Annotated in this window: 69 protein-coding genes and 1 pseudogene; 40 read left to right on the top strand and 30 right to left on the bottom strand. The window is 44.5% G+C overall.

The features are described from left to right. The 4 genes from LZG73_RS08370 to LZG73_RS25655 form a co-directional block, all read left to right on the top strand. Positions 1–288 (top strand): hypothetical protein (locus LZG73_RS08370; RefSeq protein WP_233847519.1); only part of this gene is annotated, 288 nt, incomplete at its 5' end. Positions 289–622: 334 nt separating this feature from the next. Beyond that, on the top strand, positions 623–2,176 hold the full coding sequence (locus LZG73_RS08365) for a M12 family metallopeptidase (protein WP_233847517.1): 1,554 nt from the start codon (positions 623–625) through the stop codon (positions 2,174–2,176). Between the two features lie 631 nt (positions 2,177–2,807). After that, a complete protein-coding gene (locus LZG73_RS08360) occupies positions 2,808–3,563 on the top strand; it encodes a hypothetical protein (RefSeq protein ID WP_233847516.1) in 756 nt (251 codons plus the stop codon). 371 nt (positions 3,564–3,934) lie between these two features. Then, positions 3,935–4,267 carry a LytTR family DNA-binding domain-containing protein gene (locus tag LZG73_RS25655; RefSeq protein ID WP_409014318.1) on the top strand — a complete coding sequence of 111 codons (333 nt, stop codon included), beginning with the start codon at positions 3,935–3,937 and terminating at the stop codon, positions 4,265–4,267. Between the two features lie 82 nt (positions 4,268–4,349). Here the strand turns inward: LZG73_RS25655 and LZG73_RS08355 are convergent, their stop codons facing one another. Beyond that, positions 4,350–5,360, bottom strand: a complete 1,011-nt coding sequence (locus LZG73_RS08355; RefSeq protein ID WP_233847515.1) for a hypothetical protein — start codon at positions 5,358–5,360, stop codon at positions 4,350–4,352. Positions 5,361–6,256: 896 nt separating this feature from the next. On the opposite strand from LZG73_RS08355, the gene LZG73_RS08350 reads away from it, so the two are divergent. The 4 genes from LZG73_RS08350 to LZG73_RS08340 all read left to right on the top strand — a co-directional run bounded on the left by LZG73_RS08350 (position 6,257) and on the right by LZG73_RS08340 (position 8,647). Continuing rightward, a complete protein-coding gene (locus tag LZG73_RS08350; RefSeq protein WP_233847514.1) occupies positions 6,257–6,865 on the top strand; it encodes a GNAT family N-acetyltransferase in 609 nt (202 codons plus the stop codon). After that, positions 6,840–7,010, top strand: coding sequence for a hypothetical protein (locus LZG73_RS08345; protein ID WP_233847513.1), 171 nt, complete (start codon positions 6,840–6,842; stop codon positions 7,008–7,010). Before LZG73_RS08350 ends, LZG73_RS08345 begins: the two co-directional genes overlap by 26 nt. Positions 7,011–7,551: 541 nt before the next feature. After that, entirely contained in the window at positions 7,552–7,776 is a 225-nt protein-coding gene (locus LZG73_RS25650) for an agmatine deiminase family protein (protein WP_409014317.1), read from the top strand. Between the two features lie 214 nt (positions 7,777–7,990). Next, entirely contained in the window at positions 7,991–8,647 is a 657-nt protein-coding gene (locus LZG73_RS08340; protein WP_233847512.1) for a cyclase family protein, read from the top strand. A 33-nt stretch (positions 8,648–8,680) separates the two neighbouring features. On the opposite strand, the gene LZG73_RS08335 is transcribed toward LZG73_RS08340, so the two are convergent. Beyond that, positions 8,681–9,574, bottom strand: coding sequence for a hypothetical protein (locus LZG73_RS08335; protein ID WP_233847511.1), 894 nt, complete (start codon positions 9,572–9,574; stop codon positions 8,681–8,683). Positions 9,575–9,976: 402 nt separating this feature from the next. Between LZG73_RS08335 and LZG73_RS08330 the strand changes: the two are divergent. The 3 genes and pseudogenes from LZG73_RS08330 (at position 9,977) to LZG73_RS08320 (ending at position 13,856) form a co-directional block, all read left to right on the top strand. After that, positions 9,977–11,108, top strand: a pseudogene (locus tag LZG73_RS08330) (IS3 family transposase). Between the two features lie 858 nt (positions 11,109–11,966). Further along, positions 11,967–12,728 (top strand): hypothetical protein, encoded by a 762-nt coding sequence (locus tag LZG73_RS08325; protein WP_233847510.1) that lies wholly within the window; start codon positions 11,967–11,969, stop codon positions 12,726–12,728. An 18-nt stretch (positions 12,729–12,746) separates the two neighbouring features. Then, positions 12,747–13,856 (top strand): ThiF family adenylyltransferase, encoded by a 1,110-nt coding sequence (locus LZG73_RS08320; protein ID WP_233847508.1) that lies wholly within the window; start codon positions 12,747–12,749, stop codon positions 13,854–13,856. 142 nt (positions 13,857–13,998) lie between these two features. Here the strand turns inward: LZG73_RS08320 and LZG73_RS08315 are convergent, their stop codons facing one another. Next, on the bottom strand, positions 13,999–14,796 hold the full coding sequence (locus LZG73_RS08315; protein ID WP_233847506.1) for a hypothetical protein: 798 nt from the start codon (positions 14,794–14,796) through the stop codon (positions 13,999–14,001). Between the two features lie 320 nt (positions 14,797–15,116). On the opposite strand from LZG73_RS08315, the gene LZG73_RS08310 reads away from it, so the two are divergent. Continuing rightward, the gene (locus tag LZG73_RS08310; RefSeq protein WP_233847504.1) at positions 15,117–15,815 is read left to right on the top strand and encodes a response regulator transcription factor; all 699 of its coding nucleotides are present in this window, start codon (positions 15,117–15,119) and stop codon (positions 15,813–15,815) included. Next, on the top strand, positions 15,812–16,138 hold the full coding sequence (locus LZG73_RS08305; protein ID WP_409014316.1) for an Hpt domain-containing protein: 327 nt from the start codon (positions 15,812–15,814) through the stop codon (positions 16,136–16,138). The genes LZG73_RS08310 and LZG73_RS08305 overlap by 4 nt, the downstream gene beginning before the upstream one ends. 10 nt (positions 16,139–16,148) lie before the next feature. On the opposite strand, the gene LZG73_RS08300 is transcribed toward LZG73_RS08305, so the two are convergent. Next, positions 16,149–21,779, bottom strand: a complete 5,631-nt coding sequence (locus LZG73_RS08300; RefSeq protein ID WP_233847502.1) for a hybrid sensor histidine kinase/response regulator — start codon at positions 21,777–21,779, stop codon at positions 16,149–16,151. Positions 21,780–21,971: 192 nt separating this feature from the next. On the opposite strand from LZG73_RS08300, the gene LZG73_RS08295 reads away from it, so the two are divergent. The 4 genes from LZG73_RS08295 to LZG73_RS08280 all read left to right on the top strand — a co-directional run bounded on the left by LZG73_RS08295 (position 21,972) and on the right by LZG73_RS08280 (position 26,316). After that, positions 21,972–23,222, top strand: a complete 1,251-nt coding sequence (locus tag LZG73_RS08295) for a styrene monooxygenase/indole monooxygenase family protein (RefSeq protein WP_233847500.1) — start codon at positions 21,972–21,974, stop codon at positions 23,220–23,222. A 52-nt stretch (positions 23,223–23,274) separates the two neighbouring features. Further along, a complete protein-coding gene (locus LZG73_RS08290; RefSeq protein ID WP_233847498.1) occupies positions 23,275–24,282 on the top strand; it encodes a class I SAM-dependent methyltransferase in 1,008 nt (335 codons plus the stop codon). 53 nt (positions 24,283–24,335) lie between these two features. Then, on the top strand, positions 24,336–25,646 hold the full coding sequence (locus tag LZG73_RS08285) for a hypothetical protein (RefSeq protein WP_233847496.1): 1,311 nt from the start codon (positions 24,336–24,338) through the stop codon (positions 25,644–25,646). A gap of 343 nt (positions 25,647–25,989) precedes the next feature. Continuing rightward, positions 25,990–26,316 (top strand): hypothetical protein, encoded by a 327-nt coding sequence (locus LZG73_RS08280; protein ID WP_233847494.1) that lies wholly within the window; start codon positions 25,990–25,992, stop codon positions 26,314–26,316. A 132-nt stretch (positions 26,317–26,448) separates the two neighbouring features. On the opposite strand, the gene LZG73_RS08275 is transcribed toward LZG73_RS08280, so the two are convergent. Further along, a complete protein-coding gene (locus LZG73_RS08275; RefSeq protein ID WP_233847492.1) occupies positions 26,449–26,835 on the bottom strand; it encodes a nuclear transport factor 2 family protein in 387 nt (128 codons plus the stop codon). Between the two features lie 87 nt (positions 26,836–26,922). Then, complete coding sequence (locus LZG73_RS08270) at positions 26,923–27,321, bottom strand: nuclear transport factor 2 family protein (RefSeq protein WP_233847490.1); 399 nt, start codon at positions 27,319–27,321, stop codon at positions 26,923–26,925. Positions 27,322–27,464: 143 nt separating this feature from the next. Here LZG73_RS08270 and LZG73_RS08265 point away from each other — a divergent pair, with 143 nt between their 5' ends. Further along, positions 27,465–28,511, top strand: coding sequence for an AraC family transcriptional regulator (locus LZG73_RS08265; protein WP_233847488.1), 1,047 nt, complete (start codon positions 27,465–27,467; stop codon positions 28,509–28,511). 565 nt (positions 28,512–29,076) lie between these two features. Here LZG73_RS08265 and LZG73_RS08260 read toward each other — a convergent pair. From LZG73_RS08260 to LZG73_RS25470, 3 genes are all read right to left on the bottom strand, one after another. Next, positions 29,077–29,442, bottom strand: a complete 366-nt coding sequence (locus LZG73_RS08260; protein WP_233847563.1) for a hypothetical protein — start codon at positions 29,440–29,442, stop codon at positions 29,077–29,079. Further along, positions 29,442–29,717, bottom strand: coding sequence for a hypothetical protein (locus LZG73_RS08255; RefSeq protein WP_233847486.1), 276 nt, complete (start codon positions 29,715–29,717; stop codon positions 29,442–29,444). Before LZG73_RS08255 ends, LZG73_RS08260 begins: the two co-directional genes overlap by 1 nt. Positions 29,718–29,923: 206 nt before the next feature. After that, on the bottom strand, positions 29,924–30,058 hold the full coding sequence (locus tag LZG73_RS25470) for a hypothetical protein (RefSeq protein WP_255697032.1): 135 nt from the start codon (positions 30,056–30,058) through the stop codon (positions 29,924–29,926). Between the two features lie 359 nt (positions 30,059–30,417). On the opposite strand from LZG73_RS25470, the gene LZG73_RS08250 reads away from it, so the two are divergent. From LZG73_RS08250 to LZG73_RS08210, 9 genes are all read left to right on the top strand, one after another. Further along, positions 30,418–31,716, top strand: a complete 1,299-nt coding sequence (locus LZG73_RS08250; protein WP_233847484.1) for a tyrosinase family protein — start codon at positions 30,418–30,420, stop codon at positions 31,714–31,716. Between the two features lie 6 nt (positions 31,717–31,722). Then, positions 31,723–32,718, top strand: a complete 996-nt coding sequence (locus LZG73_RS08245; RefSeq protein WP_233847483.1) for a HEAT repeat domain-containing protein — start codon at positions 31,723–31,725, stop codon at positions 32,716–32,718. Positions 32,719–32,725: 7 nt separating this feature from the next. Next, positions 32,726–34,324, top strand: coding sequence for an SCO family protein (locus LZG73_RS08240; protein WP_233847482.1), 1,599 nt, complete (start codon positions 32,726–32,728; stop codon positions 34,322–34,324). A gap of 4 nt (positions 34,325–34,328) precedes the next feature. Then, positions 34,329–35,312: a hypothetical protein gene (locus LZG73_RS08235; RefSeq protein ID WP_233847481.1), complete on the top strand. Its 984-nt coding sequence runs from the start codon at positions 34,329–34,331 to the stop codon at positions 35,310–35,312. A gap of 63 nt (positions 35,313–35,375) precedes the next feature. After that, on the top strand, positions 35,376–38,783 hold the full coding sequence (locus LZG73_RS08230) for a DUF6603 domain-containing protein (protein ID WP_233847480.1): 3,408 nt from the start codon (positions 35,376–35,378) through the stop codon (positions 38,781–38,783). A gap of 69 nt (positions 38,784–38,852) precedes the next feature. Next, the gene (locus LZG73_RS08225; protein WP_233847479.1) at positions 38,853–42,107 is read left to right on the top strand and encodes a hypothetical protein; all 3,255 of its coding nucleotides are present in this window, start codon (positions 38,853–38,855) and stop codon (positions 42,105–42,107) included. An 11-nt stretch (positions 42,108–42,118) separates the two neighbouring features. Then, the gene (locus tag LZG73_RS08220) at positions 42,119–48,625 is read left to right on the top strand and encodes a hypothetical protein (protein WP_233847478.1); all 6,507 of its coding nucleotides are present in this window, start codon (positions 42,119–42,121) and stop codon (positions 48,623–48,625) included. Positions 48,626–48,631: 6 nt separating this feature from the next. After that, a complete protein-coding gene (locus LZG73_RS08215; protein ID WP_233847476.1) occupies positions 48,632–50,503 on the top strand; it encodes a hypothetical protein in 1,872 nt (623 codons plus the stop codon). 294 nt (positions 50,504–50,797) lie between these two features. Then, complete coding sequence (locus LZG73_RS08210; RefSeq protein ID WP_233847474.1) at positions 50,798–51,445, top strand: AAA family ATPase; 648 nt, start codon at positions 50,798–50,800, stop codon at positions 51,443–51,445. A gap of 1,540 nt (positions 51,446–52,985) precedes the next feature. On the opposite strand, the gene LZG73_RS08205 is transcribed toward LZG73_RS08210, so the two are convergent. After that, positions 52,986–53,435: a recombinase family protein gene (locus LZG73_RS08205; RefSeq protein WP_233847472.1), complete on the bottom strand. Its 450-nt coding sequence runs from the start codon at positions 53,433–53,435 to the stop codon at positions 52,986–52,988. A gap of 174 nt (positions 53,436–53,609) precedes the next feature. Here LZG73_RS08205 and LZG73_RS25645 point away from each other — a divergent pair, with 174 nt between their 5' ends. After that, positions 53,610–53,849, top strand: a complete 240-nt coding sequence (locus tag LZG73_RS25645) for a PLD nuclease N-terminal domain-containing protein (RefSeq protein WP_409014315.1) — start codon at positions 53,610–53,612, stop codon at positions 53,847–53,849. Positions 53,850–54,455: 606 nt separating this feature from the next. Here the strand turns inward: LZG73_RS25645 and LZG73_RS08200 are convergent. The 7 genes from LZG73_RS08200 to LZG73_RS08170 form a co-directional block, all read right to left on the bottom strand. Next, positions 54,456–55,268 (bottom strand): hypothetical protein, encoded by an 813-nt coding sequence (locus LZG73_RS08200; RefSeq protein ID WP_233847470.1) that lies wholly within the window; start codon positions 55,266–55,268, stop codon positions 54,456–54,458. A gap of 149 nt (positions 55,269–55,417) precedes the next feature. Further along, a complete protein-coding gene (locus LZG73_RS08195; protein ID WP_233847468.1) occupies positions 55,418–55,807 on the bottom strand; it encodes a VOC family protein in 390 nt (129 codons plus the stop codon). Between the two features lie 238 nt (positions 55,808–56,045). Further along, the gene (locus LZG73_RS08190) at positions 56,046–56,873 is read right to left on the bottom strand and encodes an AraC family transcriptional regulator (protein WP_233847466.1); all 828 of its coding nucleotides are present in this window, start codon (positions 56,871–56,873) and stop codon (positions 56,046–56,048) included. Between the two features lie 34 nt (positions 56,874–56,907). After that, entirely contained in the window at positions 56,908–57,723 is an 816-nt protein-coding gene (locus LZG73_RS08185) for an oxidoreductase (RefSeq protein ID WP_233847464.1), read from the bottom strand. A gap of 441 nt (positions 57,724–58,164) precedes the next feature. Further along, a complete protein-coding gene (locus LZG73_RS08180; RefSeq protein WP_233847463.1) occupies positions 58,165–58,464 on the bottom strand; it encodes a hypothetical protein in 300 nt (99 codons plus the stop codon). 125 nt (positions 58,465–58,589) lie between these two features. Then, complete coding sequence (locus LZG73_RS08175) at positions 58,590–58,913, bottom strand: nuclear transport factor 2 family protein (RefSeq protein WP_233847461.1); 324 nt, start codon at positions 58,911–58,913, stop codon at positions 58,590–58,592. 22 nt (positions 58,914–58,935) lie between these two features. Further along, positions 58,936–59,727: an SDR family oxidoreductase gene (locus LZG73_RS08170; protein WP_233847459.1), complete on the bottom strand. Its 792-nt coding sequence runs from the start codon at positions 59,725–59,727 to the stop codon at positions 58,936–58,938. Positions 59,728–59,868: 141 nt separating this feature from the next. Between LZG73_RS08170 and LZG73_RS08165 the strand changes: the two genes are divergently transcribed. Then, positions 59,869–60,255 carry a helix-turn-helix domain-containing protein gene (locus LZG73_RS08165; RefSeq protein ID WP_233847457.1) on the top strand — a complete coding sequence of 129 codons (387 nt, stop codon included), beginning with the start codon at positions 59,869–59,871 and terminating at the stop codon, positions 60,253–60,255. Between the two features lie 409 nt (positions 60,256–60,664). Here the strand turns inward: LZG73_RS08165 and LZG73_RS08160 are convergent, their stop codons facing one another. Then, entirely contained in the window at positions 60,665–61,534 is an 870-nt protein-coding gene (locus tag LZG73_RS08160) for a DUF4595 domain-containing protein (protein ID WP_233847455.1), read from the bottom strand. Positions 61,535–62,049: 515 nt separating this feature from the next. Here LZG73_RS08160 and LZG73_RS08155 point away from each other — a divergent pair. Beyond that, positions 62,050–63,387, top strand: a complete 1,338-nt coding sequence (locus LZG73_RS08155) for an APC family permease (RefSeq protein WP_233847453.1) — start codon at positions 62,050–62,052, stop codon at positions 63,385–63,387. Between the two features lie 139 nt (positions 63,388–63,526). On the opposite strand, the gene LZG73_RS08150 is transcribed toward LZG73_RS08155, so the two are convergent. Together LZG73_RS08150 and LZG73_RS08145 are read right to left on the bottom strand one after the other, a co-directional pair. Continuing rightward, complete coding sequence (locus LZG73_RS08150; protein WP_233847451.1) at positions 63,527–65,062, bottom strand: M57 family metalloprotease; 1,536 nt, start codon at positions 65,060–65,062, stop codon at positions 63,527–63,529. 758 nt (positions 65,063–65,820) lie between these two features. Beyond that, positions 65,821–66,006, bottom strand: coding sequence for a hypothetical protein (locus LZG73_RS08145; RefSeq protein ID WP_233847449.1), 186 nt, complete (start codon positions 66,004–66,006; stop codon positions 65,821–65,823). Positions 66,007–66,021: 15 nt separating this feature from the next. Here LZG73_RS08145 and LZG73_RS08140 point away from each other — a divergent pair, with 15 nt between their 5' ends. Then, entirely contained in the window at positions 66,022–66,333 is a 312-nt protein-coding gene (locus LZG73_RS08140; RefSeq protein ID WP_233847447.1) for a helix-turn-helix transcriptional regulator, read from the top strand. Between the two features lie 16 nt (positions 66,334–66,349). Here the strand turns inward: LZG73_RS08140 and LZG73_RS08135 are convergent, their stop codons facing one another. The 8 genes from LZG73_RS08135 to LZG73_RS08100 form a co-directional block, all read right to left on the bottom strand. Next, positions 66,350–66,631, bottom strand: coding sequence for a Txe/YoeB family addiction module toxin (locus tag LZG73_RS08135; protein WP_233847445.1), 282 nt, complete (start codon positions 66,629–66,631; stop codon positions 66,350–66,352). After that, the gene (locus LZG73_RS08130) at positions 66,613–66,873 is read right to left on the bottom strand and encodes a hypothetical protein (protein ID WP_026632176.1); all 261 of its coding nucleotides are present in this window, start codon (positions 66,871–66,873) and stop codon (positions 66,613–66,615) included. The genes LZG73_RS08135 and LZG73_RS08130 overlap by 19 nt, the downstream gene beginning before the upstream one ends. A gap of 184 nt (positions 66,874–67,057) precedes the next feature. Beyond that, positions 67,058–68,839: a hypothetical protein gene (locus LZG73_RS08125; RefSeq protein WP_233847443.1), complete on the bottom strand. Its 1,782-nt coding sequence runs from the start codon at positions 68,837–68,839 to the stop codon at positions 67,058–67,060. Between the two features lie 73 nt (positions 68,840–68,912). After that, positions 68,913–69,350 (bottom strand): helix-turn-helix transcriptional regulator, encoded by a 438-nt coding sequence (locus tag LZG73_RS08120; protein WP_233847442.1) that lies wholly within the window; start codon positions 69,348–69,350, stop codon positions 68,913–68,915. Positions 69,351–69,489: 139 nt separating this feature from the next. After that, the gene (locus LZG73_RS08115; protein WP_233847441.1) at positions 69,490–70,107 is read right to left on the bottom strand and encodes a dihydrofolate reductase family protein; all 618 of its coding nucleotides are present in this window, start codon (positions 70,105–70,107) and stop codon (positions 69,490–69,492) included. Positions 70,108–70,127: 20 nt separating this feature from the next. After that, complete coding sequence (locus LZG73_RS08110) at positions 70,128–70,607, bottom strand: SRPBCC domain-containing protein (RefSeq protein WP_233847440.1); 480 nt, start codon at positions 70,605–70,607, stop codon at positions 70,128–70,130. Continuing rightward, positions 70,591–70,929 (bottom strand): helix-turn-helix transcriptional regulator, encoded by a 339-nt coding sequence (locus LZG73_RS08105; RefSeq protein ID WP_233847439.1) that lies wholly within the window; start codon positions 70,927–70,929, stop codon positions 70,591–70,593. Before LZG73_RS08105 ends, LZG73_RS08110 begins: the two co-directional genes overlap by 17 nt. A 170-nt stretch (positions 70,930–71,099) precedes the next feature. Continuing rightward, positions 71,100–72,026, bottom strand: coding sequence for an SDR family oxidoreductase (locus LZG73_RS08100; RefSeq protein ID WP_233847438.1), 927 nt, complete (start codon positions 72,024–72,026; stop codon positions 71,100–71,102). Positions 72,027–72,242: 216 nt separating this feature from the next. Between LZG73_RS08100 and LZG73_RS08095 the strand changes: the two genes are divergently transcribed. The 8 genes from LZG73_RS08095 (at position 72,243) to LZG73_RS08060 (ending at position 79,680) form a co-directional block, all read left to right on the top strand. Continuing rightward, positions 72,243–73,151 (top strand): AraC family transcriptional regulator, encoded by a 909-nt coding sequence (locus tag LZG73_RS08095; RefSeq protein ID WP_233847437.1) that lies wholly within the window; start codon positions 72,243–72,245, stop codon positions 73,149–73,151. Positions 73,152–73,453: 302 nt separating this feature from the next. Then, positions 73,454–74,014: a carboxypeptidase-like regulatory domain-containing protein gene (locus LZG73_RS08090; protein WP_233847436.1), complete on the top strand. Its 561-nt coding sequence runs from the start codon at positions 73,454–73,456 to the stop codon at positions 74,012–74,014. Positions 74,015–74,042: 28 nt separating this feature from the next. Then, a complete protein-coding gene (locus tag LZG73_RS08085) occupies positions 74,043–75,857 on the top strand; it encodes a TonB-dependent siderophore receptor (RefSeq protein WP_233847434.1) in 1,815 nt (604 codons plus the stop codon). A gap of 98 nt (positions 75,858–75,955) precedes the next feature. Further along, positions 75,956–76,300, top strand: a complete 345-nt coding sequence (locus tag LZG73_RS08080; protein ID WP_233847432.1) for a hypothetical protein — start codon at positions 75,956–75,958, stop codon at positions 76,298–76,300. A 210-nt stretch (positions 76,301–76,510) separates the two neighbouring features. After that, positions 76,511–77,257, top strand: coding sequence for an SDR family oxidoreductase (locus LZG73_RS08075; RefSeq protein WP_233847430.1), 747 nt, complete (start codon positions 76,511–76,513; stop codon positions 77,255–77,257). 14 nt (positions 77,258–77,271) lie between these two features. Beyond that, a complete protein-coding gene (locus LZG73_RS08070; RefSeq protein ID WP_233847428.1) occupies positions 77,272–78,132 on the top strand; it encodes an AraC family transcriptional regulator in 861 nt (286 codons plus the stop codon). Between the two features lie 76 nt (positions 78,133–78,208). Beyond that, complete coding sequence (locus tag LZG73_RS08065) at positions 78,209–79,243, top strand: aldehyde reductase (RefSeq protein WP_233847426.1); 1,035 nt, start codon at positions 78,209–78,211, stop codon at positions 79,241–79,243. Positions 79,244–79,263: 20 nt separating this feature from the next. Beyond that, positions 79,264–79,680, top strand: a complete 417-nt coding sequence (locus tag LZG73_RS08060) for an AraC family transcriptional regulator (RefSeq protein ID WP_310588388.1) — start codon at positions 79,264–79,266, stop codon at positions 79,678–79,680. An 88-nt stretch (positions 79,681–79,768) separates the two neighbouring features. Here LZG73_RS08060 and LZG73_RS08055 read toward each other — a convergent pair whose 3' ends face one another. Beyond that, a complete protein-coding gene (locus LZG73_RS08055; RefSeq protein WP_233847424.1) occupies positions 79,769–80,404 on the bottom strand; it encodes an L-2-amino-thiazoline-4-carboxylic acid hydrolase in 636 nt (211 codons plus the stop codon). 114 nt (positions 80,405–80,518) lie between these two features. On the opposite strand from LZG73_RS08055, the gene LZG73_RS08050 reads away from it, so the two are divergent. Beyond that, positions 80,519–81,796 (top strand): homocysteine S-methyltransferase family protein, encoded by a 1,278-nt coding sequence (locus LZG73_RS08050; RefSeq protein WP_310588386.1) that lies wholly within the window; start codon positions 80,519–80,521, stop codon positions 81,794–81,796. Here LZG73_RS08050 and LZG73_RS08045 read toward each other — a convergent pair. Further along, positions 81,793–81,993 carry an SRPBCC domain-containing protein gene (locus LZG73_RS08045; protein ID WP_310588385.1) on the bottom strand — a complete coding sequence of 67 codons (201 nt, stop codon included), beginning with the start codon at positions 81,991–81,993 and terminating at the stop codon, positions 81,793–81,795. The genes LZG73_RS08050 and LZG73_RS08045 overlap by 4 nt on opposite strands. Between the last annotated feature and the right edge of the window lie 375 nt (positions 81,994–82,368).

The following is an 82,368-nucleotide window of genomic DNA, read 5'->3' as shown; positions in this document are numbered from 1 at the left end:
TGGTTTGACGTCAAAGGTATTGCAGCTCCTTCGGCCAATGCCCAATCGATTTACATCATGAATTCTACCGAACTATATCGCGTTGACATCGTTACTGGTGCGTTGACACTTCATAAGCAGGGCTGGAACAAAGTGACGGCCATGAGCGGAGGAGGGGGCTACCTGTATATAGTCAATGACCAATACTTGTACCGCGTCACTGAGAATAACGATCAGTTTATGCTATCAAAAGGTTGGTTAGGTGCAAGCTCCATCGGGTTCGTTCATGACCCGAGCGGAGGGAATTAGATCTTTGAAAGTCTGATCTGTGCCGCCGGTTTAGGTATAGTGACCATTGTCGGGCTAGCTAACCCAAGTCGGGTTGACTAACCTGACGATGGTACACAGCCTTTTTGCTTGTGGTTTCCGGCGGATCGGGCATCTCACGTCAGAAGTTCTTGCCGAATGCTCAGGCCAGCTGATTGTTGTTGACTGAATGCCGGCAATCTCCACGGCCGATGCATTTAGAATACGCTACACCGCTTGAAGCTGCCACTGGCTTGTAAGACAGTATAGTCTCACACCTCAAGAGCTCAACGCCGGTCTCTTATAAATCGTGAAATTTATATAAACACAAAACATTATGAAAACAAAGTACCTGCCCCTCTGGGCAACCACGATCTTTTTAGCCGGATCACTGCTTAGCTCCTGCAAAAAAGACCTGGAACAAGTACCAATGAATAAACCCATAGCAGACATCCATTCAGATAGCAGTGGTGTTGTTAAACACGGAACCTTTAGAGGCATACCTATTACTTATGTAGAAAAGGATGGCAAAGCTATTCTGGAAGGTGACATCCTGCTCTCAAAAGAGGACTTAGCGCCGGTACAAGATGCCAATGCCCGGATTGAAGGAGCAGGGAGAAAAGACCATAATTATAGATGGGCTAACTGGACTGTCCCTTATTTCATTTATCCGGAATCGCCTGGGCAGCCGGCTCTCAATAAAGCCGCCATCAAAGAGGCAATTGAGCATTGGGAGTTGAACACACCGATCCGGTTTGTTCCCGTCAACAATCATAAAGACTATGTTGTCTTTGGACGAGATGGTTTAAATGGCAGTTCCATCGGCCGACAAGGTGGTGGACAGTGGATTTATTTAAAAGATGATAACAATGTGGCAACTATCATCCATGAGATTGGCCATGCGATCGGCTTGTATCACGAGCACAGCCGACGCGACCGGGACAACTACATCAACATTCACTGGGAAAACATCATTGATAATGACTTGTTGAAACAGCAATTTAACAAATGGCCTATAGGCCAGGGGTTTGATTATGGTTCGTTTGACTACGAGTCCATCATGATGTATCAGGCTAAAGATGCCAGCAAGAATGGCCTAGCCACCATTTCACGCAAGGATGGGCAGAGCTATACACCGGGCTCGGGCTTGTCAACCGGTGACGTTAACACGGTCATCTCTATGTATTCGAATTTGTACTTTGTCATGGGAGATAAACTGAAGGCAGTGAATGAAAACCAGGGGAGAACTGCAACTTTGAGCGATGGATGGACGGGAACCAGTAAAACCCTCGCCCAGGATAACGAGTACGTCTGGGGTATCCAGGGTGGTAAACTCTGGAAAGCAAACCGCTTTAATGGGGCCTACGAACAAGTTGGCACTGACGATTGGATGGGAGCTTCGGGGCTTACTGGCCTGGACGCTCAGGGAAATTTTTACGCAGTGTATCAAAAAAGGCTTTACAAAGTTAGCAAATACGGCCAACGTACCATCTTAGGGTCAAGGGAATGGCCAGCGGTAAAAACACTTTACTATCATAATAATGCATTGTATGTGGCGTGGGGTGTCTTGTTAAACAAAGTCAACATTACTACTGGGGAGATTGAAGGTACTTATGGAAAGCTCCAGTGGTCTGGCACCCAAGCTATTGCAGCAGTGACGGGTGACGCCAAATATCTTTATGTTATGCGCAACAATGCCCTATACCGTGTAAACTTGGATACCGGAGCTGTGGAAGGTGGCGAGTATTTCGCAGACGTAAAAGCGATGACAGCGAGAAGCGGCTATTTATACATTATATCGGGTAAAAAACTGATTAAAATGGATGAAAGTAGCCAAAAGCAGCAGCTCGCTGGCTCCTTTGAAAATACGACTTCCGTTAGCGCTTATTGAAATCGTTCTTACCCGACCGTTAGCAGTGGTCAGTTCGATAGCATATTATAACATTAGGGATAGTATTATCAGCACTCCTTAATGATGTTAAGTCAATTGTGAATTTATCAAGCAAATCCCTCTAAATCTGGGGGTTGCTTGAACTCATTATTGAACAAAGCATCAAGGGCAAACTATATAGCTTTTCTAATTCACAAATTTTATCTGTCGTATTCCTTTAAGGCAGCTAGACTATACGAAGGAATTCAAAATATCAAGGTTAGACACAGTTTCTATCGGATCTTAAAGCTGTTGAAAAGAGAAGGTTTAAGCGGTATCAGAAGACTGCTTCCAAAATAATGAAAATGCGGCCACGGTAGTGAATACGAAAAGTACAGTAGAAGATGGTTACTCGAACCCTAATTTCCAGACGGACAGCCATGTTTCTTGAATAAAGCTAGACAGAAAAGGCGGAGTCTTAATGACAAATGCCTTTGGTTCATTGAGACAAAGACGACAAAGTCGAAGTAACCCATTACTCGTCAGGACTGTGCATTGTTCGAAAATCAAGGCCCCCGTAATCACCCGTTCAATAATACCTATAAACCAAAATTTAACGATAGTACTCAATTAATTAATTTAAAACCGAAACATGAAAAACAAATTCACAAAGTTCACAATCATTGCCATGCTGGCCCTTGCGTCCGCGCTGGTATTTCAAAGCTGTTCTGACCACGATGACAACCCGCAACCGGAGATTGCAATCAAAGTCGGCAAAGACATTGCGTTGGGTAACATTCTAACAGATGGTAAGGGGAAAACGCTCTATTTCTCTGAAAAAGATGTGGCGGGTACCAGCAATTGCAGTGGAGGTTGCGCTAATGTATGGCCAGCATTTTACCAAGAAAGCCTGATCACAGGCCCTGGACTTGACTATAGCCTTTTCGGAACAATTACAAGGGCTGATGGGAAAAAGCAGAACACTTACAAAGGATGGCCGTTGTATTACTTTGCTCAGGATGCCGCTCCAGCAGAAACAAAAGGCGACAATAAGAACGGATTTTTCGCAGCAAAACCTGATTACAGCGTCTTCTTTGGAAATACGGGTTCTGGTCGGTATTTAGTTGATGCAACCGGAAAAACGCTTTACACTTTTGAAAACGATGCCGACGATATTAGTAACTGCAATGGAGGTTGCGCGACAGTTTGGCCATCATTTTTCGTTGAACCGCCAGTTGTCCCGTCTGCACTAAGCGTGACCGATTTTTACAAAATCACGCGAGCCGATGCCAAACTACAGATAACTTTTAAGAAAGATCCATTATACTTTTTCAGCCAAGATCTTGTCCGCGGAGATGCAAAGGGCAATGCAGCCAACGCAAAGTTCAAAGTGGTAATCCCGAATTAAAATTGTATTTGCAAAATATAATTCCTGTTAAGTAAAAACTAGTTTGACGGGATTTACTAAGCAGTACGAATATCAATGAACCGTTGCTGAGTCTGAAACTATCCTCGTTGCTGGGGGCTAATCCAAAGGTCTTATTTATGCATCATTTGCCTCAGTAAAGATGGTAATATGAAGAATGCTGTTCCAGACCGGGATTGACTGCAAATAGCTTTTGGTAGCTGGTATTTTGACTACCAACATCCGGTCAGGGAATACGGTGATTTCACCGGACATCCCAGGAGGGTCCTGGGCTCCCGGACAACCTAAATTAACCCCTCGCCAAAAGCGTCAAAAAACAAACGATTCATGATTGTATTAAAACGAATGATTTATTGTCTCATTATTTAATATTCAGTAACGCTGCCATCCTGCATCGTGTAGACATCGACGATATCATGTATTGCGAATCTGTTAATCGAATAGTAAGTGTTTATGGCGCGCATTTTGAGCACCACAACGTACCCAATCTGCGATTAGGTGACCTTCATAAATTACTACCTACCGATAGGTTTGTACGCGTTGGGCGCAGTCATATATTGAACCGGCAAGCCATCAAGTGCCTGAATAAAAGAGAAGCGCGCTGTTGGCTTGCCTGGCGCGGTCAAACCAGGGACGTAAAATTGTACGCCAGGAACATTAAGATCCTGGAGGAAAGTCTACGTTGACTGGTTCATTTGATTAGCTAATTCTCCCGTTGGGTCTGGCACCCAACGGGGATAAATAAGGCCGCGCTATGATTAAATTTGATTATTTAATGGCTCCCATTTTGATAACCTCAAAGTCGGTGGCTCGTAGTTTACCCAATTGGGTCAATTCACTGTTGTTCCAGGCAGGATCGGGGGCACCAGTGATAAAAAAATCAGATCCAATGTCCGTTAAAATGATACCGTACTTTTTCATGGCGTTGAGGATGATACGGTTCTTAGGCGAATAGGAAGAGAGATCAATGTTTGCTTTTAATCGCAAGCGCATCCCCATTGGGGTGGGGGCCTGCCCATTGAGGTTACCCCCTTTCACTTTATGGCTGGCAGGGAAGACATAATTAGGAGATACCTTGGATTTGCGTAGTGTGAACCTGATGGCATGGTCAATCACCCCTGTTTTGACTTCTTCGTGCCGCACCAAACCAGCCAGGATGCTTAGCCCCGAGGCGTCAGCTGAGGTCCAACCCTCTGGTCGGCGGGCGTTGCTAGCAAGATCGAACACCGCGCCACTGGAAGCAGCCCAGCCAGAGGAGGTTCGACTGGCGTTGTAGAGTTCGTACACTTTTTTGTTGGTGACATCCACGGCAATAACGTGACTATCGTCGGCACCATTGTTTTCAATCGGTGCGTTGAGCGGAATCGGGTAAGGGCCCGGATCACTCTCATCGCCATAATTTTCATCGTATTCATTAGCCCGGAAGGTAATGGGCACTTTTGGTTGATTTCCACAGACAGCCACATAAGGAACACCGATGGGTGCACCCTCCCAAAGGCCGCTGCCAAAATTAGCTTTCAAACGCGGGCTTTGCTGCGCCAGAAGGGCTATAATGGCGGACGAACGCGCATCAACTGGACTCTTTGAAACATCCATATTCCAGGGATTATCGGCCGGAAAAATGGATATCTGTTCGATGTCAGCCAGCGTAGGAGTTGGACAACTGGCTACACGGGCGGTTGAATGAGGTGCTGTTGGTAAGAGTTCTTCCGAACCAGTTGGTTGACAACTGGCCAGCACCACCGTGCTTAGCATCATAACTAAGTGAGTATTTTTCATTGTAAGGCAGCGTTTGGTTATCCTTCAAATTTATCCTAATATAACTAGTTCTATTGCAAGAGGATAGCGCTTTAAACCCAAGATGCACCAATAGTCACCCAATGGTTGTATTTAGCATACTAACTTTTCGGAACGCCTATAAACGCTTTGACGACTTCAAGAAGAATTATGTTTTGGGTCAATAACGAAACCCGCGAGCTGTATGGCGAAACTGCCAATCCATCACCACAATCGGTCTTATTTTAAATTTATATTGGCAAGAGATAGGGAAAACATCACTTTTAATACTCGGATGAAAGAGCAGTACTCGATGAAGATCGATATTTGTACGTCATCGGTAGTGATATTGACGAACTGCTGCCGGACAAACAACTGTTAGCCAGATCAGAAACTATATACCCGCTACACTCTTCGAGTAGTTGTTTATAAAGGTATTTACCATCTGTATTAAATAAGCAATTGTAGCCGACCACATTTATGCGGTTGATGTCGCTCTCATAAAGCAAAGGGCTCAAAAGCTTCAAATAGGAGCATACATTATTATGTAAAGAAGCCTTGCAACGCGCAAGGGAATAGTTAACGCAGGATAATTAGCATCCACTAAAATTATTCGCTAATAGCTCCAAAACATTGCCAAAGATGAAACTGGCCAGGTCGTAAAAGCCTTAAACAACGCGCTAGCCTATTTTGGAGGTGTACTCATGGAGCAAAGTCTGATAACATCAAGCAGTTGGTATCACATATCTCTCGATACGAACCTTTTGGTCGTCGGAAAGAAACGTAGCTAGTTTTGCGTCCCCAAGAGCAAAGACAATGGGCAGCTCGCAGAGACAGGCTATGTTACACACATTACTATTCACTTAATTTTTTTATTTAATACAATCCAACCCAACCAGATGAACCTTCCAACCTTGTACACGCCCCGACTTACGCTACGCCAATGGCAAGAGTCCGATCTGGAGCCATTTGCTAAGATGAATGCAGATCAAAATGTAATGGAACATTTTCCATCTTGTCTTACCCCACAAGAAAGTAATGCCCTGGTCGATAAAATTTCTCAATCGGCAGCCATACAAGGTTGGGGAACTTGGGCCGTTGAAATAACGGAGAATAATTGTTTCATTGGCTTCTGCGGACTGAATTCTGTTCTTTTTGAGGCACCCTTCACTCCGGCTGTGGAAATCGGGTGGCGTATTGACCGCCCTTTCTGGGGTCAGAGTTACGCATTTGAAGCTGCAACAGTTGCGTTGACTTTCGGATTTAAGACGCTTAACTTAGCCGAGATTGTTGCGTTTACTATACCTGCCAATCTGCGGTCTCAACGATTAATGGTCCGTTTAGGAATGGTACAGGATATTGCGGGCAACTTTGAACATCCTATGATACCACAACATCATCCTATGCGCCCACACGTATTATATCGAAAACTTAATGATGACATTAAGCTGTCATTGTTCGAAAGCTCAAAAGATCGAAAACATGGATATAAAGCAAGCAATATTTGAGTGGCTAACTGAAAAGATAACACCCGGAAGCTGGAATTATTTGCGTTCAATGAAAGACAGTGAAATCAGGAAAAAAATCGCACTTTCCTTCTCGCTCCAAGAGGCTTCTGTTAAGATGCACTCAGGAATGGTTAATGACGAATAAGAAGACCTTGAAATACCGATATGGTCAGGCATATCCAATTAGAGACAAATCGATTGGACCACTTTCCTAGTGATCCCGGCGGTCGCATTATGTTGCCAGAATATCTAACCAAGATCATATTGTTATATTTTTAATCCTATGTCTGGTCCCATTCTCGCAGGACTGTAACAGGGGTTAATTTTTCTTAAAGCTTGCATCCAGATGCTAATCGCTATGCATTTAGTTCAAAATCATCAACCCGAATTGAGATTCCGTTAATTCATATCTTTTGGTCCCATGAGAATCTGGCTGACTGAAAGCTATTCAGATCCTGAATCACCACATTACCCACTTGACGAGCGTGAAAAAACCCTTTAAAAAGCAGGCGCTGCTAATCTGCATTTGCAACAGCTTAGCACTAGATCATCATTCTCCACTTTCCGGAAGTAAAGCAGCTGTATGTTGACCTGGACGGCAAAGATGACATGTTTGCCCTGATGAGCACGCTCAAATTCAGCTTAGTTGGGAAAGCAGAACATCAATAAGAAAGCCAGCTTTAAAGGTGTCCTGGCGGCGAGCTATTGAACTATCTGGAATTAACGGCCTGGTGTTGGTCGCACAGTATGTGGGATTGTCAGCGGACATGGTGGTAAACGATCAGGAGGTGGTTAGTAGACTTAAACAAGTATTTCCGGGAAAAACCGTGATTGGTATCGATGTCCGCTCGATCAATGTCGGAGGTGGCGGGATCCATTGTATTACACGACAAATGCATAAATTGCGGTAACGGTGTGGTGTGTAAGTAAGTCCAAAACTGCGCCGTATTACGTGTACTACTAATGAATACATTAGCCTTTTGCAAATAACAGGCATCATGCATATGATCACTTCTATGCTCGCCATGTGCTACCTTGACTCATTGAAAACCAAAACCTAAGTAACTTTATTTCACATAAGTGAATTGATCAAATGAGCAGATATTAAATTAAAACATAGAAGTATTGAAAAAGAAACTAATTGATCTCAGCCATACCATCTTTGAGGGACTGATTACCTATAAAGGACTACCGGCTCCAATTATTTGCGATTTTTTGAGCCGAAAAGACTCAGCAGGTAGATATGAAGCTGGGACGGAATTTCAAATTGGTAAAATTGAAATGGTCAGTAACACTGGCACCTATATTGATTGTCCGTTTCATCGCTATGCAAATGGGAAAGATCTGTCGGAAATTGACATTGAAGCATTTGCCAATCTAGATGCCATTACGATCAATGCAATCGGTCATATGGAAATTGGTATCAATTATTTTAAAGGAAAGGATATCAAAAACAAAGCTGTTATCATAAGAACAGATTGGTCAAAACACTGGTCCACAGACTATTATTTTGAGAATCATCCGTTTGTAAGCGGCGAAGCCGCTACCTATTTGCGCGACAGCGGTGTGAAATTAGTGGGTATTGATAGCCATAACATTGATGACACTCGTGGCAATGTTAGGCCCGTTCACACGATTTTGCTTGGCGCCGAAATCCTGATCGTTGAACACATGTGCAACCTGAATACATTGCCTGAATCTGGCTTTATGTTTAGTGCAGTGCCGCCCAAGTTCAAAGGTGTTGGCACTTTCCCAGTACGTGCATTTGCTACTTTATTATAAAAAGCTTTGAGACGTTGTGTACTATTCTATTCACTACCGGTCGTATTTGACTATTTTTGTTCCAGTCAGCCTTGTTTCTGTTCGTCGGGAAAACCGGAACTGAACGGATGCCTTACCCTGTTGCTGTAACTCAAATATGGCTTCGGTGTCGTTTACACCTCCCGTAAACGTATTGGCGTCTTGATACGATAAGCCGCCGGAAATATGGTTATTTCTTTTGTACAACAGTAGGTCCCCTTCCCGATAGAATTCTATCATCGAACTGTCACTCACTTTATAGACACCCGAAACTTTCTGAAAAATGGTGTCACTCGGCAAATACTCCTTGCTGAGAATGACATCAAATCTAAGCTCGCTTTCGGTAGCGTTGATTTTATTTATGGGAAGGATTCGGTTGATCGTTAAGGGCGATTTGGTACTCGGGTCGGTTGGCAAATTCGGATCACCTTTGAAGTAAAGCTGCGTGATCAAGTCCTGTTGCCCATCGGCCGATATCCGCATATGAATGTGAGCAGGCCGATATTGGGTTGGATCAGCTTCGCTGGGGTAAGCAACCGGAATGGCTGTAACAAACGAATAACGTCCGTTCGTTTTTACCTGCTGGCTGGCTCTATAAACAAATTCGTCCGACGTGATATCATAGAGACCATCCGCGTTGCACTGCCAGATTTCGATCAGGCACTTGTTCATTGGGGTCTTGCCGTCTTCTTTAAATATGGTGGCTGATAGCCGTAAAATTTCGCCTTTGAATCCTGTTGGATTCAGGTTTTTTCTAAGAGGGGCTCCCGGCCTGTACCAAGGCCCGAAAATATCGGTTGTAGTGGGGCTATCGCCAAAGAAACGGCCTTCGCGCCAGCTTATGGAGCCGAAAGCCCCCGTCCCAACGGCAAACATTCCTAATCCTTCTATAAATGTTCGGCGTTGCATAACTCTTTTTTTATGTTAGATAAGAAAACAGAAAACAAGAGGGAAAGCGACAGTTGGTCAGAATTCCTCTAAGGTATAGCGGAGCACAATTCCATTCGTCCGGAAGCTTGTGCAATAAAAACAGCACCCACTAAATTTATGTTCTTTTATTGAAATGTAGTTTAAGAGGTGCCTAGTAAAGCTGTAATCAAATGGAAAGAGAGCAAATGAATAACACTATACTAGCTTTTTGACAATATGCGATGTTCATGAAGTTTGGCAGCAACGTTGGTTCAGCAGAAATCGTTCTTTATCTAGCATGATACGTATTGTGATCTCTGCTGACCTCCCCCCGGCAAACAAGACAGCTGAAAACTGGAGATTTTCGGTGGCAAAAACGGATCAAAAACGTAATTTGTCACTATGAAAAAGTCGAAATTCACTGAGGCGCAGATCGCTTTTGCGCTTAGACAGTCAGAGACCGGGACACGGTTGGAGGAGATCGGCCGTCAATTGGGAGTGTCCCAGGCAACCTTCTTCAATTGGAAGAAAAAATATGGCGGAATGGGTGTTGCTGAACTGCGAAAACTGCGCCAGTTGGAGGAGGAAAACGCGCAATTAAAAAAGCTGGTGGCAGACCTAAGTCTGGACAAGCAAATGCTGCAGGATGTTATTAAAAAAATGCGGCCGCCGCGCGGTTGTGAAGCCTCCTTACAAGAAGGAAATGGCTAATTGGTTGGTATCCAACTATCGGGTCTCGATTCAAAGAGCTTGCCGCTGTGTGAAGTTAGTACGGGCCATGTACTATTATAAGCGACACCGCCGCGACGACACATTGCTGGCGATGCGGATGAAAGAAATCGCAAATACGAGAGTTAGATATGGGTTTCGCCGAATTTTTGTGCTGTTGAAAAGAGAAGGTTTCAGCGACAATCATAAACGAGTTTACCGTGTTTACAAGACCTGTGGCTTGAATTTGAGAACAAAAAGGCCAAGAAGAAGTCGTAGTGCAGAACACCGGTTGGAACGTTTGGACACTCAAGGAATCAACAAAGTCTGGAGCATGGATTTCGTGCAAGATGCGCTTTTCAACGGCGAACGGTTCCGGGTCTTAACTGTAGTGGATAATTGTAGTAAAATCTGCCATGGATTGCTGCCTGGCAAATCTTTGAAAGGAGCTGATGTAGCGGCTGAACTGACCAGAATTTGCCTGGTTGAAGGCTGTTATCCAGAACGAGTTCAATGCGATAATGGAAGCGAGTTCATCTCAAAGGAAATGGATTTATGGGCGTATTCAAACGGTGTGACACTTGACTTCTCAAGGCCAGGAAAACCAACGGACAATCCATATGTTGAATCATTTAATGGTAAATTCCGGGATGAGTGCCTTTCAGTTAATTGGTTTCTATCCTTAGACGACGCGAGGGAAGAAATCGAAGACTTTCGGTGGGAATATAACCACTTCAGGCCTCACAGTGCGCTGAATGATTTAACCCCCAAGGAACTTGTTAATTTACATCAAGAAACACCGAAAACTCTACTTTCAACCGTCTGAAAACCAGGGAGGGGCTCACTAATAATGATTTTTCGGTTGCAAATCGTCCAATCATCGGAAACAGAGTTTTCACATGTGCTTGGTCGAAGTCAAAGCTTGTCTTTACCACTCACTTTTAGTTAATGTGCCACAGATCGGGTTAAAGAATTAACTTCGACCAACTATTCTGCCACCACGGTTGCATATCCAATTCAAGTTCAATCCAGCATCACCGTGGTAAGCGATGCTTTTGCGTCAAAGAATAGGTCATTTGAAATAAATCCAGTGCCGGTGTGTTTGCGTTGACCGCCGTAAGATTGCACATTTGCTTACTCCTCTCTACGTTGCCACATTAATTATGTAACCGCTGCGAACTGGCCAACAATTCGGTGGTTTTTCCGTACTCTTTGGCCATTTGAGTCTTCTCCCCTTTGGTTCTGAAAACAGCCATTTTCGCCACTTTCAAATTACAAGTTAGTGGTACACCGAAACAAATTACTATATATGTCTCTCTGGCACGTTAAACTGTACTATTTCGAATGCTGATTGGATATACGGGTTTCGAAGAGCGAACAGAACCAGGACCTGCGATTTGATTCCTTCAAGAAAGCCGGTTGCTAGCAAATTTATCATGAAAAGATTTCGGGTGCGTATCCAGGTTATTTTTTAACACCTTCTCCACGATTTTTAGTCATGCATTCCTATTTAATAATTTTTTATACTTATTAAGATTTGTTGAAAAACTCGGCTTTGGGCGGGGGGTACCTTTGTTTTGCCGATGCCATTATCATGCAACTCTTTGCAAAAGGAATTTTCAGTTAATTAAAGTTCTAGACCATCGGCGCGAAAACATTTTTAAATCATTTAATTCCAGCTCCAATGTCATTCAACTTTCACCATTTAATTGAAAACTTCGAACTCAGAGAACTCAGAAGTGAGACGGATATCGTAGATCACCTTGCTTTACGACGAGAGATCTATAAAAAGGAATATTCCCGCGAATACACGGACAATCAATATGATTTGCTACCCAGTGATTGGAAAGCAAATTTGATAGGGATATATTCCAGGGGAGAACAAATCGCAACAATCAGGGTTGTGAAAAGACACGTTAATAGATCTATTGAAAAACAGCTGCAGAACATCAATCAAAAGTTTCACCTCCAGATCCAGCCCGATTTATCCATTGTTCTGCCAACTGAATATGCCTTTGATATAAGCTTAGAAGGCTGCCCGGTTTACAATGATGCAACTGTCGAGCTCAGCAGGGTCGCTGTAGCAGATGCGTATAGAGGACTAGGTTTGTGCCGGTTTGCAATGCTGGCAGCGATCGGAATTTCTATTCTAGACAAGGCTGAATATTGTCTTTATTCCTGCTCAACCAGCGCAGTAAAATTTCACGAAGATCTGGTGCCGATGATGGAGAACACCACGGCCGTGCAAAAAGAATACGGTTATCCAGGATTTAAATTCCCGACATCGTCTGCAGCTGTCCTATCATCAGTCCAACATATTTCACAAGAACAGATGAACCAGGCTATTCTAGCTGGCATAATTTGCAGATATGGAATTGGTGTATTAGGGGATAATTTTTTCAAGAAAACCGGTGCCGGTCAACAACTTCCATCTTTCGCTTTATAAATCTTCACACCAATATCCATGGACTCAATAACGAATTATACTCAAAATATTTTAGGGCAGTTAAATATCACTTTTAAACCGCTGATATTCAAGCTGGAAAATTCAAATGACAAAGAAAGGTTGGAGCTTATGCTCGAACGAAATGCTGATGTTTTAGTATTTGATACGATTTACGATCAGCTTATAGAGCTCATAAAGATTGAAAATCCGGGCGTCAGATTAAGTCAGGAGCAAGCAGAAGAGCGTGTTCAAAACCATCTTAATGGCAGCGACTTGCATGAGTATGGTGTCTGGGTTTTTTACCCATGGAGCCGTAGACTGGTTCACCTGCTTGACCGTGAAGAGTTTCACAGCGTGCGGACCAACCGGAATAACTGCAAGATCACCAATCAGGAACAGCAAGTTTTGTCAACGAAAAAAGTGGGCATCATTGGCTTGTCGATTGGACATGCCGTCGCAATGACACTGGCCACAGAACGTTCCATCGGCGAACTCCGCCTGGCAGATTATGATATGATTGAACTGTCAAACCTAAACCGAATCCAGACGAGTACGCACAATTTGGGCATCAATAAGGCTATCGTTGCGGCCCGGGCCATAGCAGAAATTGATCCGTTTATCAATATCCAGGTGTATCGGAATGGAATTTCAGAAGGCAACATTGATCAGTTTCTGACGGAGGGAGGAAAGCTTGACCTGTTGGTGGAGATTTGTGATGGCCTGGACATCAAGTTCATGACGCGACATCGGGCGCGAGCATTTGAAGTTCCGGTTGTGATGGATACAAGCGATAGGGGAATGATTGATATTGAGCGTTTCGACATGGAACCGCAGCGCCCTATATTTCACGGATTACTGAAAGATATTGATCCAAACACAATGGGGAACCTGACAACAGAGGAGAAAGTAAAATTGGTGGGCGAGATCATTGATGCGAATAACATTTCAGATCGCTTGAAATTTTCAATGACCCAGATTGGTAAGACGATCCTATCCTGGCCCCAATTAGCTTCCGCAGTTGCACTGGGTGGCGCTATCACTGCCGATACTTGCCGCAAAATCCTCCTGGGTGTCAATGTTAAATCAGGACGATATTATGTTGACATTGACAGGATAGTCGGAGTTTAAGTTGTTCACTTATCGGCACCAGAATTACGATGTGAGAAGAAGCAGCGTTACTAAATGGATTTAGTAAATAACAAATAAAACCGCCATTCAAAGTGGCGGTTTTATTTTGCATTGGAACGCTGAGGTTTAAAAAATCAATGTTCTATTGTAATGCAGCCGGTTCGCTATAAAGGAAATCATCCATCACAACCAGATCATTTTCAGCATTATCCGCATATTTATTGCTGATTGCCGCTGATCCGGAAGTAATGGTCACTTTTGTAACCCTGCTATCCGGGAAAACGGCTCCCAGGAAAGAAAATCCTTTGTCATCTTTTCTGGTTGGTGCGGTGAACCTTCCAAGGCTTTTATCGCCTTCAAAGAATTCCAAAGTCGTAGAATTCGCCTTGTCGACATCTGATAATACTACGCCAAAACCCTTCACAAAAGCGGCAGTTGCCGTTCCGGGCACCTTGAATGTAACGTCCATTTTGTTGCTTCCCGTGGCGGCGAACGTGCGTGCCGGGCTGAATGCATTGAACTGGTCTTTGTAATTCGATACCAGATCGCTGAAATTTTTATCACTGATGCGCAGCCCGTTTCCCGACGTGGTGAAAATGGCACCACGCTTTCTTCCGGCTGCAACATTCGGGTCTGTACTATTGAAAAAGTCGCCGGGAAAGGTGTCTGTGTTAGTCTGATTATCAGGAACTGCGTCCCAGTTTATTTCGCGGCGACCGGTGGTTTGTCCGGGTGTTGTGTTTAGCTGGTCACCGAGCAGACTTCTGAAAGATGCTAATTGCGAACTAATATCTCCGCTGACTTTTACTTCGGTGAAGTTCACGGAAGGTGCCGGAGTTTCAGGCTCGTCACTGCTGGAACTGCACGCCGACATGATTGCAATACACATCATTGCACCAGCATTTTTAATCGTTTTTTTGAAAGAACTTTGTGATTTCATAATTGAGTTTTGATTTAAATTCTTTTTCTTTTTTGACTCGACAAAATTACATGTCGCGGGATTGTGCAAATTGAAAGAAATGCTAAAAACTCTAAAAAAGTATTAAAATGAGTCGAGAAAAAATGATTATAGGTCATTGGTTATCAAGAGAATAATGCGTTTTCGTGACTTGTAATCTCAAATTAGCCTATCACAGATAACCGGAGTTTTTCCAGCCAAACCTTTAAATAAGAATTTTGCAAAATACAGCTGTAAAAGAGTAGATTATTCTATTTTTGGCGCCCTTACATCTGGCATTCTCAACTAAACTCACCTGAAAGATGACAAGCCTTTTATTGATCGACGACGAAGTCCAGTACAGTGAATTGACCAAGGAATATCTGGAAATGAAGGGCTGCAATGTGGTGTTGAAACACGACGGGCAAGCCGGTTTGGACGCATTCAAAATGAATTCTTTTGACTTGTGCGTGCTCGATATTAAAATGCCCAAAAAGGACGGGTTCACGCTGGCTGAGGAGATCAAGGAAATCAATGAAACGACGCCCATCATTTTTCTGACGGGACAATCGCTCAAAGAAGATAAAATCAAAGGACTCATGCTTGGCGCCGACGATTATCTTACCAAACCGTTCAGTATGGAAGAGCTTTATTTGCGGATAAAAGCGATTTTGAAGCGCGTGAAAGTGCAGGAAAAAGCCATTGTAATCGAACAGTATCAATGGGGAAATTCGAAATTTGACCTTGAATTACGCGAGCTTACCGTTGCAGGGGAAAAAATCAAGCTCACTTCCATCGAATCCAAGTTGCTCAAATTATTCTGCGAACACCAGAACAAAGTGCTCACCCGCGAAGTGGCGATGATGGGAATCTGGGGTGACGAAGAGCATTATCGCGGTTACAGCCTGAATGTGTATGTAAGCAAGCTGCGCAAATTTTTCAAACCGGATTCTTCTGTCGAGATTCTTAATCTGCACGGCGAAGGTTATAAACTGGTTTCCAAACAGCGTGTTATTTCGTGATGGATCTCTCTTTTCTGAAAAGACAAATGGCTGGTGATGACGCCCTTGTCGCTCGCTTTGTTGCCATTTTTAAAGCGCAGGTCCCAGCACAGGTCAGTCAGTTGCCGGGCTTATGTGAAAATGAAGATTGGGAAGAACTTTCATCCGCATTTCACAGTCTTAAAACGCAGTTCAATTACTTGTTAATGACCGACTTTGCCGAACAGATGCGCGAGTTGGAGGAAAGTGTCGACAATGGTGAAACCGCATTCATTGCAACGCGCATAGCTGAATTCACCAAAACGTTTGACCTGTTCTGGCAAACCGAATTTCGTGAAAACTGAAACATGATTCTTAAAGCGTTTCCTCCGTTTTCGCTGCCGCTTCCAGCAATTTCCTGATTTTAAATTTCAACTTTTTCGCTTCAATCGGTTTGGTAATGTAATCATCCATTCCTGCATTCCGACACTTTTGCGCTTCGGCTGGATTAGCATTTGAAGTGAACGCCAGAATAGGCGTGTGCCTATCTTTTTCGCGAGCACGGATTGCCTGCGTCGCCTTATAACCATCCATTATTGGCATTTTTACATCCATCAATATAATGTCAAAGCGGGCTTCATCCAGCTTTTGCAGCGCGATTGCCCCATGATCTGCAATCGTAACGCGCACATTCTGGATGATCTTTTTCAATGTTTCCTCAGCCACCACCTGATTGAAAAGATTGTCTTCGACCAGCAGAATGTTCACGCCGGAAAGCACTTTTTGATTGTCTTCATCGTCAACTTGCTCACCCGGATTGCAAATTTCAAAAGTCAGGTTGAAACTGAAATTAGTGCCTTTTCCTAGCTCGCTGTGCACATGCATGGTGCCGCCTTGTTCTTCCACCAGCTTTTTCGCAATGAATAAGCCTAGTCCCGTCCCGGATTGTTTGGTGTTCAGATCGTCGTCAATGCGGGTGAAAGTTTCGAAGATATAAGCGAGCTTATCCTGCGCAATGCCCATCCCCGTGTCGATGACTTCAAAAAGCAGTTCTTCACTTTCATGATCGCGGCTCACCATGCTGACCTTAAGGCGGACTGCGCCATTGTCCGTGAACTTAACCGCATTTCCAGCCAAATTCAGCAATATCTGATGCAGCCGGATCGGGTCGCCAATGAGCTGGGGACTTACATTTTCATCCACGCTGAGTTCTAATTGCAGCCCTTTTTCCTCCGCAATCACTTTCATAATGTAAACAAGCCGGTTCATGCGGTCACGGACCTGAAATGGTTTGTTTACAAATGAGAATTTGCCAGCCTCAATTTTCGAATAGTCCAGAATGTCGTTGATAATGGCGAGAAGGTTCTCGGAAGAATAGCGGATTCCCTTCGCATACTCGGTTTGTGTTGGGTTTAATGGTGTATCAAATATCAGCTCGGACATGCCCAGAATCGCCGTCATCGGCGTGCGGATCTCGTGGCTCATATTGGCAAAAAACTGCTCCTTAAACCTCGATTTTTCCTCCACCAAAAGCTTCTGGCGCTCGATTTCTTCTTTCTGCACCTGGATCTCAGCTGTCCTGACAGCCACTTTTTGTTCCAGCTTTTCGTACAGGATGGCATTCTCGATCGAGACGGCGATCTGCCCCGAAAGCAATTTCAAAAGCTGCGTCCGTTCATTGGTGAAGACGGCGGTTGCAAGATTATTTTCAAGATAAAGCACGCCCACCAGTTTGCCCTGATTCAATGCCGGAATGCATAACGTGGAACGGATCTGCTTTTCAACAATCACCGGGTCGCTGCCAAACGTATCGCTGGCCAGTGCGTCATGCAAAATGACGTCCGATTTGGTTTCGAAAACGTGTTTGATAATGCTTACAGGAACCTGATCGGAATCTGCCAGCCGCGATTTCCGGATTTCGCTGCCTTCGTCCACAACGGATCGCCGGGCTTCAATGTACAATTCACCTCCCCAGTCCAACACAAAATAACCCGATTGCGCGCCGGCATTTTCAATGGCAAACTGCATTAACTTGTCCATTAACCGGCTGAAAATCACTTCGCTCGAAATGGCAATGGACGCTTTCATTAGTGTAGCCAGATCCAATGTGGAAACAATACTTTCACCAGCGACATTCTTGGTTGCAAAAGGAGATGAAAAGTCAGCATTAGGCTGCGAAAGTGCGGGGAATGCATCAAGTAAGAGCCGCACCTTTAGCATACAACCCCATTCCTTGTATCCTTCCAAAGCAGCGCTCAAGTAAGTCAGCGCCATTTTATGCTGGCCTTTTTCGTGCCAATATTTACCGCAAAGCTCATTGGCTATTGCTGCTTCATGCGGGTGCCGGTTTACATTGCTCGCTTTAATTGCCTTATCATAAGAGGCTGCGGCCTGCTCGCTTTTTCCTTTCGCCGCATAAATTTCAGCTTCTAGTAAAAACACTCTATGTTCCAGGTTAACCGGGATATGCCGCGATAGTTTGCGGAGTTTGTTGTAATGTGTAACAGCTGTTTTCAAAATGGCCACATCTTGCCGACGAGCTTTATAAACGGCAATGTTAAGAAGTGCGAAAAAGAAAGAAAAAAGCGCTTCGAAATGGGTTCCGCGCACATTTGTCGCAAAACGCGTTGCATTCTGGGCGTAAGTCAGCCCTTTTTCCATTTCACCCGAAAAATAAGCCAGGATCATTTTGTAAGTGAAGGCAACGAACATCCGGGAATTATTCTTCATCGCAAAAATGCCTTCGCTGGCCTCTCCTTCATCAAAATAATCACCGCTAAGCAAGACGGGATCGTCAGTTTCACCAAGCAGATTGGACGCAATCTGGATCAGGGGTTCATTATAATGCGATAAAGATCCTTTTGAAAGCGACTTGGGCAGCTGGTTATAGGTGATCATTTCATGCTTTGCCCAATGCAGATTTTTACCCGAAAGCAATAAATGAAAGCTGTATGAGCTTGATGCGTAGGAGCAATATTCAACATCGCCGCGCTCGAGACCGGTCTGGTAGGAAATGCGGAGTGGGTCCAGCGATTCGACAATATGTTCGCCCGACAATCTGTTGACAATATTATAAAGCAGTAATGTGCGTGCCTTCGCGTCAGAATTTTCCATCCGGTCCGCCAGTTTCAATGCCACATTGCCGTAGCGGTAACACGCCTGATGATTGGTTTCAATCGCGTTCACAATCGCTCCGTAAGTGGCGAATGTAATAGCGGATTCTGGTGCAATGCCGTATTTGAGCGATAACTCGACCATTTTAAGCACCATAACGGGATATAATTCCGGGATAGCCGAGAAGGTAGCTGCCGTTATATTCTGTAAAAAACGCATGACCGTCAGCTTGTCCGGAGCAGTCATTTTAGGCAAATCTTCCAGCTCCTCAATCGTTTTCCCGCGCATCAGCCATTTGGATTTCAGGTAGGCTGCCGCAGTGTGCAGTTTTGTGATTTTTGAATGAAAAGTGACATTAAGCGTTTTCAAAACTTTCAATGAAAGTAAAACTGCCTCCAAATGCTGCTCATGAAATATCAGGCTTTGAATCTGAATATGATATAGCTCAATTTGGTCCGTAGTATTGGCGTAAGCAAGCGCTGTTTCGGCAACTTCTTTGCACTTTTCTGCATTGCCAGCCAGATATGCGCTTTCAGCAAGATTCAAATGCAAGGTAAATGTTAATAGATATTCGTCTGCCCAATCCTCTGTTATCAGCAGGTCTTTGCCAATCTGAAAATAGGCCATGGCAACCGAATAAGCAGCCGATGACCGGGCTTTTTTACCGGCGTCAAGATTTAGTCCAGCAATTTTATAACGCTCGTCCGCTAGCGCAAACACCTTCGGATGATGGTTCAGGTGGTTGACTATTTCAAACAGCTGCTCATAACGCTCGGCGGCCGATAGCCTTTCGAGCAAAAAATAGCCAATGTTAACGTGCATCTCGTCCCTTGACTCCGGCGAGAGCACGTTATACGCAGCTTGCTGAACCTGATCATGAACAAACTGATAGCGATTTGCGGATAAAAACTGATTTTCATGGCCACGTTCTGCCGTTAGCCGAAGTAAATTTTCCGTAACGCATTCACGCAGATCTTCCACAGTTTCCTGCGGCGTTTTATCCGTCAATGCTGAAAGCATGGTCAGCTCAAAATCCGAACCGATGCATGATGCCATGACCAATGCGTGTCGCGCAGCTTCCCTTAATGCATTAATTCTGGATGTCAGCAACTGTTGGGAAGAGCCAGACAATGCGTAGTTGAGCACACGCTGCTGCTCCCAGGTCCATTTGCGAGCCTGTGTGTTGTAGGTTACAAAGCCTTTTGCAACCAGATCTTTAATGGTTTCAGTAACAAAAAACGGATTACCGAGCGTGCGCGTGAGCACAATCTCCGCCAGCTGTGCAGCGACTTTCGGCGGGTACGAAAACGTTTCCGAGATCATTTCGGTAATGTCGGCTGATCGTAGCGGATACAGTCTGAGCTGCGACAAACCGGATGCAGCGTCCATAGATTTCAGCGCCGCTTTCAGTGGATGTTCGTCTGCTAATTCATTGTCGCGATAAGTGCCCACGATCAGCAGGTTAGAGCCTTCGACCGCGTAGGTAACCCGACTTAAAAACCGCAAACTGGACGGGTCAGCCCAATGAAGGTCATCGAGGAAAATCACCAGCGGATGTTCTTTTTTGGTAAATACATTAATAAACCTCGTGAACACATTCACAAAGCGATTTTGCGCTTCAACGGGCGTCAAAACCTCCACGACAGGCTGGGGGCCGATGATCTTTTCCAGCTCCGGAATTACATCGATAACGACGCGCCCGAAATGGCCAACGGCGTCCAGGATTTCCTTTTTCCAATAGTCCGTCTGACCATGCGATATTTTGCAAACCAACTCATTGAATGCTTTTATAATGGCTTCAAAAGGAATGTTTTGAACATATTGGTCAAACTTGCCTGTAATAAAAAGCACAGTTTTCGAGTCGACTTTCCAATGCAATTCCCGGATGAGAGACGATTTGCCAATGCCAGAATTACCCGACACCAGCATCATTTCATTGCGCTCACTAATTTTCTCAAAAGCCGCAAGCAGCAGTGCCATTTCCTTTTCTCTGCCGTAAAGCTTTTCAGCCAAATGGAACCGGCCAGGAACGTCGTGTTTGCCAATCTGGAATTGCGTGGGAATGCTGCTGTTTTCAATCCATGTTTGGCAAGCTAAAAGGTCAGACCGGATGCCTAATGTGGTCTGGTAACGCTCTGATGGTTTTTTTGATAACAGCTTTAATATAATGTCAGATACAATCGCCGGAACTGCCGGATCAACTGCTGACGGGGATGCAGCCGAACGGGCAAGATGCGCGTGCACCAGCTCGTTGGCGTCCGCATTTTCAAATGGCAAAATGCCCGCAAAAAGCTGATAAAAGATGACTCCTAAATGATAATAATCCGACCGGAAATCAACGGGAATATCCATTAACCCGCTTTGCTCTGGTGACATATATTGCAGCGCAATCGAGCCTTTACTATGGCATGCAGACTCATCCGGACGATCTTCCGCAACAGCGCAGGTCATATCAGCAAGCCTAACATCAAAAGTTTCGGGATTTATCAGGAAATGTGCAGGCCGGAGGTCAGGGTGGGAGATTCCGAGATAATGCAGTTCTTCGACGATCTGGGTAAGTGCTAATGCAATTCGCAGTGCTGCCTGAACGGAAGGTTTATTTTCTACCAGATAATCTTCCAGTCTGCGACCTTCGAAATCATCCATTTCCAGAACTAGATAATTCTCCGGCCGCAGCATCCGATGGTAATTCAAGATCCGGCTGAATGTAAATGCACTGCCAAAATTGAATTCCTGATCGATCTCTTTATAATGTGAATCCACGATCCCGGTGAAAGGAGTAATCTTTAAAATGACGTTTTTGCCAGTGATTTGATCCACGGCGCGGACGAGCGATTTATTCGATTCTTTATGCAGTTCAGCAATGATCCGGTAATCGGGAATGGTTATCATAGCAGCGGCCAGCGTTAACTTAAAATGTTGTATCTCAAAGTAATGTAAAGGTAGGAATCAGCATTTGCCGTCAAATTCACGCAGCCCGATTTTTATAATTTTTTATACTTTTTAAGGAGTTCTTTCGATTTGCTCACGGCGCACGGCATTACCTTTGTCACTGTCAAAACGAAATTAAAACTTTAAGAATCAATGAGAAAGATAGCAATTATGGGAGCCGGCCAGTCGGGATTGCACCTGGCGATTAGACTTGTCAAAAACGGGTATGATGTGACGATCATTTCGGAACGCTCAGCAGAAGAAATTTTCAATGGCCAGCCGACAGGTGCTACGTATCTTTTTCACGATTCATTGCAACTGGAACGCGAGCTGGGCCTGGACTTTTGGAGCGACACCGCTTATCATTCAACGGGCTTTAATATTAATTTTGGTAAGACCGACGGCAACTTCGCATTTGGCATCAAATCCCGCACCAGCAAGCCTGGCGTATCCATTGACCAGCGTCTGAAATTTTACCAATGGATCAAGCTTTTTGAAAAGCTGGGCGGAAAGTTTGTGGTTAGTGACACAACGCCTTCCGATCTACTGGCCTGCACATCGCAGTTTGATCTGGTGATCGTTTCCTCGGGGAAAGGCCCGCTGGCAAGGTTATTCACCAAAGACGAGGAGCGCTCCACGCACGAAAAGCCTGCCCGTAAGCTCGTGCAGCTGCATATCAATGATTTTGAACACAGTGATAAAACCAAATTTACTTCTATAACCCTGGACGCACTCTTGGGCGGCGGGGAAATCATTACGGCCCCGTTTTATCAAAAAGATGACATTCAATGTTCTTTTGTGCTTTTAGAATGTATCCCGGGCGGCCCGATGGATGTTTTTGACGAGGCAACAACCGCTTCGGAATTGCTGGAAAAAGCAAAAGAAATGATCCGGACCTACTTGCCCTGGCGCTACCCGGCTTTTGAAAATGCGGAAGTGATCGCAGACAATGCGTTTCTGAAAGGAGCATTCACGCCGGTTGTGCGCAAACCGGTTGTTCAGCTCAATTCCACTGCGGCGGTACTTGGGGTGGGGGATACGGTTATTTTAAATGATCCTATCGTGGGCCAGGGCGGTAATAATGCATCCAAAATGGCCAACGTATATGCCAAAGCGATCATTGCAAGAGGCAATGAGCCTTTCGATATTGAATGGATGAATCAGACTTTTGAAGAATTCTGGAATTACTCGAAATATGTCAACCGGTTCTCCGACATTTTCCTTGCACCAGCACAGCCGCACGTGGTAGAAGTACTGGGCGCAGCCACACAAAACCCTGAAATCGCCTCCGACTTTGTCAACGGCTTCAACCATCCGCCTGCTATTTTCCCCTGGCTTGATGATGCGGAAGAAGCTAAAAAATACCTGGCCAACAAAGCCACGACGGCCGAAGCTGTGATGTAAAATGGGTTGCAGGTAACCAAAACATTATTTACTCAACTAAAAATTTTATTTAATGAACAAGCTCAGCCTTGCATTCCCAGCGAATGCAGAACAAGAGACCTATGTCTCTGTTCAAACAAAAAGTGACTTCGAATTTCAGTCTGCTGCCATTTCCATGCTGTATAGAATGGTCTCGAATGGCGGGCCGGAGGAACATGATTATCCGGCTATTGATGAATTGATGCAGCAATTGTATCGCATGAAGCAAAATGGTCTGATTGGTCAAAGGGAAACGGCCTTTCTGCAAAGCATATTTGAGGATGAATTTCTGAGAAACACGATTCATGGTTACGTTTTACGCAAGCCGCTGGGTTATGCAGGCGATTATGCATTGATCGACATGATCTACACTTATGATAGTTTCGGCCACCCGGCTTACCAAAACTGGGACCGCTACTTTCACTATCATGCCGCCACGCAGGCAGTCCGTAACCGGAAAGCATTCTTCAAAAGCAAACTGCTTGAAAAGTTGGAAGGCCGCAAGTCACCCCTGAATTTGCTGAATGTAGCCAGCGGCCCAGCCAGGGATTTATTCGAGCTTTATCAGATGGTCGATCCGGCTATGCTTAATACAACCTGCGTGGATATTGATGCGGATGCCGTAGCATTTGCGAGTGAACTCTGTCGGCCGTTTGAGAACCAGATACATTTCCGCCGGCAAAATGTGCTGCGTTTTTCGGGTGCCGAGAAATACGATGTGATCTGGTCAGCAGGGCTTTTCGATTATTTTGAAGACCGTGTTTTCATCCTGGCGCTCAAAAGATTACTCACTTTTCTCCAACCAGGCGGCGAGATCCTGATCGGTAATTTCTCAGAAAACAACCCAACCAGAGGTTATATGGAGATTTTCGGCGAGTGGGTGCTAATTCACAGGAGCGTAGAAGAATTGAAACGCCTGTCCATAGAAGCCGGGGTGCATTCAGAAAACATCACAGTCGAACAAGAGCCATTAGGCATCAATTTATTCCTCAAAATCCGCAGTGCCATACCCGCCGGGCAGTCATCCCTTTGCATGAACTAGCGTTCTGCTTTTCAGTCTTTTATTTAATTTTTCCACACCATAATTTACTCAAAATGAAAAACGCAATGCGCATGTCCTCAGCGGACGCGCAACAGAAAACGCATGCCCATTTACAATCTGTTTACTCAACTATTTATCCAATCAAAATGAAAAATCAATTTTTGAAATTAGTCACATTCTGTTTTGTTTTATTGTCATCTATGCTGGCCACCAGCTGCCGCGAAGACGAGCTATTGTCTGAGGGCCTTATAACTGAAAAAAGCCTGGATTCGACGCGTTCCGCGAAATTCGGTGTCCCTACGAAGTTTGATCAGCATGAGTTTGCGCTCAAAATTGAAACATATATGGAGCCGCTCGTAGCGGGGTTTGGCTACACCATTTACAACGATGGTGTGCCTTATTATGCAACAAACGGAGGCGACGGCTTTGCCCGCAAGCACGTGGATACGCCCATGATGCTCCACAGCGCGATTGCGAAGCAAGAGATTTCCACGGTTACGCAGTATGTAACAGCAGTAGCGATGTTGCATGCACTTCAAAAATACAATGTGCCAATAAATGCAGCAGTCTGGCCTTATCTTCCCAAATATTGGACTATAAGCAAAGATTTCAAGGCCGTTACTTTTGAAAGGCTGCTTGCACACCGCTCAGGACTAATCGATTATCACGATTACAAAAAACTTTCCTTGACCGTAGGCGGGGTGCTTGATAAAAACGCTTTTGATAAAAATGAAAGGGTGAACAGTGATGTCAATTACCTGCTGTTAGGCGTTATCCTGCCTTATCTGGAGGCCAAAAAACTTGCTGCCCAGGGAAACACCACCAAGTTAAACAAGCTCGAATCCGTGAATAATAATTTCATCGAGTATGGTGAGCAATATCGGGCCTATGTAAGGAGCAATGTATTTAAGGCAGCTGGATTGGCTAATTCCTCAGTGATCGACTGGCGTGGATGGAATGAAAATGGCACGATCCTATCCAGCGCTGCGAATATGGGATACCCAACTAAAAACGGAAGCGAGCCGGGACTTCCAAAAGAACTGCACCTTGTCGATTGCGGGGTTACAGGCCTGTATATGAGCGCAGAACAGTTTGCAAAATTCCAGTCGGCCGTGGCACAATTCAGGGTGATCAGTTTTGATAACCTGAATCTGATGAAGTCCAAAATGCTTGGCTTTGACGGCAGTATCGCTGGTAACAAGAGCATTTATTATTGGAAGAAAGGATCGGAAAACAATTCCGAAGCGATGATTATGGATTTTGGAAAAGTGCAGGTCGCAGTCTTTGCCACATCAACCCACAGCCAGATCACAGATCCTAAGATCCTGGCGCAGTTTTACGATGCTTCCTTTAAAAATCTTTAAGTGAATCAAACCGCAGCAAAATAGAGATAGGTTGAACTCAAACTTGCTCGAGTATTCTTTTCAAAAAAGCCAGTGTTCATCGAAACGCTGGCTTTAAGCACTTACCTGTATTTTGAACGGCTGAACAACGTTGTTCGATTAACGACAATTCTCGACCGCAACTAAAAAGTTGGATCCAATCAGACAGTCTCGCACAAATTACCCAGACTACCCCAAAATATGTAATTAACGGCATAATAACACCTAAAACCAGGGAATCACCTTTTAATAAAGAATTATCAGATAATTACGTACGAAATGAAATTCAACATATCTTGATAGACCGAACCAAACCAACATCAACATGAATTACAAATACTTTCTTGTTTTTGCTTTTGGCCTATTGTTAGCCATGGCGCTATCATCGAATACCCTTCAAGATAGCAAGGCAGCACCAGATGCTGTTTCGGCGACACCTTCTGCCGCAAAATATACTTATAGGACGTCATGGATTACACCCAAAGACCCTAGGGACGCCGCCATCAGAATTGCGAAAGAAGCAAACTATAATGCCACGATTGGCTATTCTCTTAAAGAAATTGTTAACCTGCAGACCGTTATCAACACCTCGAAAAAAGATGTCACAATCTCCGAAGAGTCAATTGTTCTTGTATTTGAGAAAAAACTGTAGTGCAGGTTTGCTAGGTTGACGAAGGCATAGGTAATGCGAAATAAAAGGATACAAAGTTAGGACTGCCAGATCTGAGCTTGTTATAAAAATTTCCTAACAGCAAATTGCAAAAAGTGATTAAAAAAGCAACAATTATGTGGTCAAAGCCAGGACAAGGCCGAAGCTGTCTTCCAAAAGTCGATATTTGACGATTAGCCCATCTGAAACAGTGATTTCCATAAAGAAAAGCGATTTGAAAACCTTTCCTGTTTTCAGCATTCTTGTTTCAAAATGCCCCGAGGTTATCACTGTATTGACATCGACAGCCAAGTGATCAATTCTGCCCGACAGCGCTTCTGTGTCTGCCCATAATAGCTCATAAAATTCCCTGACTTCCCTTCGGCTCCTTCTTTCCCCTAGCCAGGGGGCGATTGTTTGGTTGCCAGGGATATGCCAATCCAGCTGCTCGGCGAAACATCCGCAAACAGCATTCAAATCACGGCTGGTCAAGGCCGCAAAAAATTCAGTAACTACCTGCATGGCAGGTTTTACCTGTAATAATTTGTTTTCATGCATTAGGTAACAACAATTAATGGTGACTTGTTATTTCTGTGTGGATAAGAAACATCAGCTTTTCCAAAAATCATCTTCCTGCTGTTGATCAGTTGAAAAAACTTCTACTTTGCTAATCTTATCGGAAGCTATCGTATACACGTCGATATTGGTGACATTAAGGATAGCCCCGGAAGGTTTTAGTGCTGTCCAATCAAGTACTGCGGCAACACGATCATCATTGACACTAATTGTTTTGAACCCCATTAATTGCAGTGTATTACCGGACACTTCAAACATTTTCCCCACCATCTCGAACACCTTTTCTTTCGAATTTTTCTCACCGGAAATCTCGTTGTTGCCCGGCTGTGACCACCGTACGTGAGCATCGAGTAAGTCAGCGACTTTTGCAAGATCAACTGTCTTTACTGCATTCAAAAATTCATTTACTACTATGGCTGGATCTGTGCTCATGATCTATTATGTTTTAGTTCGGCAACAAATGTCAGATCTTGCCTTCACTAAGAAGTTACCTATAAACGACTTCGGTTTATCATTTCGCGCCAAGTGTTGGCAGGCCAAAAGCAATGCGATACTTTTGAGTAAAAGCTTTTTTCATGGAGAATCATCATAAAAAGTTAATGTTCAGTTTGGTGGCTCATGCAGCCCAGCGAGACATTCCGGCGGGGCTGCTGTTGCGGTCGTCAAATATCACTTTTGAAGAAATGCATGATCTAAGTGCGCCACTTAGCACTAAGCAGATTTCAGATATTTGGCTCAATGCCATACGTTTAACAAAAGATAATTTGTTTGGGCTGCATTTTGGAGAATCGTTGCAGCTAGCCGCGCTCGGAGTTGTCGGAGAGATCATCAAGACCAGCGAAACAGTAGGAGATGCACTGATCTCAGCGGCCAGATTGACCCACTTGATATCAGAAACGATACGATTGGAAGTGATTAAAATGGATCAGTATTTTTCAGTTTTGTTTATACCAATAGACAAAAACTGGCGGCAAGACGTGGTCACTGTTCAAATGTTGGATTTGCTGCTGGTATTGGTAATACATGAACTTGATGGCTTGATGTTGCAAAAACTAAGTCCCACCTGGGCCAGTCATGCTGGCGCTTTGACAAAGCCAACAGAATATGAACGGGTGTTGCGCTGTCGGCCTGAGACCAGCGCGGACAGCACCGAATTGAGATTTGACAATACTTTTTGGAATGAAAGGATTATCACCTCTAACTATCAACATCAAAAATTATTATTGGAGCAGGCAGGCATAACCCTTAGCATCGACAGTAAACAATCTCGTCTGGCAGACCGCATATCCAATTATCTTACCTGCAATTCCTACATGGGAATGATTATGCTGGAAGATATTGCTTCTAATTTTGCAATTAGTCCCCGGACGCTGCAACGTCGGCTAAGGCAAGAAGGTATCAGTTTCCAGCAATTGACCGACGAAGTCAGGAAGACACAGGCGCTCGCATATCTTCAAGAAGGGTCTTATCTGGCTAAGGAAATCTCATATCTGCTAGGCTATAATGAACTGAGTGCCTTTACGAGAACCTTCAAACGGTGGACTGGCCAGACTCCTGCGGCTTATCGGCAGAATTTTCTTAATTGTAAATTAAAGCCAGGTAAGATTATAGAAATCATTTAATAAATTTATTTTAGGCTAATCAGGCAGTTCCGAATCGTTAAATAACTTTCACTATGTTAGGCAATTGGCTAGGTCGTTTCGAAACACGGACTGACAAGTTAGGAGCTCAGCCTTGACTGCTATTTGCTTTAAGCCGTCCTCTATACGGCGACCATTATGCAAATCTGTTTCCTTCAGAATTACGATAACAGGCAAACTATACCAGTTGAAAAAACTCTAACCAATTCTTGCTTAAAAGCATATTCAAAACTAACTTTAAATATGGATTTGCAGTTCTAACAGTTCGAGTGAGTAAATCGAGAGTATCTTGATAAACATCTTACAAATTGTTGATTACCAGTAAGTTATATTTAAGGTTCTGCACTCGTTGGGTGCACCAGATAGCTTATCAAAAATAATCAAAACCCTGCAAATCAATGATTTACGGGGTTTTTGTTTGGCTCGACACACCTTTGCAGCAACCGTAACATTGTCCAACATTGTCCCTATTAAGAGTGTTTCAAAAATGTTAGGTCATAAGGATTCGAGAACTTGCATGACGTGCAGTGTTTTACTTTCGAATGTGTCATTGCAAAACGATCTTCGGCAATTGTGCCTCAAAAAGAGTGGTGAATTGCTGGGCAGTCAGTATGTGTCCCTGTTTTTGTGCGTTGTTTGCAACGCTGTAACCAAATGCGGCAGCAGCCATTCTTTGTGTTGGTGTTCCATGGTGACCATCACTTGTAAATGAGCAATCGCCAATATTGAAAAACACCTGCATAAACTGTTTCACTGTGGCGGTGAATGCTGCCAAAATTCCCTCCCCCATGATAATCTTATCAGGAATGTTGGCGAATGGCGGATAGTTAAAACCCTGCAAAGCAAATGCATTGAATGTGAAAATAGGGTGATCGCCCTTTCTGTATTGCGGAATCTCGTTCGTCAGTTCCACTACATGTCGGCAAGCAAAGCAGCAGTCGTCGGGTCTACATCGAATGCAGCCACATATGTCCGAACAATCTTATCGCGGTTGAGCAACATGATGCCATGCATGGCCGCAAGTATAATGTCATCGGACGGAATGTTCCAAAACCGTTTAATATCCTTAAATGTCTTGGTAAGCTTTTGGGTATACTCACCCTTCACGCCAATATATTGGTTGGCAAAGCTATTTTCAAAGACAAATGCGTCGTAAGTTGGCAGATCCAGCATTGCGAAGTCGAGCACATAGCCAATAATTTCGTTATTCCAATCAGCTAGTTGCTGATCCAGCTATTGTGTAATTGCCGTGTTATCGTTGCATGGGGTTTCTACCAGCTTTAAGGCTTTGAGTATCATATTCCGATACTCCGGGTGCATTTTCAAGACCAGCTCAGCGCTTTGGCGTTGCTTTTTTTGACCGCTAACAGGTAATGATGCCGGGCCTTACTTAATTATGCCTTCAATTCGGCGGAAAGTCGCGCTGCATTCCGGGCATTTTGCAATTCGGTGGAGCTAACCGCACTTTCCTTTTCAATGTCTTTCTGGCAACTTGTGATCAGTACCAGTGAAAGGGCGACGGTCGCCATTAAACGTTAGAAACGTTTCATAAATAGTTTGTTGGTTTAAATTGTCAGAGAAATAAGATAATATTTTCATTTGATTTCATCAATTTGACCTAGCTTCCGGATCGAGGGAAGGATGAAACATAAGCGCAATAACATAGTGCTTTGACCGCTAACTAAATAGCTGGTTAAGGCTTGGTTATATATAAATATTTTATCATATAATTGTGTTAGCCAGTTCATAGAGATCTGGTAAACCTCCCCTCATTGCAATAAGTCATTACAAGGCATCGCACCACACAGCCATTATCAGCTTCGGATCACACATTCTGGAATAAGCGCTTTCTTTTGAAGTAAGGGATTTTGTCTAAACAGTTGTTAAAATGGGAAGTTTGACAAAAAAAGACAAGGCAGCCAACGCCGGCCTCGAAAGGGCCAGAGCCATTCCTCCTAACACAGCACCTACAACAACTGCAACTGTTGAAATCACGATCAACGGCGCCGCCTCGGGCAATGTATACCTGGGCTGGCAGCTATGCGCATGCAGCATCCGGATCGCCAACCAGCCGCAGCAAGCATTAAATGTTACCCTCAAAAACAAAAGCACTGCTGGTGGCGGACAGATCAGGTTCAGGACCACCTACACGGGCGCTGCGCAAGACACGCTCGCACTCACACTGCCCGGAAACGGCACACCCGTAAATTTCTTCATCGGCGGAAAATTCGGTTCCCCAAGTGTTGACGATCAGGACAATTCGCTGGTCGCGGTCGAAACCGCATCAAACGCCGTTTTGGCAGAGAGGACGTTTATGGTTCGGGTTAGGAAAAATTCGGAAAGCCTGACAACTGCGGAAAGGGACATATTTCTTAACGCGGTCGCCACACTTAACAGTAGCGCTGCCGAGTATCAGCGCTATCTAGATGGACATGGCGACAAAGCGAATAATGAAATCCATGGCCGTCCCTCATTTTTACCCTGGCACCGCGCATTTGTCCTGGATTATGAACGCAGGTTACAGGCAATAGACCCGCGAGTTTCCCTTCCCTATTGGCGATTTGACGAGCCTGCACCGAAGTTGTTTTCTCGGGACTTTATGGGTGGGACAATTGCCGGAGATGGTCAGATTGTCAATCCTACAAATCCATTACACACCTACACGCCAATCATCGTCCGAGTTCCTAGATTCGATACAGTGACCCAAGCGGCGTTTGTTATGAGTCAGAAGGATACAATTGAAAGCAGAGGTGCTGACTTTTTACCATTCTCTGACATGGAGGATAACCCACACGGATTCGCACATACAAGCTTCACCGCCGGAGATCGGATTAGAAATGTAGCCGAGGCAACAATGGACCCACTGTTTTTTATGCTGCATGGTAACGTTGACAGATTGTGGGCAAAATGGCAGAAAGATAATAATCGCTGGGTTGTAACCAATCCCAGTACATACAGTCCTCAGTCGGGGAACAGAATAGGTGAAAATGCAGGTGATACGATGTGGCCTTGGAATGGAGATACAACATTTCCAAGGCCAGATATAGCAACAGGCGGGCATATGCCGCAACTGACCTTTCCGGCGAAGCCATCCCCACTAATTACGGTCGCTGAAACAATAGACTACATTGGGAGGATAGAAGCGAACAGAACACATTTCGATTACGATGATGTATCCTTTGAATAGCTAAAAATGGAAAATCAAAATGGAAATCAATTTGAGGATGATGCCAAGTTAAAGGATCAGCGATATCAAAAGTTATTGCATAATTTCATTGAGGCTTCAGGATCAATTGCGCTAATTAAGACTTTAACCGAAATTCCGCACATTACGGGAGATTCAGCCGAGGAAAAGGCGTACGGGCTTATCATTGGTAAAGATCAGGACGTAAATGTCAGAGTTTTGGCCGTACAGAAGATAAGCAAGGTAATCGGTTCCAATCCTGCTATGATAACCGAATGTTTAGACATACTTCGGGACGAGCAGGAACCTAGTGACCTTCGTCATGAAGTTTTGAATGTTTTGGAAGCCTTGGAATTTTGGTCACAAACCTTCAAATCGATGCGTCCACAATATTTTGAAGCGCTTTACGAGCTGTTAGGTAGTCCTGTCAAAAGTTTGGTCGAAGACGCCACAGGTATACTAGCCATTCACAAGGATTTAGAAGTTCAAAACAGGCTTTTAGTAGGTCTCCAAACCAACACTGAACCTCTTGTTTCTGCTGCGAAAGCCATTCAGTTACTATCATACGATATCCATTTTAACTTCCATTCCACTGTTCGGGATATTCTCCTCAATCCTGACACTCCAGACGATGTCAGGGTCCAGGCTGTACATGCATTAACAACAGATATGGGCTCAAAAGAGGTTATTTCAAGCATCTTAGAGGACAAACGGCAATCGCAAAATGTACGCCTAGCTTCCGTGGCTGCCTTGCAAAGCGCTTATCCTTCGGAATTTATTGCGCTGGGCAAGCCAGTTGTATTGGATGATTCGGATGATCAGGAGGTCAGAGCGGCTAGTTTGAATGCATTAATGTTTATTCGTGACTCCGAACAAGTTTTCAATGATTCTGATTTCGTTGAAAAAGTGAACAAAATAAGTACACCTAGGGCCATGGGCAGCTTAAATAAACGAACGACGGACATGTTCTTAGAAAAGGCAAATAAGTTTTTAGACAAAAAATAAAATTCGCATGTACGCACCGCTCGACAACCGCAAAATTAAATCGCACAGCTTCCCTAGCAGTGTGGAATGTGCTGTGGATGAAGTGCGAAGTCTTGCAGTTCCTGCCCAAGCCCTTTTGCCTTTCCTGAAGCATCAGCATCCAGCATATAAAGGAATGAGTACGAATGAGACAAAAAGAACAAGAGCTTTTCTCTTTGAGGCTTTCAGCCTTGCCGGGCTGCCTGAGCAGGCTTTGCCATATGTTTTGGAAGTACTGGAATCAGAACACCACGCTTATCTTGTTGCAGGAGCGTCCATGGCCATTAGAGGGATGAAAAAACCATTTCCAAAAGTGGCATTCTATCTGATTCAGGCAATACAGAATGTGAAAATTGCGGACAGGTACGTATCGTTTGGACCGGGCCACCAGCGGTATCAAACTACTGCAATGCATGAAATATGCAAGACGCTACAATGGTTGGGAGGAACGATATCGGAGGTTTTGGAAGATATTAAGTCGTTGATAACGGACCCCTATTTAAGTAACGAAATCAAAGGGGAACTTTATAAAGTCATCCAGCTAGTTGAAAAAGATATAGTTTCAGGCGAAACCAGCTGCTGCGACATGGCGCTGAGCCATACAAAAAAAAGGAAGGACTCTCGAAAACATAGGTTAGGGAATAGCCTAAAACACATACTGCTTCAAGATCAGAACGGCCATGAAATAGAATTTAACGAATATTTTACCGGAAAGCCTTCATTGGTTGTGTTCTTTTATACGCGTTGCGAAAATCCTGCTAAATGTTCACTGACAATATCCAGGCTTCGCGAGCTGCAGGGAAAAATAGAGGCTGTGAGCATTAGCGGTGATGTTAGGATAGCGGCTATCACCTATGATCCTGAACACGATGATCCCATACGCTTGAAAGCATATGCTGAGGCGCGGGGAATGACGTTAGATAGTCACAACAGTGTTTTCAGGGTTACAGCTCACATGCAGGACTTATTCAAGTTTTTCGATACGGGCGTCAACTTCATGGGATCACTTGTGAATCATCACGCCACCGAAGTTTTTATATTGGATCATAAAGGAAATTTAGTAAAAGAATTCAGGCAATTGCGCTGGAATACAGCCGATGTGATAGCGGAATTGAAAGAATGTCTAGAAAAGCAAAGTCGGGTTACAAAACGATTGATAAGCAATTTTAAAGATAAATTTGAGTCGCTCACTTCTCCTATCCTCAGTTTTCTCATTGTCTTTTTCCCAAAATGCCCGTTCTGCCTTGCTGCTTACATGAGCGTAATCGGGATTACCAACATTCATTTCTTGCGGTTTGCCACCAAGCTGCTGCCGCTTTTTGTCATCCTGCTTTGCATTAACCTTTACGCATTATACAAAGGCGCGCGACGGCGTAACGGACTTTTACCATTTTATCTGAGCCTGGCCGGGCTGGCCTGCATTGTTCTGTTAAGTCAAGTTTTTGGCATTCAAAGCGCAGGCTATCTGGCCATCTGCTTCATGCTAACGGGCGCACTTTTGAACAGCATGCCGCGTGAAAAATTCGTGAAGTTGAAACTGGGATTTTTGGAGTTAATGCAAATGAATTTTCGACAAATCAACCGATAACATTATGCCGGTCCGCAAAACAGAAACCAGAATTCCGACAGGCATGCAGCCTGCTGACCTCGGCCAGGCGGTGGTGGCTTCCGACAGCCGGTGCGCGTTGATTTCATTTGTGCCAAATCCGGTTGTAGTGGCCAGGGAAAACACTTACGTGTTGCTGGTAACCGATCCGGGCCTGGCTTCCGCAACGCAGTCATTTGAATGGTCTTTTGTGGAAAATGAAGGCGCTCCGATTGTTCAAACCACCGATTTTGGCGAAAAAGCCTACACGCCTACTGCAACGGGAAGCTTAGCCATAACCGTAAAATTATTGGGAGCAGCAAATGCCATTCAGGCAGAATTATCCATGCAGCAAGCCATCGTCGTCAGCAGCGTGCCTCTGGAAACGCTTATCGATCAGGCCGTTTCAAGCACTGGCCCCACGGCTGGAAGTCCGGATGTGCTGCGGGAGCTGATCAATGAGCATAACCTTTATTATCAAAATGTTGCCCTGCAAGCAGCCGAGGCAGGAGAGGGGTTTAAGAAATTCGTTTTCAGTATGGTTTATGACGGCGCATCCAGGAAAAACAGGGCTGAGCGCAAAGCAATCCTGAATGAGCTGGCGGCATCCATCAACACATCTTCTGTGGATTTTGCAACGGCCTCGTCTTCCGGTGCGGGCGTTTGTGAAATCCGGCCGCTATTGCTTTCCATGATCATTCCGGGCATGACCGCCTGGACTTTGCTCCCCGAAGACGTTGCGCAGCGGCGCGTTCAGATGGACAGTCTTTTGCAGGCGCTGGCTGCCATGGATGAAGCCAAACAAATCGATCTGTTCAACATTATCCGCTTTCCCAAAAGCAACATTATTTACTGCGGGCGCATACTCGAAGCCTTGCGTAACGCATATTTCAACACCACCAATTTCGAGGATGTCTTGTCTGGAATGTCCGGGGCAAGATCGCAGTGGATTATCGGGCAATATCGTCAGGGACCGGTCGTCAGGAGCTGACGCACCTTCGTTTTAATTGGAAACAGGAAATTTATAAAATTCATGACGTAAAGGAATAGCTGTATGCCTGATGTTTTAAAATCCGTTCTTACCCAAACCGGACTTGCCATGGCTCCGCTTCGCGGAGTGCAGTCCCCTGATCAAGCCGTTGCGCTCTTTCGCAAGCTTGGCTACGAAATTCCTTCAGGGGCTTTCGGCGGCGCCTTGTCTGGGATGGCTGGTAAAGGCGGTGAGCTCGTCACGGCAGTACAGGAACTGGCAGCCGCGTCCGGAGAGGCGGGCATAGCGGCCGCCATTGGGAATGTTTTTGGACGGGTGGTCGCCTTAATTGACGCCATCAAACAGCTGCATAATGCGATCAAAGCGGCAGGAGGAGCAGGCATTCCCAACATCGATGATCTGCCGCGAAGGCTGACGGATTACCTGATGCTGGAATATTTCAGTCGCCAGAAACCCGAGGTGCACGAAATGCTGCTGTTGCTCGGCCTTATAGAATATGAACAAGCACCCGCGGGCAACCAGCCCACGCGCCTGATCAACTGGGAGCGGATCGGCTGGGTTTTCACTGGTCCTGTGCAACTTTTCAATGCCACTTATCAATGGGACACCAACTTCAATTCCAGTAAATTCCTCACACGTCTCGAACGGCTCATGCAGGCTTCCGCGCTGCCGGGCGGGTTATATCCGCAGTCCGATGCTACACGCGGCTTGCTGGGCGTTACAGGTCCACAGCAGCAGGAATTGCGTTTTCCGTTTTTTCAAAAAGGCCTTACGGCAGACACTTACGCGCAATTCGGGATTACATTTTCGCCGACCGACGGCACAGACGGCAAGAAAAAAGGCATCGCTTTGCTTCCTTATCTTCTCGGCGTCGCAAATTTTCAGTTCAATGTCTGCGACCGGGGAGAGCTTGTGTTCGATTCCACAGCGCAGATAGACGGGATCGGGCTTGTGATCCGTCCGCCATTCAATGCGGAAGGTTTGTTAAATCTCAATGCTGCTTACCGGGCATCTATATTGATCCGCGAAAAACCAGACCGGGCCGAGGAAATCATCTTAATCGGATCATCTGGTGGAACGCGGCTCGCTTTGCAGGGCTTAGGCGCCAGATGGTTTGTTCAAAATGCTCAAAATAAGCTGGACGTCGGAATGGAAGGGCAGATCCAGGCAATCCGGTTGGTGATCAAAGGAGGCGATGGCGATGGGTTTTTGCAAACCGCTTTGTCGGGTGTCAATATCGTTGCGGAGGCAAATCTGGGTTTTTCATTTAGTTTGTTAAATGGATTTTCCATCAGCGGAGGCGGCAAGTTCAGCATTGATCTGCCCGTTCACATTGAATTAGGGCCGGTTGGCATCAATGGGTTAACCCTGGGGTTGGCTCCTGATAATGAAAAACTTAAACTGGAAGCCGGCGCGAATCTGAAACTGGAACTCGGCCCGCTGGTTGCCGTTGTCGAAAATATCGGTTTACAAGCTAATCTCTTTTTCCGCCAGGGAAACATTGGCCCATTGGACCTGGATGTCGACTTCAAACCGCCGGTTGGCATTGGTCTGAGCCTTGACGCGGGAATTATTAAAGGCGGAGGCTACATTCTTTTCGATGAAGCCAGAAACATGTATGCCGGTGCGCTTGAACTTTCCATCATGGACACAATCCAGGTGGCGGCGATCTGTGTCATCAACACGCGGATGCCCGACGGCAGTAAAGGCTTCTCCTTACTGATTGTCATCAGTGCAACATTCTCGCCCGGCATTTCGCTTTCCATGGGCTTCTTCCTGAGCGGGTTAGGTGGCTTATTAGGCATTCACCGCACCATCAATGTAGACGCGTTAAGGGAAGGCGTGCGGAACAATGCGGTGGACAACATTATGTTTCCCGAGGATGTGGTCAACAACATTACATCCATTATCCATGCCATCACCACCATTTTTCCACCCAAAAAAGACCAGTTCATCATTGGGTTAATGGCCCGGATCACCTGGGGCGTTCCCGCTTTGGTTACTGTCGATTTTGGGTTGATCGTTGAGTTTGCCAGCCCCGTCCGCATTGCGATTTTGGGCGTGGTCAAAATCATTCTTCCCACTGAGGAAGCCGCCGTTTTGCGCTTGCAGATCAATTTCGTGGGAATTATTGACTTTGAAAAAGGCATGCTTTCCTTCGATGCCAGTTTGTACAACTCGCGCATCCTTACTTTTACATTGGAAGGCGATATGGCCCTGCGCCTGGGTTGGGGACAAACAAAGGCCTTTGTCTTAACGATCGGAGGATTCCACCCCGCATTCAAGCCGCCGACCGACCTGCATTTACCCACACTGAAAAGACTCACGTTAACGATCCTGGCCGACAACCCGAAGCTGGTCCTGACCTGTTATTTCGCAGTAACATCCAACACCATTCAATTCGGCGCCCGACTCGATCTGCTTTTCAGCATATCATCATTCAGCATTGTCGGTTATCTCTATTTCGATGTTTTGTTCCAATTTTCGCCTTTCATGTTCATTGCGGGCATTGGCGCGGGACTTGCCGTGAAACTGGGAAGCACGGTGCTTTTTTCGATCACCCTCGATTTCGAGCTTTCCGGTCCGACACCATGGCATGCAAAAGGCACGGCGTCTTTCAGCATTCTCTTCTTTACCATTAAGGTGCGGTTTGATGAAGAATGGGGAGACAAAAGCAGCATCGAGCTCCCGACCATTGCTGTGCTTCCAAAAGCCATGCAAGCAATGTCTCTGGATGCGAACTGGACGGCGGAATTGCCTGCCAATCGGTCGAGCCTGGTGAGTTTGCGGGACATTCCGCAGGAGCCGGGCAAGGTGATTTTGCAACCATTCGGGTCGTTCAAGATTAGTCAGACGATTGTTCCTATTGCCCAGCTTCTTGAAAAATTCGGTGAAAACCGTCCGGCTGACGTTAACAAGGTAGACATTTCCAAAGTGATGATCGGCGACATGGAAGTGGCCCGGGAATATCCGACGGAAGCATTTGCGCCCGCCATGTTCAAGAATATGGAGGATAAGGACAAGCTGAGCGCTCCGTCTTACGAACAAATGAAAAGCGGCATCCGCATCACCGAAACGAATAAGATCCACGTCAACCACAGGGCAAACCGCAAGGTTGAGTACGAGGTTAAAGTGTCTGATTTTGACCCCACGCCAGAGCCGGAACTTATTTTGTCCAATTTTGATAAATCCATTTTCAAACTGATGGCCAAAGGCGGGGCCATAGGAAACTCCGTGCTCTCCAAAGAAAGTGCCTTCAAAAAAGTGAAGCAAATCGGGGCAGACGTGGATGTGCACGATGAGACATTCATGATCGTCGATAAGTTCAATATGGCCCAGGTTGCGCACAGCGGCTTTTCGGCAGGCAGTTTTTCAGATGCGTCGGATACGATGAAGTCGCTGCTTAATGCAGATCCCGGATTGAAAGGAAAAATAAAAGTCGTCCCTGCATATCATCTGGAAATGGTCTGAGGCGCACTTGCCGATTTCCGTTTCAATCATTCAAATCAACCTTTTGCAAAACAAGAATCCCGAGAAACCATGGCCGATATAGCGCACTATTCATTTATTCCCTGGTTTCGTCAGGGGCTCAATTCGCAGATCATCGAAAAAGATCACCTTGGATTGGGGAACGCAACGGCTTTGGAAAGGGCCAACCTTCAAGTCCAGATCACCTTGCAAGCTGAAAATTTGGAAGGGGGAGGCAATGAACAAACGGTTGCCAAGGTCATCCAGGTTGTGGGCCCGGGCGACATTCTAAACGTGAGCAACAAAGTTTTGATCCGGGTTAATCCTGCTCCCAATGTCAACAACTACGAAGCCAATAACCTGGCTTACATGGAGTTTTACGAAGAAGATTTTTTATGGCGCTTCACGCCAGCCTCACCCAACGAGGCCAATAATAAGCGGCTGCGTCCCTGGCTCGCGCTGATCGTTTTGAAAAATGAAGAATATACATTGAAGCAACTGCCGGATTCGCTTCCTTTTGTGTCTGTCAAGAAGGAATTTTTCAATGACGCATTCCATAATCCCGCCGAAACCTGGGCCTGGGCGCACGTGCATTTCAACGAAACATTGGAAGAAAGCGACATTGAGCAACTCAAAACAAGAGTAACCAACGAGCTGAATGCTGACTCGGACTCAGCGCTGAGCAGGTTGCTTTGCCCAAGGAAATTGACCAAAAGCACGGCCTATCGCGCATTCCTGATCCCGGCCTTCGAAACGGGCAGGCGGTCCGGCCTGGGCCTGGACATTGCGGGGTTGGTGGCGCAGGATGCGGCATGGACATTGGCTGCGCAACAGGAATCACGGCCGCGCGGATTCGACTTTCCTGTTTATTATCAATGGACTTTCCAGACCAGCAATGATGGTGACTTTGAAACGCTCGTGACGAAGTTGAAACCGATTGTTATGGAGCCAGAATCTGGGATGATGCCCATGGATGTTCAGGAGCTGGGTTATGGACTGGATCAGAAAATGGCCATCAAAACCATGGGAATGGAGGCCGCATTGCGCCCGCCCTCATTTCAAACCATTCGTAAAAATTTCCCCGATCAGCCAGATGAAACGGTTGTTTTTGAGCAATTAAGGGACTTTCTGAATCTTTCACCATCGATCAGCGAGCCCGCCAACTCAGGAAGCGCCACTGCCAAGAACCCATGGACCGACGCGCCTTTTTCTGCTGATCCTATGATCGTTCCGCCCGTGTATGGTGCGTGGCACGGACAGGCCGAAAACCTGGAAACGGGCGTGAATTTTCCGTGGCTTAAAGAGCTGAACCTTGATTTTCGAAACCGTGCGGCCGCAGGTTTAGGAACAAAAGTCATCCAGAAACATCAGGAAACGCTCATGAACCGCGCGTGGCAGCAAGTGGGCAAAGTGAATGAGGCCAACAACAAGATCAATGAGGCATTTCTGAGCAAGCTGGTTAACAATGCCATTTTCAAGAAGCATATGCTGGGTGCGAAAACAGATAAATTCGTTCGCACAACCGGCGCTGTCCAGCACCTTGTTTGGAATGCGGCAAAGAATGCTACGATCACCCAAGAAATCCATCAGAGCGCCATACCGGCCGTTGCGCAAACCCCTGCATTTCAGAAAATCACCCGGCCAACGCATTTGACCAAAAAACTTGCCCTTAACAAAGACATTATCTCCAATTTCAACAAGGCGAATGACAGCCCGATTGCCGTTACGGCAGCAAAACTTAAAACGCCCCCTTCGGCTGCATTGACGCTGCAACGGGCCACCCAGCTCGTTTCTGCCGCAGATGCTTTTTACCAATCCAATGTGCTTAACCTAGCCAAGGACATATTTTTTTCGCTTCTTAACACAACACCCGTGGCAGGGAATGATTTGAATACTGCGCAAACAGGCTTGCAAAGCGCATTAAGCATCCAACCAGGCCTTCCGGCAGAGGTGATTACAACCGTGACGGGCATGATCAACAACATGCAGACCTATTCCAAAAATGCGGAGGAAGAAGTAGAAGTGGGTATCGCGGATGCACAATATGTGGCCATGTTTGACAATTTCAGCGGAGGCAGGAGTTATGCAAATGCCAAGGTCGTCAACATGGCGTCGACCAAACCCATTGCAGAAGTGACGTCGTCAAAAGACGTTCAGAATTACAAAAACAATCTGCAATTGTTTGGCGCAAAGCTAAATGCAATGCCAACAGTCAGGGTCCGGCAGCCGCTCGCAGAGAGCTTGTCGTCTGTAAAAAGCAACATTATTGCCCAGCTGAAACCCGACTTCACGCTCAGGCATCGGGTAGGGCACACCATTAAAATCTGGGACGGAAATGTATTCAAGCCGGTTAAAGAACTCAAAACCGTGATGGCTTATCCCGAATTTCATGAGCCTTCCTATGAATATCTGGAAGAAATTTCGCAGAATTTTATCTTGCCCAATGTCGACAAGCTGCCCAGAAATGTGATCACGCTGCTGGAAACGAACAACCGTTTCATCGAATCTTTTCTGGCTGGGCTAAACCACGAAATGGCCAGGGAATTGCTTTGGAGAGAATATCCGACGGATCAGAGCGGTTCTTATTTTCAGCAGTTCTGGAACATTAAGGACAACATTTTCGAGAATGATCCCAACAAGAAAAAGGATATTCTGCCCATGAACGAATGGGCAAAGGATCTCGGTTTTCATCGTCCGGGCGAAAGCAAGGACATTCTCGTGCTCGTGGTGCGAGGCGATCTTTTCAAAAAATATCCCAGCACCATGGTTTATTCCCAAAAGGCGAAATATGCCGTTCCTGACGCTTCGAAAGCTCGAAAACTGCTAGATCCGGTGTCCAAGGAAACCACCAAATTTCCGCTCTTCAAGGCAGAGCTCAAACCTGATATCACGCTTTTCGGCTTTGACCTTACTGCCGAAGAAGCAAATGGCGACCGGATAACGGAACGCAACGGAAGCACCGCTGGCAAGAATCCGGGATGGTTTTTCGTGTTTAAAGAAAGGGCCGGGCAAACGCAATTCGGGCTCGATGACTACACGACCGAAACCGGTGACACCACGCAAATGCCCACCGGCAGGCCCGCAACCTGGAACGATTTCACGTGGGAGCACCTAGTAGACCAGAAAAATCAGCTTGAAAACTTTCAGCTGAATTTTAGCAAAGCAATGTCGATCACCGATGCCAATGGCGTCAAAGACAAATACTTTAACGAAGTCCCGTCGTGGGCGAACAATGCTGCCGAAGTGGCCTCGATCCTTTACCAGGACCCGGTTTTGATTGCCAGGCATGCGGGTGAAATGCTGAATGAAGATTTGCTGAATTTATAACCAAAAGCGCTATGGCAGACACTCTCAAAGCCCTTTTGACGGACAAAAGGATTGAAGAAATAAAGGCAATGACGGCCACCAAAGACGATGGCATCCCATTTCTGCTTTTGCCGGTCCGGATCGAAACCCGGTTCATGGAACTGGACGAACCTTCACAAACTGCCGCGACTGATTCAACGGATGAGATCCTGGACAAACTGATGACGGTGCAGGTGGATTTGCTGGACATGCGCAATGTGGCGGATGCCGGAGGCGTCGTTGCGAGGGCCAATAAGACGCTCGACGAAGTGAACACGCTTTTGGAAAATCTGGCAAACCTAACCGTCAAGAACAAAGGGATTTTGAAGGAAATGGCCAAAAGTGTGCAGGACACGCTCAATCTGGTCAGCCACCGATTCGGCAGCCCGCCGTTTGCATCACTCGTGACTGCGGTTAACAATCTGGTCGCCAAGACAGACGCCTTAATTGTAGATCCAAAAGGATTGCTAAACCCGGCACGCGATCTCATCACACGTTTGCAGCAGATCCTGACTGCCTTAACCCAGCTTTCCATTCGGGATAAGACGCCTTATCAGAATGTCAAAAACAAGAAGGATCTCTACAATTTTGTGGATGAGAAACTTCAATACGTTGCGGATTTCTATGCTTCTCAAGCCGAGCTGATTGCATTGGTTCTTTTTATTGCCAAAAATCAGCGCGATTCCATTGTCAAGCTGCACACACAGATTGTTCCGCTGGCGGCTGCGGTGAAGGCCAATTTGCTGACGATCCATGAGGACGCTGCCTGGCAGGACTATGTCGCAAGTAAAGACGAAATTTTGACCAAAATAACAGAAGGGATAGCCAAATTTGGCACAGAATCCATCTCGCCGTTGAGTGCATTGCCAGTGCCGCCGCAATCGGATTTTACAGGGCTATTTCATCAGAGCATCAAGACTTTGATCAACATCAAAAGGTTAAGTCTGGGCGACGCCGGTAAATATAAAGATGTTGACCGTTTCAAGAAGCAGATCAAAACGGGCATCGGGTTTATCGATACATCTATGGCGTCGGTTGCGCTGACCAAATCTGCGCAATTTCAAAAGCTCGGCCAGGTTTACAATCAGCTTGCCCCTGAACTGAACAATGCCCAGACAACGCTCGCGGGCTTCCAGGCCAAAAATCAGAGCCAGAAATTTGGTGTGAACAAGCTCGCCAGTTTCTTAACCAATGATGCGACCGCCGTGTTGACCAGAGCGCGCGAAAGTCTGGAATTGCAGGCGAGGAAAGCGCATGAACTTTGGGTAAGGATTTATCCCGACGACATTTTTATCCACACCCTCGAAGAAGCACTGACCGAAAAGGAATTTGAATCGGGAAAGCGCTTTTGGGACGCGTGGTGGGTTGCGAGCAATGATCTGGACCTGGAAAAAGCGGCCTGGAAACGACTTTGCAGCGCGCATGACACGAAAAGGGCGTCTTGGATTGCCTCGGTAACCGATCCGCGAAAGAGCAATTCTGCCGCCAACATTGCGCAGTTTGCAAACAAACCGTTCAAAACATTCGGAGACGCATTGGACATTGCCAAAACACTGCCCGCGGCTTTGCAGCTGCTAAGCCCCAAAAAACCTCCGCTCGATTTCTGGACTTCGGCGCCGATGATCCAGATAAATGTCCTGATCAGCAATATCGGCAGGGTCTCGGACGCCCTTAACCCGATCACCGTCCTGCCCGATTTTCTGGCCCAGAAACTGGAAACGCTGCTGCTGCGCGCGCAGGGAGATGTCGACGCGATCAATTCCAAAACATTGTTATTATCGCCGATTGAGGCCCAGCAATTTTCAGAAAAGACCAATGCTTTCAAAACCGCGTCGGACGCATTCGGGATATTGATCGGACGATTCAATCAGATCACAAGAAAATCTGTCGAGCAAATTTTGGCTGAACTAGGCGCTTCGCCGTTGGAATACATTGCACCGGAAATCAAGCAGCAGGCGTGGACAAAAGCGCCTCATACGAATGTTTTGCCGGACCGGTTTGTGGTTTTAACCATGAAAAATAATCAGTTCCAGCACATCGTTGTCGGCAACAAAATTCCGGATCAGCTTCAACTGGGAATGGATCCCGCGCGCTTTACAGAGGAAGACGGTTCTGTCTATCACATTGATGAAAACGGCGATCTGCAAATTGAAGAAAACCTGAAATGGCTGGCGGATTATGGAAAGGCAGTCGAGCTGGGAATGGGAATCACGCTTCCGCTTTCGCAACAGCAATTTGATACGGGTTTTGATAAATTACTGGTGCTCGGCGTAAAAGGGTTAGACGCAACCGAAAGTCAGAAAGCGATTGAAAAATTGCTCACCAACCACATTTATGCGCCCGACGGCATGAGCATTATAAAAGTAGGAACGCCAACAAACAACACGGAAACGGGCACTTCCGGTTACAGCTCTCGCGGCAATGATGAAGACGAACGGTTTGACATTGAGATCCTTGACAATAAGTTTGATGAGGATGTAAATGATAATAAACGGATTCCGGACGGAAGGCGGCTGGCGGACGGACTGGGCATCTCGCGCGAGGTCACCCAAAAAATAAACAACCGTAAATTTACCGAGGTTAGCAATGCCTTTGCCATGAACCGAGCGCTTTGGAATGCTACGATCGGGCACACGATGGAGGAAATGTGGGACCATGTTTTTACCTATGACAACATTCGCAGAACGGAAACATTTGTTGTCAATTACTGTCCCGCCAGAGGCATAATGCCTTCCATTCGGGTGGGTATGCAGCCTTATGGCATCCTTCCCACCACGGCTTATTCGAAGTTTAAGGTCCAGGCGAACTTTGATATCAAAAATTTGCCGCCGCTTTCGTCGGTTACGCCGCTCGTTTTTGAGCTTTCAAAACAGGCAAGATTTGACATTCGGTTTTACGAGATTTTGATGGTTTTAAATGCAGAGTGGACCAGGCTCAGACGGGCATTTGTGGAACATTATGAATTGCTCGAAGGCGAAAATCCGGATGGAGGACGCACGCCGCAGCAGCGATTTATCGAAATTCTGGGCCTTAATCCCAACTCCTCCGAATATTTTTACCGCTATGGCGTCAATGTTACAAGGGAAGGGATCAAAGCCGGCGAAGTGCATCCGGACATTGATATCAAGGCGACGCACGGCTCCACTTACATGCACACCAAGTTTAAGGAATTCATGCTCCCCGGCAGGTTTGCGCCTTCGTTCGATTTTGACGATGAAAGCGATCCCGCAAGCTTCGGCGCAGCATTTCAATTGCTGGCCGGCAAATATTCTCGCATCCGCGACCAGTTTGACGACAGCCGCATTTTCCGGAACCGGTTTATTGCAGGCCAGAATGAGCTGCGTTCATTGGAAGGTTATTTTATTGATAAACAGCCTTTGTCAGCAACCAATAAGCTTGAAAAACTGGAAGGCGGAACATTCATCGACTGGCTGCTCGATTCGTCTCTTGATAAAATACTGGCAGGAAATGATCCGCAACGGTTTCCCGACCCCAATCCAAGCATGCTGTTTTTGCTCATGCGGCAGTCGCTCATGCAGGCTTACCAGGAAGGGGCATTGCAGATTATGCAGACCGAAGGCCTAATTTCAGAGGATCTTCGCCGGATTGTCGGTGACGAATTTACTTACAGTGAGTGGCAGCAAAAGCGAAAATACAACACCAAATGGCATGCACTGCTGAAAGATCTGGATGACCTGCGGGGTTATGTTTTCCGGTTCAATGATGCCAATCCATTTTACAAATATCTGCTTACTGCGGCAGGAGCAAGCGAGCATGGCCGTGCAGCCATGTCTGCATACATTAATCAGCCGGATACTAACCCGATTTTCAATGGTTATGCCAATCATGCGGCGCACCGAGAAATCCTCAAAAAAGCGGATGCGGTGCGGGACGCATTTTCAATATTAAACGGACTTCCTACCAAAGAGCTATCCACTTTGCTGGCCGAGCACATTGATCTTTGCAGTTACCGCCTCGACGGATGGATCACAGGCATGGCCAACCGCAGGCTTTTGGAACAGCGCAATGTGAAGAAAGGCATTTACCTGGGCGCATTCGGCTGGGTCGAAAATTTAAAAAAAGACACAAACAGGACTGATGCTGTGCTGGCAGACATTCCCGAAGGCATGATTCCCGAGGGTGCGAAAGTTACCCAGGATCCTGATAATGATGGCTTTATTCACGCTCCGTCACTCAATCACGCGATTACAGCGGCCGTGCTCCGTGGCGCTTACCGGGCGAGCGATTCGGAAGAGGACATTAACAACAGGCTGGCGGTCAACATTTCCTCGGGACGCGTCAGAACAGCGCTTAACCTAATTGACGGGGTAAAAAATGGTTTGCAAATCGGCGCCATTCTCGGGTTTCAGTTTGAAAAAGGACTGCATGAGCGATACAAAACGGCTGAGCTTGACCAGTTTATTCTCCCGTTCCGGAATGCTTTTCCGTTGATCGTGCCGGTTAAAGATAATGCGCAAGCCAGCAAACCGCCTGCCTACAACAGTAATGTTGTGGATGGAATGGCGCTGCTGAACCGGATTTACGATGCTGTGAAATGGATGGATTTTCCGTCAAAGGACACCATGTATGAGGTTTTGACAAATCCGGCCAACAATGTTGTGCTGAAATTTCTCAGGGATCTCGTATTTAACAATGGCGGCAACCAGCTTCAATACAGTCAGATCGCCAGGGAAATAGACCGGATGGCCGACGCGCTCGATTCGCTGGGCGATATAGCGATTTCGGAAAGCGTGTTTCAGATTGTGCAGGGCAACCATGTGCGGGCAGCTGCGATGGTGACCAGTTTGGCACAAGGCCGGAACATTCCGGATCCACAGATCGTGGAAACGCCTCGCTCGGGAATCGTTGTTAACCAGCGCGTTATGCTGAACCTGGAACCGTTTCCCACATTCGCTGCACCCGACGGATGGCCCGGTGCAGCTTCGCCAAGGGCAACAGCTGAGCCTTCTTTGAATCACTGGCTCGGGACGGTCTTGGGTAATGCTGCAAACATTCGTTTTAGGATTGCCTATCATGAGCCTGACTCGCCAGCGACACAGACGTCCATAGGTTTGAATGAGCTGGGAATTCAGCCGCTGGATTTCCTCTTTATGTCTGCCATTGAAACCGATTTTAAGCAATTCATAAGTTACCAATATTTACAAAACAACCCGGCAGCATCTGAAAAAGCATCCGCCAACATCGATTTTAGAACGCGTGACGCGGCCTGGAATGCTGACGTCCGCACCGTTTTTGAAATGGATCATTTGCTGAAACAGTTAAGGAATTTATTGTTTCAAACGCAGATCGCCGGGGCAGAACATTTGGTGACCGCAGGCACGCCGCTCAATGAAAGCAACCCAGGAAATCACGACATTGCACAGCTAGCCGCCCGGGCGCAGCAAAGTCTGGATTCATTGACGAAACCTATGGATCAGCTGCTTGCTGACGCATTTATCAAAGATCTGCTTGAAGCAAAAGTCATTCTGGAAGCGCCGAACGACGTTTTCACAGCGGCGCAATTTACCATATTGCGCACCTTTCTGCTGGCTTCGGCTCAATTTGGCATCCCGAGTGCTTCGCCGAGCATTCTTTTTGAAAGGGTTAATGATGAAAAAGAGGCATCATTGAAATATTATCAGCAATCGGCAGCGGTTTTCAAGCAGGTTAAGGAAAGGATCAAGCAAGGTAACGTCATTTTGGAAAAATTGAAAACGGCGAAATTTGATCATCAGCGGCTCAACATTTATATCGACGTGCTGCGGGCGGTTTTTGGTAAAGTTTTTCCCGTTTTGCCTTTTTACCAAGCTATTAATCAGGATATTATTGCTGCTCAACTAACATTGGGTGAGGAAGAAGGACTGCTGCGTCACGCCGGTCCGCTTGCTATGCAGGATTGGCTTCAAAGTTTGGGCCGCATTCGTCCGAGAATGGGCGCGGTTGAAATGATAGACCTGTCGCTTTCCGCTCAGGAGCAGGGCTTTGACATGGCCCCGGTGCAGCTGAAATACAATCCGGGAGATTACTGGCTGGGTGCCGAATATCCCGAAACATTCACCAATGCGGATGACAAGCTTTCCCTCGTCATGATCAATCCGGGACGTTGGCATAATCCGATTGCGCAGGTCCAGACCGGAATTGTGATAGACGATTGGATCGAGATCATTCCTAAAAAAGAAGAGACAACCGGAATTGTGATCAACTACGATCAGCCCGATGCCACGCCGCCGCAATCGCTTTTACTGGCCGTAACGCCGGTGGAGAAGGGCAAGTGGGACTGGGAAGATCTGGTGTTCACATTGCTGGATACATTGGAATTGGCTAAAAACCGCGCTGTGGAGCCAGATCACCTGGATAAGAGCCAGTTCTCGCACATTTTCCCGTCCATTATGGCCGAAGTGGTTCCGCCGAAGGTGGAGGAAGACGGAGACGTGAATCCGCTTGGGGTTCAAGTTGTTATGGATTTTGCTTTTGCCCAAAAAATCACCGAAGAGCCCTGATCAGTTATGCCAAAAATAGATACGCTAACCTGTGAGCCGTTCCGCGCCTGGAACCGTCTCGAACCCAGGACCAGAAAAGACGAGTTCGAAGACACGCTCAAATGCGAGGTCCACGACCCGTTGTGGATGCTGACCAGACAATGGCAATTTGGTGAATTTCAGGGTGAGGATACGGGATCGGCGATTTTTGCCAAAATAAAAATGCAAACTACGCGGATTTTGCGCTACGTTTCTACCAATGGCGAAAAGGAAAGCTATGCTGATCATATCCCGCTTGAAACAAAGGTCGAGAGTGAGTTTCCAGTGTTAGATTTCCACACGAAAGTAAAATCCGCAGCCTGGTTTATGAAATTGCTGAAAAGCCATTTTGCCAAATCCGGAATCGCATTCAACCATAATGCCTATTTGAATCATTTAAAAACCATTTTCCCCATTGATTTCCCTGCGGTCCTGGCAGACGGTGACTCGCACAAAGACACAGTTAACAAGCTCTACGCATTAGTCAACGAGCCGCTAACCAGCTTTCTGGCGGGCTATGGCAACCAATGGTTTGACGGTGTTAAGTTAAACCAAATGTATAAATCGGCTCCTCCGGCTGCCGCTGATCCGGCGCTGATGGACCCGTCGCATCTGGCTCTGGTTCAAAGTGCTGTTGCTGATTTTAATGTCTGGTTTTCCAAAAATTACCAGCCTGATCACAATTCAAATGGCAAGGGAGCGTGGCTGAACGAGCAGATGGAATATCAGTTTGGCGTGGCATTTCCCGAAACGGGCAAGCCCAACACCGTGTTAAAAGCAGAAGAATATTACAATGGTGACCTGGAATGGTTCTCGTTTGACGCCGCCGCAGCCAATGAAGCCATAGATGGATTATCAGGCGACGCGACGCCCGAAGAGAGCAATCTGGTTTCGGAAAAAATTCTTACGGTTATCCCCACTTTGGCCAAGTTTGGCGGCATGCCGCACCCGCGCTGGTGGCAGTTTGAAGACGGCAGCATTGACCTGGGCAACATTGACGCGGACACGACGGACATTTCCAAACTCATTGTTTCGGAATATGCGCTGGTTTATGGCAACAACTGGCTGGTGGTTCCCTATGCAATCCCGGTGGGAAGCCTCACCAACATTCCCGCCATTGTGATCACGGATGTGTTTGGCCAACGGTTATTAATACAGCCAGCCGTGCAGGGAAGCAGCGACGATTGGAATGCCTGGGGCATGTTTAATTTGAGCACGCGTCACTCCGAAAACGACAGCAACATTCCGGCCGACACGCGCCTGTTCCTGCCGCCTTGCGTAGTGAAAACGCAGGAAAGCGAACCGCTCGAAGAAATCAGGTTCGTCCGGGATGAAATGGCTAACATGGTCTGGGCTATTGAAACGCGAGTGGACAGTCTGGCCGGAAACTCGCTGGAAGGCGACACAGCCGCGAGCGCGCTCAAAAATGCCATGGAAGTGATAGAGCCGCCAGTGGGGGCGATCCCAACGGATGAAATGGCTAAATATAAATACGAACTTGAAAACACGGTTCCAGAAAACTGGATTCCCTTCATTCCGGCGCACATTCCGGGCCAGTTCCGGGCAATCCAGTTGCAGCGGGCGAGCATGCCGCGCTGGTTTAAAAATGATTATGGAGCAGTGAGGCCGGTCACGAGGTTGTTGCGGGATGGGATCGGTGCGAGCAATGATGCTTTGAGCCCTATGTTTGTCAATGAAGAAGAAGTGCCGCGCGCCGGTGCCGTGGTAACGAGCAGTTTTCAGCGGACGAGGTGGTATAATGGTAAGGTAATCAACTGGCTAGGAAAGCGGAAACGGCTTGGAAGAGGGGAGGGAACCAGCGGCTTGCAGTTTGATTCACTGGAAACGGTAAAACGATGACCGTTAAATCAGGATTTAGAAAAAAAAGCGGGTTAATACATTGCATATCAAATATATATGGCTACATTCAATAGTATTTTAGACAAGTTCATGTGATCACCGCTTTTGTGCCGGAAAGAGTCTTTACCCCGTTATAAAGTTGATATTTGAGGTCTTTAAAATCGAAGTTAGTAGCTTGTATTGTTTCTTTCAATTGTTGTTTCCCGGGCACGCCTCGGTTCTTGCTTCAAAGTTAGTCTCAGTCCTTGCCGAACGCAGAGTTATAGCACAAATTCTCCCTATGCGGGTTTTTTTATGCCCTTTCCAGACCAGAAGCCGCACATTTACGTCCTCGCAGGTCCGACCGGCTCTGGTAAATCCGAGCTTATCCGCTATTTTCAAAAAAGGAATGTCCAGGCTTTGGATCTTGAAGGAATGTGTGGCCACGACGGCTCGGTCTTTGCTCCTTTGACTTACGAAAAACAACCCTCATCTTACCAATTCCACAAGCAGCTCCTCAAAACCTGGAACCGCTTCGACAAGGAACAGCCCATATTTATCGAAAGCGAATTGAAGCGGATCGGCAATCTGAACCTTCCGGAATGGCTCAATCATTTCCTGCTGGAAGCCGACCAGATTTATCTTGAAGCCGACAGAAATATCCGTCTCGAACGACTTTCCGCCATCATAGCCCGCGCAGAGCCCATGCTATTCCTTTCCTGCTTGCAAAAACTGGAAGCCAAGCTCGGCCCGGAAAAACTGGCAGCCGCAACGCAAAGCTTCCATCAAGCTGATTTCACTAACGCAGCGAACATTCTCACAGCCTATTACGACGCCACGCCCGGTTACGCACGCATTTCTGCCAAAATCCGACTCATCCTAAAAGTTGAAACAACCGAAATTGCGAGCATCGCCAGACAGATCCTTGATTTTATGAACAGCGAGATGGAGCTTGTGGTTTAAAAACATCGGCAGCAATCTCTTTTTCAGCTTTTTTTATGTTTGTCCCTAGCTACTCTGAAACTTCAAAGCCAATCCCACCTTATTATTTTTGGAGATTGCCGTAATATGATAAATACTAAGCAAAATAGAAGCTATGCTTCACGGGAAGTCTTTTGTCAATGCTTGCGAAATGTTGTTTTGAACGTAGCCTTAGTTATGGTTTTGCAGGTTTGAGATTCGGGTGCGTAACTACTGTATTTTTATTTTGACATTAAGAATGAAAAGTTTAATGTAATCATTAACCATATATTTAATTCATGTGTACCTATTTATCAAAACAATTATCTAATGGTAGCGTTTCTAAATCTATCATTCCAATTTAGTGTGCGGTAGCTTTAACTATCCTATAAAGCACTATATGTTCCTCAAATATATTTTCTAAATTTAAATAAATTAATTGTGGAAATTTAGAAATCACCACCTGATCTTTTATGCCTAATGAAGTGCCAAAAATTTGATGAATTAAAAGCAATTTTCTGTAAATCATGTTAACCAAAATCTGTACTCAACAGACCAGATATTGCAGTTAAATAACTTTCGGAACTCTTTTTTAGCGTAGTGCAACAGAGTTCGGATTATCTTAGATCAAAACAGTTATTTATGCCATCACCGAGGGAAACTACAGGAAGACATAGCTGGGAAAAGCTTGATGGACACTTTGAACAACTAATTGAGGAGATTCGTATTTGGAAATATGTGGACAGTCGGTTGAATCTATGCCCATAGAAAATTCACGCTTTGCGTGTGAGCGAAGTATGCTTATCTCTCTAGCTCAGTACCGCGCAACTCTGAGGCTTGATGCTTGCGTTATATTCTAGTCTAATGGTCTCATCAAAGTACGCAACACTCACCCTTGTTAAGGCACAGCAGGAGTGAATCTGAGTGTCTTTGCGACCAATTATACTTTCCAACCGAGCATCGGTATAAATGGCGGCTTGCATGTTTCTTAAGTTGCGACAACAATGTTCAATTATTAGAAGCGCTACTTCTTTTCTATACTGAGTGTATCGTAAACAACTTAGCCAACTTCCTCAGATCTTCTAACAAAAAGTTCGAGTTTTGTACCGTTGGGTGCACCATACGGGACAAAGCCAGATTTTCTGGATTTGTCCCGTTTTTTTTGCCCTCTAAGTCCTTCATTTTCTGATAGATGAGATTGACTCCTTCGTTTATTCTAGGAGTTCGATAAGCTGTTCCGTTAAAATGCAGATTTTCAGGAAACATCGAACTTATTATTCGCCTTCTTTCTTCAACAGATCCATTTTCGTATAAAACATCTAACCTTGACAATTTGGGGAGACTTTGCGCAAGCAACTTATTTATTTCTGAGTGCTTGTTCGAAAGCATGCCTAACTTCTTCTCTATTTCTTCAATTCTTATGTTACAATCTGTCTTCAAAATTCGAAATCATCGTCCGCAAGGTCGCCGTCTACTATCATCATCCGTGCGTTTTGAAGGCGTTTGTTGATGCGCTCTAACTCTGCCACAAGACTTTTGCGTTTTATAGATTTCTTTTTCTTCCCTCAATCTTATCCTGAACTTCATCGAATAACTGCTCGCTTATCAGAGGCTCATGTTGGCCTGTGACGAAATGACCAGGTTCGTCTTTGAAAGGTGGAATAAAAATCTTCCCACAATACACAGGATTTCTAATCGCCATCCAAAACGCTTGTTTGCTAAATGTAAGACCGTCGCCTTTTGCCATTTTCCAAACTTGCTCAGTGTTGAATCTTCCGGTGGCGAGCTCTTTGAAAACACCTCTAATTAGCGGGCCAAGAACAGGATGGATTGCAATATATTTGCGATTATCTTCTGAAATCCTGTTTCGGTATCCAAAAGGTGCGCTTGCCATCCATCGGCCTTCTTTCTTTGCCCTTCGCATGCCATGAAAGACATTTAGGGCTGTGCGATCATTTTCGACTTCTGGGGCGGCAAGGTAAAATGCCAGCAAGGAGAACGCACTTCTCCCATTACGAGATCCTTGTGCAAATTACGGTTGCTATGCTTGCGGATTAAATGTTGGGCATGTATTTTGCTTATAGCTGCTACAAATTGCTGTAAATAAAGGTATTGCGTCATGGAAATGATTTTTATATATTTGAAATAGTTACTTAAAGAAACGTATATGAGCAATCCATTCGCCGCGATCTTTGGGCTAGGTAATCAGGAGGTGTTCCTTATTTCTTGCTTTATTTTGTTTTTTGCTTTTGTAGTTTGGGCGATTATTGATCTGATGTCTAATAGTGACTATTCGGCTTTGGCAAAATTAATTTGGATGGTGGCAATTCTCTTCCTTCCAGTATTTGGGACGCTATTTTACCTCTATTACGGAAGATCGGAAAAGCACTTGTCTAAAAATAGTTGATAATTGTCTCGAAAAAAGGCCGTTTTAGGTTACCGGTTGATATATCTACTTACTCTGACTTAGTTATACAAAAAGTGTCTTAAATGATCGTCTCATATTTCTATGTCGCTTGTCTGCTTCCCTGGCTGAATTAGTAAGACAATCCAAAAAGGCAAAAATCTCTAACACATTTGCTTTACTTGCAAGGTTTGAACCTTACTTTTTCGGAATCAACGAGTTAGTCTTGAAGCAAGGTGCTGGGTAGGATGAAAGGGAGGCGCTGGTTTAGCAAGGAAGCATGGCCTAGGTAGTCTAGGCATTTGATAATAATGAAAGAAAATAAAAGATCAAATACGGAATTGCTACACATGCAATGAAAATACGGAGCACTACCCCAATTGTAATTTTCATTTCCCAATTCATGCGTATCATCACTACACAGAAAAAGATGAAGAAGATAAGTCCCCACAACATCTCATGTACGAAGCTGAATGGGTAGGACGGTAATATCCATGAGGTTAATTTTACCATCGACAACCATCCGACAGCAGATCCTGCTAAAAGACTGAGGACATGTCGAAATGCATAAGGTCTTTGCTCCATGGGATCCAAGTTATGACTTACAAGCTAGCGCTTAATTTCCATTTTATGAACTGCTGGTGTCCATTTGTCATAACCAACCAGTTGCCAATTAATAAAGCGTAAAAGGTCTTCTGCTACTCGGGAAGGAGCAATGGATTTAAGATATTTGCGCTTCCCATTAAAATAAACGATCAATGTTTTAACTGGTGAATCGGCTCCCTTAACATCTATAAATTTTAATGTTCGTAAACTGCAGTTTTGTAATTGACAAATTAACTCGTTGAACGTTTCATCATTCAACACTGCTGAATAACTGCCGGTTGCCAAAGTAGCTTTGTAGTCTTCATCTGTATTTGTATAATTCATGTAAGCATGTCTGGTGCTATCAACTTCTAACTCAATGGTTGGCCCACTCCAAATCGCTTGGTAGAACAGTCTTTCAAAAACCAATGTTTTATCCACAATGAGCTCTTTTCTTCTCAAACGGATAATCGGACGATCCTGAAAATACTTTTTTGAGAATTCGGAAACGGGTTTAACTACAAGAGCCGAGTCGTTTACACTGACAATTTTCAGATCAAAGCGATCAGTATATTCAACCTTGAAATTTGTCACAGAACTAGTGTACGTCTGTTGAAAGCTTAGTGTGTCGCCTAAAATGTACAGCTCAAAATGATCTTCATTTAACAGCTTATTGGCTAGATAATTATTGGAGGTTCGACCTGTCTCTAGAATTTCAATTATATCTTGTTCTGGGCTGATCCAGGTTCCCTTTAATTCTCTGGGTTGAGCAAATGAAATATTGCCAGAAAAAGCTATTATGATTATTAACAAGGTGACTAAAAAATGTTGTATCATCGATTCCATCATTTAACTGTTGTCAAATATATAATTAAGTTATATATTTGGCAACAGGTTTTTTGGAAACATATCCCTAAATTGCTAGTAGCGACAACCTAATTGCTGTCGATAATACAGAAAGGGAAGTGTCAATAGCCCAAACTGTATTAGTCTGCTTGTAAGGTGGCAGGCGTAAAGAAATTCACAAGGTTTCCATCAGGATCACGGAACAGCATTGAGCGGTTGCCCCATTGCATTGTCGTTGGTGTCTGAAAAATATCATCTCCCAGGAATTCTTTAAGATTATGAAATTCAGCATCGACATCATCCACATGAAACTCCAGTATTACGGAGTAATTTGAAGCCGGTGTCGCAAGATGAGCTCCTCCGAAAAGTTCTAAGGTGCGGGTACTACCTATCGCTATTATGAAAGATGATGAACGCAACTCTGCAAAATCGTCCGTATGCCGGGTAACCGGCAAACCAGTAACCCTTTCATAAAATGCAATGAGAGGGTTAATGTCTGCGGTAATAATTCGAATGGATGTAAATTTCATAAAACTAAATGTTTTGGTTTCGTCATTCCAAAGATATTTAGCGGCTATGACAGCTGTATGTCAGCTACATGGCTACAACTTCATTTTTGAACAAATTTCCTTAGTTGGTTGTGACTTGTAGAATAGTGTTGCGCTATTTTTAGAGAGAAGTTCTGTTGCCTCGTCCTGAAAAGCGTTGACCGGTTAGTTGATAGTCCTGTTATCTATTACTTATAAAAGTTAATTCAACCACCGATAGTTAGGGGAGGGCACTTCCATTTTTTTCAATCAACTCCGTTGGTGTAAGGCCAAATGTTTTTTTGAAGGTGAATGAGAAGTGTGACAGGTTTTCAAAACCAACTTCCAGATAAACTTCCGAAGGCCGCATCTCCCTTTTTGAAATCAGATAATGTGCTTGCTCCAAACGCTTTTGTTGTAACCATTTTTCGGGCGTTGTTTTAAAAATCTTTGTGAAATCCCGCTTGAATGTTGATAGGCTACGACCTGTGAGTTTGGCAAATGTGGGCAGGGGAATGTTGTAGATGAAATTGTGGTTCATGTACATTTCCAAATCAATCTTATGCGGCTGCTGAAAATCAAACAAAAGCTTTTGGTAAACATCGCTGCTTTGAAGAAGCAGTTCAATGGCTTCACGGGTTTTGAGCTCCGCTATTTTTGCTGTCAGTTTCTCTGGACGCTGGGCGTAGGGCACTAATGAGTCAAAAAATCCTTTCAAGAGCATATCGCCTGTCAGCTCCATCATCGCCTTTCCTTTGTATGCACTTTGTTTGGGAATATCGTTTTCAGTTGCGTATTGATGCAGTGTTTTTTGATCCAGGAATATGCTGATTAATGCGGGCGGATCACCATTTGGACCCGCTTTTTTTAGCTTTTTGAACAATTCATTCCGGCGCATCAGACAGATAGTGCCTTCCTTCATGACAAATGTTCCTTCGTTTGAATAATAGTAGGATTCGCCTGAAAGCATAATGCCCAAGGCATGTTCAGGAAAGAAATGTTCGCTACTTTGCGTTTTTTGATGACCTTGTGCATACAGGATATTATGTTGAAGGACAACGTTTTCCATTTGGCTCAATTCCATTGGGGCAATTCCATTGTGGCTATTTTATTTGGCTCATGATCAATCGATCCATTTGCTTGTCGGATAGAATCCTTCTCAAAAATAGCAAAAGCGAGGAAGCCATTTGAGAAGTTGTGTAGCGGGTTTTTGGACTTTTAGCCTCTACTGCGTTCCTGACCAGTTTGGCGATCACTTCTGGCTCTGCTATATCTTTATTTAACCGGGTAAATACATTGTGTGTTTTTGCGGCCAGGTCTTTGTAAGCTGTATGGCCAGATACTTTCATGAGAATGTCAGTGGCAACATTCCCCCATTCAGATCTGGTGGCACCTGGCTCGACAACGATCACGTCAATGCCAAACTGCTTGACTTCACTGCGCATACTATCACTCAATGCTTCCAATGCAAATTTGCTTGCATGGTACCAACCTCCTAACGGAAAAGCGATCTTACCGCCAACAGAAGAAATGTTGACAATCTTACCATACTTGTTTTCCCGCATTTTTGGCAAAACCAGTTGCGCCAAACGCATAGCGCCAAATACATTCACCTCCAATTGATAACGTGCGTCTTCCATCGAAATGTCCTCGATTGCCCCTTCTAGACCAAAACCCGCATTGTTAACTAGAATATCAATACTTCCTGCTTCCTGGAAAATTTGATTGACGCATGCCCTCACGCTATCATCCTTTGTTACATCAAGTGCGATCGGTTTGATGCCGTACGATTTCAAGTCTTCCATTTTGTCGGTCCTGCGCGCAGCACCATAAATATCATATCCATTTTGAGCGAGATAAATGGCTGTTGCTTTGCCAATTCCGGCCGAAGCCCCTGTTACTAATACTGTCTTTTTCATTTTGTCTAAGTTTTCTTTTGCTAAAATTGATATGACAAAGGTAACTTAGGCAGGTAGGTACGGGTTTGTTGAAAAGTCCAAGTTTGTTTGCTGACAGGGTCAAATGTAGGACGCTTTAATTAAGCTTTGTTTCTTAATCTAGGGCATTTAACGATTCGGTCAAAGGCATCCCATTCATCCGCATTTGGGTCAATGATCATTCTGATGAATGATTCTATTTTTGTCATGGATTCTGGAATTACCATATATCGCTCTGTTCTGAAATAGTATTGTGCTGATTGGTTATCCAGTTCCGATGTTGGCTATAAATTAATGATCAATGGGTGTTTATTTCCAGTTGACATTATAGATGTAGTATTCATAGCAGTGCTTTGGTTTTTACTGTGGCATCATTCCAGATGCTCTTTCAATTCCTCTCTCAATTTATGGTAATACCGCAACTTATCGCATCTTCTCTTTTGAAGGTTTTTGCTTAATTTGGCGAGCCGGTTCAAAATCTGTTGTAATCACTTTAATCGTGATAGTGTCACCTTCTTTCAGTTCCTTGTCTACCCACTTAAGGTTTTCGTCCGTCACCGAGTTAAGCCCTGAAACTGTCAAATCCAATCCATCGGATTCGTTTAGCCGACGCAATGAAGTGAGTATACACGTAACGACGTGACGATCTGTATCAATACCTGCATTGCATAAATGCTCTCCATTTATTTGGACTTCGAAGCCATAGTTTGACAAACCACTCATGTCGCAAAAAGTTTTTGGTACTTAGAGTAAATGTTCTGTTAATTAAATTTAATTCCTACTTGGAGAAAGAACGACAACCATTTATTAACAAAGAAATTGGAATGGCTAATGTTAGCCATTCCCACTTATCCTGTGACTTTCAACGACTGTATCAATTCATCAACTGTTTCCAAATGATAACTCAATACAATAGGGCTTCCTTCAAAATCTCCCGAGGTTTCTGCCATCAAAAGGCTTTCCGTTTCTTTTTCTTCAAAGCCGACAGGCTTTATGGTAGCCTTGTATCGCTCGTTGGAATCGGCAATCCAACGTTCTATTTCTTTTCTCCCATTGTGCGTTTTTCCTTCATCAAAAACTACGGCTGTTTCGGAAAAACAATTGGCATATGCGACGCTATGAAAGCTGTTTTGCGTTTTAACTAAATCGGCTACTACTTTTGGTAAGTTCATTTTTGCGTTTTTTTTGAGGTTGTTAAATAGTGGGAACAGTTCCGCCGTCAATGATATATTCTGTACCTGTGAGGTAACTTGCTCTTGGCGAAACCAAAAAACCGACAAGTTCTGCAACTTCTTCAGGTTGGGCAGGTCTTCCAAAGGGTATTCCGCCCAATGCATCCATCACCCCCTGTTGCGCTTCTTCTACCGTACTATTCGCGTTTCTTGCAAGTTCGCCCAGCCAGGCTTCCGATGCTGTCGTATTGATCCAGCCTGGCGAAACAGTCAGCACGCGAACACCCGAAGATGCAACTCCGTTGGATAAGCTTTTACTGTAATTTCTCAGGGCTGCTTTTGCGGCTGCGTAAGGCAAAGTTGAATCGTACAAAGGCAGCTTACCCTGTATAGAAGCAATGTGAATGATAACACCACTCTTTCGATCGACCATTTGTGGTAAAAATCCTCTGTCCAGCCGAACCGGGGCGAGCAAATTGGCCTGTAGCGTTGATTCCCAATCTTCATCGCTCAATACCGCAAACCCACCGGCAGGTGTTGATGATGATCCAAGATTGTTTACCAGAATATCCAGCCTTCCATAAGCTGATAGCACCTCGCTGACCACCTTTTGCGATCCCTCTGCCTTACTTAAATCAGCGGGAATGAAATGCAACTTTTCGTTTTCCTCTTCCGGTGCATTTCTCGCGGTGATAATTACGGTTGCACCAGCTTGCAAAAGCCTTTCTGCAATTGCTCTTCCGGCTCCTTTTGTACCCCCGGTTACCAGGGCAATTTTACCTGATAATTCATTGTTGAAATTAAACTGTTCCATTGTATTGTCCTTTGCTTAAAAATGAATGATAGGACAAAATTGGCGTGTAAATGAAGTTTAGGCAAGTACGGAATTACGATTCATATAGGGATAAATTGATCCCCTATTGCACTAACTGATACATACGCTTAATTTTGAAATATGTATGAGAGAAAGACAACACCAAACCTGAATTGCGGGCTTGACCTGATCGGTGAAGTGCTTTATGGTAAATGGAAAATCCGGTTGCTGTGGTTTATTGACCAGGGTTATCAACGCCCAAGCGAACTGCAACGCAAAATCCCTGACGCTTCCCGCAGGGTTTTGAATATCCAGTTGAAAGAATTGGAAGATCATGAGTTGGTTACTAGAAAAATTTATCCCGTCGTACCGCCAAAAGTAGAATACAGCCTCACTGATTTTGGTAAGACCTTAATTCCCGTGATTGCCACATTGGGGCAATGGAGCGATGAACACGAAGGGCGGTTGCGGGAGGTGATTCTTAAACAAATTCTGATATCTGATTCGGGCGATACCCTTAACCTCTAACAATTATGAAAGAGTTTACAGAGATTATGAGAAATCGAACCAAATAATATTTTGTCGCTATAATTTATTTATGTTAAACATACATTGCTGTATTCTCTAGCTTGCTTATTATGAGTTACCTAAAAAATAATAACATTCAACTCATACTACATTTAAGATCCGCAATTTTAGCCGAGATGCCTGACAGACATATTGCCACAATACTTATTCTTATTAGTCTGTGTGCACGGTCGGCCTCCGCAATCCCAAAAGTTGACAGCTACATGCTGGCTATTAATGCGCCGGCAGGCGATTGACCTGGCCGGTTAAAATCAGAAAGCCCTCCGAATTGACATCGATGGGCTTTCTGTCGGGATTACTTATCCCGTTATTGGGGGCCGCTGGCCCGCGGGTTTCTGGGTTGGGCAGCTCAGAACGGCATCCCGATGTTGGCTGTCACGTAGGTGTACGACTTGGTGTCGACCAGGCTGCTGCCAATCAGTTTGTAGTGCTTCCGTTGGGTCACGTAGCCATCCGCGTCCAGGGTGTAATTGTAATAATCGCCGTCGAGTGAACCCGGCTTGGTTACGAGCGTGACCAGGTGCTTGCTCGGCTTACCGAAAATCCTCAGGTAAGCATCGTGTTCGTTCACCCCTAGCACGTTCAAAGGATATTTATCGTTCATGATCGGGTCGCCTCCTGCCGGCGTGTAGTTGAATTTTGTTTCAAAACTGCTCGATATTCCTGTCGTTTCAGTCGCCGAGATCACATCGCCGTCAGCATTGTAACTGTACCCAAATCCACCGACACAGCTGTGTTTATTCTGGAAATTCGATAACTGACCTTTCTCATTGTAGGTAAACTTCCACTCCCTTAGGTAATCTGTAGCAACATTGTTATTGACAACAGTAATCACTTCTGCTGATTCCTTGCAGCGCCCGCTGGCATCCAGCATAAAGCTTTCATCCCGGAGCTTGACCTTTCCCTGATGCGTAAACGCTCTGATCTTACCGGGGCTGTAGGTGTAATCGGTCTGGATAGCCAGACTGCCACGTACGGGGGTGGTCACGTTCATGAGTCGGCCATCGTTGTCGTAAGTCAGGGTTGCCTGACCATGTTTGGTGAGCTTGTGCACCTGGGGAAAGTTAGGTGAGTCAACATCACTTCCGATCCGTGCTGTGGCTCCCGAGGCTGCGTCAGTCGGCATGGGATCCACGGGGTTGTCGTTCTGGCAGGCAAAGGAGCCAATTGCAAGGGCAATAAAAAGGGCACTTTTGAAAAAATGTGTTTTGTTTAACATGGCTTTGTTGGATTTAAAAAAGATATTTTTTGTTCGTTGTTGCCTACTCAATTTCAGGTTTTCGGCGTCCCCTGCTTTACGGTGTTACTATAATGGTTTTGAATAATATCATGCTTCCGAAGTCCGGTTTCAATGTGTCCCGGAAGACGATACAAACGTAGGCTGGATTAAAACCGCCGGCAATTTTTGGGGGTATACAAAAGGTTTCCGAAGAGAAATTTTTAGTATACAAATGGTATACAATAGCCGGAAAGAGACGGAAATGGTGTCTAAGAGCCTAATATTCCAATACATTTCCAAGATTATTGAAAATTACCGGCCCCATTCTGATTGTTTGCAAATGAGGATCGCTTTGTTCCCGAGGGCTAGTGGCCGGCAGGTATTCTTTTTGTAGTTGTAACTGACCTAACTTTTCATCACACGAAATCTTACATTATTGCCCATCATTCCCTGCTAGTCATATCCGAAGGAAAGCACCAATTTTTTAAGTCAGGTAACCCACAACCAATTGTTATATGCGGCATACTACCAGAAGTAACACTTCCACAAATGAAGGCTTAAAAAGAGAAATTGGGATTTGGGGGTTAACCTCGAATATCATCAATGTGGTCATTGGCTCCGGCATATTTGTTTTGCCCGCTCTGGTTAGCCAGGGACTGGGAGCTGCCGGCATACTGGCCTACCTGTTTTGTGGATTCCTGATAACAATAATCATGCTTTGCTTTGCCGAGGTAGGAAGTAAAGTAACGCTGACGGGAGGTGCTTACGCTTACATTGAAGCCGCGTTTGGAGAGTATTTTGGTTTTCTGACCACCAACCTGTTTATCTTTGGAGCTTCCCTGATGGCCACCGCAGCGGTAGCAAATGCGCTGGCAGATACTTTGTCTTACCTGCTGCCAATCTTTAAAGAAAAAGTATTTCGGGCAGCTTTTTTCGTGATCCTGTTCTCAGGTCTGACCATAGTGAATGTCCGGGGGGTAAAGGAAGGTATTACTTTGGTGAAATTAACGACAATAGCTAAGTTGGCGCCCTTGCTGCTATTAGTGACCTGGGGTTCAACCGAAATATCACTGCAGAATTTAAAATGGGACAGAGTGCCCTCCCTTTCTTCTTTTGGTAGTGTTTCGCTTATCCTGTTTTTTGCCTTTCAGGGAGCAGAGAATAGTTTAAGCGTTAGCGGGGAAGTTCAGAACCCGAAAAGAACTGTTCCGAGGGCCATCTTTTTAAGTTTATTGGTTATTATTTTGCTTTACATAGCCGTGCAATTGGTTGCTCAGGGAATACTGGGCGATGCATTCCCCCGGTATAAAGCTGCTCCCTTAGCCGAGGTGGCCAAAAGAATAATGGGACCCTTCGGAGCGACCTTAATGATACTCGGGGCCTGCATTTCTATGTTTGGTTATTTAAGTGGAGACATATTGAATATGCCGCGGGTATTATTCCGTTCGGCCAAGGACGGCGTAATTCCCATCAGAGCCTTAGCGTTAATTCACCCCAGATTTTCCACCCCCTATGTTTCAGTCATTGCATTCACCGCATTAGGCTGTTTACTGGCTATTTCGGGTGAATTTAAACAATTGGCCATCCTGTCATCCTCTTCGGTGCTTTTGATCTATTTAGGAGTTGCCTTAGCGGTAATTAAGTTAAGAATAAAAGATCAGGCAGATTCCGCCTCTTTTAAAATTCCAGGCGGCTACCTGGTTCCCGTTCTGGCCATTATAACCATTCTTGTTTTTTTATCCAACCTTACAAAAGCAGAAATGATAGGAATGTTATTTACCCTGGTCGTTTTAAGCTTACTATTCTGCTTGCTGAAATATTTGAAAACGCTCCGCGCCAAGATGGTCAAGTAAATCACCTTGTCACCTTCCATGCCAACATCCCCTTCCATTTTGGAAGGGGATGCAGTCGGCTTTTCAGATTAAAACAAGTTGTTAATCCATAAATTCACTTTCCTGATCATTTTATTCAAAACCGGAAAGGCCCAGCTATTTAATATTCCCTGACCATTCCAAGATTATCAATGACCGCAGGTCCCATGCCGTTGCCGTGGGCTGTGATGGCTACGCCGCCTCCATCTAATTGCACCCAGCAGCCATTTTCATTCTTTTTGACCGAATAGCCTCCGAGAACCGCCGTTTGACCAATGGCATACACCGAGCCATTACCTCCGGCTGCTATGTCCCTGCCTAATGCGCCGGTATCGTCCATGGATGTTCCGTTTGATTTCAGAATTTTATTGGCATTGTCAATGGCCCAGGCAACTCCGGTTGAAGAGACTGCGATGCGTACCGCGCCCTTCCCGGGCATTTGGTTCCACTGATTGTTTTTCCAGTATTTGATCGCAAAACCACCAGGGGCGGGTATCGTGCTGATAATATAGGCTGCACCGGTAGCCCCAACGGCAATGTCGAGTGCACTGCCTGGCAACTTTTGCCACGCAGCATCGCTGCCACCTTTATAAATTTGCCCAATATTATTTACAATCCATGCCAATCCGTCCGGGCCTACTGCTATCCGGAGACCTCCTCCCGGAACCGGCAGAAATTGATGTGTCACATAATTATACCTGGTAATTGCATATCCTCCGTTCACTGGCGTTTTACTGATCGTCCACAACCATTGCGTATTGCCCGACGATGCTGCGATATCTGTGGCCTGAGTAGGATAATATTTCCAGGTATGTTGCGGATACATGGTTTCCACTGCTTTCATGTCGTATTTACTGAACCCTTTCCAATTGGTAACCGACGAGTTCATCACCGATTGACTATCCATAAAAGGTGTGTCGCAAATCTGAAGCTCAAGGAGACCTGAGAATTTATCTGTGTGGGTGAGGCCGATTGCGTGACCCAGCTCGTGGGCAATAGCAAGCCGCTTTTTAGATAAGGGCATGATGCTCTCGGCATTGTAATAAACATTGACTTCCATGCCGCCACCTATTGTTCCGTCCGAGTTTGGCAGACATTGACGTGCTACCCAGTTTGGCGATCCATCGGGATTGGGGAAACCATACTGTGCAGTGATCCGGATGTCAGCCTCATCAAGATTGGTTGCTTGCTGAAAATGCACTTTTGTGTTAGGTATCGCATTCCAATCTTTCATTGCCAGGACGACGGCTTCATACCAGGGCGTGTAAATGCTCGAAGTGACGTGCACCTTGATGTCTTTCACAACTTCGTCTTTAAGCGTCCACAAGAGTTGCCGCTGGTTTACCCTTGATCCCTTATCGGCATTGAGATAACCTTCGGCACTGCTTCTTGTCACTTTAATGTCACCGTCGATGATGAATGTCTTTTCATTCAGATCGTAAACGACTTTATCAACAGGTGCTCCGGTAAGGCCGGCCAAAACATTGCTGAGCGCCTGCAGCTGCGGATCATTGCCGGTCTGTTGGGAAATGGTTGGCTCCGAGGTGATGTCCGGGTCTTTACAGCTTTGAAAGAATACAAGCAAAGCGAAGAGCAGCATTGCCCGGCAAATGATGAATGATGATTTGGGAATTTGAGTTAACATTAGATTTTTCATGGCATTGACTAATAATGGATAAATACTGATTGATTAAAACTGCCTCAGAACCAGGGAAATCCTTTTTCGGGAAGGCAATGCAAACGTAGGGTTGATCAATACCAACAGCAATTTTCTTAGGTATACAAAAGGTAGATCAACACGGCTGCTGACGGTATACAAAAGGTAACCAATCTGCGTCCACGCCTATATACCTACCGAATTGTAGCCGAAACCTCTGGTCATGATGTTTGCAGCCGCATTGACAACCAAGCCATCGGCAATTCAACATTCGTCAAAAAAAATTAATCGGTATTCAAAAAGATATCGCCTGGTTTCAGGACCGGTTAGTCAGATCCGACGGCTGGTCCCCGACAGAGGGACGCCCCATCGCACTTGAATTTATTGAAGAGTTCAAGATACTGCTATTGAACAATGCCAGCCGCGTGCTAGCCTATCTGGTCAAATATTCGTTAGCTGCCGTTATAGTTTGCGGTTCCTTTCCTACCGGACAAAACAACACTCCAAACCAAGGCGCTTCAAGTAGATTTAATGATCTTAGGCTTCTAATCAAAAACAGCGCATGAAAAATGATCGTGTAATTTTATCGCTAGCTCTGGTCACCTTCGCGGTAGCCATGTTCATCAGTGGCTCGTTTAAATATGTTCTATTGGGGTTTTCAATAGCTTCCTTTCTGATTTTTATTCTCAAAATTGTTAACCGAGATAAAACCACCTAACATAAAGTGCCATAATTCATTCACTATTATCCCAACAAGGTTATTCCAAATACTTGATTTCCGGCGCAAGTGCTGATGCGACTTTTTTGTAATCTCCGCCAGCGCCAAATTGTAAAAAACCCTGAACGAGCGTGAGCATTTGCAGGCTGTAACTCGAAAAGCTGAATATGCTCGTGAGATTTTTGAAAGAACTAAATATTGAAACCGTAGAAGATTGGGGATACATTGATTTTGAATGACTATGCAAACGAGAGAAGATATATTACAAAAATTGGAATCGGTCACCGCCGTCGAATCCAGCCAATGGAAAGAACGTGCAGCCCGCAAAGCCGAAAATCCGAAAGCATTAGAAAAATCGAGGATTATCGCGATTAATATATTGGCCCAATTGCGAAAACTTGGAATGAGCCAAAAGGATTTGGCGGAGAAGTTGCAAGTAACACCTCAGACTGTGAATTCCTGGGTGAAGGGGAATAGCAATTTTACGATTGAGACGATTGTGAGGATTGAGGAGGTGCTAGGAATTGAGTTGATTGGGGTTAGAGTGGGGTGACTCATTGCGATCCCAACTACTTATCGTCATAATGCCCTTTCGCAGCAATTACAAAGACAGTAACAGTTTGTTCAATGATCTGGTAAACAAGGCGATGCTTCTTATCAATGCGCCGCGACCATAGTCCGGAAAGATTATTTTTGAGTTGCTCCGGCTTGCCAATTCCGCTGTAAGGATTTTCACCAAGCTCCTCAAAAATGCGTTCAATGCGTTTAATGAGTGACTTGCCGCCGGATTTATGTAAAAATGAAAGGTCTTTTTTTGCTCTGTCGGAAAAGGTTACAGAATATCTGCCCATATGTTTTTAAGGTCGCGAATGGAAGTCACTCTTCCAGCCTTCACGTCCTCAATGCCTTCCTTAATGGCATTTAATACTTGCGGGTCCGAAAAAAAGACATCAGTTTCAGTACTTTCATCAATTGGCGTGAGTAAAACTGACTTCTTATTCTTTCCCCGGTGAATAATCACCCGTTCCTTCTCGGCAAGATCCAGATAATCCTTCTGCTTCCCCCGAAATTCCCTAGCTGTTATGATTCTCATGGGTGTACGAATTTGTGTACACGAAGATACGAAAATTTTATCCCGAATTCGAGTTGGGGCAGACTGAAATTCCTGGGTGAAAGGGGATAGCAATTTTACGATTGAAACAATTGTGCGGTTTGAGGAGGTTTTGGAAGAGTTGATTGGGGTTCGGGTGAGTTGATTTAGCCAATGCAAGTCAGTATTAGTTAAAATAGGAAAATCTTAGACTGCCCGATTTATCATCTTCCCACCATTTAATAAACTCCAATAACCAGATGTATTTTGTTGCAATGTTGCCAAAGCCATTGTACCTATAAATATTTTGTAAAATATCTTCTTTAATTATATCCAGCTCGGAATGCCCTTCCCCAATGTATGAATTAACTATCTCTGTCATAATTATCTTAAAGCCAGCTTTAAATCTGAAAGCAGACAAGTCATACGGATTGGTCTCATCAAGTGAACTGGTGTTGTCGCTCGAATTATGTTCTATTAAGCCAAACGGATTTACAAATGCCGAATTTTCCCAGTCGAAGACTATGCTTTTATAAAGGTTATCTCCGTCAGATAAAGGAACCGAGATAGAATTTAATTTATGAATGATTTCAGGATCGATAATAATTCTTGGGTAAATAGCTTTTTGACTCTCTAATTGGTATGCTTTAACAAGGCCTTTCGAAAATATTATACTCTCATTGGAATAAAATGAGCCTAGGGAAATGCCACCTCTAACATAGAACTTTTTAATCATCATTAAATATTGAAAACTCCTCACATATCTTAAAAGTAAGCCGAGATTAAGTTTGAAATCAGTTTCATTGTCAAAATATGGAATTGAAATGCAGATATTGTCTGAAAAAGACTGGTATTTCAAATGCCTAATTAGTTCCTTGTCCTGAATGTTCAACGTATCATCTAATAAATATTTTTTGGCAAGAGAAAAAGATTCATGAATATCTTGCAGAACTGTCGAGGAAAGATCTTCATCATATGAATTCACCAGATCGCTAAATCCCAAAATGTCCAAAAAACAAACGATACGTGGCTCTGTGTCAACAATATCTACGAAATAGTCTTTTGGGTTTTTGGAAAGAATAATGCTAAGACCTTCAAAGTCTTTTATAGATTCAAGTTTAATGTTGAAGTAATTGGAAAAGTCGACTACCGCATACTTTACTGACTCAGTATCAAATATTTGTTCAGTAAGGCACCTATCTGTTAATAGATTGATTCTATGGACAACTTCATAAATTAGCGCGGATATTTCCTCATCTTCTTCCAACTCGTATTCTTTACTTCCTTCTGCATTTCTTAAAATATCAATGAATAGTTTTTCAACGCTTTTTGAATAGTGCTTCCAAAATTCCCATAAACTTCCATCACTTTCGGCTTCACTGTTATATTTATATAGTATCCGCTTTAATTTTCGTTTAAAAGCATTTAAAATGGAGTGGTGTTCTACTAGATTTGAGGAATCAATAATTCCGCGTGTCATAGACTCTGCATAGTTTGTTTTACACCATTCTATACATGCGCTATGAATAAAATCATTCAAGCTATCAGTGCTCTCCTTCAAGGTTACGTGTTTCGGGATAATTTTTCTAGCACTAATACTAGATATCTGCCCTAGGACAAGATAGAGATAGAATCGAACATTAGATTCATTTATTGGAATTACCGGGAAGAATAGGAAAAATTCATCCTTTTTGCGCTTCGGATTTCTAAAAAATTTACTGAATGGAGATGATCCCCTTTCATGTTTTCCACCAAGCGATATATTCCAAATATCAGCCTGCATCTGAACATCTTTTAAAAAATCATCCGAGACAATTATTTTTGAAATAGCTGAATCCCAGATTTTTCTTTCCAAGGCAAGGGTCCTTATTAGCGAAAATAGGTCCCAGACATCTTGTCTGTTTTGCTCATTGTTATTGAACTCATTGTGAAATCTAGCTTCAACTATATTTTGAATAGATTTTCGCATATTAGTTGGCTTTGAACACCCTTAATAAATTTTGTAGTAGCCAAGATTATCAATAGTCATGTCTTGCCATTTGTTAAATGCTAAATTTGTTCCCCCCAATCAACCGCTCCAACCTCCCCATCATCTCATCCTTCTCCTTCAACATCCGCTCATACAAAGCAATCTTCTCCTCATGAAGCTGAATTATCTTTTCGATAGGATTTAAATAAATGGTGCCCTGATTAAAGGAGTTATCATTTGCATGATCGTGGTACGTGTTGGTAATGATATTAATCGCTTGATTCTCATCAAAATTCCGAATCGCCTCAGCCGGTATTTTAAGTATTGCCGCGACCTGCTCCAAAATATCCGAGTCGATTTTTTCCCTTTGTTCGAGTAGGGAAATTTTTTGCTGGTTCCAATCTTCCCCCAGCTCAAACGCCAAATAATCTTGTTTGATTTGGAGCATCTCTCTGAATCTCTTCAAGTTACGGCCTTCGTGGATTTTTGGATTGGAGGTAGTATGTGCCATGTGGAAAGGGTGTTTGGTTAAAAAAAGCAATTTATATAAATCTGCCGGGAAGTGCTCGGATAAATTACGGCCGGCCCGCGTAGGGATTGCAATGTATGTTACCGGGCGATTGTGTTGGGGACATTACATATTCAATATCTCACTTCTTCGTCAGCTTGTACCTCAAATGCGTGGTGAGTTCGGACGGTATCACTTCCATGATCTGAATATCATAAATATCTTCGATACCATCGAATAGCCGTATGCCACTTCCCAGAAAGACCGGCGCAATGTGAATGAAAAATTCGTCGATGAGGCCAGCGTTGAGAAATTGTTGGATCGTGTTCGCGCCTCCTTGTATCCTGATATCCTTTCCCTTTGCCGACTCCCGTGCTTTTTCCAACGCACTTTGTGGGCCGTCATTTATAAAGTAGAAGGTTGTAGTCCCTCTCTGAATCCAGGGCTCGCGCTTTTCGTGCGTAAGCACATATACGTCGGCTTCATACAGGTCTTCCGCCCAGGCTACTTCGCCTTCCTCGAACATCCGCTTTCCCATAATGTACGAGCCTGTCCGGGCAAACACATCGTCGATCAATGTCCCATCTGTTCCATCCTCCTGGCCGCCTTTCACCTTGATGTGTTTCCAGAATGCCTTTTGTTTGAACATCCATTGATGAAGTTTGCCCGAAGCGCCGCCCATCGGGTTTTGCGGACTTCTGTTGTCACCGGCGAAATAGCCGTCGAGAGAAATCCCGCTGTCAAAGATTATTTTGCTCATGCTGATGCTGAATTATGATTTTAAATGCTTTGTAATTGAAGTTCCAGTTTGTCAAACATCTCTATCCAACCGCGATACGCGCCTGTTTTCCTGGCTTTCTGTTCCGATACGGCTTCGTAGATCACTGCCTTTGTCTGATTACCGAGAGATTCGAATGTTACTTTGATCAAAATCTCGCCCGGCCAACCTGTCGATTTTAAATCATCTGGTGATAATACATCGCCGTTTTCGTTTGAAAGCCTGATAGTATATACTAATTTCTCCGGTCGCCGGATTTCCAGGTATTTGCCGACAACCCATCCACTGCCGTGGGTCGGATGATCGATGCGGTAATGAAAGCGTCCACCTTCCTCGACTTCGATATGCTTATAGTCGATCGTGCAGCCATCGGGCGCATACCAGCGTTTAAGTTTTTCAGGGTCGGTCCATGCGTCAAAAACCCGATCGATGGGCGCATGGAATATGCGTGTGATTAAGAGTTCCTTATCCTGTGGTTTCATTTTTGCTGTCTTTTATATCTGCTAAAAATTTGTCCAACTTTTCGAATCGCTGATTCCAGAGTTTGCGAGACTCATTCACCCAGTCGGCCACTTCATCCAACTGATCCAGCCGCGCCTCACACATTTGCTCGCGCCCTCTCTGGGTAAGCGTCACCATTCCGCATTCATGCAGCACTTTTAGATGTTTGGCAATGCCCTGGCGGGTAATGCCAAAGTCGTCCACAATCTGACCGATATTTAATGCCCCACCCGATAACCGCTGGATGATCATTCGTCGCGTAGGGTCGGCAATCGCCTGAAACACATCCCTTCTTTCAATCATATACAACCATTTGGTTGCTAATTTAAGCACAACCATCTGGTTGTACAAATGTTTTCTAGTACAATGGAAATTATTATTTAACGTCGGTATTCACCTCGGCGGAAAGAAGGTTCCAGCATATTATTCATTTTTTTTAATTGTTACTTGATAGGAGTATCAAAATGTAAGTGCTAAAATTCAACTTTGGCTAACGCCTGGGATACCTCCCATAATTTCAAAGAAACGTTTTCATCCAATGCTTGTGCCGGTATTTTCGCGATGGATGGAAACCCTCGGGTCTCACTCATTTTATTTGGACCGTAATACAAACCTCCTTTAGCCTCCGGAGAAGTGGCTGCAAATAATGTTGGCAAGGCTCCTTGTGCAACTGGCTGGAACAAAAACGGAAGAAAAGTTCTCGCAATTCCTGCGGCGCTCCATCGCCCTGCACCGGTAATAAGTAAGTTTGTTCTGGAAACACCTGGATGTGCAGCCATACTCATGATACCCCAGCCGTGCTTTTCACTTTGTCGCTGAAGCTCCAAAGCAAACATGAGGTTCGCTAGTTTTGCCTGACTGTATGCCTTCCCCGGAGCATACGAAGATTTTGACTGAAGGTCATCAAAATTGATTATTCCTCCACGATTTGCTACACTAGAAACGGTAACAACACGAGCACCTGGTGATTTGCGTAATAATGGCAAAAGTTGTGCTGTTAATGCAACGTGACCAATATGGTTGGTGCCGAACTGTAACTCAAAACCATCGGCAGTTTCCAGTCGTTTTGGGGGCGTCATTACGCCAGCGTTATTGATTAGAAGGTCGATGGCTTGTCCTTTTAAAATCATCTTCGACGCGAAGGCTTTGATTGAAGATAAATCTGCAAGGTCCATTTTTTCAAAACTCACTTTTGCCTTCGGGTTAATCTCATGAATCTTAGCAATTGATTCAGCCCCTTTTTTTTCAATACGCCCCATCATGATCACATTCCATCCTGATGATGATAAAGCCAGTGCATCTTCATATCCTACACCTTCTGTACTACCTGTAATTACAGCTAAACCATTGTTTCTCTGAGGAATATTAGCTGCTGTCCAATTCTTGATTTCGTTCTGCATTTTAATTGTATTTTGTTAATGCAAAGTTCTGGAACAGTCAAAAAACGGATGTAGCCAAAAGTCGTATTATTGTAGTAAAAAGAGAGGGTGGTATTAATCCAAAAGGCAAAGCAGCAACCCGCCCTTTCGACTACAAGATTGAGCCTTTTGGCTAAAGACGCTTCGCAAGGACTAGAGAACTTTGCACTTACAAATCTGAATTGACGACATTGTAATATGGAAAATACGAAACCTTACCGGATAGAGTCCATTACGGAAATCCATCGTCTGATGGGCCTGGAAAAACCATTCCATCCGCTAATAGGGATACTTGATTTAGCGGGACTAAAAAATGATACGGGGCTCGAAGCTGTCGTATTTGACTTGTACGTAATCTCCATGAAGAGGGGATGTGACAAACTTTTCTATGGACAGCAGAAATACGATTTCGACGAAGGTTTGATGGCCTTCATGTCTCCCGGGCAGGTTTTGCGTGGTGAAGAGAATGGTGTGCCGCACAAGCTTGAAGGCTGGATGCTCTTTATCCATCCGGATTTCTTATGGAATACCTCGCTTGCTAAAAAAATCAAGCAATACGAGTACTTTGGTTATTCAACTAATGAAGCCTTATTCCTTTCTGACCACGAGGAAACCCTGGTCAACGGCATTGTTGCCAACATCAAAAACGAATACAAATCCAATATTGACAAGTTCAGTCAGGATGTGATCATTGCGCAACTAGAACTGCTGCTGACCTACGGGCAACGTTTTTATGAACGTCAGTTCATCACCAGAAAAATAACCAACAGCAGAATTTTGGAGCGAATGGAAGCGGTGTTGACCGAATATTTTAATGACGATGACTTGGTCTCAAAGGGATTACCTACGGTTAAGCACGTTGCAGAGAAACTTAATGTTTCAGCTAAATACTTAGGCAGTTTACTCAAGCAATTAACCGGGCAGACTACCCAGCAACATATTCACGAAAAGCTGGTAGAGAAGGCCAAAGAGAAACTATCCACGACCGAATTAACGGTAAGCGAAGTTGCTTATGAACTGGGCTTTGAACATTCGCAATCGTTCAATAAGCTCTTTAAGGCAAAGACAAAACAAAGCCCGCTGGAATTCAGGCAATCCTTTAACTGACTAGTGGGTCGGGCTGCATGGAAAGCATGCCGTGATGTCCAAATAACATGGCGACGTATATACATGACGGTTAATGCTTGTGGTGGTCGCCTAAGTGGGTCGCGTATAAAAGAAAGGTGTTAGTTTAATGTACAGTTGATTTGAGAATAACTCCCCGTATCATTCGGGGAGGCATTTTGATCGTCATAAAGCCTTGATACTGTTTGAATAACCAATTTCCCTTTTATCTACAATAGAAGGCGTTGATACACCCGTCTATCAATGCCGTTGCAATTTTTGTATTAACAATAAATCAGAATCAAATGAAACCAAAAAGTAGGGTGAAGACCCAGGTTATGACCCTGTTTCTAAGTATGGTCAGTGTGCTCTCTTTCGCACAAAAGTCAGGCAGTTTTAAAGGAAAAATTTTAGATCAGTCCACCAAGCAACCTATTGTCGGTGCAACAGTCCAAATTGATAAAACACAATTCGGAACGAGCACGGACACGACGGGTTCATTTACCATTAATAACATACCCACCGGCACGCACGCTGTAACAATCTCATATGTAGGTTTTCAAACAAAACACATTAGTGAGATAGCAATTACATCAGGCAAGACCTATTACACAGAAATAGAGGTTTTGGAGGACATAACCAGTTTAACTGAAGCTACGGTTAAATCATTCAAAGGCGAAAACAACCCATTAACACCTATCTCGACTTTTTCTCTTTCAAGAGAAGAAATTTTCCGGAACCCCGGCGCACAGGGCGATATCATGAGGGCTTTGTCAAGTTTGCCCGGCGTGGTAAGCAGCGGCGCGCAGTATTCTGCCATTGCCGCAAGGGGGCAAGGGGACCCAGGACAATGTGTATATGGTTGATGATATCCCTATGTTTAATTTATCCCACATGGAAGCCGAAGGGTTTTCTTCCGGTTTCAATGATCCCAATGGTGGCAGGTTCAGCATTTTTGCTCCGCGAATTATCGATAATGTACAATTTCAGAATGGGGGCTTCGATGCGGTATACGGGAGAAAATCATCGTCTTACCTCGGTCTTGGCATTAAAGAAGGCAACAAAGAAACCTGGTCATTTGTGGGGCAGTTTGATCTGCTGGGAGGAACTGTTTTTGCCGATGGTCCTCTTTCTAAAAAAACGAGTGTTTTTGCATCGGCGAGGTATCAGAATTTTGGCTTGTTGCAAAGAGTGTTAGGTATGGAAAACCCTACTAGTGTTGCTTTTGGCGATTATCTTGTTAAAACGACCACGCAAATCAATGCCAAAAATAAGCTCTCATTGATCGCTATGTATAACCCTGAAACTCCACGCAGGGGCATTGAGGATGTTGGGTCCGGCTATAATATAAACGAGGATAATAGCTTGGGTACAATACTTTTTGATCATAAAAGCACTAAAACTTTGGTTGGCCTGAATTTGCGGACTTTGATTGATAGCAAGAGTTATATCAAAAATGTACTTTATTTCCGCGCATCAACAGTTGATAATACTTTTGGAGATTTTACCCCCTCACTGGATGAAGAAGGTGTAATACTCGACCCAAGATTTGGAAAATATGAGGATGATTTACGTCGCATAAAAAACAATCAGACCGAAATAGGCTATCGTTCCATTTATACCAAACGCTTTGACAGGCTGGTAGTTACCGCAGGTATAGATGCGATGGAGATCAATCTGGATCACGAACGAAATATTACACGTACCGATACCGTATACACTTTCCGCAGCACCGACCCACGGCCGGGCCCTGGCCAGTATTACCAGATTTTGGATCCGTCGCTTTACAATTCAACATTTGAGAAAACCGCTTTCAACGGCTCGGGCTATGTGGCTGCATCGTGGACGGTTGCTTGCGGCTTTACGTTAAATCCAAGTATCCGCTACGATTATACCGGATTTACCCGGCAGCATACCGTGTCGCCCCGATTGAGTGGTAGCGTGTTGCTGGGTGATAAACAAAGCATCAATTTTTCCTCAGGTATCTATTATCAGGATGCGGCCTACTCCGATGTTGCAGGCCAAAGCGGGGGCAATACATTGAAAAACGACCGTACTTTTCAAAACATCATTGGCTACAGATATCAATTTTCAAGCGATCTGAAATTGGTGGTAGAAGGCTGGCACAAGCAGTTTGATGATTTGATTGTGCAGCCAAACCGTGTGCAGAGTTACCTGAACAACAATGGAACAGGGTATGCTTATGGAGGCGATGTAAGTGTAATAAAAAGGCTTTCGCAAAAATGGTATGGGCAGGTTAGCTACTCTTACATGCAAAGTAAAAGGGACGACAATAATGGTTTGGATGAATACGACTACACCTTTAATATACCGCACAATTTTTCTCTGTTGGGCAGTTACAAACCCAATGAAAAATGGATATTCTCCGGTAAATTCCGATATAGTACGGGCCGTCCTATCGATGAGTATATTGTTCATGACAATGTACTGAACGATCCCAATAAGATACGTTACTCACAAGAAATTACGGCTGTAAATGGTAGACGTCTGGCAGATTATGTCAGCCTGGATATCCGGGTTGATTATAATGTCCCGATGAAAAAAGGCATGTTCTCCGCGTTTGTGGATTTGGCAAACATCAACAACCAATTCAACGTCAACGCTGAGATTTTTGTACCGCAAACGGGTAGGGTATTTAACAGTGGCTTAGGTGTATTTCCCACGTTTGGTGTCCGGGTAGAGCTGTAATGACCCCCAATTCCCGAGCCCTTCACTGGCTGGATTGCAAATGAATTGGTATTAAGAATTGAAAATTTCGAACAATAACACTTTAACAACTATTTCAAATGAAAATCATTAGCATAGTACTTATTTTAGTTTCAGCGGCTCTGAGCATAAAACACGGTTGGGACGGATTTCCCCCGCCCGGCCCGGAGCAGGCGAAGATGATGGCCAACTTAGGTATCACCCAAACCATTATGCCCTATTTCAGCATGTTTTCAATCATTCTGGGATTCACATTGTTTTTCCCGCAAACCTTTTTCCTGAGCAATGTATGCTCGGCCATTACCATTGTTCTGATCATGGCGTTGTCATTGAGAGCGGGAGATACAAAAACGGCATTGATAGAAATTCCATTCCTGGCTTTACCATTACTACTGATCTGGTTGAAATATCCATTTAAATTTTAAAATACCCTACTAATGAACCCACCGATCAACTGATGGATTTTCATTTCATGAAATGTCAAGATCATTTCAAGTACGATTTTTCGTTTGTTCGTCCGGATCACACACTTTTTTAAGCTATGGCACCCGACGTTTAAACAAAGCGAATAGGACGTTTGAACAAAACAACCCAAAAAGATGCTGTCTAATTTTGGTCTCAATTAAATAATAAAAATGATGACAACGAAAAAGACAGCATTTATTACAGGAGCAAACAAAGGCGTCGGATTGGCGACTGCAAAACAACTGGCACAACTCGATTATCAGGTTTACCTGGGAAGCCGTGATAAATCAAACGGACAAAAAGCAGTAGAAGAACTAAGAGAATTAGGATTAACCAACGTTGACTTAATTCAAATCGACGTGACAGACGAAGAGTCTATTATAAAAGCCAAGCTTGAATTAGAGAGCAAAATGGATAGGCTTGACGTGTTGGTAAACAATGCAGGAATCGGCGGCACGTACCCGCAGAATGCATCTGAGATATCGATTGATAATTTACGTACCGTTTTCGAAACAAACTTCTTTGGGGTAATTCAGGTGACGCAACATTTCCTTGAACTTTTAAAAAAGTCCGGTGAACCTAGAATCGTGAATGTTACGAGTGGATTGGGTTCACTTACTAACCATAGTGACCCCAATGCTCCGTATTATGATTCATTCAAATACCTTAAAATGATGGCCTATTGTAGTTCCAAGACTTCATTGAATGCATTTACGGTAATGTTGGCTGACGAGTTCAAAGACACTGCTTTCAAAATAAACAGTGTTTCTCCCGGATTTGCTTCAACCTCTTTAAACAATTTTACCGGAACACATAGTCCCGACGAAGTAATCAATGCTATAATAAAATATGCTACGCTTGACCAAACTGGCCCAACCGGGAAATTCGTTGGTGAAGAAGGGGAAGTTGCATGGTAATGACTAGCGGCAATATGGAATTCCCATTCGAATACATTGCCCCGGATATTAAATTATTTCGCAACCAAGGGAAAGAGTTTAAAATGGAGGTCATATTTGACTGCCATATGCTTGTATGGTTCATTTCGGGTAAAGCTAAAATTCACCAGGCAGATCAAAGCTACCTGTTTACGGCAGGCGACATTTTTCTTATTCCAAGAAATCAACTAGCCACAATCATCAATTATCCCCAAGTCGGACTGCCTTACACATCGGTTGTAATGCATCTGTCTACTGCACACCTGAGGGAATTTTACGCTAACCTGAATGTAAAAACTTACGCTTCTCCAAAACACAGTATCCTAAAATTCGATAAGCACCCATTATTAGAAAGGTGCCTTGCTTCGCTGATACCTTATTTTGACGTACTGGGAAAATTTCCGGAAGATATCGCTTCATTAAAAATTACAGAAGCAATTTCGATCCTGAGAAGTGTCGACAAAACCGTTGACAACATATTGGCGAACTTTGATGAACCGAATAAAATTGATCTGGCGAATTTCATGGAAAGGAACTTTATGTTCAATATGCCGCTGCAAAAGTTCTCCTATCTGACAGGACGCAGTTTGACTACTTTTAAAAAGGATTTTTATAAAATCTATAAGATAACGCCGCAGCGTTGGCTAACGCAAAGACGTTTGGAATTAGCACATTACCATCTTGCCAAGAAAAACAGAAAGCCGGTCGAAGTGTATTTAGAAACCGGCTTTGAAAATTTATCACATTTCTCTTTTGCGTTCAAAAAACAATTTGGGATGACGCCGACAGAACTTTCCAGCGGCGAGAGGGAACAACCCACGCACGGCGGATCCATTAAAAAGTATATGGACCTTTGAGCAAAGTATTATTGGACTTTTTAGCAAAGTCCCATTCCATTTTTTGAGCAAACTTTGCCATAAAATAATATAAAAAATGGAAGGTAAAGAGACTGTTTTAGTTACAGGTGGCAATGGTTTTGTTGGCTTACATATTGTGCTGCAATTGTTGCAAAAAGGATATAAGGTAAGAACAACGCTTCGCTCTATGGCAATCAAGGATAAACTGGTTGAAACCTTAAAAACCAATGGAGTTTCGTCGTTTGGGAATCTCTCGTTTATTGAAGCCGAACTGACCAGCGATGATCATTGGCAGGAGGCCATGAAAGATTGTAAATACGTGTTAAGTGTTGCATCTCCTGTGTTTTCTGAAATACCCAAAGATGAAAGCAAAGCCATTGGACCTGCCTTGGAAGGCATTCTAAGGGTTTTGAAATTTGCCTCTAAAGCCGGTGTAAAACGGGTAGTTATGACTTCCAATTTTGGGGCGGTGGGATTTAGCCAGACCGATAAAAGCAGACAAACTACCGAAGCCGACTGGACAGATCCGAATCTAAAAGGCTTATCAATTTATGAAAAATCCAAACTTCTGGCAGAACGGGCTGCCTGGGAGTTCATCAAAAATCAAAGAGGTAATTTAGAATTTGTAACCATTAACCCTGTTGCCATTTTCGGACCATCATTAAACGGGCATGTTTCCAGCAGTTTAGATATTTTGAAAAATATGCTTGATGGCACTTGGAAAGCTATCCCGCCGATCCCATTAAATATTGTAGACGTAAGGGATGTAGCGCTTTTGCATGTTTTGGCTATGGAAAACCCAGAGGCAAATGGCCAGCGATTTATAGCTTCGGCAGATGGACAAATTTCAATGCCACAGATTGCAGCATTTTTAAAAACCGCCAGGCCTGAGGTGTCCGGGAAAGTTTCCAGCAAAAAGATCCCGGCTTTTGCTTTAAAAATTGGATCTCTTTTTAATGAGCAGGCAAAGCAGGGTGTGATGTTTATCAGGGTGAACCGTAATGTGAGCAATTCAAAAGCAAAAACGATTTTAGGCTGGAAACCGGTAGCTAATATGCAAGAGGCAATCCTGGCATCAGTAGACAGTATGATCAAATTTAACCTCCCATAACGCCTTATTATAAAGGTCTTATGCAACTCGATGAAGCGTTTGAAGATCTAAAATATGAGGAGCTTTTAATTATCCTGTTGAAGACCCAGCCTGAACTTGCAGCAGTTTTATTTGAATTTAAAAGACCCGGAAAAATAGATCTGGAAGAATTTATGAATAGTAATTATAAATTCAATGTAAATATAGAACGTTTTGCTTACCTGACAGGAAGAAGTATATCTGCATTCAAAAGGGATTTTGCAGTAGCCTTTCATGAAACCTCTGGACACTGGCTGGTAAAGAGGAGATTGCAAGAAGCCCATTTTCTTATCAGTCAAGAAAATAAGAAACCTTCCGACGTTTATCTCGACTTAGGATTTGAAGACCTCTCACATTTTTCCTTTGCATTTAAAAAGCAATTTGGAATAGCACCGACGCAAGTGGCCGGCCGGATTTAATTATGGCACCAGCTGATTGTATAATTTCTTCAATTCTTTTAAAAGGAATTCGATAATCAGGCTAGTCCATTGGATTCATTGATAACACTTAACCTTCGGTTGCTTCCTCAATTCGCCTGAACCGGAAATCGCATTTGGCTGCTCCGTTAGCGATTGTTCCACTTCGGATTAGTTCAAGGCCCGCCAGACCGGACGTTACTTTATCTACTTCGCAGAGTATGGAGGCATATTTCTCGTAATCGTGTTTTTTGAAAAGTTTACAGATACCGCATTCCATGATATCCACGCCATAGCCAAACCCGTAGGTTTCATTTTTGTCGGTAATGATTTTTGCAATGAAACCGTTGGGATTGGCATTTTGACTTACTTTTTTGTCAAACAACTTTAAAAATAATCCTGCAACGCGGGTGCCGATCAGTTTGGGTGGGAGTTTTTTAAGAAACTGCTGAATTCTGTTTTTTGGCTTCACATATTCGATCACTATTTCCAGACATATTTCCCGGATTCGTTCGAAAGTTTCGCCATGCTCATTGAGTGTTTGTACAAGCGCTAAAAAGTACGCGCTGAAATTGAGCCGCCTGTCGATCGGATTTTTAGATGTTGCGGCAAAGCGGGTATCTTTGGAAATATGGCTGAAATGGTTTTCAGTTTCCATGATCAACTGGGCGGAGTTCACCGGGAAATTCTTCCTGATTGAATTTATAAAATAATCTTTGTAATGCATTTCTTTTTCCGTTTTCTGACATTTAAAACACCTGATTGCATTAAATTTCAGGCTGATTCTTATTACATCCGTAAGATTGATAAATTTAGGTAATTGACCACAAAACTTGAAACCATGCACGCAATAGAAATAGAAGCAGAACAACGAATACTTTTGTTGGACGGAGCAATGGGTACAATGATACAGCAATTAGGATTGGCAGAAGCGGATTTTAGAAATTCATCATTGTCTGATCATCCTATTGAGCTGAAAGGCAACAATGACCTTTTGAACCTGACAAGACCAGATGTAATCAAAGACATTCATGTGCAATACCTGAATGCGGGTGCGGACATACTGTCTACCAACACGTTCGGGGCAAACGGCATTTCACAAGCTGATTACGAAGCGGAGCATCTGGTCTATGAGATCAATTATCAGGGTGCAAAACTGGCGAAGGATGCCGTTCTGGAGTTTCAAAGAAGCAATAATGTCAAGCCTTTGTTTGTAGCCGGTGCTATGGGCCCGACGACAAAGTTGACATCACTATCACCGGATGTAAACAATCCGGGTTTCAGAGCAGTAGACTTTGACCAGCTGGAAAATGCATATACCGAGCAGGCCAATGCATTGATAGAGGGCGGGGTAGATCTGTTTTTGCTTGAAACGATTACTGATACCCTGAATGCAAAAGCAGCACTGTTTGCATTAATGACAATCTTTGAAAAAATCGGTCAGAAATACCCGATCATGGTTTCGGGGACTATTACCGATGCAAGCGGGCGAATTTTATCAGGACAAACCGTTGAGGCATTTATTATCTCCATTTCACATGCTCCCATTTTATCAATTGGCCTAAATTGTGCGCTGGGTGCAAAGGAACTAAGACCGTACATTGAAGTCCTTGACAGGGAAAGTCCATTTATGGTAAGTACACACCCCAATGCAGGATTGCCGAATCAATTTGGAGAGTATGACCAATCAGCGGAAGAATTTGCGGCATTGGTTGGTGAGTTTGCCGGTAATGGGTGGTTAAACATTGTCGGGGGATGCTGTGGCACTACTCCTCACCACATTGCCGCCGCCGCCAAAGCGATTAAGACTATACCACCCAGAAAGAAACCCGGAATTGACAATCGAATGATAAAAACGGTGACAAACTCCAAGGCGGTGACGGTGGTTGATCAATGGACAAACGCTATTGCAGCATCAAAGCCAACCTTTTCATTAAGCGAGTTGATGACAATTGTTTCCCAGGTGGAAGATGAAACGACGTTAGGTAAAGTAAAAGTAAAGTTTGACGCAGAGAAAAGGCTATACCACTCAGAACAAGCTATGTTGTTAAATGCCCATATTTTTGGGAGGTATAATTATCTGAGAGCTAAAAATAAAATTGCAGGGATAAGCGCTTAGGGTAGTTTAATGCTGCCCATTTTGCTACTCCAATATTCACTCATTTCTTCTCGCTGCTCCGCATCTGCAAGCTTGTCATGATGAAAGGCAATTGTTGTCTTTTTTCCGTTTTCCATTACCCGAATTTGGAGCGCGGAATCATGCTCCCATTCTTTCTTTTTCCAGCTCATGCGGATATGGGAATAGGGTTTAAGCACTTTGACTACGGCCTTCTATGCCATCTTTTGTTTGAAAAGACTTTGTACAGTTAAATATCCTAATGAAATTTATGCTGACTATCAGGGCAGAAAGTATCATTTCGAAATGGGAAGTAAGTCTTTCCGAAAAATGCTTGGTGTAGATACCCTCGAAGCATGCCTAGATCCTGCCAGCAGGAGGGCTTTTGTGACATTTTCAGGCCGAGTGAAGCATTACATTGGACTTTTTTTTGATAGGAGGGGGTGGCGCTATCTCGGCCGGCATGAGTTTTATGGGGTTTGTCAAACTTGCTCGCGCAGTTATTATCAAGAAATCGATTAGGTAAAAGCAGCCATCTGTGCAGTTAGTTACATAATAAAGCATCTAAGTATCAT

Origin of the sequence: Dyadobacter sp. CY326, assembly GCF_021390515.1 — a bacterium.
GTDB lineage: Bacteria > Bacteroidota > Bacteroidia > Cytophagales > Spirosomataceae > Dyadobacter.
The sequence above is the reverse complement of the archived record's forward strand: the minus strand, read 5'-3'. Positions and strand labels throughout refer to the sequence as shown.

Coding starts and splice junctions, on each gene's coding strand:
- LZG73_RS08210 (WP_233847474.1), top strand. CDS start 50,798: ATGCCCTTTCCAGACCAGAAGCCGCACATTTACGTCCTCGCAGGTCCG.
- LZG73_RS08275 (WP_233847492.1), bottom strand. CDS start 26,835: ATGCAGGTAGTTACTGAATTTTTTGCGGCCTTGACCAGCCGTGATTTG.
- LZG73_RS08170 (WP_233847459.1), bottom strand. CDS start 59,727: ATGGAACAGTTTAATTTCAACAATGAATTATCAGGTAAAATTGCCCTG.
- LZG73_RS08220 (WP_233847478.1), top strand. CDS start 42,119: ATGGCAGACACTCTCAAAGCCCTTTTGACGGACAAAAGGATTGAAGAA.
- LZG73_RS08365 (WP_233847517.1), top strand. CDS start 623: ATGAAAACAAAGTACCTGCCCCTCTGGGCAACCACGATCTTTTTAGCC.
- LZG73_RS08145 (WP_233847449.1), bottom strand. CDS start 66,006: ATGTATCCCCAATCTTCTACGGTTTCAATATTTAGTTCTTTCAAAAAT.
- LZG73_RS08090 (WP_233847436.1), top strand. CDS start 73,454: ATGAAACCAAAAAGTAGGGTGAAGACCCAGGTTATGACCCTGTTTCTA.
- LZG73_RS08230 (WP_233847480.1), top strand. CDS start 35,376: ATGCCTGATGTTTTAAAATCCGTTCTTACCCAAACCGGACTTGCCATG.
- LZG73_RS08095 (WP_233847437.1), top strand. CDS start 72,243: ATGGAAAATACGAAACCTTACCGGATAGAGTCCATTACGGAAATCCAT.
- LZG73_RS08165 (WP_233847457.1), top strand. CDS start 59,869: ATGTATGAGAGAAAGACAACACCAAACCTGAATTGCGGGCTTGACCTG.
- LZG73_RS08085 (WP_233847434.1), top strand. CDS start 74,043: ATGGAAGCCGAAGGGTTTTCTTCCGGTTTCAATGATCCCAATGGTGGC.
- LZG73_RS08215 (WP_233847476.1), top strand. CDS start 48,632: ATGCCAAAAATAGATACGCTAACCTGTGAGCCGTTCCGCGCCTGGAAC.
- LZG73_RS08115 (WP_233847441.1), bottom strand. CDS start 70,107: ATGAGCAAAATAATCTTTGACAGCGGGATTTCTCTCGACGGCTATTTC.
- LZG73_RS08140 (WP_233847447.1), top strand. CDS start 66,022: ATGCAAACGAGAGAAGATATATTACAAAAATTGGAATCGGTCACCGCC.
- LZG73_RS08190 (WP_233847466.1), bottom strand. CDS start 56,873: ATGGAAAACGTTGTCCTTCAACATAATATCCTGTATGCACAAGGTCAT.
- LZG73_RS08285 (WP_233847496.1), top strand. CDS start 24,336: ATGAAAAACGCAATGCGCATGTCCTCAGCGGACGCGCAACAGAAAACG.
- LZG73_RS08070 (WP_233847428.1), top strand. CDS start 77,272: ATGGAATTCCCATTCGAATACATTGCCCCGGATATTAAATTATTTCGC.
- LZG73_RS08250 (WP_233847484.1), top strand. CDS start 30,418: ATGGGAAGTTTGACAAAAAAAGACAAGGCAGCCAACGCCGGCCTCGAA.
- LZG73_RS08360 (WP_233847516.1), top strand. CDS start 2,808: ATGAAAAACAAATTCACAAAGTTCACAATCATTGCCATGCTGGCCCTT.
- LZG73_RS08065 (WP_233847426.1), top strand. CDS start 78,209: ATGGAAGGTAAAGAGACTGTTTTAGTTACAGGTGGCAATGGTTTTGTT.
- LZG73_RS08235 (WP_233847481.1), top strand. CDS start 34,329: ATGCCGGTCCGCAAAACAGAAACCAGAATTCCGACAGGCATGCAGCCT.
- LZG73_RS08325 (WP_233847510.1), top strand. CDS start 11,967: ATGTCATTCAACTTTCACCATTTAATTGAAAACTTCGAACTCAGAGAA.
- LZG73_RS08060 (WP_310588388.1), top strand. CDS start 79,264: ATGCAACTCGATGAAGCGTTTGAAGATCTAAAATATGAGGAGCTTTTA.
- LZG73_RS08335 (WP_233847511.1), bottom strand. CDS start 9,574: ATGCAACGCCGAACATTTATAGAAGGATTAGGAATGTTTGCCGTTGGG.
- LZG73_RS08310 (WP_233847504.1), top strand. CDS start 15,117: ATGACAAGCCTTTTATTGATCGACGACGAAGTCCAGTACAGTGAATTG.
- LZG73_RS08050 (WP_310588386.1), top strand. CDS start 80,519: ATGCACGCAATAGAAATAGAAGCAGAACAACGAATACTTTTGTTGGAC.
- LZG73_RS08270 (WP_233847490.1), bottom strand. CDS start 27,321: ATGAGCACAGATCCAGCCATAGTAGTAAATGAATTTTTGAATGCAGTA.
- LZG73_RS08295 (WP_233847500.1), top strand. CDS start 21,972: ATGAGAAAGATAGCAATTATGGGAGCCGGCCAGTCGGGATTGCACCTG.
- LZG73_RS08185 (WP_233847464.1), bottom strand. CDS start 57,723: ATGAAAAAGACAGTATTAGTAACAGGGGCTTCGGCCGGAATTGGCAAA.
- LZG73_RS25645 (WP_409014315.1), top strand. CDS start 53,610: ATGAGCAATCCATTCGCCGCGATCTTTGGGCTAGGTAATCAGGAGGTG.
- LZG73_RS08195 (WP_233847468.1), bottom strand. CDS start 55,807: ATGAAATTTACATCCATTCGAATTATTACCGCAGACATTAACCCTCTC.
- LZG73_RS08135 (WP_233847445.1), bottom strand. CDS start 66,631: ATGGGCAGATATTCTGTAACCTTTTCCGACAGAGCAAAAAAAGACCTT.
- LZG73_RS08280 (WP_233847494.1), top strand. CDS start 25,990: ATGAATTACAAATACTTTCTTGTTTTTGCTTTTGGCCTATTGTTAGCC.
- LZG73_RS08125 (WP_233847443.1), bottom strand. CDS start 68,839: ATGCGAAAATCTATTCAAAATATAGTTGAAGCTAGATTTCACAATGAG.
- LZG73_RS08055 (WP_233847424.1), bottom strand. CDS start 80,404: ATGCATTACAAAGATTATTTTATAAATTCAATCAGGAAGAATTTCCCG.
- LZG73_RS08355 (WP_233847515.1), bottom strand. CDS start 5,360: ATGAAAAATACTCACTTAGTTATGATGCTAAGCACGGTGGTGCTGGCC.
- LZG73_RS08120 (WP_233847442.1), bottom strand. CDS start 69,350: ATGGCACATACTACCTCCAATCCAAAAATCCACGAAGGCCGTAACTTG.
- LZG73_RS08320 (WP_233847508.1), top strand. CDS start 12,747: ATGGACTCAATAACGAATTATACTCAAAATATTTTAGGGCAGTTAAAT.
- LZG73_RS08225 (WP_233847479.1), top strand. CDS start 38,853: ATGGCCGATATAGCGCACTATTCATTTATTCCCTGGTTTCGTCAGGGG.
- LZG73_RS08345 (WP_233847513.1), top strand. CDS start 6,840: ATGGATATAAAGCAAGCAATATTTGAGTGGCTAACTGAAAAGATAACA.
- LZG73_RS25470 (WP_255697032.1), bottom strand. CDS start 30,058: ATGGCGACCGTCGCCCTTTCACTGGTACTGATCACAAGTTGCCAGAAA.
- LZG73_RS08350 (WP_233847514.1), top strand. CDS start 6,257: ATGAACCTTCCAACCTTGTACACGCCCCGACTTACGCTACGCCAATGG.
- LZG73_RS08240 (WP_233847482.1), top strand. CDS start 32,726: ATGTACGCACCGCTCGACAACCGCAAAATTAAATCGCACAGCTTCCCT.
- LZG73_RS08150 (WP_233847451.1), bottom strand. CDS start 65,062: ATGAAAAATCTAATGTTAACTCAAATTCCCAAATCATCATTCATCATT.
- LZG73_RS08100 (WP_233847438.1), bottom strand. CDS start 72,026: ATGCAGAACGAAATCAAGAATTGGACAGCAGCTAATATTCCTCAGAGA.
- LZG73_RS08080 (WP_233847432.1), top strand. CDS start 75,956: ATGAAAATCATTAGCATAGTACTTATTTTAGTTTCAGCGGCTCTGAGC.
- LZG73_RS08200 (WP_233847470.1), bottom strand. CDS start 55,268: ATGATACAACATTTTTTAGTCACCTTGTTAATAATCATAATAGCTTTT.
- LZG73_RS08075 (WP_233847430.1), top strand. CDS start 76,511: ATGATGACAACGAAAAAGACAGCATTTATTACAGGAGCAAACAAAGGC.
- LZG73_RS08175 (WP_233847461.1), bottom strand. CDS start 58,913: ATGAACTTACCAAAAGTAGTAGCCGATTTAGTTAAAACGCAAAACAGC.
- LZG73_RS08130 (WP_026632176.1), bottom strand. CDS start 66,873: ATGAGAATCATAACAGCTAGGGAATTTCGGGGGAAGCAGAAGGATTAT.
- LZG73_RS08245 (WP_233847483.1), top strand. CDS start 31,723: ATGGAAAATCAAAATGGAAATCAATTTGAGGATGATGCCAAGTTAAAG.
- LZG73_RS08180 (WP_233847463.1), bottom strand. CDS start 58,464: ATGAGTGGTTTGTCAAACTATGGCTTCGAAGTCCAAATAAATGGAGAG.
- LZG73_RS08300 (WP_233847502.1), bottom strand. CDS start 21,779: ATGATAACCATTCCCGATTACCGGATCATTGCTGAACTGCATAAAGAA.
- LZG73_RS08315 (WP_233847506.1), bottom strand. CDS start 14,796: ATGAAATCACAAAGTTCTTTCAAAAAAACGATTAAAAATGCTGGTGCA.
- LZG73_RS08265 (WP_233847488.1), top strand. CDS start 27,465: ATGGAGAATCATCATAAAAAGTTAATGTTCAGTTTGGTGGCTCATGCA.
- LZG73_RS08160 (WP_233847455.1), bottom strand. CDS start 61,534: ATGTTAAACAAAACACATTTTTTCAAAAGTGCCCTTTTTATTGCCCTT.
- LZG73_RS08105 (WP_233847439.1), bottom strand. CDS start 70,929: ATGATTGAAAGAAGGGATGTGTTTCAGGCGATTGCCGACCCTACGCGA.
- LZG73_RS08290 (WP_233847498.1), top strand. CDS start 23,275: ATGAACAAGCTCAGCCTTGCATTCCCAGCGAATGCAGAACAAGAGACC.
- LZG73_RS08155 (WP_233847453.1), top strand. CDS start 62,050: ATGCGGCATACTACCAGAAGTAACACTTCCACAAATGAAGGCTTAAAA.
- LZG73_RS08110 (WP_233847440.1), bottom strand. CDS start 70,607: ATGAAACCACAGGATAAGGAACTCTTAATCACACGCATATTCCATGCG.